This is a genomic window from Luteimonas vadosa, assembly GCF_039543545.1.
Classification (GTDB): domain Bacteria; phylum Pseudomonadota; class Gammaproteobacteria; order Xanthomonadales; family Xanthomonadaceae; genus Luteimonas; species Luteimonas vadosa.
Map to the genome: position 1 here is coordinate 281377 of NZ_BAABJY010000002.1, position 112122 is coordinate 393498.

Genomic DNA, 112122 nt, shown 5'->3' on the forward strand with positions numbered 1-112122 from the left:
CAGCAGCACCTGGGCGGTGCAGATGTTGGACGTAGCCTTCTCGCGACGGATGTGCTGTTCGCGCGTCTGCAGGGTCAGGCGGTAGGCGGGCTTGCCTTCGGCATCGATCGACACGCCGATCAGTCGCCCGGGCATGCTGCGCTTGTAGGCGTCGCGGCAGGCCATGAACCCGGCGTGTGGGCCGCCGAAGCCGAACGGCACGCCGAAGCGCTGCGAGTTGCCGACGACGATGTCCGCGCCCCAGGCACCAGGCGAGCGGATCAGCGTCAGCGCGAGCAGGTCGGTCGCCACCGCGACCACGGCGCCGCGGGCATGCACGGTGTCCGCGAGCGCCTTGTGGTCGCCGATGCGGCCGAAGGTATCCGGGTACTGCAGCAGCACGCCGAAGCTGTCGGCCTCGCCGGCCTCCGCGTCGTTGCCGACCAGCAGCTCGATGTCCAGTCCGTCTGCGCGCGTGCGCAGCACTTCCAGCGTCTGCGGATGGACGTTGCGCGAGACGAAGAACACGTTGGACTTCGACTTCGCCGAACGCTTGGCCAGGGTCATGGCCTCGGCCGCGGCGGTGGCCTCGTCCAGCAACGACGCGTTGGCGATCTCCATCCCGGTCAGGTCCGAGACCATGGTCTGGAAATTGATCAGCGCCTCCATGCGGCCCTGCGAGATCTCGGCCTGGTAGGGCGTGTACGCGGTGTACCAGGCGGGATTCTCGAGGATGTTGCGCAGGATGACCTTCGGCGTATGGGTGCCGTAATAGCCCTGGCCGATGAAGCTGCGATGCACGGTGTTGCGGTCGGCGATGGCGCGGATCTTGGCGAGCGCCTCCTCCTCGGTGACCGCTTCGGGCAGGTCCAGCGGTCCGCTGGAGCGGATCTTGCCGGGCACGATCGCGTCGGTCATCGCCTCGAGCGAGTCGAAGCCGACCACGCGCAGCATCTGCGCGATCTCGTCGTCGTTGGGGCCGATATGGCGCTCGACGAAGGCCGAATGGTGCTCGAGCGCGAGCAGGCTGGAGGCGTGCGGGGAGGGCTTGGAAGTCATGATTGGCGCCGATCAGGTGCGGCCAGGCCGCGGAATGGGCGCCCCTCTGTCCTTTTGCCTGAGAGTTTGGAAGCGCACCGCGCGGGCGGTGGGGGAGGTGACCGCCCCTGCGAACGCTTCTTGCCCCTTCGGCGCCGGCGCGTGCCCAGGGGGCAAGGCCGGTCTCTCCAGAGTGTCGGGGCATCCATTGCCCCACATGCGGCGGTCACGGGCCTGAGCGATTACGGGCGTTGCGCCTTCGGCAGCGGTGCGGGCCCCTGGAGGCTCGTCCGCTTCTCCCACCACATGGTTCGGAAGGGATTATAGCCCGGCGCCGCGGCCGGAGGATTCCGTATCCTGACGCCATGGACCATCCCGCCCCTGACATCGATGCGCCTCTTTCCGCGCCAGCCGCCGGGTCTTTGCCCCGCGAAATCCAATCGGCAAGCCATGCGGCCGGGCAGGCGGACCAATGGTTTCCGCGTGCGCTGGACCTGCTGCTGCACCATCCTGCCTTGCTGGTCGGCGTTGCCTACCTCGGGTCGGCGTTGATCGGCATCTGGTCGAGCTACTGGTTCTACCGCAGCTTCGGGATCCCGGTGGTCCAGTATTTCCAGTTCAGCGACTTCCTGATCGCAGGCCTGCGCGACCCGGTCAGCATCGTGTCCCTGGGTGCGTTGCTGGCCGCGCTGGGACTGTCCTACCTGCCCACGGTGTACGAATCGCGCCGTCCCGAAGCGGTGCGCGGCTTTCGACGGCACTGGTGGGGCCGCCTGGTATTCCCGAAGTGGGGCAGTCCCTTCATCGATCGCAAGTGGTACGAGCTCTCGCCCGGCACCACCTTGGCGATCGCGCTGGTGTTCGGGAGCGGAGCCCTGATCCAGTCCCATGCCCGGGACAAGGCCGATGCCCTCCTCGCCGGTGGCGGGCAGCCCATCCGGCTCATGCTGTCCGGCGAGTCGCGGCCGCTGGTGGGCCAGGCCCGGCTGCTGGGGACGAGCAGTGGTTACACGTTCCTCTACTGGCCCGCCAACGGACGCACCGAGGTGATCGCGCAGGGCGAACTCGGGCGCATCGAGGTGCTGCCGAGGCGCCGATACGATCCGGAGGCTGGACGGGGTGAGTGACGCGGCGCAGCCCCGGCCGCAGGCGGTGGGTCGCCTGGCGCTGTTGCTGGGCGGCCTGGCGATGTTCGGGCCGTTCTCGATCGACACGATCTTCCCGGCCTTCCCGCAGATGGGCGCCAGCCTCGGGGCTGACAAGCTGGCGATGCAGCAGACCATCAGCGTCTACCTGATCGCGTATGCGCTGATGAGCCTGGTGCACGGGCCGGTGTCCGACGCGGTCGGACGGCGCAAGGTGATCCTGGTGGGGTTGTTCGTCTTCGCGCTGGCGTCGGTGGGCTGCGCGATGTCGAGGGACATGACGACGATGCTGGCGTTCCGGGCCTTGCAAGGCCTGTCGGCCGGGGTGGGGCTGATCGTGGGCCGCGCGGTGATCCGCGACCTCTTCGACGGCGACGACGCGCAGCGCCTGATGAGCCAGGTGATGATGATCTTCGGCATTGCGCCGGCGATCGCGCCCATCATCGGCGGCTGGATCCTGGGCTGGGCGCAGTGGCCGGCGATCTACTGGTTCCTGGTGGCGTTCTCGCTGGCGCTGCTGGCGGCGACGTTCGCCTGGCTGCCGGAAACCTACCCGCCCGCAGCGCGCGCGTCGCTCTCGCCGCGCCTGCTGCTCCGCAACTACCTGGCGATCTTCCGCAATCCACGCTTCCAGCGGCTGGCGGCGTGCGGTGCGTTCAATTTCGCCGGGTTGTTCCTGTACATCGCCTCGGCACCGGCGTTCGTGCTGGACCTGCTGCGCCTCAACGAACGCCAGTTCGGCTGGTTCTTCGTGCCGATGATCGGCGGGATGATGCTGGGATCGTTCGCCTCGGGCCGGGCGGCGGGCCGGTTGGGGGCGGTCCGGCAGGTCGGCATCGGCTTCGCATGCTGTGGCGCGGCGGCCGTGGCCAACATCGCCTACAACGCCTTGGCCGAAGCACCCTCGTTGCCCTGGGCCGTGCTGCCGATGACGCTGACCGCCTTCGGTGTCGCGTTGGTGTTCCCGATCCTGACCCTGGCCATCCTCGACATGTACCCGCGCCAGCGCGGCGCGGCGTCGTCGCTGCAGGCCTTCACCAGCCTGGTGGTCAATGCGGTCGTCGCCGGCGTGCTGTCGCCGCTGCTCAGCCACGACGGGCTGCTGCTCGCCGTCGCTGGTGCCTGTTTCACCCTGGTGGCCTGGGCGTTCTGGTCCTGGGAGAAGGCACGGACGCGCTACCTGCCCCAGGGTCCGCTGCGGCCTGGGCTTCCCGGGCCGACCGAGCATGTCTAGGGCAGCGTGACCGGCGTCCCGCGGTCGACCTCCGCGCGGTACGCGCCCCTGACGAGTTCGTGGAAGTGGTGCACGCCGGTCTCGCGCGTCGGGTTCAGCCGACCGGCCTCGTAGGATCCCGACGCCAGCCCGCGCTGCACGTCCTCGCAGATGGCCAGGTCCTCGCGCTGCACCAAGTCGCTGAACTCGCGGTCGGCGTCGCGCCTGGCGCGCGCGGCGCTGCCGTCGTCGTCGCGGTAGTAGAAGTCGAATTCCACCCGGCACCGGTCCCCGCCCAGCGGGATGACGCGGTTGGTCTGCAGGCGCCCGGGCAGGATGTTGAGCATGGTGTTGGGCCACAGCCAGTAGTAGAGCGCGTCGCCACTGCCGTATAGCGAGTCGCCGCTTTCCAGCGGACTCCACTGCAGGGAGTGCCAGTCGGACAGCTCGGTCCGGTAGCTGCGGTAGTCGAGCAGGCGGTTGAGCTTGGGATGCACGTGCGGCAGGTGGTAGCCCTCGAGGAAATTGTCCACGTAGACCTTCCAGTGGCAGGCGATGTCGTAACCGATCCTTTGGTGGTGGCCGTAGCCGGCAAGGTCGCGATCGTCGCCCACGCGCGCGTCGATCCCGGCCACGAGCGCATCGAAATCGCCTGCGTGCTCGCTGCCGGCGAACACCAGCCCCTGCCACACGCGCACCTGCAGTGCGGGCAGGCGCACGGAGGCGAGGTCGAAGTCTTCCGCACCCGCCATCTCCGGCGCGGAGCGGAGCACCCCGTCCAGGCCATAGGTCCAGCCGTGGTAGCGGCAGCGCAGGGCCTTGGCCCCCTTGCCGTCGCAGGTGGCGATCGGTCCGGCGCGATGGCGGCAGACGTTGTGCAGCACGCGGATCGCGCCGTCCTGGCCGCGGACGGCGAGCACCGGCAGGCCAGCGAGGTCCGCCACGACATGGTCGCCAACCGCTGCCAGCTGGCAGGCGTGCGCGACCAGGTGCCAAGAGCGGTCGAAGATCGCGCGGCGGTCCAGCGCCGCCACCCCCGGGTCCACGTAGAAGCGCGCGGGCAGGGCGGTGGCGCGGCAAGCGGGCTGCGGGGCCAACGATCGGGGATGGAGGCCGGTGGCGTTGCGGTCCATGGGGCGAGTATCGCCCATGGCCGGTCGATTCAACTGGCGGGTCGCGCGGGCAACTCCAGCACGAACTCGATCGATTCGTCGGTCCCGTCCCCCGCGTCCAGGCGGCCGCCGTGGGCCTCCGCGATCGCGGAGGCGATCATGAGGCCAAGGCCGAGGCCTTCGTCCGGGGGTTCGGGGTGGGGGCCGGCAAGCAAGGCTTCGGCGAAGTCCGCCTGCGCGCCCGGGCTGGTGATGGTGCAGTGCATCCGCATGCGGTCCGGGGCCGCCCAGTCGACGTGCGCGCGGACGGGCGCCTGTTGCGTGCGCGACGTGCGCAGCCCGAGCAGCGACTTGAGCAGTTGCCCGAGCCGGACCGCGTCGCCTTCCAGCTCGATGGCACCGGCATCGGGTGCGTAGGTGATCTCCGGCGGGTTCGCTTCCAGCTGCGAGGAGAGGTGTTCGATGAGCAGCTGGAGGTCGAGCGGTTCCAGGCGTGTCAGCATGCGTCCCTGCTCGGCGCGGCCAAGATCGCTGATCTCGTGGATCATGCCGTCCAGTCGCGCGATCTGGCGTTCGAGCACGGCGAACAGCTCGTTCCGTTCCCCTTGCGCGAGCGATTCGTCGCGGAGCAGGTAGATCGCGACCTGCATCGGCGACAGCGGTCCGCGCAGGTCATGGGCGAGCCGGTGCATCCAGTGCCTGGAGCGGTTGGCGCTCACGGGGCCGTCGCCTGCATGCCGGCGGTCGCGGCGTCGGCGCAGATGCGGCGGATGGCCTCGAGCTGCGGCGGCTTGACCAGGTGCTCGTCGAATCCCGCAGCGCGCGTGCGCGCGCGGTCCTCCGGCTGCCCCCAGCCTGTGACGGCCACCAGGATCAGCGCAGGCGCATTGCCATCGCGGCGCAGGCTGGTGGCGATGTCGTAGCCGCTGCGCCCCGGCATGCCGACGTCGAGGAACACCACGGCGGGCGCGAAGCGCTCGATTTCCTTCTCGACCAGCAGCGGGTCGTAGACCTGGGCGACGTCGTGACCCAGCATCCGCACCATCATCGCCAGCGTGTCGGCCGCGTCGCGGTTGTCGTCGACCACCAGGACCCGGGTGCGGCTCGCCAGGCCGGGACCGTCCCCGGGGCCGGACGCGGCAACGGCAGGGGACTGCCTCGACGCAACCTGCCCCGGACCGTCGCGACGGGACCCTGAAAGTCGGATGCGAAAGACGGGACCGGTGCCGAGTCCGGCGCGTTCGACCTCCCCCGGTCCGACACGCGTGGCGCGGACGCTCGTGCGTGGCGCGGATCCTGTCGTCTGCCGTGTCGCCATCCAGCGCCCCCGGGCCGGCCAGTATTCCCCGGCAACATACGGACTCAATCGTGAGGGCGGCGTTCACCCGCGCATCACATCCGCCGGTGGAGCAAGGGTGGAGGTTGCAGACGCCACGCTGCCCCGGGCCGCCACGCCGGCCCGGGGGCGTTCGTGATCAGATTGCGACCGGCGCGCTCTTCCGGGCTGCGGTCGATGGCGTGCCTGGCGGCGGGGCAGTGCGGGGCGCGGCCGGTGCCGACGGGTTTCGCTTGCTCCCCGCCGCGGCGGCCTGCCAACCGCAGGTCTTGCCCTCGTTCTGCTGTTTCAGCCACTCCTGCAGCGGCGAGAAGTACTCGAGCACCGCGCTTGCGTCCATCTTCTCGCCGCCGGTCAGTTCCTTCATCGTCTTTTGCCACGGCTGGCTGTTGCCCTTGGACAGCATCGCCCAGAACTTGTCGCCCGCGGCCTTGTTGCCGTAGAAGCTGCACTGGTAGAGCGGGCCGTTGTACCCGGCCGCGTCGCACAGGGCCTTGTAGAACTGGAACTGCAGCACGTGCGACAGGAAGTAGCGGGTGTAGGGCGTGTTCCCGGGCACGTGGTACTTGGCGCCCGCGTCGAAGAAGTCCTCGCCGCGCGGGGTGACGGGCGCGACGCCCTGGTACTTCGCCTTCAGGTCCCACCAGGCCTGGTTGTAGTTGGCGGCGGTGATGCTGCCGTCGAACACGCCCCAGCGCCAGCGGTCGATCATCAGGCCGAACGGCAGGAACGCGACCTTCGCCAGCGCCATGCGCATCTGCGAGTTGATCAGCGCGTCGTTGCCCTGTTCCTGCGCCCCCACGAGTCCGATGGAATGCAGGTAATCGGGCGTCATCGCCAGTTCGACGGTGTCGCCGATCGCCTCGTGGAATCCGTCGTGTGCGCCGCCCTGGAACAGCGGTGGCAGCTTGTTGTAGGCCAGGTAGTAATAGACGTGGCCCAGCTCGTGGTAGATGGTGAAGAAGTCTTCCTCGTTGGGCTTGATGCACATCTTGGTGCGCACGTCGCCGGCCAGGTTCATGTCCCAGGCGCTGGCGTGGCAGACCACGTCCCGGTCGCGCGGCTTGATGAACTGCGTCTTCTCCCAGTAACTGTCTGGAAGCTTGGGCATGCCCAGCGAGGTGTAGAAATCCTGGGCGCGCTCGGTCATCGCCTTGGCGCTGTCGAGCTGCGCCTGGCGCGCGATCTCGACCCTGCGGTCGGTGTCGATCAGCGCGTTCTCCCGGACCATCAGGTCGTTGAGACCGGCCTGGTACTGGCGTTCCAGGGCGCTGCCCACGTCGAGGTCGCCGGCGTTGGGGTAGGGCTGGAGGATCGGCCAGAGGTTGCCCCAATCCTGCTGCCACATGTTGCCCATCAGGTGCGCGGGCAGGAGGCCATTGACCGATCCCTTGCCCGGGTACTTGGCGTCCAGCTTGGTGCGGGCGTAGCAATGCAACTGCTCGTACAGCGGCTTGACCTGGCCCCAGAGCCGGTCGGTCTCGGCGGCGATCTCCGCCGGCGGCATGTCGTAGCCGGCGCGCCAGATCTCGCCGGCGTCGGCGAAACCCAAGTCGCGCGCGCCTTCGTTCACTAGGCTGACGAAGCTGGTGTAGTCCTTGCGCATCGGGACCGAGATGGTGTGCCAGCCCTGCCAGGCGTCGAGCTGTTCCTCGTAGCTGGCGTTCGGGTCGGCCAGCACCTCGGAGAGTTCGCCCAGTTCGCGGCAGCTCTTCGAGTCGCCCTTGACCTTGCAGTACGCGCCCGAACCGTACATGCCCTCCATCTTGGTCGCGATCCTGGTCAACTCCGCGAGCTTCGCCGGGTCGCGGGGCGGCGGCATCGAGGTGCCCAGCTTCAGCAGCATGATCGCGCGCGCCGTCTCGGGCGACATCTCCTGGCCCTCGAAGCGCCGCGCCTGCTCGATCCACTGGTTGAGCTGCGTCAGCCAGCGTTCGTTGCCCTTCGCCGACAGCAGCTGGCTGTCGTCGGTGATATAGGTCGAGGCAAGCCATTGCGACGCGGTCAGCTCCGGGTACATCTCGCGGAATTCCGCGTTGACGCGGGCGATGAATTCGTCCGCGGTCTCCTTGTCGAGGTCGGCCTGCGACATGCCGCCGGGGGCAGCGGTATCCTGCGTGGGCTCGCGCTTGCAGGCCGGGAGCGACAGCGTCGCCACCACGGCGACGGCGAGAACGGCATGGCGTAGGGTCACGGGGCAATCCTGTACGGGCGCACTGGGGCGGGGAGGGGCAGGCTAGGCCGGAGGCGCCGTGGCCGCAAGTGCGGGAGGCGGGGTCTGCCTAGGGCTCCCGCAGCTTGCGTCCTTCGGTCACGATTCCCCGATCGGCCAACCATTGCCAGGCCTCGTCGGCGTCGTGTTCGAAATACGCCCGCGCCGAACCGAGTCGGAAGGTGTAGCCCCAGGCGTCCATGTCGGCCAGGATCCGCGCTTTCCCGACCCCGGGCAGCGCCTCTCCCAGCAGCACCTGCAGCAGGCAGGCGGCATCCTCTTCCTCGATCGAGTCGGTGGCGTCCGTATGCACGGTCGCACGGCGGTCGGCGGGCAGGACGACCAGGTGCGCGGCCTCGTGCAGCAACGAATGCAGCGGCGTATCGCCTCGTGCGTGGACGGTATTGCCGACCAGCCCGGCCTCGGGTTCGCCCCAATAGCTGCCGGGGATCGGGGCACCGTCGGGGACCATCGCCAGGCGCAGGCCGTACCGGGCGAGTAGCGCATCGAGGGCGTCGGCGTCGGCATCCCGCGCCAGCAACATGCCTGCGGGGAGCGGGTCGGGCGCGAACCCGGCCGCCGTGTGGGGGATCGATCCGGCCGTCACTGCCGGCCCGAACGGTGGTGCATCGCGTCGTCGCCCGGAGGTCGCTAGGCCGCCGACTCGCGCGCGTCGGGCAGGCAGACGGAGATGTCGAGCACGTCGTGGTCCCCGTCCTTGGCCAGGTCGACCTTGACCGCATCGACGTCGACGCTGACGTACTTGCGGATCACCTCGAGCAGTTCCCGCTGCAGCAGGGGCAGGTAGTCCGGGGCGCCGCGGGAGCTGCGCTCCTGGGCCACGATGATGCGCAATCGCTCCTTGGCGATCGAGGCGGTGTTCTTCTTGGTCTTGAGGAAATCGAACAGTCCCATGCCTCAACCCCCGAAGAGCTTGTTGAAGAATCCCTTCTTCTCGACCTGGGTGAAGCGCATCGGGCGCTCCTCCCCCATCAACCGGGCGACGGCATCGTCGTAGGCCTGTCCGGCGGGGGATTCGAGGTCGAGGATCACCGGCTCGCCCTTGTTTGAGGCATTGAGCACGTCGCCGGACTCCGGGATGACGCCGATCGTCTTCAAGCCGAGCACTTCCTCGACGTCGACCACCGACAGCATCTCCCCGCTCGCCACCCGCTGCGGGTTGTAGCGGGTCAGCAGCAGGTTGGCCTTCAGTGATTCGCCGGCCTCGGCCTTCCGGGTCTTGGAGTCGAGCAGGCCGAGGATGCGGTCGGAGTCGCGCACGCTGGACACCTCCGGGTTCACCACCACCACCGCCTGGTCGGCGAAGTACATGGCCAGGAAGGCGCCCTTCTCGATGCCGGCGGGAGAATCGCAGACCACGTAGTCGAAGCCGTCCTCGGCGAGATCGTCGAGCACCTTCTGCACGCCTTCCTTGCTGAGCGCGTCCTTGTCGCGGGTCTGCGACGCGGCCAGCACGAAGAGGGTGTCGAAGCGCTTGTCCTTGATCAGCGCCTGTTTCAGCGTGGCCTCGCCCTGGGTGACGTTCACGAAGTCGTACACCACGCGGCGCTCGCAGCCCATGATCAGGTCGAGGTTGCGCAGCCCCACGTCGAAGTCGATGACCGCGACCTTCTTGCCGCGGCGCGCGAGGCCGCACGCCAGGCTGGCGCTGGTGGTGGTCTTGCCGACGCCGCCCTTGCCAGAGGTGACCACGATGAATTCAGCCAAGTTCTAATCCTCCAAGATGACGCCGTTGTTTCCCGTGCCGCTGTCGTGCACACGGACGGGGTGGGGTTGCTGCAAGGGCGCGGCCGGAAGCCGCGCGGACGGAGATGGCGGGACTCAGGATGCCAGTCATGGCGCCGGCGGGCCATCGAGTGTGGCGAGCTTGAGCTCGTCGTGCTCCAGCCAGACCTGCACCGGCTTGCCGCGCAACTCCTTGGGGATGTCCTCGAGCACCTTGTAATGCCCGGCGACCGCGACCAGTTCGGCATGGAAGGCGCGGCAGAAGATGCGCGCCTTCTCGTTGCCCTGCGCGCCGGCGAGCGCGCGTCCCCGCAGCGGACCGTAGATGTGGATGGAGCCATCGGCGATGACCTCGGCGCCGGCCCCGACGGAGGCGAGCACGGTGAGGTCGCGGTTCTCGGCATAGACCTGCTGGCCCGAACGCACCGGCGCGGCCTGCATCAGCCCGGGTTCGCCGCCGCCCTTCGCGACCTCGGTGGCGCTTGCGGTCGCCGTCTCGCTCCGGGGGGCAGTCGAGGCCGCGATGGCATCGGCCTGGGGCTCCGCCGCTTCCGCGGGTGCCGCGGCGGAAACGGGGGAGGCGGATTCGTACTGCGCACGGAACTTGGAGAGCAGCGGTAGCCCCAGTGCGACGGCGAGCTTCTCGTTCTCGCTGCTGCCGTAGGCCAACGCGACGGGAAGCACCCCTGCGCTCCGGAGCGCATCGAGGAGGTCGCGAGCCGTCGCGGCGTCGGGCGTGGCGGCGAGCCCGCCGAAATCGACGATGACCGCGGCACGCTCGAACAGCTTGGGCGCGCGCGAGACGCGATCGCGCATCTCCTCGCCCAATCGGGCGACATCCAGGGTGCGCACGCGAAGGTTGGCGATCCCGACCTGGCCGATCTTGAGTTCGCCGGCCGGCTCGTAGTCGACTGACGAGGCCACGCGCGCAGGACTCACGCCCCCGGACCCGTGGCCGAATGCCGGTCCTGCTGCCGGGGCTGCGGTAACCAGCTGGCTTCGGGCAATGCCTCGCCGTAGTGCTCGCGCACCCAGTCGTAGCTGCACAACTCCTTCGTCAGCATCGAGGCGCGCACGCCTTGCGCCTGATCGGTGGCGGGCATCACGTGCTGGCCGACCTCGGTGAACCCGAAGCTGCCGTGGAACAGCCGGGCCGGGTCGCTGTCGTGTTCGGTGAACACCTCGCAGGCCAGCACGGGGTAGCGCAACTCGGCATAGCTCTGCACGTCGGCGTAGAAGGCGCGGCCGACGCCGCCCCCGCGCCGCCGGCTGGCGACGACGATGCGGTCGATGTAGAAGAAACGGTCGAGGTGCTCGCGGAACCAGCGGAAGTTGCTGCTGTCGTGGTCGCCGTCGCTGCCGAATCCGACCAGGAACCCGACCAGGCCGCCGTCGCGCTCCGCGACCCGGAAGTATTCGGCGTTGGCGTAGAAACGGCGGAGACGGGTGCTGTCGAGCGGCAGGATGGCGGGTCCGGCGGCGTTGTTGAGGGCAAGGACGGAATCCAGCTCGTGCTCGCGCACGTCGCGGACAGCAATCGACATTCCAGACTCCATTCAGTCAGCCAGTGGGACGCCTTGCAGCGCTTGCAGACAGGGGTTGGGCCGGACGATCCGGAACGGACGGCATCCGCGCAGCCGGATCGTTCGGCCGTGGGCGATTATCGCATGCCGCGCCGCGGCAGGGCGACCGGCACGGCCCCCGGGGCATGACTTCCGGAGGGGTCGGGGGCGCGGCTTTGCGCCTACACTGCGGGGATGCTTGCGCTCCTCGACCACAATCGGCTGCTGCGCTACGCCGGGCTGTTCACCTGGGGCGTCATCGGCCTGCCGCTGCTGATGCTTTCGATGCAGCCGGTCGAGTACGCGGGCTTGCCGGGCGAGGATCCGGTGCTCGCCGCCCGCATCGGTTGGCAGGCGTGGATGGCGTATGCGACCTTCGGGTTCAGCTACGCCTGGCTGACGCGCGACCTTGGCGGGCGCCGCGTCACCCTCCTGGACTACACACTGCTGGTCTGGCTGACGGGCAGCGCGATCGCGCTGAGTTACTTCAGCGGCAGCGGACTGGGCAGCATCCTGCTGATGGTGGTCGCATGCGTCCTCCCCTGGCTGTTGCCACTGTGGGTGGGCGTGGCCTGGCTGGTGGTCAGCGAACTGGTGGTGGTGCCGGTGTACGTGCGCTGGCTCGACATGTCCTGGCCGGAGGCGGTGATGCAGTCCGTCCTGTACGTCGGCTTCACCGGCTTCGTGTTCGTCACCAGCCTGGTCGCCCGGCAGCAGGCCCAGGCACGCGACGAGCAGCGCCGGCTCAATACCGAGCTGCGCGCCACCCGGGCGCTGCTGGCCGAGAGCGTGCGCGTCAACGAACGCACGCGGATCTCGCGGGAGCTCCACGACCTGCTCGGCCACCACCTGACCGCGCTGAGCCTGAACCTGGAGGTCGCGAGCCACCTGGCCAGCGGCCAGGCGAAGCAGCATGTCGGCCAGGCGCACACGCTCGCCAAGCTGCTGCTCAGCGACGTGCGCGAGGCCGTCAGCCAGATCCGCGACGACGACGCCATCGACATGGCCGCCACCTTGCAGCCCCTCACCGAACGCGTACCCGGGTTGCGGATCGACCTGGGGTTGCCGGATCCGTTCCTGATGACCGACCCCGAGCGCGCCCACGTCCTGTTGCGCTGCACGCAGGAAATCATCACAAACGCCGTGCGCCATGCCCAGGCGCAGCGCCTGCGACTGGATTTCGTCGCCAGCCGCGACGCGATCCGGGTGCACGCCCGCGACGATGGCCGCGGCGCAGAGTCGGCGACCGCCGGCAACGGCCTGCGCGGGATGCGCGAGCGCTTGGCCGACTATGGCGGTTCGCTCGAGGTCGAGACCCGGCCGGGAGAAGGTTTCGCGCTGAGGCTTTGCCTGCCGCTGGAAGAGTCCCTCGCGCCCGCCACGGGCGAGCCGCCGGCCGAACGTGGCTCCGGAGCGCCCTGCTCCGACCACAATGAGGGGGGCAGCCCGGCTCCGCGCACCGTCCACACCGCGGCCCACGTGGCCCAGGAGACTTCAAGCAAATGACCAGCGAAGGCAAGAACAGCGCCAAGATCCGAGTCTGCCTGGTCGACGACCAGAACCTCGTGCGGCAGGGCATCCGGTCGCTGCTGGCGCTCGATGGCGGCATCGAGGTGGTGGGCGAGGCCAGCGACGGCAAGCAGGCGGTCGACCTGATCCCGGAGCTGGGGCCGGACGTCGTGCTCATGGACATGCGCATGCCGGTGATGTCCGGGCTGGAGGCACTGCAGGCCCTGTCCCGGACGGGCCAGTTGCCGCCCACGATCATCCTCACCACGTTCGACGACGACCAGCTGGTGCTGGCCGGGCTCAAGGCCGGGGCGAAGGGCTACCTGCTCAAGGACGTGTCGCTGGACCAGCTGGTGGGTGCCATCCGCACCGTTTCAGAGGGCGGGTCCCTGGTGCAGCCGGCGGTGACGCAGCGGCTGCTTTCGGGCCTGGAGCACATGCGCAACGACTTCGTCAGCCTGGATCGCCCCGATCCGCTGACCGACCGCGAGACGGAGATCCTGCGGCTGATGGCGTCCGGGTTCTCGAACAAGGAGATCGCCAATTCACTGGGCGTGGCGGAGGGCACGATCAAGAACCACGTGTCCAACATCCTCAGCAAGCTGGGGGTTCGCGACCGCACCCGCGCGGTGCTCAAGGCCTTCGAACTGAAGCTGGTCTAGGGGCGGTTGCGCCCGGCCCTCGACCGGACCCTCCCGGGGCAGGGTGCCATCCTGGGTCGTCGTCCTCGCCGCTGGCCCAGGGCAGCCCGCGCCGGGCCGTCGCAGATGGGGGATTGCCGGGACCCGGCGTTCCGCTTTTGCCCGGCGTTCACCGGGCGCCGCCGCGCGTCCGTTCCCGCCATCCCTCCGGCTCGCGCGGTGCGGCTCGCCCGCCAAGGCGCAACTTGCTACGATTGCCGGTCTGCGCCCCGGCCACGGCCGGCCCCGGTCCCGGAGAATCCTGAATGACCCGTCTGCTCGAACTCCTGATTTCCATGGCGATCGTCGCCGTGCTGTTCCTGATCGTCGGTGCGGTACTGCCGTCAAGCCGCACGCTGACCGAAACGGTCGAGACGAACCGCAAGATGACGATCGTCTACGACACCCTGAACAGCATGCGCCGCTTCGACGATTGGCACGACCTGGCGCTGTACGACCCGAACATGACGTTCGAGCTCTCCGGTCCCGAATCCGGCGTCGGCGCGCGACTGGACTACAGCTCGGACAACCCGCAGGTCGGCAGCGGCAGCTGGGAGATCGTCGAGAGCGTCCCCAACGAGCGCATCGTCTATGACGTCCGCAACAGCCATCGCGGCGACAACAAGCGTTACGAGATCCTGCTGGAGCCCACCGGCCGCAGCGGACGCAACGTGCAGATCACGCAGAAGTACCGCGTCGACTACGGCTGGGACCTGCTCGGCCGCTATTCGGGGCTGTACGTGGCCCGCAACGTTGGCGACTCGATGGAGCGCAGCCTTGGCCGCCTGACAAACATGCTGGCGACGGTGCCGAACGTCGACTACCGCGTCGAGGGCAGCAAGCTGACCGGATTGGCGGCCGTCGACCGCCCGGCCGAGCACCTGCTGGTGGTCCCGGCGGGCGCGGTCGAGCGCAACAACGAGAAGATCAAGGAATCGATGAAGTCCAACATGGAGTGGATCAAGCGCACCCTGGACGCCAACGGCCTCGTCGCCGCCGGCCCGATGCGCATCGTTTCCACCGAACTGGGCCGCGAGAACTACACCTTCGACGTCGCCCAGCCGGTACGCCGCCGCGGCACCGGCGAGGCCGCTGCCGATGATGCCGGCGACGATGGCGATGAGCCGGCCCCGCAAGCGCTGGCGTCTGCCGACGAGCCGCTGGAAGGCCTGGAGCTGCTGGGCCCCGTGGTCTATACGCAGGTGCCCCCGACGCGTGCCGCGAAGGCGGAGTACACCGGATTCATGGCGGAGCTGGACAACGTGCGCAATGCATTGCGCGCCTGGGCGGTGACCCAGGGGTACGAGGTCACGGACCGTCCCTACGAGGTGTACGAGAACGGCATCGACAAGGCCTTCACCGCCGAGGGCGAGTACGAGGTCTACTGGACGATCAAGGGACCGAAGCAATAAGCAGCGACCGGCAAGCACCGTCGTGTTGCCAGGAACGCCGCATCCATGGATGCGGCGTTTCGCTTTGTGCCATGCGGAGTCGGTGAGCCGGGTGCCGGATCCCGAACGGCGCGAGGTTGCGCGACGCGCGCTGGGCTCGGCGGGCGCGGCGGTTGCCGCCTTGTCGATCGCCTTGGCCGCATACGCGGCGCATGGGGCCGGCGATGCGCAACGCGACACGCTGCAGTTGGCCGCCGTGCTCGCCCTGGTGCATGGCGTCGCGCTCGTCGTGCTCGCGCCCCGGCCGGGGCGCCGGCTCGGGCTGCTGGCGCTTGGAGTGTTGCTGCTCGGCACGCTCCTGTTCGCCGGCTCCATCGCGCTCGCGGACCTGGCCGGGATCGCCCCACGCCTCGCGCCCGTGAGTGGCGCGTTGCTTGCCCTGGGTTGGTTGTTGCACGCCATCGAAGCCTGGAGGAGCTGATGCCACGGTTCAGGCGGGGATTCGATACCGAGGCCGCCTACACGCACCTGGCCCGTGCCGACCGCAAGCTCGGCGCCTGGATGAAACGCATCGGGCCCATCGCGCCGGACCCGCGTTGGCGCAAGTCCTTCGATCCGGTCGATGCACTGGCGCGCGCGATCCTCTACCAGCAGCTCAGCGGCAAGGCCGCGGCGACCATCGTCGGGCGCGTCGAAGCCGCGATCGGCAGCACCCGCTTCCATGGCGACACCCTCGGCCGGGTTGACGACGCCGGACTGCGTGCCTGTGGCGTGTCAGGCAACAAGGCCAGGGCACTGCGCGACCTCGCGCAACGCGAAGCCGCCGGCGAGATTCCCGATCCGCGCCGGATGTCGGCCATGGGCCAGGACGCCATTATCGAGGCCCTGGTGCCGATCCGTGGCATCGGCCGGTGGACAGTCGAGATGATGCTGATGTTCCGGTTGGGCCGCCCCGACGTGCTTCCGGTCGATGACCTGGGCATCCGCAAGGGGCTGCAGGCGGTCGACCGGCTCGACGTGCTGCCCAAGCCGCGCGCGCTGGTCGAGCGCGGCGAGCGCTGGGGGCCATATCGCACCTACGCCAGCTTGTACCTGTGGCGGATCGCGGATGCGGCGGCGGCCGGCACGACCGCCAGCCGGTCGCAGGATTGACCTCGGCCTTCAGGGCGCCTGCGCGGCCCGCATCCGCGAGCCGCTCAGGACCACCAGCAGCACGCCGCCGAGGACCGCGGCCGAACAGGCCACCAGGCGAAGGCTGAGCACTTCGGCCAGCAAGGCGACCCCGCCGAGCGCGGTCAGCACCGGCACGCTGAGCTGGAGGATCGAAGCCCGCAATGCGGACAGCCGCGGAAGCACCGCGTACCACACCGCGTAACCCAGCCCCGAGGCGAGCGCGCCCGAAGCGGCGGCGAGAGCGATTCCCGAGGGATCCAAGGACAGGCTCCCGGAAGCGGCCAGCGCCAGAAGGGCCGCGAACGGCAATGTCCGCAGGAAGTTGCCTGCGGTTTCGCCGAGGGGATCCAGCGCCCGCCCTCCCCGCAGGGAATAGGCGCCCCAGGCGATGCCCGCGCCGACCATGGTCAGCGCGCCATCGAGCGGTGGGGCCGTGGCCCCTGGCAACAGCAGGGCGGCCAGCCCGACGAGCGCTAACGCGAAGCCCGCCAACTGGATCGCCCGGAAACGCTCGCCCCGCGCCATCCCGGCACCGATCATCGTCGCCTGCACCGCGCCGAACAGCAGCAAGGCGCCGGTGGCGGCGGACAGCTGCACGTAGGCGAACGAGAACGCCGCGGCGTACGCGAACAGCGCAATGGCCGACGGCCAGTTGCCGCCGCCCCCGCCCGTGGAGGCCGAATGCCGCATCCGGAGCAGCACCCAAAGCACGAGCGCCCCCGAGGCGAGGCGGACCACCGTGAAGCCCGCGGCGTCCATTGCAGTGCCGGCCAGCGCCGCACGACACAACAGCGAGTTGCCCGCGAACGCGAGCATGGCCAGGCTTGCGAGGGAGGCCGTCCTGCCATCGAGGCTGGCGTGCGAGGCATTCATGGGCTGCGCCGATTGTCGCATCGGGGTCGGCATGCGACGCGGGCGGCATCCGCCATCCGGATCACGATGCCCGGACGTGGGCCCCGGACGATGGCTGCAGCGCGATCAGCAAGCCGCGCGCCGCATTGAAGCGGTCGCCGGGTTCCGGCAGGTCGAGGGTGACCCGGAGTTTGTCCGGGCCGTCCATCCGGTAATGCTTCGGTTGTCCCTGGATCATCCGGATGACGGCCATCGGATCGACGTCCGGCTTCTCGACGAACTGCACCCGCCCGCCGTTGGGACCGAGGTCGAGCTTGCGGATTCCCAGCGCCGTGGCCTGCAGCTTCAGCTCCGCGGTCTGGAAGAGGTGCTTGGCGGCCTCGGGCAGCAGGCCGAAACGATCGATCATCTCCACCTGCAGCTCGCGGAGTTCGTCGGGCGAGCGGGCGGAGCTGATCCGCTTGTACAAGGTCAGGCGGGTGTGCACGTCGGGCAGGTAATCCTCTGGAATCAGCGCGGGCACGTGCAGCACCACGTCGGCACCGTGGTCGTGCGCGGCGTCCAGGTCGGGGAGCTCGCCACGCTTGATCGAGCGCACCGCGCGCTCGAGCAGCTCGGTGTAGAGGCTGAACCCCACCTCGGCCATCTGCCCGCTCTGGTCCTCGCCCAGCAGTTCGCCTGCTCCACGGATCTCGAGGTCGTGGGTGGCCAGGGTGAAGCCCGCGCCCAGCTCGTCCATCGCCGCGATCGCATCGAGCCGCTTGCGGGCGTCGCTGGTGATCGAGCGCTTGTCGGGCACCACCAGGTAGGCGTAGGCGCGATGGTGCGAGCGGCCGACGCGCCCGCGCAGCTGGTGCATCTGCGCCAGGCCGAACCGGTCGGCGCGATTCATGATGATGGTGTTCGCGTTGGGGATGTCGATGCCGGATTCGATGATGGTCGTGCACAGCAGGACGTTGAAGCGCTGCTTGTGGAAGTCGAGCATCACCCGTTCCAGCTCGCGCTCGGGCATCTGCCCGTGTGCGACGCCGATGCGCGCCTCCGGGACCAGCGCCTCCAGTTGCCGTTGCATGCGGCCGATGCTTTCGACGTCGTTGTGCAGGAAGTAGACCTGGCCGCCGCGCGCCAGTTCGCGCTGGAACGCTTCCCGCAACAAGGCATCGTCCCAGGGCACGACAAAGGTCTGCACCGCCAGCCGGTGGGCCGGCGGCGTGGCGATGATCGCGAGGTCGCGCAGGCCGGCCATGGCCATGTTGAGCGTGCGCGGGATCGGCGTGGCGGTCAGGGTGAGCAGGTGCACGTTCGCGCGCAGGGCCTTCAGCGCCTCCTTCTGGCGCACGCCGAAGCGTTGTTCCTCGTCGACGATGACCAGCCCGAGGTCCTTGAAGCGCACGTCCTTCTGCAGCAGGCGGTGCGTGCCGACGATCACGTCCAGCGTGCCGTCGGCGATGCGCGCGATCTCGGCCTTGATCTCCTTGGGCGTCTTGAAGCGCGACAGCACCTCCACGCGGATCGGCCAGTCCGCGAACCGGTCGGCCATCGTCCGGTAGTGCTGTTCGGCCAGCAGGGTGGTGGGCACCAGCACGGCCACCTGCTTGCCGGCGGTGGCGACGGCGAAGGCCGCGCGCACCGCCACTTCGGTCTTGCCGAACCCCACGTCGCCGCAGACCACGCGGTCCATCGGCTGCGAGGACTGCAGGTCGTGGAGCACGGCTTCGATCGCCGTGTGCTGGTCCGGCGTTTCCTCGAACGGGAAGGTGGCGGCGAAAGGCTCGTAGAGGCTGCGGTCGACGTCGATCGCCAGCCCGGCGCGGGCCTGGCGCTTGGCCTGGATTTCCAGCAGCTCGGCGGCGACGTCGCGGACTTTTTCGGCGGCCTTGCGCTTGGCCTTGGTCCATTGCTCGCCACCCAGCGAGTGCAAGGGCGCGGTCTCCGGCGACGCACCGGAGTACCGGCTGACCAGGTGCAGCTGGGCGACGGGCACGTACAGCCGGTCGCCCTTGGCGTATTCGATGTCCAGGTATTCGCCGGTTTCGCCGCCGGCCTCCAGCGTCACCAGGCCCCGGTAGCGGCCCACGCCGTGGTCCTCGTGCACGATCGGCGCACCCTCGGAGAGCTCGCCGAGGTCGCGGATGATCGCCTCGGGTTCCCGGCCCGCCCGCTTGCGTCGCCGCGGCTGCAACGCGCGCTCGGGGAACAATTGGCGCTCGGTGAGCACGGTGACCTGCGGGGTATCGAGCGCGAACCCGTCCTCGAGCGGGGCGACGCCGATGGCGAATCGCGGCGCGTCGCCCGACGCGGGCGCCGGGAGGAAGTCCGACCAGGCTTCGACGACTTGCGGGGACAGCTCGGCAGCCCGCAATACTTCCAGCAGCGCCTCGCGGCGGCCGGCGGAATCTGCGGCGACCAGCGCGCGGCCCGGATACGCGGCAAGGAAGGACTTCAGTGCGGCCGCCGGTGCGGCGTCACGGGCCGCGATCGGGAGATCCGGAGCGGGCTGGTCGCCGAGCGGCTGGGCATCGGCGTAGCGGGGATGCTCCGGGCCGCAGACCTCGATGCGCCGACCCTCGTTGAGCCGCTCCCGCAACGCATCGGGCGGCATCCACAGCATGTCGGGGGGCAGGATCGGTCGCTCGATGTCGTGGCGGCGCTGCTCGTGGCGTTCGCCGGTCTGCTTCCAGAACTGGTCTGACGCGGACAGTGCTCCATCGCCGACCACCGGCAAGGTGGATGCATCCATGTAGTCCAGCAGGGTCGCGGTTCCGCCCTTGCGCGATGCATCGAAGAACAGCGGCAGGTAGTACTCGATGCCCGCCGGCGCCGCCCCGGCCTTGAGGTCCTGGTACAGGGCGCTGCGGCGGGTATCGATGTCGAAACGCTCGCGCAGCGCGGACATGGCGCGTTCGATGCCGGCCTCGTCGAGCGGGATCTCGCGGCCTGGCAGCAGGCGCACGGCCTCGACCTTGTCCAGGGAGCGCTGCGTTTCGGGGTCGAATGCGCGGATCGTGTCGATGGCGTCGTCGAACAGCTCCACCCGGTACGGCGCGTCGGCGCCCATCGGAAACACGTCCAGCAAACCGCCCCGGACCGCGAAATCGCCGGGGTCGAATACCTGCGGCACGTTGCGGTAGCCGGCCGACTCCAGCCGGCGCTTCTCGGCATCCATGTCCAGGCGTTGCCCCGTGCGCACGTCGAAGGTATTGCCGATCACGTACGACAGCGGCGCCAGCCGTTGCATGAGCGTCTGCACCGGCACCACGACGACGCCGCGTCGCAGGGTGGGCAGGCGATGCAGGGTGGCCAGTCTCCGGGAGACGATGTCCGGATGCGGGCTGAACTGGTCGTACGGCAGGGTTTCCCAATCCGGGAACGGCAGGACCGGTAATCCGGCGTCGCCACCGGCCAGCGTGCGCAGATCCGATTCCAGCTGGTGGGCGCCGTGGTTGTCGCGGGCGATGGCCAGGAGCGGACCGTCGTGCGCCTCGGCGGCACGCAGCACCATCCATGCGTACGCGGACACGCTCGCGGGCAGGCGCCAGTACGCACGCGGGCGACCGGCCTGCGGCAGCGGTGGGGGGGTGGAGTGGGGGGAAGACATCGAACCGCCGATTTTAGCCGATGCCCGCGTCGCGGCCGGCTGGCCTGGCCAGCGTGATCAACCCTGCCAGCGCTCCCGCTTCCCCCAGGCCGGGCACGTCCCGGCGCTACGCCGGCTGCAGGTCCAGGACCACGCGGGCCAGGCCAGGCGAATCGCCCTCCTCGCGCCGGAAGCCCAGCGACTCCAGCAGGCCGAGCATGGCCTGGTTGCTTTCCAGCACGTCGCCGCGCAGCCGCTCGAGGTCCTTGCCGCGCGCCCAACGCACGAGGCGACGCATGAGGTGGCGCCCGAGCCCCATTCCTGAAACGTAATGGCTGACCAGGATGGCGAACTCGGCATCGCGCGTCCCGTCGATGATCGAGGCGCGCGCGACCCCGCCGATCAGTGCCTCCCCGGGGGGCAGTGGTTCGGCGACGACCAGCGCGAACTCGGTCTTCGGGTTCGGCCGCGTCAGCTTGTGCGCCATCTCCTGCGAGAGTTCCTTCATCGCGTACAGGAAGCGCTGGCGGATTTCATCGGGCTTGAGCAGCTCGAACCCCGCGCGCAAGGTCGTTGCATCGTCGGGACGGATCGGGCGGATGAGCACGTCGCGGCCGTTGGCAAGGCGCAACTCTTCGTGCCACGGCGGTAGGCGGTTTCTGGCGACCATGGCCCATCGTGGCACGAGGCCGCGAGGGCGTCGCGTGAAAGGGCCGTGCGGAGACTATCCGGTGCTTCAGTCCACTCGCTGCGCGACCGGGTCTGAACCCCCTCGCAGCTTGCCGATCGCGGTGACCAGGGCCAGCACGATGGCGCCGGCCACGATCCCGACCGCGGCATTGAACGCGCTGCTCACCAGCCATCCCTGCGGACCCGCGGCGTACGGTTCGATGAAATGCTCCAGCAAGCCGATGCCGTGGACCAGGATGCCGCCGCCAACCAGGAACATCGCCGCCGTCCCGGCCACCGACAGGAACTTCATCAGCCAGGGGGCGCCTCGGAGGATCGCGCGGCCGATCGCTTGGCTGGCGCTGCCGCTGCCTTCGCGCATCATGCGCAGGCCCAGGTCGTCGAGCTTGATGATGCCCCCGACCAGTCCGTAGACGCCGACGGTGATCACCACGGCCACGACGAACAGGACCCCGAGCTGTGTCATGAACGGCTTGTCCGCGACGGTGCCCAGCGTAATGACGATGATCTCCGCGGACAGGATGAAGTCGGTGCGGATGGCGCCTTTGATCTTCCGGTTCTCGAACGCGACCATGTCCACGCTTTCGTCCGCGACGGCCTGGACGAGTTGGGCGTGGTGTTCGGCATCCTTGTCCTTGCTGTGGAGCCACTTGTGGGCGAGCTTTTCCACCCCCTCGTAACACAGGTAGGCACCGCCGAGCATCATCAAGGCCGTGATGATCGGGACGTCGATGCCTTGCCCGTGGAGCCATCGCTCGAGCGCGGCCAATGCCAGCGCCGCCGGGATCAGGATGAGCTTGTTGAGTGACGAGCCCTTGGCGACCGCCCAGACCACGGGCAGTTCGCGATCCGCCTTGACGCCCGAGACCTGCTGCGCATTGAGCGCCAGGTCGTCGCCCAGGACGCCGGCTGTCTTCTTGGTGGCGACCTTGGTCATGACCGCCACGTCGTCCAGCAAGGTGGCGATGTCGTCTAGCAGCGCGAAGAAACTGGAAGCCATGGCGGATGATCCGGTGGGAGCGCGACGATTCTGTCACAGCGCCGATGACGTGGCCGGAAGGGCCTCGGGCAAAGGAAGCCAAGGGGTTCGCCCGCGACTTCAGGCCGGTGGCCGCAACCACTCCATGCGCCACGACGCACCGGCCTCGCCCAGCAGCTCGCAGAGCACGGGCAAGGCGGGAGCCAGCGCCTGCTGCAATTGCCACGGCGGATTGAGCAGCAACAGCCCGCTGCCGTTCATGCGCAGCGGGGAGTCGTCGCGGCGCACCAGCAGCTCGACGACCAGCGCCGACTGCGCGGGCAGGTCGGCTGCGCGCCGCTGGAATGGCTGCAGCGTGCGCCGCAGCTTGATGGGGTACCAGAGCATGTAGCAGGCTTGCGCCCAGCGCCGGAGGCCGGTCCGCAAGGCGGCGATCGCCGCGTCGAATTCGGCAAGCTGGGCCTCGTAGGGCGGATCCACCAGCACCAGTCCACGGGCGATCCTCGCCTGGCCGTGGCGGGGTGGAAGCAGGGCGGGAATGGCGGCATAGCCGTCCCGCGCATGCACCACGACCCGCTTGTCCGCCGAGAACGTGCGCTCCAGCGCCAAGGCCTCGGCGGGCTGCAACTCGCAGCAGGCGATGCGGTCCTGGTCGCGCAATGCATGGGCAAGCAGCCAAGGGGAGCCGGGGTAGGCATGGCGGCCATGCATGGCCCTGCATGCATCGACCGCGGCGAGATAGCGCGCGAGCGCAGGGACGGAGAAGGCCTGGTGGCCGAAGGCCTCCACGCCGCCGGCTGCCTCGCTGGTGCGCCGGGACATCTCGCCGTCCAGGGCGTACAGGCCGCGGCCGGCGTGGGTATCGAGTGCGAACATCGGCGCCGGCTTGGCCACAAGTGCATCGCATACCGCCAGCAGCACGACGTGCTTCAAGACGTCGGCGTGGTTGCCCGCATGGAAGGCGTGTCGGTAGTTCATCGCCGGCGCAGCTTAGCAGCGCCGCAGCTGCGTAGCCTGCAGCGGTCGGAGTCGGCGTTGTAAGCTGCCCCGGGAGTCGAGTTGCCTCGGGGAGCCGATATGCGACGGGTGATGCGCTGGACGGGAATTGCTTTCGGGCTGCTGCTGTTGGCGGTGCTGTTGCTGGTGGCGCACACGATCTGGATGAAGCCGCTGAAGATCGGCTGGTTCTATGAGCGCGTGTTCGCGGAGTTCGCGCTGGAAAACCCGGAAATGATGTCCCGCCTGCGGATGCTGCCGCCTTGGCTGGACTGGTATTCGGACGACCTGACCGATGTTTCGCCGGCACAGCAGGAGCGCTTCGCGGGGCAGGTGCGCGAGGCCCTCGACACCTTGCGCAGCTACGACCGCGGAGCGTTGCCCGCGGACAAGCGCATCGACTACGACGTGCTCGAGTACTTCCTGGCGACGCAGGTCGAGGGCCAGCGCTTCCGGTTCCACGACTATCCGCTGAACCAGCTCCACGGCTTGCAGAACACCTTGCCGGAATTCCTGGCCAATACCCACCAGGTCAAGTCCCCTGGGGAGGCCGACGATTACCTCGCGCGGCTCGGCAAGATCCCGGCGAAGTTCGACCAGCTGCTCGAAGGACTGCGGTTGCGCGAGTCCAGGGGCATCGTGCCGCCCACGTTCGTGGTCGAGAAGGTCCTTGCGGGCATGCGCGCCTTCGTGGCGGTGCCGCCAGAACAAAACGTGCTGTACACGAGCTTCGAGGAGCGACTGGCCGCGCCGGGAATGCAGGGCGTCGACGACGCGGCGCGCGAAGAGCTGCTGGCTGCCGCGCGCGCAGCCATCGCCGACAAGGTGTACCCCGCCTATCGCCAGTTGATCGACTACTACGCGGCGCTCTTGCCCAGGACCGAAGGCAACCGCGGTGTCTGGGCGCTGCCCGACGGCGACGCGTACTACGCCTGGAGCGTGCGCCAGCAAACCACCACCGACATGACGCCGGCGCAGGTGCATGCCCTCGGCCTGTCGGAAGTCGCGCGCATCAGCGCCGAAATGGACGCCATCCTGCGTACGCAAGGGCTGGACGACGGCAGCATCGGCGAGCGCATGCTGCAGCTCGCGCAGCGGCCGGACCAGCGCTACCCGGATACCCCGGAGGCCCGGGCGCGGATCCTCGCGGACTACCAGGCGATCATCGACGAAATCGACGGCGGACTCGAACCCTATTTCGACGTGCGTCCCAAGGCGGGCGTCAAGGTGGAGCCGGTCCCGGCCTTCCGCGAGAAGACCGCGCCAGGTGCGTACTACAACGCCCCGGCCTTCGACGGCTCGCGCCCGGGCATCTTCCACATCAACCTGCGCGACCTTGGCGAGATCCAGAAGTTCGGCATGCGCACCCTGGCCTACCACGAAGCGATCCCCGGCCACCACTTCCAGATCGCGATCCAGCAGGAACTGACCGGCGTGCCGACCTTCCGCCGCGTGCTGCCATTCACCGCCTTCTCGGAGGGATGGGCGCTTTACGCCGAACGCCTGGCGTGGGAACTCGGCTTCCAGGAGCGGCCGCTGGACAACCTGGGCCGCCTGCAAGGTGAACTGTTCCGCGCCGTGCGCCTCGTGGTGGACACGGGCATGCACCACAAGCGCTGGACGCGCGAACAGGCCATCGACTACATGACGGACAAGACCGGCATGCCCCAAAGCGACGTTGTGGCCGAGATCGAGCGCTACCTGGTGATGCCGGGCCAGGCGCTGGCCTACAAGGTCGGCATGAACAAGATCCTGGAGCTGCGTGCGCGGGCGACGGCCGCCCTCGGGGACAAGTTCGACATCCGCCGCTTCCACACCCTGGTGCTTACCGGTGGTCCGATGCCGATGACCTTGCTGGAGCGGCGGGTGGATGCCTGGATCGCGGCGGAGCGGGAACGCTGAGAAACGGGGTTTGCGACCTCGTCCCAGCATGGCCGCCCTCGCGCAGTCTGTGTGCGAGTTCGGGTGCGTCCAGGGAGGCGCCGTTGAATAGCGTCCGGGTGCCGCGGATGCGACGCTTGCATGCGTAGTTCGCCCCCCGAGGCCCGTACCCAAGCGGGTGTCATCGTTCGGTCACATGGCTCTCATGAAGGTGTCAGATTGCTTTTCCACGCTGTGCACCTTCGACGCACACCTGACGTTCCCTCGGCGCCGAGGCGCCGGACTCGATCCCTCCACTCACCAGGAGTTCCAGCATGCCGTTTTCGCCCCTCGCCGCCGCCCTCGCGGTCTGCCTTGGCACGTTCAGTTTCGCGGCGTCGGCCGCCGATTCCCGGGATGCGGAGATCGCGTTGCTGAAGGAGCAGCTGGCCGCCCTCCAGGCCCAGGTGCAGGCGCTCGAAGAGCGGACCAACGCGCAGTCGGACGTCAATATCGACACCGCGCAGGCCCTGGACGACCTCGCGAACAATTCGGTCAAGGTCGAGACCAAGGGCGGCATCAAGGTGTCGACGGCCGACAAGGCGTTCGAGGCTTCGATCGGTGGGCGTATCCACTTCGATGCCTACGCGTTCGAGCGGGACCAGGCATCGACCACCGGCACCACGGAATTCCGCCGCGCGCGCCTGAGCCTCGCGGGCAAGCTCTACGGCTGGGATTACAAGATGGAGCAGGATTTCGCCACCGGCACCAACCTCGACGGCCTGCGCGACCTTTACATCGCCAGGAGCGCACTGGGCGGCAAGTTCACCATCGGCCAGTTCAAGCCCTACCGGTCGATGGAGGAGCTCACCAGTTCCAACGAGATCACCATGATGGAGCGCCCCTTCGCGTCGGCGACCGGGCTGTACAACGGCCGCCAGTTCCAGCAGGGCGTGGGCTACCTGCGCAGCGGCGACAATTACACCTTCGGCGTCGCCACATTCAACCTGCGCAGTGCCAGCGGCGTGCGCAACGAGGGCACCGGTGCCTCTGCGCGCGTGACCTTCGCGCCGATCAACAACGACGACAGCACCCTGCATTTCGGCCTGTCGGCCAGTACCGAGAACGCGAACAAGGGCTCCGAGAACCTGCAGGCGCGCGCCAGTTACGCGGGGCGCCGGGGGCCGTCGCAGGCCATCGCCACCACCACGGGGCTGAGCGGTGGTTCGGTCGGCACCCTCGGCCTCGAGGCCGCCGGAGCATTCGGCCCCTTGTTCTTCCAGTCCGAATACGCCCGCGCCACCTTCGAGCAGCCCGTGGCGGGCGACCAGGACGTGGAGACGTTCTACGTCATGGGCAGCTGGATGCTTAACGGCGGCCACAAGCCGTACAAGGCCAGCAATGGCGTGTTCGGCTCGCCGAAGGCGACCGACAAGGGCCTGTGGGAGCTGACCGCCCGCTACGACACGATCGCGAACACGGACGTCGCGGGCCTCGAGGTGAGTTCGTGGATCCTCGGCCTCAACTACTACGTCAACCCCAACGTCCGGGTGATGTTCAACTACACCAAGGGCGACAACGAGTTCACCGGCGACGAAACCGGGCAGTACGCGTTGCGCACGCAGTTGAGCTTCTGATCGCGTCGCAGACTGTCTGGCCGTAGCGCCCCGGCAAGCGTCCCGGGGCGTTCTGGTGCCCGCGTAGGCCGCATCTGGCAGCTTCATGTCCGCGTCGCAGCAGCGGTGCCGATGACGTTGCCGGCCAGCTTCTGGGAAATGCTGGTGACGGATTGCGCCCGCCCGCCGCGACATCGACACGCCGCGGGATCGGTGCCGCGCGCGCGGGTTGCGTCGTGTCCGTGTGCGATGGCCGTCAGGGGTCGCCGGGTGTCTTGTGGCGATACAGGCACAGGTCGCGGATCGCGCAGTGCGGGCAGTCGGGCTTGCGCGCCTTGCACGTGTAGCGGCCGTGCAAGATGAGCCAATGATGCGCATCCTGCACAAACCGCTCCGGCACGACCTTCATCAGCCGGTTTTCCACGGCCCTCACGTCCTTGCCCGGCGCCAGCCCCGTGCGATTGGCGACCCGGAAGATATGCGTGTCCACGGCGATGGTCGGTTCACCGAATGCGGTATTGAGCACGACGTTGGCGGTCTTGCGGCCCACGCCGGGGAGCGCTTCGAGCGACTCGCGCGTGCGCGGGACTGCGCCGCCGTGCAGGTCGACGAGCCGGCGGCACATGGCCACCACGTTGGCGGCCTTCGCGTTGTAGAGACCGATGCTGGAGATGTAGCGCTTCAGGCCCTCCTCGCCCAGCGCCAGGAGCGCCTCGGGGGTGTTGGCGACGGGGAACAGCCGCCTGGTCGCCTTGTTGACGCCGACGTCGGTGGCCTGCGCCGACAGGATCACGGCGACCAGCAGCTCGAAGGGGGTGTCGTATGCCAGCTCGGTCGTGGGCTTTGGATCGAGGGTGGCCAGCCGCGAGAACAACTCCTCGACTTCGCCAGGGCGCAGGACCCGTCGCCTTGCCTTGCCTGTGTTCACGGTTTCCGAAGCGCCTTCGCCTTCGCACGGGCGAGCGCGGCGGCGGCGGCTGGGGGGAGCGGGGGACTCGACGCTGGCGCACCTGACGCTGGCGCGCCCCGCGCGAGCCGCTCTGCCGCTCGGCGCGCGAGCCGGGCTTCTCGGGCGCGATGACGCTCCCTCGCAGCCCAGGCGCCACGCAGCTTCTCCTGCGCGGCCGCGAGCAGCGCGCGATCCCGTGCGTTCGCGATGGCGGCGGGATCGCAGGCCATCAGTCCCGATTCGATGGCGGCATCCAGCTCGTCGCCGCGTACCAGCGCGAGTAGCCGGTCGATATCCGGGGCGGCGGAATGGCGCGCGTCCACCGGGACTAACGGTTGTCGAACGCGGGCTTGCGGCGCTCCAGGAAAGCCGCCATGCCCTCGCGAGCATCGTCGCTGGCGAAAACCAGGCCGAACTGCGCGCTTTCGTACTCCAGACCGTCATCGAGGCTGCATTCGCCACCAACCATCACCGCGTCGAGGATGGCGCGCATCGCCAACGGAGCGCCCTGTGCCAGCTTGCGCGCGAGCTGCATGGTCTCTTCCTCGAGGGATTCCGCGGCGACCACGCGGTTGACCAGGCCCAGCTGCAGGGCGCGCGCCGCATCGATCGGCGCACCGGTCAGGCAAAGCTCTAGCGCCGCCGCGCGACCGACCAGTCGCGGCAGTCGCTGGCTCCCGCCGAAGCCCGGCAGCAGTCCGAGGGTGACCTCGGGCAGGCCCAGCTTGGCACTGTCCGCCGCGATGCGGAGGTGGCAACACATCGCCAACTCGAGGCCGCCACCAAGCGCGAAGCCATTGACCATCGCGATCACGGGCTTTGGCATGCGCTCCACCCGCCGCATCATCCGGGTCCCGAGCAGGGAGAAGTCGCGTGCTTCGGCCGGGCTGAGCCCGGCCATCTGGCTGATGTCCGCGCCGGCCACGAAGGCCTTCGGTCCGCTTCCTGTGAGGACGACCACGCGCACGGAGGCATCCTGGGCGGCGGCGTCGAAGGCCTCGTCGAGGGACCTGAGCGTCTCGCGATCCAGTGCGTTCAGCTTGTCCGGTCGGTCGACGGTGATGACGCGGACGGCGCCATGATCGGTGGTCTGGAGGGGGTTCTGGGTCATGTCTGGCTCTTGAAGGGCGTCGGCCTGCCGCGGAACTTGTCGCCGCTGGCGGGGGTCGGTGTGGGTGGCGTCAGTGGCGGTTAAGCCCTGCCGCCGCTATCCTAGCGTGTCATCGTATCTGGTCTGCATGGGGCGGCTCGACCGCCCCGAATCTTGATCGGACCCCCACCGGAACCCCTCTGGAGAGTCACTGAATGAAATTGCGTTTGCTCGCCGCCGCGCTGGCGGCATTGACCCTGGCCGCTGGCGCCGCCACCGCGCAGGACACCCAATCGGAAAAGGGCAAGTTGAGCTACGCCCTCGGTTACGACCTGGGACGCAACCTCGCCGAGAGCGGGGAGCAGGTCGACGTCAACACCGTGGTCCAGGCCGTCCGGGATGGTTTCGCCAAGAAGGACCCGACCGTGCCGGTCGACCAGTTGCGCTCCGCGGTCGAGGGCATGCAGAAGCGCCAGCAGGCGCGGATGCAGGCCGAATTCAACAAGCTCGCGGCCGCCAACAAGACCGCCAGCGACGCGTTCCTGGCGCAGAACAAGGCCAAGTCCGGCGTCAAGACCCTGCCCAATGGCGTGCAGTACCGCGTCATCGAAACCGGCAATGGCGCCAAGCCGACGATGAACAGCGACGTGCAGCTCCAGTACAAGGGTTCGTTGCCCGACGGCACGGTGCTGATCGACACCTCGCAGGCACGTGAAGGCCAGCCCGCTGGTCCGGTGAGCATGAAGGTCAGCCAGATCCCGCTGGTCGGGCTTCGCGATGCGCTGGCGCAGATGCCGGCTGGGTCGCGCTGGGAAGTCGTGATCCCGGGTGACAAGGCCTATGGCACCAACATGCAGGCCGGCCGGATGGCCAACCAGGCCGTTGTATTCGACGTCAAGCTGCTCAGCGTCAAGTGAGCCACTGGCGCATGCGCGCCAGCAGGCACCCCGCTCTGGTCACCGCCGGAGACTGGGTGCCGGCCTGAGTGGAACCCCGTTGCGCCGGCCCCCGTGCCGGCGCAATCTTTTTGTGGGCCGCGACGCGCCCCCGGGCCGAGAATCCATCGATGCAATCGCCATCCCATTTCCGTGCCGTGCTCAGCCCGTGCATCGGCGTCTGTACGCTGGGCGAGGACGGCCTGTGTCACGGCTGCCACCGCACCACCGCCGAAATCGCGCGCTGGGGGCAGATGGACGACGACGAGCGCCTCACCTTGATGGAAGCCGTCCTGCCGGAACGGGAATCCCGGCGCAGCGCGTGACATCCGTCGTGTTCTCCCGCGGAGCCTTGCAAGCCGCCCTGCATCCACTGGCTGCGGTACCGAGGGGCCAAGGGTGGAACCTCGCGGAGCTCTCCGGCTTGCTGCCGCCGGATGCGGCCCTGGTCGAGGCGGCCGTCCTGGTGCCCCTGGTGGAGCGGGATGTGCTCAGCGTGTTGCTGACGCGTCGAACCGACGCTTTGCGCCATCACGCCGGACAGGTCAGTTTCCCGGGGGGGCGGGTGGATGGAAGCGACGATGGCCCGGTGGCCGCGGCGCTGCGGGAGGCGCGGGAGGAGATCGGACTGGCGCCGGCCCAGGTGGAGCTGCTCGGGTTCCTCGACCCCTTGGCCACGATCACCGGCTACCGGGTGCTGCCGGTGGTTGCCCACGTGGCGTCGGATTTCGTCGCGGTGCCGGAACCCGGCGAGGTGGCAGAAGTGTTCGAGGTTCCCCTGGACTGGCTGCTCGAGCCGGCAAACCTGCAACACATCGAATTCCAGTTCCAGGGGGGAAAGCGGCGCGTGCTGGAATTCAGCCGCCATGCCGACGCGGCCGGACAGCGGATCTGGGGCGCGACGGCTTCGATCCTCTACAACTTGCGCGAGCGTCTTTGCGCTGGCGGCCCGGGAAGCGGCCAGTGAGCGGGTGGTCGACCCTGGTCCAGGCGGAGGCGCTGGCGCCGGCCTTGTCGAGCGACGCGCTCGTGGTGTTGGACTGCAGGCATTCGCTGGGCCGGTCCGATGCGGGGTTGGCCGAATTCCACGCCGGCCACCTCCCGGGCGCCCTGCACGCGGACATGGACCGCGACTTGTCCGGCCCGCATCGACCGGGCGCGGGTCGCCACCCTTGGCCCGATGCCGCCCGGTTCGCCGAGCGCCTGGCGGCGTGGGGCGTGACGCCAGGGCACCAAGTGATCGCCTATGACGCCGGCGACGGCGCCTTCGCCGCGCGACTGTGGTTCCTGCTGCGCGCGTTCGGCCATGCGCGTGTGGCTGTGCTCGATGGCGGATGGGCCCGCTGGCAAGCGCTGGGCCTGCCGGTCGAAACTGCCGTGCGCATCCCGACGGCCGCCCGCTACAACGGGACCTTCGACGCCACGCGGCTGCTGGGCGCGGGCGAGGTCGAAATCCACGTGGCGACGGGTGGACTGCTGGTCGATGCCCGTGCCCGGGAGCGCTTTCGTGGCGAGGTCGAACCGATTGACGCCAAGGCCGGGCACGTGCCTGGTGCCGCCAATCGTCCCTTCGCGGACAACGTTCGCGATGGCCGTTTCAAGCCTGCCGAAGAGCTCGCCGGTGAATTCGCCACCCTGCTGGATGGGCGCATGGCGACCGAGCTGCTCGCGATGTGCGGCTCGGGCGTGACCGCATGCCACCATCTCCTGGCGATGGAGCACGCGGGCCTTCCGGGGGCCAGGTTGTTCACCGGATCCTGGAGTGGATGGATCGAGGACCCGTCGCGCCCGATCGCGACCGGCGACGCCTGATCCTCCGGGCACGGAATTGATGGCCGATGCATTCGACGCCTTGTGCAGCACCAATGGCAGGGGCGGAGGGTGCCGGCGATCGGACGTGCGTTGTTCGGGCGACGCGGACCGGCGCTACTTCCCCAGCTTCGCCACCAGCGCGCGCAGCCCGGCCTGGGTGTCGGGGTCGTTCCAGTCGTCGACGAACCTGTCCAGCGGGACGGCTTCTGGCTGCAACGCCGCCGCCAGGTCCGCGCGGGCGAGGGCGCGCGTCTGCAACATCGGCTTGCGCGGGAGTTCCAGCAACGCCTTCAGCCAATGGACGGCACGCGGGACCACGTCGTCGATATCCACCAGCTCGTCGACCAGTCCCAAAGACAGGGCGCGCTCGGCTTCCACCATTTCACCGGCAACCAGCAGCCGCTCCGCGCGATGCGGGCCGACCACCCGGCGCATCAGGTGCTGGATGCCCTCGGGGACCGCGAGGCCGACCTGGCTTTCGTTGAGGCCGATGCGGAACGGGCCGCTGGCCATGATCCGGTAGTCGCAGCAAAGTGCGAGCACGCAGCCCCCCGCGGGGGCATGCCCGGCGATCGCGGCGACCACGGGCACGGGAGATTCCGCGAGCGCGCGCGCGGCGCCGAAGAATTCGCCCCATGCCGCCTTCAGGGCGCTCCTGTCGGCCAGGGACAGGAGGTGGGGAACGTCGAGTCCGGCGGAAAACACCTTGGGTCGCCCGGACAGGACCAGGCCGGCTGCGCCGGATCCGACGGCGGCGGCGATGGCCTCGCGAAGCGCCACGCAGAGGTCCGGGTTCAATGCATTGACCGGCGCACGCGCCATGTTCAATTCGCGGACCACGCCGTGGTCGTGGATCTGGATCAGTTCGGGCATGGCTCGGTCCATCCGGCAGTCGTCGCTATCATAGGCCCATGAACCCGCGGACCCTTCCTCAACTGGCCTTCCTCGTCGCCATCGCGCTTGCCGGCGCGTTGGCGGCGGTCCAGGTGCAGGCGGCCGGGCGGGACTGCGTGCCGGCCGTGCGCGATGCATGGGTTCGATTGCCGCCGGTGCCAATGCCGATGCTGGCCGGGTTCGGGCGAATCGAGAATGCCTGCGCGGCGTCCGTGGTGATCGTCGGCGTCCGCAGTGCTGCATTCGGGGGCGTGGAACTGCACGAATCCAGCGTGGCCGATGGCATCAGCCGCATGCGCGCGGTGCCGCGGCTGCGCCTGGCGCCGCGGACCACGCGACGGATGCAGCCCGGTGGGCTGCACCTCATGCTGCTGCGGCCCAGGACGATGCCTGCGGTGGGAGACACGATCGCGGTGGACTTCGACTTGTCCGACGGCCGGACGCTGCGGGGCGAGTTCGTGGTGCGCGGCGCGGACGGCCGCTAGGCGCGCACTGCCCAAGCGCGAGCGGTCGTTGCGCGCGGTGCGATCGCTTTCCAGAAGTGCGCCCGCTTTACACACCGGCAGTCGCTGCCAGTGGGATTTGGTCGATGCCGCGCGCGGCTTGCTCGATTGAAGAGCCGAAGATTCGAGAGATATACGGATCAGGGCCGGCAGTGAGCGTGCCTGTCGCTATCGCGGTCGAACCCGCCCAGGCAGGCGCCTGCCGCCGAGTTCGATCATTGCCCCGCGCGCGGCTTGCGCCAGTGTATGACCTACGATTCGACCGATGTGCGGATCAGGTCCGGCAGGGAGCATGGCCGGCCAGTGCCTCGGTCGATCCCGCCCATGCAGACGTCTGCCGTCGGGTTTGGTCGATGCCGCGCGCGCGGCTTGCGGCAGTGAAGCGCCTATGACTCGACCGATGTCCGGACGGCGGCCGGCAGGCAGCAGGGCCGGCCAGTGCCTCGGTCGATCCCGCCCAGGCAGGCGCCTGCCGTCGGGTTTGGTCGATGCCGCGCGCGCGGCTTGCGGCGGTGAAGTGCCTATGACTCGACCGATGTCCGGATGACGGCCGGCAAGGAACAGGGTCGGCCGGTACCTCGGTCGATCCACACCATCACCACATGCCCATCAGCATGCAGGATGTCCGTGCCCGCTTCCCGCGAGTCCCGCGCAGCCACGATCCGGTGCCCGATGGTCAGGCTGCTGTTGCCCACCCGTTGGCAGGTCAATTCGACCGCGATCTCGCCGGGATAGGCGATGGGCTGCCGGTAGTTCATCTGCACCGCGGCCAGCAGGGGCGCCACCGACGCGTTCATCCATTCGCCACCCAGCGAGTCGAGCCAGCGGATCCGCGCTTCCTCCAGATAGGTCATGAAGGTGGCGTTGTTGACATGGTTGAAGGCGTCCAGGTCACGCCAGCGAAGCGCAACCGGCAGCCTGTAGAGCACCCGGGCCTGCAGATCCCCGCTCATGCGGCCGTCTTCCGGCGCGATTTCTTCCGCGGCATGCCCAGGGTCTTGGCGAGGAACTGCCCGGTGTAGGACCCGGCCATGCCGGCCACTTCCTCCGGCGTGCCCTCGGCGATGATCCTGCCGCCACGATGGCCGCCGTCGGGGCCGAGGTCGATCACCCAGTCGGCGGTCTTGATCACGTCCAGGTTGTGTTCGATCACGACGACTGTGTTGCCATCGTTGCGCAGCTTGTGCAGGACCGCGAGCAGGTGCTCGATGTCGTGGAAATGCAACCCCGTGGTCGGCTCGTCGAGGATGTAGAGCGTGCGCCCGGTGTCGCGCCGCGACAGCTCCTTCGACAGTTTCACGCGCTGCGCCTCGCCGCCGGACAGCGTGGTCGCGGACTGGCCGAGCTTGATGTAGCTCAGGCCCACGTCGGACAGGGTCTCCAGCTTGCGGCGGATGCTCGGCACCGGCTCGAACAGCTCCAGCGCGTCCTCGACGGTCATGTCGAGCACCTGGTGGATGTTGTGGCCCTTGTAGAGGATCTCCAGCGTCTCGCGGTTGTAGCGCTTGCCGTGGCAGACGTCGCAGGGCACGTACACGTCGGGCAGGAAGTGCATCTCCACCTTGATCAGGCCGTCGCCCTGGCAGGCCTCGCAGCGGCCCCCGCGCACGTTGAAGCTGAAACGCCCCGCCGCGTAGCCGCGCGCACGGGATTCGGGGACCTGCGCGAACAGTTCGCGCAGCGGCGTGAACAGGCCCGTGTAGGTCGCCGGGTTGCTGCGCGGCGTACGGCCGATCGGTGACTGGTCGATGTCGACCACCTTGTCGAACAGGTCGAGCCCCTCGACCTCGCGGAACGGCGACGGCTTGTGCGACGCCCCGTTGATCTCGTTCGCGGCGAGCTTGTACAGGGTGTCGTTGATCAGGGTGGATTTCCCGGACCCGGACACGCCGGTGACGGCGGTGAACAGGCCGGTGGGGATGGCGAGGTCGACGTCCTGCAGGTTGTTGCCGCGTGCGCCACGCAGCTTGAGCACCATCTTCGGATTGGCCTGGTGGCGCTTGCCCGGGACCTCGATCTCCCGCTTCCCGCTGAGGTATTGCCCAGTCAGCGAGCGCGGGGCCTGCAGGACATCCTCGAAGCTTCCCTGCGCGACGATCTCGCCGCCGTGCACGCCGGCGCCGGGTCCGATGTCGACGATGTGGTCGGCCAGGCGGATCGCGTCCTCGTCGTGCTCGACCACGATGACGGTGTTGCCGAGGTCCCGCAGGCGGGTGAGGGTGCCCAGCAGGCGCTCGTTGTCGCGCTGGTGCAGGCCGATGGACGGCTCGTCGAGCACGTACAGCACGCCGACCAGTCCGGCGCCGATCTGGGAGGCCAGGCGGATGCGCTGGGCCTCGCCGCCCGACAGCGTGCCCGCCCTTCGCTCCAGGGTGAGGTAGTCGAGGCCGACATCGACCAGAAACGTCAGCCGTTCGCGGATCTCCTTGACGATCTTGGCCGCGATCTCCCCGCGCCAGCCCGGAAGCTCCATCGATTCGAAGAACTGCAGCGCCTCGTCGATCGGCAACACCACGAGGGAGTGCAGGGGACGCTCGGCAACGAACACGTTGCGCGCGGCGGCATTGAGCCTTGCGCCGCCGCAGTCGGGGCAGGGCTGTTCGCTGATGTACTTGGCCAGCTCCTCGCGGACGGCCGAGGATTCGGTGTCGCGGTAGCGGCGCTCGAGGTTGGGCAGGATGCCCTCGAAGCGGTGCCGGCGCTGGCGCCGGCCCCCGGCTTCGGTGACGTAGTTGAAGGTAATGGCCTTGCCACCGCTGCCGAAGAGCACGGCCTGCCGGGAATCCTCCGGCAGTTCGTTCCACGGCGTGTCGACGCTGAAGCCGTAATGCCGCGCCAGCGACTGGATCAGCTGGAAGTAATAGGCGTTTCGCCGGTCCCAGCCGCGCACGGCGCCCGCCGCGAGCGACAGTTCCGGGTGCACCACCACCCGCTCCGGATCGAAGAACTGGCTGTTGCCCAGGCCATCGCAGGTCTGGCAGGCGCCGACGGGCGAATTGAAGGAAAACAGGCGGGGTTCGAGCTCCGGCAGGGAATAGTCGCAGACGGGACAGCTGTACTTCGAGGAGAACAGCAGGGGTTCTGCGCCGGGTTCGTCGATCGCCTGAACCGAAGCCATGCCGTCGCCGAGCTTGAGCGCGGTCTCGAAGGATTCGGCGAGGCGCTGCTTGAGGTCGTCGCGGACCTTGAAGCGGTCGATGACGGCGTCGATGCTGTGCTTCTGGCGCAGGGCCAGCTTCGGCACGTCGTCGATCTCGTGGAGCTCGCCGTCCACGCGGACCCGCACGTAGCCCTGGGCGCGGAGCTGGTCGAACACCTGCGCGTGCTCGCCCTTGCGTTCCCGCACCACGGGCGCGAGTAGCATCCAGCGCTTGCCGGCATCCAGCGCCAGGACCTGGTCCACCATCTGGCTGACGGTCTGCGCCTCGAGCGGATAGTGGTGGTCCGGGCAGCGGGGCTGCCCCACCCGGGCGTAGAGCAGCCGGAGGTAGTCGTAGATCTCGGTGATCGTGCCGACGGTGGAACGCGGGTTGTGCGAGGTCGACTTCTGTTCGATGGAGATCGCCGGGCTGAGGCCCTCGATGTGGTCGACGTCCGGCTTCTCCATCACGCTCAGGAACTGGCGAGCGTAGGCCGACAGGGACTCGACGTAGCGGCGCTGGCCCTCGGCATAGATGGTGTCGAAGGCCAGCGAGGACTTCCCGGACCCCGACAGGCCGGTGATCACGATCAGCTTCTCGCGGGGGAGGTCGAGATCGAAGTTCTTCAGGTTGTGGGTGCGGGCACCGCGGATGCGGATGAATTCCATCGCCATCGGGGGGAGCGTCCTTTGACACCTGCGCCGGGCCTGGGCCGGGGGCAGCAGCGGGGCGGGGGCCGGGTCGACCAATCGATCAGCCTAGCGAGCCGTTGATTTGGGGGCAAACCCGTGGATTTGCCAGATCGGGGGCAGGCTGCCAGCTGAACGTCTCAGGGTGCGCGACCCGCCCGAAAACCGTCGTGGGGGCTGGTTGACCCTAACTCGCTGAATCGCCTACAATTCCGCTTCTGTCCGCCCTCGATGGCGGCAGGCGTCAAGCAACATCCAGAAGAACTACAGAAGGAAACACCAGTCATGTACGCAGTTTTGGTCACCGGCGGAAAGCAGTACCGCGTGATGCAGGGCGAGACGATCCGGGTCGAGAAGCTCGACACCGAGGCCGGCAAGGAGATCAGGTTCGACCAGATCCTCATGCTCGGCGACGGTGAGGGCGTCAAGCTCGGCGACGCGCTCAAGGGCGCGACCGTCACCGCCACCGTCAAGTCCCACGGACGCGCCGACAAGGTGCGCATCGTCAAGTTCCGCCGCCGCAAGCACCATCGCAAGCAGATGGGCCACCGGCAGCACTACACCGAAATCGAGATCACCGGGATCAACGGTTCCGGCGACAAGAAGTCGAAGGAGTAATCGGCCATGGCACACAAAAAGGGCGTAGGTTCCTCGCGCAACGGCCGCGACTCGAATCCCAAGTACCTCGGCGTCAAGATGTACGGTGGCCAGGCGATCGAAGCCGGCAACATCATCGTGCGCCAGCGCGGCACCCAGTTCCACCCGGGCATGGGTGTCGGTCTTGGCCGCGACCATACCCTGTTCGCGCTGGTCGACGGCAAGGTCGAGTTCTCGGTCAAGGGCGCCAAGAAGCGTCGCACCGTCAGCGTGGTCGCCGAAGCGTAAGCGCTTCCGCGCCCACCAGCGAAAGGCCCCGCCGCGTGCGGGGCTTTTCGTTTTAGTTGCACGAAACAGTTAAGCTTCCTTTCCCTTTCCAGGTGGGCGCTGTTCGAGCCATCTGCTGCCGTCCTTGGCGTCGCATTGTCGATTCCGGATAGTCCGGCCCGGCCATCCATGGCCGGGTGCCCAGGGGCGCGGCAGACGCATTGACGGCGTCCGCTGAAACGCCCCCTGAGCCCATGAAACTCGTCGACGAAGCTGAAATCACCGTCATCGCCGGCAACGGCGGCAACGGCTGCGTGGGTTTCCGCCGCGAGAAATTCATTCCGCTCGGCGGCCCCGACGGCGGCGACGGCGGCGACGGCGGGAACGTCTGGCTGGAGGCCGACGAAAACCTCAACACCCTGGTCGATTTCCGCCACCAGAAGCAGTTCAAGGCCCAGCGCGGCGAGAACGGCATGGGCCAGCAGAAATACGGGAAGGGCGGCGAGGACACCGTCATCCGCGTCCCGGTGGGCACGCAGGTGGTGAACGTCGACACCGACGAGCTCATCGGCGACATGACCCGTCACGGCGAGCGCCTGCTGGTGGCCAAGGGCGGCAAGGGCGGCCTCGGCAACATGCACTTCAAGAGCTCGGTCAACCGCACCCCGCGCCAGTCGACGCCGGGCGGCGAGGGCGAGCAGCGCACGCTGCAGCTGGAGCTCAAGCTCCTGGCCGACGTCGGCTTGCTGGGGTTTCCCAATGCCGGCAAGTCGACCCTGATCCGCGCGGTGTCCGCCGCGACACCCAAGGTGGCCGACTACCCGTTCACCACCCTGTATCCCAACCTTGGCGTGGTCAGCGTCGAGCCTGCGCGCAGCTTCGTGATCGCGGATATCCCGGGGCTGATCGAAGGCGCGGCCGATGGCGCCGGCTTGGGGGCGCTGTTCCTGCGCCACATCCAGCGGACGCGACTGCTACTGCATCTGGTGGAGGTGGAGCCGCTCGATGGTTCCGATGCCGTCGACCAGGTGCGGGCGATCGAGCACGAGCTGGCGAAGTTCGACGCCGGGCTCATGGACAAGCCCCGCTGGCTGCTGTTGAACAAGGCCGACCTCCTACCACCCGAGGATGCCCGTGCGGCTGCCGATCGCATCATCGAGGCCCTGGGGTGGACCGCGCCCTGGTTCCTGGTCTCCGGCCTCGCGCAGGAGGGTACGCGGCAGGTGATGCTGCAGGTGCAGACCTTCCTCGACCAGCTGGAACCGTCGGGAGACGGCATGGTCGATGGTGAGGATGCGGATGGCGACGTCGATGCCGGCCGCGATGCTGGCTGAGGCCAGCGTGCGCTGCCGCATGGACCGTGCCTGGCCGGTGGCGGCGGGCCGGGAAGGACCTGCGCCGGTGCTGGCGATGGCTTCGCGGGCCAAAGCTGGCCGGGAGCGGATTGGTCGCGGACGTAAGGCTGCCACGGCGATGGAAACGGTCCCGGCTCGAGTCCCCCGCTGCCAAAGCCCTTCCTCGGAAACGTGGGCGGGGGTGGCCGGGGCAACAAAAAACCCGGCGGGTGCCGGGTCTTTTGGGGCTGCGACCGAGGCCGCAACGACTGCGATGGCCTCAGGCGGCCTTCAGCGCCTTGATCCGTGCGGTCAGGCGGCTCTTGTGGCGGGCGGCCTTGTTGCGGTGGATCAGGCCACGGGCACTGAATCGGTCGAGCAGCGGCTGGGCGGTGTTGAAGGCTTCCTGCGCCGCGGCGGCGTCGTTGGCGTCGAGCGCCTTGAGCACTTTCTTGACGGCGGTGCGCAGCTGCGAACGCTGGCTGTTGTTGCGCAGGTTGCGCACGACGGCCTGCTTGGCGCGCTTCTTGGCGGACTTGATGTTGGCCACGATGGGATCCTGGAATCTGGTGTAGGAATGGGGTCTGGGTCAATCCAGCAGGAAAGTATGGCGGATTCAGGGACTTGGGTCAACAATCCCGGCGCCGTGGGGCGGGCTGCGTGAGCAATCCCGACCTCGACCCGCCCCGGCTCGAGCCATCCGCCGGCAGCCCCGGCGGCGGCCCGGGGCCGGTTCGAACCGGCTTGCTGCGTTCCACCGTGGTCTTCAGCGGCATGACCCTGCTCTCCCGGATCGCCGGATTCGTGCGGGACATGCTGCAGGCGACCCTGTTCGGGACCGGCGGGGCGATGAGCGCCTTCATCGTCGCCTACCGGATCCCCAACTTCCTGCGCCGGGTGTTCGCCGAGGGTTCGATGGCGATGGCCTTCGTCCCCGTCCTCAACGAAATCCGGGAGCGCGGCGACAAGGCCGCGTTGAAGGATTTCATCGACCACATGGCCGGTGCGCTCTGCGCCGTGGTGCTGGTGGTCTGCGGCCTGGGGGTCCTGTTCGCGCCGGCGATCACCGGACTGTTCGCGGCCGGCTGGCTGGACGAGCCCGAGAAGTTCGCTCTGACCGCGCACATGCTGCGGATCACCTTCCCGTATCTGCTGTTCATTTCGATGATGTCCCTGGCGGCATCGATCCTGAACAGCACGGGACGGTTCGGCTTGCCCGCGTTCACCCCGGTGCTGCACAACCTGACGATGATCGCGGCCATGTTCTGGCTGGCTCCGCGCTTCGCGGTGCCGCCGGTGGGCCTGGCGTGGGGCGTTCTGATCGCGGGATTCCTGCAGTTGGCCCTGCTGTGGCCGGCGCTGGGCCGGTTGGGTTTGCGGCCCACGCTGAAGCTGGGGTTCGCGCATGGGGAAGTCCGCAAGGTTGCGCGCCTGATGTTGCCGACCCTGTTTTCCTCGTCCGTGGCGCAGGTCAACCTGCTGGTCGGCACGGCATTCGCTGCCCTGCTGGTCGACGGCAGCGTGGACTGGCTCTACTACTCGGACCGGCTCATCGAGTTTCCCCTGGGGTTGTTCGGGGTCGCGCTCGGCACCGTCATCCTGCCGCACCTGTCGCGCCGGCACGCCGCCTCCGACGCCACCGGTTACAGCCAGTCTGTGGATTGGGCCATGCGAATGGCCCTGCTCGCAGGCGTGCCCGCAGGGCTTGGCCTGTTGCTGCTGGCCGAGCCCATCACCGCCACCGTCTACAACTACGGGCAATTCACGGCATTCGATACCCGCATGGCGGCGATCAGCCTCACGGCGATGAGCATCGGCATCCCGGCGTTCATGTTGAGCAAGGTGCTGGCGCCTGCGTTCTACGCACGGCAGGACACCCGCACGCCCATGCGCGCGGCGATCTACACCGTGGTCGTCAACGTGCTGCTGACCGCCGGCCTGACCACGCCGCTGTGGTTGAGCGGCACCACTGGCGCGCATGGCGGCATCGCGCTGGCAACCGCGTTGGCGGGCATCGTCAACGCATGGCTCCTCTGGCGGTACCTGCTGCGCGGCGGCCTGCATCGCCCCGGGCCCGGCTGGGGACGCTTCTGGTTACGGCTGGGCATCGCCTGCCTGGCGATGGCCGTGGCGGTACTGGGCTTGCGGCTGTGGATCGGCGAATGGACCTCGATCGCCGGCGTGCCGGAGCGCGTGGGATGGCTGCTGGTGACGATCGCGTCGGGCGCGGGCGTGTACGCGTTGGCCTTGCTGGCCATGGGGCTGCGCCCGCGCGACCTGCGGCATTGATTCGCGGCGCGCATGCCGGCAGGCGGTGGTCCCCGCCGGTGGCGGGCGCGCCGCGCCGCTATACTTCCGCGTCCTTCTCGATGCGGAGAACCGTCGCGCCCGGCGCGTTCTTCATCCCAGAGCGTTCATGAGCAGGCCCAGTCACCGGCCCGACAACACGTTGTTCCGCGACGCCGAAGGCGGGCTCCTGTGCCCCCGGGGCAGCGTCGTGTGCATCGGTGCGTTCGATGGCCTCCACCTGGGTCATCGCGCCCTCGTCCGGCATGCCGCCATGCGAGGGCGTGAGCTGGGGTTGCCGGTGGTCGCCTTGAGCTTCGAGCCCTTGCCGCGTGAATTCTTCGCGCCCGACGCGCCGCCACCGCGACTGACGCTGCCGCGCGCCAAGTACGAGGGCCTGCGCGGCCTGGGCGCCGACCTTGTCGGCCTGCTGCGTTTCGATGCGGCGATGGCGGCGATGGCGCCCGAGCGCTTCATCGAGGCTGTCCTGGTCCAGCGCCTCGCGACCCGCGAGGTCCACGTGGGGCCCGGGTTCCGGTTCGGCCACCGGCGCGCGGGCGACCTCGCCACGCTGCAGCGGGAGGGCCACCGGCATGGCTTCGTCGCCGGCGAAATCGAGCCGGTACTGCTGGAGGGAGAACGCGTCTCCAGCACGCGCATCCGCGCTGCGCTGCAGGACGGCCGCTTCGACGCCGCCGCCCGCCTGCTCGGGCGTCCGTACGCGATCGGCGGCACGGTGGTCCATGGCCGCCAGCTGGGGCGCAAGCTGGGCTATCCCACCGCGAACCTGCGTTTTGGCGACAAGACGCCTCCACTGCGCGGCATCTACGCCTCACGCGTGCATGGCGTCGGCGACACGCCATGGCCGGCAGTGTCGAGTTTCGGCACCCGGCCGACGATCGGCGGGGTGGAGCCATTGCTCGAGGCGCACCTGTTCGACTTCGATGGCGACCTTTACGGGCGGCGCATCGAGGTCGAGTTCGTCGCCAGGCTGCGCGACGAACGGAAATTCGACGACCTGCCGGCCCTGGTCGCGCAGATGGACCGCGACGCCGCCCAGGCGCGTGGAATACTGAAGCATCCAGCCCAGCGAGCGAGCGCGTGACCGAAGACCCAGGCAAGGACAATCGTTACAAGGCCACGCTGCACCTGCCGGCCACCGAATTCCCGATGCGCGGAGACCTGCCGAAGCGGGAGCCCGAGACGCTTGCGCGCTGGGAAAACGAAGGCCTCTATGCGCGTTTGCGCGATCACGCCAAGGGCAGGCCGCCGTTCGTGCTCCACGACGGACCGCCGTACGCGAACGGCCCGATCCACCTGGGCCATGCGGTCAACAAGATCCTCAAGGACATCATCGTCAAGTCCAGGACCATGGCCGGCTACGACGCGCCCTACGTGCCCGGCTGGGACTGCCATGGCTTGCCGATCGAGATCGCGATCGAGAAGAAGCACGGCAAGGTCGGCCAAAAGCTCGATGCCGCCGCGTTCCGCCAGCATTGCCGCGACTATGCCAACGCGCAGATCGACCTCCAGCGCAAGGATTTCAAGCGCCTGGGCGTGCTCGGCGACTGGGAAAACCCGTATCGCACCCTCGACTTCAAGTACGAGGCCGACGAAATCCGGGCCTTCGCCAGGATCGTCGGCAACGGTCACCTGCAGCGCGGGGTCAAGCCGGTGTACTGGTGCTTCGACTGCGGCTCGGCGCTGGCCGAGGCGGAAATCGAGTACCAGGACAAGCTGTCGCCTGCCGTCGACGTGGCCTATCCGGCGCGCGACCCGCGCGCCGTGGCGGGTGCCTTCGGTGTCGATGGAGTCGATGGCGTCGACATCGCCGTGCCGATCTGGACGACGACGCCGTGGACGCTGCCCGCGTCGCTCGCTGTGACGCTGGGGGCGGAGCTCGATTACGTGCTGGTCGAAGGACCGCCCGTGGATGGCCGCCGACGGTGGTTGTTGCTCGCCGAGGCGCTGGCCGAACGGGCGTTGCAGCGCTATGGCGTCGATACCGTCACGGTCCACGGTCGTGCGAAGGGCAAGGCGCTCGAGCACCTGCTGCTGGGGCATCCGTTCTACGACGATCGCGAGATCCCGATGATCCTCGGCGACCACGTGTCCGACGAGGAGGGAACCGGCGCCGTGCACACCGCCCCGGGGCACGGCCAGGAGGATTTCGCCGTCGGCAAGCAGTACGGGCTGGTCGAGAAGTACACGGCCGCGCAACTCAATCCCGTGGACGGGCGCGGCGTCTACCTGCCGGGCACGCCCCCGGTGGGCGACGCCGAACTGGCGGGCCTGCATATCTGGAAGGCGAACGACGTGCTGGTCGAGGCGCTGCGCGCCAACGGCAGCCTGCTTTCCGGGGCCAGGATGGAACACAGCTACCCGCACTGCTGGCGACACAAGACGCCGGTTGCGTTCCGGGCGACGCCGCAGTGGTTCATCTCGATGGACCGGACCGGCTTGCGCCGCGACGCGCTCGCCGCGATCAAGGACGTGACCTGGTATCCGGCTTGGGGGCAGGCGCGGATCGCGGGCATGATCGAAGGGCGGCCGGACTGGACGATCTCGCGGCAACGCACCTGGGGCGTGCCGATCGCGCTGTTCGTGCACCGCGAAACGGGCGAGCCGCATCCGCGCAGCGTGGAGCTCATGGAGCAGGTCGCGGTGCGCGTCGAGCAGGCAGGCGTCGATGCCTGGTATGCGCTGGACCCGGCGGACCTGCTGGGCGACGAGGCCGGGCAATACGAGAAGGTCACCGACATCCTCGACGTCTGGTTCGATTCCGGCGTCACCCATGAAGCCGTGCTGGCCGAGCGCGGACTGGGCAAGCCGGCCGACCTCTACATCGAAGGCTCCGACCAGCACCGCGGCTGGTTCCAGTCGTCGTTGCTGACCGGCATCGCGATGGACAAGGCGGCACCGTACCGCCAGTGCCTCACCCACGGTTTCACCGTCGACGAGCACGGCCGCAAGATGTCCAAGTCGCTGGGCAACGGCATCGAGCCGCAGGACATCCTGAAGACGCTCGGCGCCGACATCCTGCGCCTGTGGATCGCCTCGGCCGATTACAGCAACGAGATGTCCCTGTCGCAGGAGATCCTCAAGCGGAACGCCGACGGCTACCGCCGCATCCGCAACACCGCGCGTTTCCTGTTGGGCAACCTGCACGGGTTCGAGCCGGACCGGCACCTGCGTCCCCTCGACGACATGGTCGCGCTGGACCGCTGGATCGTGCATCGCGCCCACGAGGTGCAGCAACGGATCACCGAGGCGTACGCGCGCTACGACTTCGCCGACATCGTGCAGGCGCTGTTGAACTTCTGCAGCATCGACCTCGGGTCGCTCTACCTCGATGCCACCAAGGACCGGTTGTACACGATGCCGGAGGATTCGCGCGGGCGGCGCTCTGCGCAGAGCGCCATGTACCGGATCGCCGAGGCCTTCGTGCGCTGGATCGCGCCCGTGCTGAGTTTCACCGCCGACGAGATGTGGCGTTTCCTGCCGCGCCCGCCCGGGGGAGCCCGCGCCGACAACGTCCTGTTCGCGACCTGGTACGACGGCCTGGCGCCCTATCCGGAGGATGCGGCGCTTTCACTGAAGGAGTTCGACGCGCTGCTGGCGCTGCGGGAACAGGTCGCCAAGGTGCTGGAGCCGATGCGCGCCAGCGGGGAGATCGGCGCCGCGCTGGACGCCGAGATCACCCTGCGCTGTGGCGTGTCCGACCAGAACTGGCTCCTGCCGTTGGCCGGGGAGCTGCGTTTCCTGTTCATCAGTGGGGACGTCGCCATCAGTGCCGACGATGCCGCGACTGGCGTCGTCGTCGAAGCGGTTCCGACCCGGAAGCCCAAGTGCGCGAGATGCTGGCAACGCCGCGAGGATATCGGCGGCGCGGCGGACCACCCGTTGTTGTGCATGCGCTGCGTGGACAATGTCGAAGGCCCGGGGGAAGACCGCCAATGGTTCTGATCGCAGGCTTCCCGTGGCCGCTCGACGGTCGGCTCCGTGCCACGCGCCCCTTGCCGGCCCTGGCGCCCGGGGTGGCGTCCCGCGATAGGCAGGGGGAACGATGATGGATGCGCATCGTGCAACGGGGCGCAACGCCCTTGCCTGGCTGCTGTTGTCCGCCGTCGTAGTCGTGCTCGACCAGCTGAGCAAGCGTTGGGTGCTGTCCAGCTTGCCGGAATACCAGCCCGTGGTCGTGGTGGAGGGCTTCTGGAACTGGTATCGCACCTACAACACCGGTGCGGCCTTCAGCTTCCTCAGCGATGCCGGCGGCTGGCAGACCTGGTTCTTCACCCTTCTGGCCATCGGGATCTGCACCTTGCTCACGGTGTGGCTGGCCCGCACGCCCCGCGGGGACTGGCGCACGGCGTTGCCGTTCGCCCTGGTCGTCGGCGGCGCGATCGGCAACGTCATCGACCGCCTGGTCCACGGGCACGTGATCGATTTCATCCAGTGGCACTGGCGGGATTACTACTGGCCCGCGTTCAACATCGCCGATTCGGCGATCGTCGGCGGTGCCATCGGCATCGTCCTGTTCGGCCTGTTGCAGGGCCGGGAAGGCCATGCGCCGCCACCGGGCGGCGGACGCCCCGGACCCGAGGGGTAGACTAGCGGCCATGGACATCGTCCTCGCCAACCCCCGCGGCTTCTGCGCCGGCGTCGACCGTGCGATCGAGATCGTCAAGCGCGCGCTGGAGACCCTTGGCGCGCCGATCTACGTGCGGCACGAGGTCGTCCACAATCGTTTCGTGGTCGAGGACCTGAAGGCCCGCGGCGCCGTGTTCGTGGAGGAACTCGACGAGGTGCCCGACGGCGCCACGGTGATCTTCAGCGCGCACGGCGTCTCGCAGGCGGTCCGCAACGAGGCCGCGCGCCGGGAGCTGAAGGTCTTCGACGCCACCTGCCCATTGGTGACCAAGGTGCACCTGGAAGTCGCGCGCCATTGCCGCGCCGGCCGTGACGTGGTGCTGATCGGCCATGCCGGCCACCCCGAGGTCGAGGGCACGATGGGCCAATGGAACCGCGAGCGCGGGCGCGGCCGCATCTACCTCGTCGAGGACGTCGCCGACGTGGCCGCGCTGGACGTCGACCAGCCCGGGAACCTCGCCTACACCACGCAGACGACGCTGTCGGTCGACGATACCCGGGGCGTGATCGACGCCTTGCGCGAACGCTTCCCCGCGATCCAGGGACCGAAGAACGATGACATCTGCTATGCCACGCAGAACCGGCAGGACGCGGTTCGCCAGCTGGCCGGCCATTGCGACCTGGTCCTGGTCGTGGGCTCGCCGAACAGTTCGAATTCGAATCGCCTGCGCGAGCTGGCGGAGCGCGATGGCGTCGAGGCCTACCTCGTCGACGGCGCGGAGGATATCGATCCGCAGTGGCTGCGGGGACGCCGCCACATCGGCGTGACGGCGGGGGCCTCGGCACCGGACGTGCTGGTGCGCGGCGTGCTCGACCGACTGCAGGCGCTGGGTGCGGACGGGGTGCGCGAACTGGCTGGCGAACCGGAGAACATGGTATTCGCGCTACCCAAGGAGCTTCGGGTCCGCCTGGTGGATTGATGCCCCAGGCATCCACGGTGGATGCACCGGCCCCTGACGACGATGCGCGCACCCCTCGATCTCCAAGGTTCACTGGTCTACCTGCTGGCCCGGCTCAATCCCTTCGGCGAGCAGGCGTGGGCCCTGCACCGCGCCACCGGACTCCGCTTTCGGGTGAACGTCAGGGACGTGGTCGGACGCACGATCCTGCGCCGAACCGCCTACGAACCGGACCTCACGGCCTGGCTGCTGGCGGGCCTGGGCGGCGACGAGCCGGGGGTTTTCGTCGACGTGGGGGCGAATATCGGCTGGTTTTCGCTGCAGGCCGCGCGCTGCGGAGGCGTCTCGCGCGTGCTCGCGGTCGAACCCGACGCCGGCAACCAGCAGCTGCTGCAGGCGAACATCGAGCGCAACGGCCTCGGTGGGCGCATCGAAGCCGTCGCCTGTGCCGCCGGCGCGGAACCCGGATTGGCGCGGCTGCACCGGTACAAGGCTTCGAACCGGGGGCGCCATTCCCTGCTGGTGCAGCATGGACAAGGAAGCAGCTGGGTCCCGGTCGAGCGGGTGGACACGCTGCTGGTTCGGCTCGGGCTGGGCGAGGCACCGATCGCGGCCATCAAGGTCGACGTGGAGGGCTACGAGCCCTGGGTCCTGGCCGGTGCGGAGAGGGCTTTGGCACGTTGCGAGGCGCTGCTGGTCGAACTGTCCCCGGACATGACCCGTGCCGGCGGGTCGGGGCTCGAGGCCATGCTGGACGCGATCGCCGGGGCGGGCTTCGTGCCGCAAATATGGGATGTGTCGCCAGCGGCACCGAGTTGGCGGGAGGTCCGAGACTGCGCGCGGCAGGCGACCGTCGGATTCCGCCGTGGAGCGGCCTGAGCCGCTCGACACGCAATCGTTGGCAGAGCGGAAGGGCGGCGCGTGCGGGAGGCGCAGGCGGGCCGAACGCGTCGATTGACCCCGTGCTGCCCCGCGCCTACCATTTGCGGCCCATGCCGGAATAGCTCAGTTGGTAGAGCGGCGCATTCGTAATGCGTAGGTCGTAGGTTCGATTCCTATTTCCGGCACCATCCTCCAGCATCGGCACGAAGGGGTGTGCGTATGGAGAAGATTCCCATCGAGGACCTCGCCCTGCTGGAGATCCTGCAGCGGATCGACCAAGCCATGCCGCTGCGATCCGGGGACACGGAGATCCACGAACGCCTGGTGGAAAGCGGACTGGTGGAAGTGGTCGAGGGCGGCACGTGCCTGACGCCTGCCGGTGTCGAGATGTGCAAGTCGCTGCAACACCGCCAGGCGGCCGATGCGCAGGTGGAGAAGGTGATGGACAAGCGCAACGGCGACGGAGCCGGCGCATCCACCGCGTCCGATGGCGGGAATGCCGCGTATTCCTGAGCGGTTGCCATCGCCCCCGTCTCGCAAGCTGCGACGGGACACTGGTAATTTGCGGGCACCTTCGCGCGAGCAACGCTGATGTCGAAGTCCCAGGCGAAGAGCCGAACCGCATACGTGTGCAACGAATGCGGCGCCGATTACGGCAAGTGGCAAGGCCAATGCGGCGCCTGTGGCGCCTGGGACACCTTGTCGGGGATCGTGCTCGAAAGCGCAGCCGCGGCCAGATCGCCGGCCTCGCGCCGCAGCGGCTGGGCCGGCAAGATCGACGCTCCCGCGGTCACCGCGCTCAAGGACGTGCTTCACGACGAGAACGCTCGGGTCTCGACCGGCATCGGGGAGTTCGACCGCGTGCTTGGCGGCGGCCTCGTGGAAGGCGCCGTCGTGCTGGTCGGCGGCGATCCAGGGATCGGCAAGTCGACGCTGCTGCTGCAGGCGGTGGCGAAGCTGGCGCCCGATTTTCCCTGCCTCTATGTCACCGGCGAGGAGTCGCTTGCCCAGGTGGCGGGTCGCGCGGCGCGCCTGGGGCTGCCGGTCGAGGGCATCAATGCGCTCGCCGAAACCGGCGTCGAGCGCATCCTGGACCAATGCGCAGAGCTGAAGCCGAGGCTGCTGGTGGCCGATTCGGTGCAGACGCTCTGGACGGAATCGGTGACCGCCGCACCCGGCTCGGTCAGCCAGGTTCGAGAGTCCGCCGCGCGCCTGGTCCGCTACGCGAAGGAAACAGGCACCGCGGTGTTCCTCGTCGGCCACGTCACCAAGGAGGGCGGGATCGCGGGCCCTCGCGTGCTAGAGCACATGGTCGATGCCGTGTTGTATTTCGAGGGCGACAGCGGCAGCCGGTTCCGGGTGTTGCGGGCGTTCAAGAACCGGTTCGGCGCGGTCAACGAGCTGGGCGTGTTCGCCATGGGCGAAAAGGGGCTAAAGGAAGTCCCGAACCCCTCGGCGATCTTCCTCTCCGGAGGCAGCGCGCGCCAACCCGGGAGTTGCGTGATGGTGACGCGCGAAGGGACGCGTCCGCTGCTGGTCGAGGTGCAGGCCCTGGTGGATGCGTCGCCGCTGTCCAATCCGCGGCGTGTCGCGGTCGGCATGGAGCAGAACCGATTGGCGATGCTGCTGGCGGTGCTGCATCGCCACGGCGGCGTGGTGGTCGGCGACCAGGATGTCTTCGTCAATGTCGTCGGCGGAATCCGAGTGCAGGAAACCGCCGCCGACCTCCCGGTCCTGCTTGCGGTGCTGTCCTCGTTGCGCGACCAGCCCCTCGCGGAGAAGACCATCGCCTTCGGCGAGGTCGGCCTGAGCGGCGAGATCCGTCCGGTGCCCAACGGCGAAGAGCGCTTGAAGGAGGCCGCGACCCACGGCTTCCGGCGCGCGATCGTATCCAAGGCGAACGCGCCCCGGAACGGAAGTTTCCCGGGGCTCGAGGTCGTCGCCGTGGAACGGCTGGCGGATGCCCTGGACGCGGCGTGCTGACGAACATCTCTGTTGGGGGGCAGGAAGCGCGCCTCGCGCGTCATCCAGCCTGCACGTACGAGGGTTTCGACGTCCTGTCAGCTGCGGCCCAGCACCAGTTCCAGCACGAACTTGCTGCCGAAGAAGGCCAGAACCAGAAGCGTCATCGCCACCAGCGTCCAGCGCACCGCCACCGCGCCGCGCCATCCCAGGCGCCAGCGCCCGAGTAGCAGCCCGCCGAACGCCAGCCACGAAAGCACGCTGAGCGCGGTCTTGTGCACCAGGTGCTGCGCGAACAGGTCCTCGACGAACACCACGCCCGTCAGCAGGGTCGCCGTGAGCAGGGCGAACCCGACGGCGATGGTGCGGAACAGCAGCGATTCCAGTTCGGTGAGTGGCGGCAGGGCGCGCAACCAGCCGTGGATCCGGCGCCGCCGCAGCGCCCGCTCCTGCAGCCACAACATCATCGCCAGCAGCGCGGCGATGGCCAATGTCGCGTAGGCCAGCAGGGCGCACCACGCATGCAGTTGCAGCTGCCAGGCAAGGTCCTCCGGCGCGCTGTGGCCAGCGTTGGCATAGGCGAGCAGCGCGGACGCCGCCAACGGAAACACGACGACGCCCAGCGGCGCCATCCTGCCGCGGGCGCCCACGAGCAGGGTGAGCAGCGCCATCCCGAGGGACACCAGCGAGAGCGCGGCGAAGAAGTGCAGGTCGGCACCCTGCGCCGCCCGCCAGGCAACCACGTGGTAACCGCCATGCAGGGCCGTTCCGGCGAACGCGGGCGCGTGCCATGGCTGGAACCCGCGTTGCGTCGCGACGCCGACGCCGCGCACCAGCAGCAGGACGGCGGCGAGGTAGCAAAGGCCGGCGATGAGAACGATTGTCATCGCTGGAGTGTCGCATAGCCCGGGGCTGGTGGACCGCTGTTCGATGCCCATGCGTCGCTTGCCGCCGGCGGATCCGGGCCGGAGGTGCCGGCCGCTATAATCCACGCCCCCTCCTTGCCCGTGGAACCGCATGTTCGAGTCCCTGACCCAGCGCCTGTCCGGTACCGTCGAACGCCTGCGCGGCCGCGGTCGCCTGACCGAGGAGAACATCCGCGAGGCGACCCGGGAAGTGCGCATTGCCCTGCTGGAGGCCGATGTCGCCTTGCCGGTGGTCCAGGCGCTGATCGAACGCATCAAGGTGCGCGCCGTCGGCCAGGAAGTCCTGAAGTCGCTGACCCCAGGACAGGCCCTGATCAAGATCGTCCGCGACGAACTCACGGCGGTCATGGGCGCGCAGGCCTCCGACCTCAACCTCAACGTACCGGCGCCGGCGGTGATCCTAATGGCCGGCCTGCAGGGCGCGGGCAAGACCACCACCGTCGCCAAGCTTGCCAAGCACCTGAAGGAAAAGCGCAAGAAGAAGGTTATGGTCGTCAGCGCCGACGTCTATCGGCCCGCCGCGATCGAGCAGCTGAAGACGTTGGCACACCAGGTGGACGTCGCGTTCTTCGCGTCCGATCCCGCCCAGAAGCCCGAGGACATCGTCCGCGCCGCGATCTCCGATGCGCGCAAGTCCTTCGCCGACGTACTGATCGTCGATACTGCCGGCCGCCTCGCCATCGACGAGGCGATGATGGCCGAGATCAAGGCACTGCACGCCGCCAGCGCCCCGGTCGAAACGCTGTTCGTGGTCGACGCCATGACCGGCCAGGACGCGGCAAACACCGCCAAGGCGTTCTCCGAGGCGTTGCCGCTGACCGGCGTGGTGCTGACCAAGACCGATGGCGACGCGCGCGGCGGTGCGGCCTTGTCGGTCCGCTACATCACCGGCCGGCCCATCAAGTTCATCGGCACCGGAGAGAAGCCCGATGGACTCGACGTCTTCCACCCGGACCGGGTCGCCAGTCGCATCCTCGACATGGGCGACGTGCTGTCGCTGGTCGAGCAGGTGGAACAGCAGGTCGACCAGGACAAGGCGCGCAAGCTGGCGCAGAAGGTCGCGAAGGGCCGCAAGTTCGACCTCGACGACATGCGCGACCAGCTGGAGCAGATGCAGGGCATGGGCGGCATCCACGGCCTGATGGACAAGCTGCCGGGCATGGGCCAGATCCCCGACGCGGTGAAGAACCAGGTCACCGGCAGGGAAGTCCCGCGGATGATGGCGATCATCGGCTCGATGACCAGGAAGGAGCGCCGCAATCCGACCCTGCTCAACGGTTCGCGCCGCAAGCGCATCGCCAGCGGTGCCGGCGTCAGCCCAGCCGATGTCAACAAGCTGATGAAGCAGTACCAGCAGATGGAAAAGATGATGGGCAAGCTCGGCCGTGGCGGCATGAAGGGCATGATGCGGGGCTTGAGCGGAATGATGGGCGGGCGTGGTGGCATGCCCTTCCGCTGACGGGGGCCATGGCGCGGCCCGGAACCTGGCCTGGTTGAACGGGGCGAACGCTACGGCCGAAGGGATCGCGGCGATCCTGGCGAACAATTACGGCCATTTCACGACGATGCAGGTGCGAGGCGGTGCGGTCCGTGGCCTCGACCTGCACCTGCAGCGCCTGGAAGACGCGAGCATGGAACTGTTCGGGGCGGCCCTCCCGCGGCGCAGGATCCTCGAAGCCCTGCAGCACGCATCGCAGGGCACCGGCGAGGACGGCTGTACCTTGCGGGTGACCGTGGCATCGCCCGATCTCGACCCCGGCCGGCCCAGAGGAACATGCCACCTCGACCTGCTGGTGCGCCGGGCGCCGCCCGCCGAGCCGGGCGTGTCCCCGCTGGGTCTGAAATCGTTCGTGTACCAGCGCGACCTGCCACACCTCAAGCATGTCGGCACCTTCCCGCTGTTCCACCGCCGCAGGCTGGCAGCCGCGGCCGGGCACGACGATGCATTGCTCGTCGATCGCGAGGGGAGGGTTTCGGAGGGGACGTTCTGGAACATCGGCTTCTGGCACGGGGACGCCGTGGTCTGGCCAGAGGCGCCGGCGCTGCGGGGGACCTGCGAATGCCTGCTCAAGGCAGGCCTGGAGGCACTGGGCGTGGCCCAGGCATCGCGGCCCGTGGCCCTGGCCGACATCGCGGCATTCGAGGGTGCCTTCGCCTGCAATTCGCGGGGGGTGCAGCCGGTCGGGAGGATCGATGGCCTCGCCTGGGCGGCACGCCCCGGGCATCTGGAGCTGCTGCAAGAGGCCTTGGCGAAGGCTGAGTGGGTGAGTATCGAGGGCGGGACGGGCAGTTCCCTCGGGCCTGCCGCTGCCTTACAATAGTCGGCTTACCTCGCCGTCCTGGCGACTGGGCAACACAGGAAACACCGTTCATGGTCAAGATCCGCCTTACCCGTGGCGGCGCCAAGAAGCGCCCCTTCTACCACATCATCGTCACCGACCAGCGCAGCGCCCGCGATGGCCGCAACATCGAGCGCCTGGGCTATTACAACCCCGTCGCCGCCGGTGCCGAGCAGCGCATCGTCCTCGACACCGCGCGCGTCGACCATTGGGTCGGGCAGGGCGCGCAGATGACCGACAAGGTGCGCAACCTGTACCGCGAAGCGTCGAAGCAGGCGCCCGCCAGCGAAGGCGAGGCCACGCCGGCCAGCGCTGCCTGATCCGCGGCCGCGCTGCACGCGCCGCCGGTTTCCCCAATGAGCAACGAGGCGCCATCGCGTGCCAGTGGCAGGATCCTGCTCGGCAGGATCCATGGCGCCTTCGGCGTGCGCGGCGAACTCAAGGTCGAGTCCTTCACCGAGCCGCCCCGGGCGATCTTCGGCTACCAGCCCTGGCTCGTGCGCGACGCGCAGGGGCTCGAGCGCGAGGTGGACGGCGCCCGGGGGCGGGAGACCGCCAAGGGCGTGGTCGCTACCTTGGCAGGGGTGGATGACCGCGACGCCGCCGAGGCCTTGCGCGGCAGCGAGATCTGGGTGCCGCGCGACGTGCTCCCTGCGCCTGGGCCCGGCCAGTACTACTGGGTCGACCTGGAAGGCCTGCAGGTGGTCAACACGCAGGGCGCCGACTTCGGCGTCGTCTCGCATCTTTTCTCCACCGGCGCCAACGACGTGCTGGTCGCGCGCGGCGACCGGGAACGGCTCATCCCCTTCCTGGAGCCGGACTACATCGTGTCGGTGGACTTCGACCGGCGCCTGGTGACGGTCGACTGGGAGGCGGACTTCTGATGCGAGTGGATGTCGTCAGCCTGTTCCCCGAGTTCGTCGCCCAGATGGCCAGCCATGGAGTCGTCGCGCGGGCCCAGGAACGCGGCCTACTCGGCGTCCATGGCTGGAACCCTCGGGACTATGCCGAGGGCAATTACCGTCGGGTCGACGACCGCCCGTTCGGCGGCGGTCCCGGGATGGTGATGCTGATCGACCCGTTGCGCGCGGCGCTCGAAGCGGCAAGGGCCGCCGATGCCGCCGAGGCCAGGGTGATCTACCTGACCCCGCAGGGCACGCCCCTGACCCAGGACAAGGTGAAGGAACTGGCGGGTCGCAGCCGGCTATTGCTGTTGTGCGGGCGCTACGAGGGGGTGGACGAGCGACTGGTCGAGGCCGAGGTCGACGAAGAACTGTCGATCGGGGACTACGTACTGTCGGGGGGCGAGCTGGCCGCTGCCGTGCTCATCGATGCCGTCGCCCGGCTGCAGCCGGGCGCGCTGAACGATGCCGAGTCCGCCGCCCAGGACAGTTTCGAGCATGGCCTGCTGGATTGCCCGCACTACACCCGGCCGGTGGAACATGCGCTCGGCACGGTGCCCGACGTGCTGCTTTCAGGCAACCATGCCCTGATCGACGCCTGGCGCCGGCGCCAGGCGCTCTTGCGGACCTGGCTGCGGCGCCCCGACCTGGTCGACAAGGCGGCGCTGGGCCCGGAGGAGCGCCAGTGGCTCGAGCAGGCCGCGGCCACCTCGCCGGAGGCCGGTAAGCCCTAGCCACGCAAAGGAAAAGCCCGCTATAATGCGCGGCTTCGCCCCGGATTCAGCTGACCGCGGGCGATCCAGCCGGTCCGCGCCCGCCTCGGGCGGCGGCACCACCCCGGACAATAACGACACAAGCAGGCCGCACCATGAGCAAGCCCTCCCTCAACACGCTGCTGCAGGACTTCGAGAATTCGCAGGTCCAGCGCAAGCTGCCCAAGTTCAGCCCCGGCGACACCGTCGTCGTCAACGTCAAGGTCAAGGAAGGCAATCGCGAACGCGTGCAGGCCTACGAGGGCGTGGTGATCGCCAAGAAGAACGCCGGCCTCAATTCCGCGTTCACCGTGCGCAAGATCTCGCATGGTTACGGCGTGGAGCGCGTGTTCCAGTCCCACAGCGCCATCATCGACTCGGTCCAGGTCAAGCGCCACGGCGCGGTTCGTGCCGGCAAGCTGTACTACCTGCGTGAACTCGAGGGTCGCAAGGCCCGCATCAAGGAAGACCTCACCGCGCAAGCCGAGGCCAAGGCCGAAGCCAAGGCCGAAGCCGCCGCTGCGGCGGCTGCGGCAGCCGAGTAACGCCGGCTCGCCGAATGCAACGATGGCCACCTCCGGGTGGCCATTTTCGTTTGTGCTCCCCTGCGACCCGGCCCGCGCCTGCCTTTCGGTATGGTGGGCCCTGGCATCGCGAGCTTCGAAGCATCCATGGACGACGCCCCGATCACGACGACAGCGGTTCGCCTGGACCTCTGGCTCTGGGCCGCGCGATTCTTCAAGACCCGCCGCGTGGCCAAGGAAGCCGTGGAGGGAGGGAAGGTCACGGTTGCAGGCCTGCCCGCCAAGCCCTCCCGGGGCGTGCTGCTCGGTGACGCGATCACGGTCATGCGAGGGGAAGACGTCTTCGAAATCGTCGTGCTGGGACTCGCCACCAAGCGTGGACCGGCGACGGTGGCCCGCACCCTGTATTCCGAGTCGGAGGCCTCCCGCCTGGCGCGGGAATCCCGGCGCGCGGAAGCGACGGCCGCGCGGGCCGGATACCGTCCGCCCGACGGCCGCCCGGACAAGCGCGCAAGGCGCCTCATCAGGGCGCTGGGCGACATCGACGCAAGCTGATCCGCGCGGCGGTTGCGTCCGGCAGTGCCGGTTAAACTGCCGCGGCGGCCCCAGGCAGCCCGCGTGTCACGGCGTGCTATCGGCCGCGCAGTCCTTCCTTCCCCGGTTCCCGATCCGATGACCGAAACCCGGACAGATCCCGTCCTCCAGCAATGCAGCCGTCACTTCCGCGCGCACGGCTACAGCGTGCTGCGAGGCGTGCTCAGCCCGTCCGAGGCCGAGCTTTGCGCGGGGTACGCGCTGTTGCAAAGCCGCACCGAGGGTTACTACGCCATCGAGCAGCCCCTGATCGCGCGTGGGCGCTATGCCGATGCCCTGTCGGAGGCCCTCTTGCTGCGCGTACTGCCATTGATGGAGAAGGTGGCCGGGGAATCGCTCTTCCCGTGCTACTCGTACCTGCGCATCTATCAGAACGGCGCGGAACTGCCCGCCCACCTGGATCGCCCCTCGTGCGAGATCAGCACGTCGCTGACGCTCGGCAGCGACGGGCGGGCGCCGTGGCCGCTCTGCGTGAAGGCCGATGGCCAGGACCTGGCGCTGCAGCTGGCACCGGGCGACATGCTCGCCTACCGGGGTGCGGAACTGCCCCATTGGCGGGAGCGTTTCGAAGGCAGGCACTGGATACAGGTGTTCCTGCACTACGTGCGGGCCGAAGGGCCGTACGCGGACTACCGTTTCGACGGTCGCGAGCACATAGGACCCTTCGATCCGGCCCGGCAGCGGCGTCGGCTGCCCGCCGACCAGCCCGGCGCGGCGATCCCGCCCGCGCATCCTGACGCAGGGACGGACGGCTAGTCGCCCAGCAGCTGCTTGAGACGGTACAGGGCCTCCAGTGCTTCCTTCGGGCTCAGCTCGTCTGGGTCGATGCCGGCCAGCGCCTCCGTCGCCGCCGACGAGGGGGCGAACAGGCCGATCTGTTGCGGCGCCTGCAGGGCCTCCGTGGAAAGCACCGGCCCGTCGTGCCGGCGCTGCTCCAGTTCCGCCAGCCGACCCCGCGCATGGCGAACGACGGATTTGGGCAGGCCGGCGAGGGCGGCCACCTGCAGGCCGAAGCTGCGGTCGGCCGGGCCCTCCTTGACCGCATGCATGAACACCAGCGTCTCGGTGCCGTCCCGGCCGCGGTGTTCGACCGCATCCAGGTGCACGTTGCGGATCCCGTTGCCCGTCGCCGCCAGCGTGGTCAGTTCGAAATAGTGGGTCGCGAACAGGGTGTGGCAGCGGTTCACGGTGGCCAGGTGGCGTGCGCAGGCTTCGGCCAGTGCGAGGCCGTCGTAGGTCGAGGTGCCGCGACCGATTTCGTCCATCAGGACCAGCGAATGCTCCGTGGCGTGGTGCAGGATGTAGCTGGTCTCGCTCATCTCCACCATGAAGGTCGAGTGGCCGCGGGCCAGGTCGTCGCCGGCGCCGATGCGGGTCAGGATGCGGTCCACCGGGCCGATGTCCGCCACTGCCGCCGGCACGAAGCTGCCGATGTGGGCCAGCAGCACGATCAGCGCGTTCTGGCGCATGTAAGTGCTCTTGCCACCCATGTTGGGACCGGTGATCACCAGCATCCGCGTGCCGGCATCGCCCGCGTCGCTGTCGAGCACGAGGTCGTTGGGCGTGAAGGGTTCGCTGCGCACCGCCTCCACGACCGGGTGGCGGCCACGCTCGATGTGGATGCCCGGCCTCGCGACCAGGCGCGGCCGGGACCAGTCCAGCGCCTGCGCCCGCTCCGCGAAGCAGGCCAGCACGTCGAGTTCGCTCAGCGCCGCCGCGCAGCGCTTCAAGGGGTCCAGATGCTGGTTCAGCGTGTCGAGCAGCGCCTCGTAGAGCTGGCGTTCCCGCGCCAGGGCGCGCTCGCGCGCCGACAGCACCTTGTCCTCGAATGCCTTGAGTTCCTCGGTGATGTAGCGCTCCGCGTTGGCCAACGTCTGGCGGCGGGTGTAGTGGGTGGGCGCCTTGCCCACCTGCGCCTTGCTGATCTCCAGGTAGTAGCCGTGCACCCGGTTGTAGCCCACCTTGAGGTTGGCGATGCCGGTGGTGTCGCGCTCGCGCTGCTCCAGGTCGACCAGGAACTGGTCGGCGTTGCTCGACAGGTGGCGCAGTTCGTCGAGTCCGGCGTCGTGGCCTTCGGCGAAGACGCCGCCGTCGCGCGCCAGGACGGGGGGCTGTTCGACCAACGCAGCGCCAAGCAACGCGGCCAGGGCATCGTGGTCGCCGGCCTCGGTCACCAGCATTTGCAGGCGCGGCGAATCCAGCGCGGCGAGCAACCCGCGCAGCTCCGGCAACATGCGGAGCCCGTCGCGCAGGGTCGCGAGGTCGCGCGGGCGCGCCGAGCGCAGGGCGATGCGCGACAGGATGCGTTCCAGGTCGCCCAGGCCACGGAAGGTTTCGCGCAGGGTGCCTTCGGCGCCCGACTCGACCAGGGTGGCCACGGCATGGTGCCGGCGCGCGAGCACGTCGCGGTCGCGCAGGGGCCGGTGCAGCCACCGCCGGAGCAGGCGGCCACCCATGGGGGTGATCGTCGAATCGAGCACGCCGAGCAAGGTGTGCTTCTGTTCGCCGTCCACGCGGGTGTCGAGTTCGAGATGGCGGCGTGTGGCCGCGTTCATCGCGATCGCGGCATCGCCCGACTCCACCGCGATCGAGGTCAGGTGGGGCAGGCGTTGTTTCTGGGTTTCCTCCACGTACCCGAGCAACGCGCTCGCGGCCGCGACCGCCATGGGCCGCTGGTCGAGCCCGAAGCCGGCCAGGTCGTGGACCCCGAAGAACTGCTCGAGCTTCCGCCGGCCGCTGTCGGCATCGAAGAGCCAGGGCGCGCGCCGCCGAAGTCCGCTGCGTGCGCAGAGGAACGCCGGCCAGCCTTCCTCGTCCGGCAGCAGGATCTCCGCCGGTTCGAGCCGGGACAGTTCGGCCTCCAGGGCGTCGCCGCCGTCGACTTCGTTGACCATGAACCGCCCGCCGGCCAGGTCCGCCCACGCCAGCCCGAAGCCGCTCCGGCCGCGCGCCACCGCCAGGAGCAGGGTGTCCCGGCGTTCGTCGAGCAGGGCTTCGTCGGTCACCGTGCCGGGGGTGACGATGCGCACCACCTTGCGTTCGACCAGCCCCTTGCTGGCGGCCGGGTCCCCCACCTGTTCGCAGATCGCCACCGACTCCCCCAGCGCCACCAGCCGCGCCAGGTAGCCCTCGGCGGCGTGGTGCGGCACGCCGGCCATCGGGATCGGCTGGCCGGCCGAGCTGCCGCGCTGGGTCAGGGAGATGTCCAGCAACCGGGCGGCCTTGCGCGCGTCGTCGTAGAACAACTCGTAGAAATCGCCCATGCGGAAGAACAGCAGGATGTCCGGATGCTCGGCCTTGGCGGCCAGGAACTGCTGCATCAGGGGGGTGTGCTGGGGCTCGGTGGACATCGGCTCGCGGCGCGGGGAGGCGGGGCGGTAGTGTGCCCGAAAGGATCATTCAGGCTCCGGGCCGGAGCCGCGGCCAAGCGTTCCGAAAGGGACGTACGCCGCCGTTTGGAAGTATGTTAACGTTCCGTTGAGGCGGCAGGCGGTGCGCCAGCCCAGTCCCACGGGACTCGGGCACGTCGAGCAGGGAGTTTGTCGTTACGGAGGGGTTCTTCGGAGTTGAAAGCGACCTCGTGCGATTCGTGTCATTCGCATGGGCCGGATCTGCAGGCGCGGCCGCGGTAGCGGCACACATCATTCGAAATTTCCAACCATTGGTAGGGGACGTCATGGTCAAGGGTCATCCACAACGCAATTTGCTCGCCACCGCAGTGTTCACCGCGCTGGTCTCCATCTCCGTGCCCGCAACGGCCCAGGAGCAGGCGGCGCCCGCCGCGGACGACAGTGACGAGCCGGTGACGCTCTCGAAGATGATCGTCACCGCGCAGAAGCGCGAAGAACTCATGCAGGACGTGCCGATCTCGGTGACATCGCTGTCCGAGCAGGTCCTGCAAGACACCGGTGTGCGGGACGTCAAGGACTTGCAAGTGCTGGTGCCGGGCCTGACCGTGACCAGCACCCAGAGCGAGGCCCTGACCACCGCGCGCATCCGGGGCATCGGCACCGTCGGCGACAACGCGGGCCTGGAGTCCTCGGTCGGCGTCGTGATCGACGGCGTCTACCGTCCCCGCAACGGCGTCGGCTTCGGCGACCTCGGCGAGATCGAGCGCATCGAAGTGCTCAAGGGGCCGCAGGGCACGCTGTTCGGCAAGAACACCTCCGCCGGCGTGGTCAACGTCATCACCCGTCGTCCCGGCTACAGCCAGAGCCTCGAGGGTGAAATCACCGTCGGTAACTACGGCGCCTTTGGCATCGCCGGCGCTTACAACGACTCCTTCAGCGACAACGTGGCTTTCCGCGTCTACGCCGCCAAGCGCGAGCGCGACGGCTTCCTCGACGTTCGCACCGGCGGCAATCCGCTGCGCGAAACGGAGGACGGGAACCAGAATTTCCACTCGTTCCGCGGCCAGTTGCTGATCGAACCCAGCGACACCTGGGACATCAACGTCATCGCCGACTACACCAGCCGCGAGGAAAACTGTTGCTCGGCCGTGACCACGGTACGCGGCGGCACGGCGCCGATCATCGATGCGCTGTCGCCTGATGAAGGCGTCATCCCCGTGGCCGATCCGTTCCGCCGCCTGGCCTACAGCAACCGCAGCACCGAACAGGACATCAAGGACAAGGGCATTTCGGTCGAGAGCAACTGGGACAACGACTGGTTCGGCGGCTCCACGCTGACCTCGATCACCGCCTGGCGCGACTGGCAGACCATCAATGGCCTGGACTTCGACTATTCCAGCGCCGACCTGCTTTATCGTCCGCCCAGCGCCGATGAGGCGTTCACCGGCTTCAAGACCGTAACCTCTGAATATCGCCTGTCTGGCGCGACCGAGAGCATCGACTGGTTGTTCGGCCTGTTCTATTCCGACGAGGACCTCGACCGCAAGGAGTCATACCGGATAGGCAACGCCTACGAGCCCTACCTCTCGATCGCGATCATGTCCCTGGTCAACCCGGCGCTGGGCCAGCGGCCCAACGCCGCCACCCTGTATGCCGACGCCACCGGCCGCGCCCCCGGCACCGTGTTCGCCGGCTATGCGGCCCAGGACAGCCACCGGCAAAACGCCAAGAGCCTGGCGTTCTTCACCAACAACACCTGGCACGCGACCGACGCGCTCGATCTGACCCTGGGCCTGCGCTACACCCGTGAGGACAAGGAGCTGACATCGGTCTACACCAACCCCAATGGCAGCCCGGGTTGCGCGGCGCTGCTCGGTCCCAGCGGGCAGGCGCGCATCGCCAATGCCTTGCTGACCCGCGGCGTCCCTGCGACGGCGCTGCCGGCGGTGATCCCGCAGGTCATCGGCTTCGGCTGCCTGCCGTGGGCCAACGTGCTGCACAACGGCCGCATCACCCAGCAGGAGCGCGAGGAAAAGGAATGGTCCGGCACGCTGAAGGCCGCGTACCGCTGGAACGAGGCCGTCATGACCTACGTCTCCGCCGCGCGCGGCTACAAGGCCGGTGGTTTCAACCTCGACCGAGTGCAATCGGCCACTGGCCTGTCGAGCGCGGGCCAGGGCATCGTCCCGGTGGCGGATACCTCGTTCCCGGGCGAGTTCGTCGATAGCTACGAGCTTGGCGTCAAGACCACTTGGGCCGACGGCAACCTGTTGCTCAACGCCACCGCGTTCCATCAGACCTACGACGGCTTCCAGCTCAACAGCTTCCTCGGCACCAGTTTCGTGGTGCGTTCGATCCCGGAAGTGGTCTCCAAGGGCATCGACACCGAGATCCTGTGGCAGCCGGCCGCGGTCAAGGGCTTGATGCTGCAGGGCGGTCTGATGTACGCCGACACCCGCTACGGCGACAACATTCCGGGCGGCGACTTCGTGTTCCCCACTGGCGCCTTGTACAAGCTTCCCGGCAGCCAGGTGAGCTTCGCCCCTGAGTGGTCGGCCACCGCCTCGGTGACCTACGAATGGGGCGTGGGCGACAGCATGGTCGGGCGCTTCAACGTCGGCGCCAAGTACATGTCCGAGTTCAATACCGGGTCGGACCTGGACGTGGAGAAGGCGCAGGACGCCTACACGGTGGTCAACGCCAGGCTTGGCCTCGGCGCGCGCAACAAGCGGTGGATGGTCGAACTGTGGGGCCTGAACATCTTCGACGAGGAGTACCAGCAGGTGGCGTTCGACGCGCCGCTGCAGAACGTCTCGCCGCTGCCAGGCAATCCCTTCAACTCCTACAACGCGTTCCTGGGCGCGCCCGCGACGTACGGGGTGACGTTCCGTTTCAATTACTTCTGATCCCCGGATCAGACGTGTTGTTGCAACGGCCCGCATGCGGGCCGTTGCTTTGTGCGTGACGCGGCCACGGCTTCACGCCCGGCCCCCACTGCTATAGCGTTGGCATGCCGCACGAATCCGGAAACCCTCCGACCATGCTAGTGCCCACCGACAGCGACCTCCGGGAGATCGCCCGCGCGACCGGCGACAGCTTGCTCGCCTGCCACCAGACCCTGGTCACCGCCGAGAGCTGCACGGGGGGCTGGATCGCCAAGACGGTCACCGACATCGACGGCTCGTCCGCCTGGTTCGATTGCGGCATGGCTGCCTACAGCTACGAGGCGAAGCAGGCCTTGCTTGGCGTCCGGCCGCAGACGCTGGAAGAGCATGGTGCCGTCAGTCGGGAAACCGTGCTCGAAATGGTGTCCGGGGCACTGGTCAACTCGGGCGCAGGCGTTGCGGTCGCGGTCACCGGGATCGCCGGGCCCGGTGGTGGAACGGACGACAAGCCTGTCGGAACCGTGTGGATCGCCTGGAAGCGACGCGGCGGATACCCTGAGGCGGACTTGTTCCATTTCAATGGCGATCGCGAGGCGGTCCGCCGGCAGACCGTGGCGAGGGCCTTGCAGGGCCTCGGGGCGTTGCTGTCCACCCCGGCTGCATGCCATCCGGATTCCTAGCCGTCGGTTGACGACGGCGTTTGTTAGTAGTAATACTACTAACTATGGAGATCACGGACACCCAGCAGGCAATCCTCGGATACATCGCCGAGCGCATCGATGGGGACGGCATGCCGCCGTCACAGGCCGAGATCGCCCGCGCCTTCGGCTTCAAGGGCGTACGCGCCGCGCAGTACCACCTGGAAGCACTGGAGGCCCAGGGTGCCATCGAACGCATTCCGGGCCGCGCCCGCGGGATCCGGCTCCTGCATCCGCCTGCACGGCCCCAGCAGGAACTGGGCCTGGATCGCCCCGATGGCGACGTCCTGCAACTCCCCGTGCTGGGGCAGGTCGCCGCGGGCTTGCCCATCGGTGCCGCCGTCGATGAAGGCGGTCCCGACCAGGTCGTGCTGATGGATCGCGCGTTCTTCTCCCCGGCCCCGGATTACCTCCTCCGGGTCAAGGGCGACTCCATGCGCGACGAAGGCATCTTCGATGGCGACCTCATCGGCGTGCACAGGACCCGTGATGCCCTCAACGGACAGATCGTGGTGGCACGCGTGGACGACGAGATCACCGTGAAGTTGCTGAGGCTGGGCAAGGACCGGATCCGGCTGATGCCCCGGAATCCCGATTACCAGCCCATCGACGTGCTACCCGACCAGGATTTTGCCATCGAAGGCCTTTACTGCGGCTTGGTGAGGCCCAACCGATGATCCGGTCCACCGCGCGCCGGCACGGGAGCGGACCGCGTCCGCTCGGTGGCGCGCGCGGCATTTCCCGACATGCGAAGGGGGTTTCGCCCCGCAGACCGGGTGCCGTGGCACCTGCAAAGTCGTCCATGCGCAACGCAGTCGCAACCCATGCGACCGGTGCCTGCAAGGATGCACCCAACACCACTCCAGACCGATAAGGATGACCACGATGGACGAGAACAAGAAGCGCGCGCTGTCGGCCGCGTTGAGCCAGATCGAGAAGCAGTACGGCAAGGGTTCGGTGATGCGGATGGGCGATCGCGTCGCCGAGGTCATCCCGGTGATTCCCACCGGCTCGCTGCTGCTGGACATCGGGCTGGGCATCGGCGGCCTGCCGCGCGGCCGGGTCGTCGAGGTCTACGGCCCCGAGTCTTCGGGCAAGACCACGCTGACCCTGCAGACGATCGCCGAGTGCCAGAAGATGGGCGGTACCGCGGCCTTCATCGACGCCGAGCATGCGCTCGACCCGACCTACGCGCAGAAGCTCGGCGTCAACGTCGACGACTTGCTGGTGTCCCAGCCCGACAATGGCGAGCAGGCGCTGGAGATCGCCGACATGCTGGTGCGCTCCAACGCGGTGGACATGGTCGTGGTCGATTCGGTCGCCGCCTTGACCCCGCGGGCGGAGATTTCCGGCGAGATGGGCGACCAGCTCCCGGGACTGCAGGCGCGCCTGATGAGCCAGGCCCTGCGGAAGCTCACCGGCAACATCAAGCGCAGCAATTGCATGGTGATCTTCATCAACCAGCTGCGGCACAAGATCGGCATCATGATGCCAGGGCAAAGCCCGGAAACCACCACCGGTGGCAACGCGCTGAAGTTCTACGCCTCGGTGCGCCTCGACATCCGCCGGATCGGCGCGATCAAGAAAGGCGACGAGATCATCGGCAACCAGACCCGGATCAAGGTCGTCAAGAACAAGATGGCGCCGCCGTTCAAGCAGATCATCACCGAGATCCTCTACGGACAGGGCATCAGCCGAGAAGGTGAGTTGATCGACATGGGCGTGGACGCCAAGCTGGTCGAGAAAGCCGGTGCCTGGTACAGCTACGACGACGAGCGCATCGGGCAGGGCAAGGAAAACGCCCGCCAGTACCTCAAGGAGAATCCGGAGATCGCGGCCAAGCTGGAGGCGCGCCTGCGCGAGTTGCTCGCTCCCTTGCCGGCCGCGCCGGCTGCCGGGGAGGCGGACAAGCAGGCCGCGGGAAAGAAGGCGCCTGAGGACGCCTGAGTCCGGGTCGTAGCGTCCGGCGACTCCCGATGGAGAAGACTGCCAACCCGATGTCGAGCGCCGCGTCGGCTCCGCGCAAACGCCGGCACCCCGAGCTATCGGCCCGGCAGCGCGCCCTGGGTCTGCTGACGCGGCGCGAGCACTCCCGAAAGGAACTCGCTCGCAAGCTGGCGGGCAGTGGGGTGGAGCCCACGGAGGCAGCGGAGGCGATCGACGTCCTGGGCCGGGAAGGGTGGCAGGACGACGCGCGGTTCGCCACCAACCTCGCCCATTGGCGGGCGGCGAGCGGCTACGGACCCTTGCGCATCCGTGCGGAATTGCGGACGCATGCGGTCGATCCACCGCTGGTGGACGCGGCATTTGCGGCGCTGGCGCAATCAGGCGAGGCCGACTGGGAGGCCAATGCGAAGTCGCTCCTGGCTTCCCGGTACGGGCATGCACTTCGCGATCCGGCTATTCAACGCAAGGCCGCGGGCTACCTGGCGCGGCGGGGTTTCGATGCCGCGACGGTCAGGGCAGCCTGCGGCATGGACATGGATGAAGGCTGATCTCCGGGGCCGCCCGTGTCCCGTGTTCCACGAGGCCTGCTAACCTAGGCAATTGGGTTGCCTGCTCGGTTCCGCGTCCGCATCCTGCGATGACCGTGGCGGCACCCGCCGCCTGCCATCTCCCAGCCAGCATGCCCACGCCCAGCCGTTCGAATACCACGCCCACGACTTCCGACATCCGTCGGGATTTCCTCGCTTTCTTCCGGGACAAGGGCCATAGCATCGTTCCGTCAGCGCCTTTGGTGCCCGGCAACGATCCGACGCTGCTCTTCACCAACTCGGGGATGGTGCAGTTCAAGGACGTCTTCCTGGGTGCGGAGAAGCGCAGCTACGTGCGCGCGGCCGACGTCCAGCGCTGCCTGCGGGCAGGAGGGAAGCACAACGACCTTGATTCGGTCGGATACACGGCACGGCACCACACGTTCTTCGAGATGCTCGGCAACTGGTCGTTTGGCGACTACTTCAAGAAGGAAGCGATCGCCTGGGCGTGGGAGCTCCTGACGGAAGTCTGGAAATTGCCGGCCGAGCGCCTGCTGGTGACCGTGTACCACGACGACGACGAAGCCTACGACCTGTGGCACGACACCATCGGCCTGCCGCCGGAGCGGATCATCCGTATCGGCGACAACAAGGGCGCTCCGTATGCCTCCGACAACTTCTGGCAGATGGCGGACACCGGCCCCTGCGGCCCCTGTACAGAGATCTTTTACGACCATGGCGCCGACATTCCTGGCGGCCCGCCGGGGTCGCCGGAAGAAGACGGTGACCGCTTCATCGAGATCTGGAACCTGGTCTTCATGCAGTTCGACCGCCAGCCCGATGGCAGTCTGCAACCGCTGCCCGCACCCTGCGTCGACACCGGGATGGGATTGGAGCGGCTGGCCGCCGTGCTGCAGCACGCGCACAGCAACTACGAAATCGACCTGTTCCAGGCCCTGATCGCCAAGGCCGCGGAATTGACCGGGACGACCGACCTGGAGCACAAGTCCCTGCGGGTGATCGCCGACCATATTCGCGCCTGCAGCTTCCTGATCGTGGACGGCGTGCTGCCGTCCAACGAGGGCCGGGGCTACGTGCTGCGCCGGATCATCCGACGCGCCTTGCGCCATGGCTGGATGCTGGGCGTGCGCGAACCGTTCTTCCACCGCCTGGTCGCCACGTTGGACGCCCTGATGGGCGAGGCCTACCCCGAGCTCGGACAGCAGCGAGCGCTCGTCGAGCGTGCGTTGAAGGCCGAGGAGGAGCGCTTCGCGGAAACCCTGGATTCGGGCATGCGCATCTTCGACGAAGTCGCCGCGCGCAGCGACGGGGTGATCCCGGGCGAGGACGCGTTCCGTCTCTACGACACCTATGGCTTCCCCCTCGACCTGACCGCCGACATCGCGCGGGAGCGCGGCCTTGAAGTCGATACCGCGGGGTTCGACGCGGCAATGGCGCGCCAGCGAGAGACCGCTCGTGCCGCGGGCAAGTTCTCCGCCGGCCCCGTGCTCCCGGCCGACCTGGTGGCGAAGCTGCAACCCACCGAGTTCCTCGGCTACGAGGACCTGCAAGCCGGCGGCCTGGAAGTCGTGGCGTTGCTGCAGGACGGCAGGCCCGTCGATGAGCTCGTCGCCGGCCAGGAGGGCGTGGTCCTGCTCGACAAGACCCCCTTCTATGCCGAATCGGGAGGGCAGGTCGGCGACAGCGGCGAGCTGGCGGAGCAGGATGTCCGGTTCAAGGTCGAAGATACCCAGAAGTACGCCGGCCAGTTCCATGGCCATGTGGGCCGGCTGCAGGCCGGCACCCTGCGCAAGGGCGACCATCTCATGGGCGCGGTCGATGCCGTTCGGCGTGCCTCGACCATCCGCAACCACAGCGCCACCCACCTGCTGCACGCGGCCCTGCGCGAAGTGCTGGGCACCCATGTCGCGCAGAAGGGCTCCCTGGTGGCGCCGGCCCGGCTGCGTTTCGACTTTTCGCACTTCCAGCCGCTGACGGCCGAGGAACTCGAACGGATCGAAGGGCGGGTGAACGAGCAGATCCGCGCCAACCACGCCGCGGAGGTCCAGCTCATGGACATGCAGGAGGCCCTGGATTCCGGGGCGATGGCGTTGTTCGGAGAGAAGTACGGCGAACGGGTCAGGGTCATGCGCATGGGCGAGTCATCGATCGAGCTTTGTGGCGGGACGCACGTCGAACGCACCGGCGACATCGGACTGTTCAAGATCGTGTCCGAGTCCGGCGTATCGGCCGGGGTTCGCCGAATCGAAGCGCTGACCGGCCAAGGTGCACTCGATCATGTCGCCCGCCGGGAGCATGAGTTCGGGGAGCTCCTGCAGCTCCTCGGCGCGACGCCTGCGGAGGCGGGTGAGAAGGTGCGACTCCTCCTGCAACGCCAGAAGATGCTCGAGCGGGAGCTGGAGGGGCTCAAGGCCCGGGCCGCGAGCGGCGCGACGGCTGACCTGGGAAGCGAGGCCGTCGATGTCGGGGGCTTCAAGGTCCTCGCCAAGCGGCTGGAAGGATTCGATGCCAAGGCGCTCCGGGAGGCGGTCGACCGCCTGAAGCAACAGCTCGGCGATGCCGTCGTGGTCCTGGCCGGTGTCAGCGACGGCAAGGCATCCCTGGTCGCAGGGGTGAGCGGTCACGCAGCTTCCCACTTGAAGGCGGGGGAACTGATGTCGCACGTGGCCGGTCAGATCGGAGGGAAGGGCGGTGGCCGGGCCGACATGGCGCAGGGCGGGGGCGACGACGGCCCCGCCCTGGTGGCGGCGTTGGCGGCCGTGCCCGAGTGGGTCCGCACCTCGCTCCAGTGACCTTGGACGTGACTTCAGGGCCTAGCGGGGCAGTTGCAAGGAACAGTATGATGTTTCATGTTTGTGAAGACGGCGGCGGCGGTCTGGTGCGGGATCGCACATACTTGCCGACGACCCATCGAATAGCCGATCCACGGGGAGCGTGACATGTTGATCTTGACCAGGCGGGTTGGAGAAACCCTCATGATCGGCGATTCGGTCACCGTGACCGTGCTGGGCGTCAAGGGCAACCAGGTCCGCGTGGGCATCACCGCTCCCAAGGACGTGGCCGTCCATCGCGAGGAAATCTACCAGCGCATCCATCGGGGCGAGGGGGTTGAGGCCCCTGAGGTCGCCGATGAGCCGGAAGCAGGTTTGCCGCAAGCCAAGTGAGCCGTTATCCTTCGCGTCCGCTTGCGGCAGTCGCCGCCGCGGCGGAGGTCCACGGAGAGTTGCCCGAGTGGCTGAAGGGGCTCCCCTGCTAAGGGAGTATAGGGTTTATAGCTCTATCGAGGGTTCGAATCCCTCACTCTCCGCCAGTTCCTGCTGGAATCGTTTGACGGAATCCGTGCCGATTGGGCACAATTCCGCTTCTGCGCGCCCGTAGCTCAGTTGGATAGAGCACCAGGCTACGAACTTGGGGGTCGGGAGTTCGAATCTCTCCGGGCGCGCCACTCCAAATCCTTGCATGCAAATTCGAATCCAGCTCCAGGAGCTGGTTTTTTTTGCCTCCGAGACGTGGCGCCGCGGATGCGTGGCATGACTAGGTGGCGATGCGGGTGGACTTGGCCCGCAGCGTGGGGTCCTGATTGGCTCCGAGTCCGTGCTTGCGAGGATCGGTGGCAACGGCACGGGCAAGGGCCAGGGCCAGGGCCAGGGCACGGGCCTGTCTCGCGCCCCCTATCGGGGTGCCGTCCAACGGAGTCATGGCCCCCGAACGGCAGCACGGGGTGGCACCCCGTAATAGTCGCGATACCAGTCCACGAATCGCCGGACCCCGACTTCGATCGGCGTGGAAGGCGCGTAGCCCGTGTCCCGCTGCAATGCGCTGACCTCGGCATGGGTGTCCGGGACGTCGCCGGGTTGCAGGGGCAACATACGCATCTCGGCCTTCTTCCCCAGGCAATCTTCCAGGACCGCGATGTATCGCAGCAATTCGACCGGCTGGTCGTTGCCGATGTTGTACACGCGGTAGGGTGCGCTGGACGTCGCCGGCGTCGGGGCCATGGGATCGTACGCGGGGTCCCCCTGGGGCGGCCGGTCCAGCGTGCGGATCACTCCCTCGACGATGTCATCGATGTAGGTGAAGTCGCGTCGATGGCGGCCATGGTTGAAGACCTCGATGGGCTCGCCCGCGAGGATCTTGCGCGTGAACAGGAACAGCGCCATGTCCGGGCGTCCCCACGGGCCATAGACGGTGAAGAACCGCAGGCCGGTCGTCGGCATGCCGTAGAGGTGGCTGTAGGTGTGTGCCATCAGCTCGTTCGCCTTCTTGCTGGCCGCGTACAGGCTGACCGGATGGTCGACGTTGTCCTCCACGGAGAAGGGTAACTTTCGATTGGCGCCGTAGACCGAGCTGGAGGACGCGTACACCAGGTGCTCGATGCCGTGGTAGCGGCAGCACTCGAGGATGTTGAGGAAGCCGACGATGTTGCTTTCGACGTAGGCGTGCGGGTTTTGCAGCGAATAGCGCACCCCGGCCTGCGCTGCGAGGTTCACCACCCGCTGCGGCGCGAATTCCTTGAACACGGCCTCGAGCGCGCCCCGGTCGGACAGCGGGGCCTTGGTGAACCCGAATCCGTCGCGGCCCTGCAGTCGCCCCAGGCGCGCTTGCTTCAGGGTGGGGTCGTAGTAGTCGTTGATGTCGTCGAACCCATGCACGAGGTCGCCGCGCTCCAGCAGGCGTTCGCTCAGCCTCGCGCCGATGAAACCCGCGGCACCGGTCACGAGCACCCGCGTCGCCCCAGGTCCCTGCGTCCGCTCGCTGGTCACAGCTGCCCGTCGCTGGCGTCTTTCGGCAACGCCCGCTTCACGTCGAACAGGACCGCGCCGGGCTTGCCGAAAGCACGGATGCGTTCCGCGCCAAGCTCCGCGAATTCCCTGTGCGCGACGGCCAGCACGATGGCGTCGTAGACCCCGCATTCCGGATCAGCCAGCAAGTCGATGCCGTACGTCTCGCGGGCCTCCTGCGCGCTCACCCATGGATCGTGCACGTCGACCGCTGCGTTGTACGCCTGCAGTTCCTCGATGATGTCAACCACCTGTGTATTGCGCAGGTCCGGGCAGTTCTCCTTGAAGGACAAACCCAGCACCAGCACCCTGGGACTCGCCACGGCCATGCCCCGCTGGCTGACGAGGCGCGCGACGCGCCGGCCGACATGGCTTCCCATCCCGTCGTTGATCCGCCGGCCCGCGAGGATCATCTCCGGGTGGTACCCGATCTGCTGCGCCTTGTGCGTCAGGTAGTAAGGGTCCACGCCGATGCAGTGACCGCCGACCAGCCCGGGGCGGAAGGGGAGGAAGTTCCACTTCGTTCCCGCGGCTTCGAGCACTTCCTCGCTGTCGATCTGCAGGCGGTTGAAGATCATGGCCAGTTCGTTGATCAGCGCGATGTTCACGTCGCGCTGGACGTTCTCGATGACCTTCGCGGCTTCCGCGACGCGGATCGTGGACGTGCGATGGGTGCCTGCCTTGACGACCTTGCGGTAAAGCCGGTCGACGAACTCGGCCGCTTCCGGCGTCGATCCGGAGGTGAGCTTCAGGATGTTCTCCAGGCGGTGTTCCCGGTCCCCGGGGTTGATCCGCTCCGGACTATATCCCGCGTAGAAGTCCCGGTTGAAGCAGAGCCCGGATTCGCTCTCGATGATCGGCACGCAGACTTCCTCCGTGGCGCCGGGATACACGGTGGATTCGTAGATCGCGATCCCGCCCCGCCGGATCGCCGCGCCGACGGTGCGGCTGGCCGACTCCAGGGGGCGGAGGTCCGGACGCTTGAACTCGTCGATCGGCGTCGGCACGGTGACGATGAAGACGTTGCAGCCTGCCAACGCCGACGGGTCGCAGGACAGCTCGAGAAGGTCAGCGTCGCGCAATTCCGCCTCGGCGACTTCGCGCGTGTGGTCGTGGTGCCGGCGCAGCTCATCGATCCGCTGGGCGTTGATGTCGAAGCCGATCGTGGGGAAATGCTTGCCGAAGGCTGCCGCCAACGGCAGTCCCACGTAGCCCAGGCCAACGATGGCGATGCGGATGTGCTCCGGTGCGGGCAGCGGCGCTTCTGTGGTCATCGCGAGGGCAAGGTCCTTGAGGTGGTCTTTGGTGTCCGCGGCAGACGAGACAGTGCGGGTCCCTTCGGGATCCGGCATCTTGCCGGCGCCGGTTGCGTCGTCGAAGCCCGGTACGTTAGCACCGGTCCCGTGCCCGGTCGTCCGAGGCGCCTTCGCGATGATGCCCCCGTGGACCGACATTCCCCGGGACGTTGGCCAATTCGGGTTCCTCGCACCGGCGGATGCACTCAGCTGCCCGCGATGGCCTTGAAGTGGTCCAGCACCAGCACCTCGCCGCGCCCGGGCCGATAGCCGAGGTTCAGGCCCGCCGCCACGTACTCGATCGCCGCCTGGCAGGCCGCCGGCAATGCCATGCCGCGGCTCAGGCCCGCCGCGACCGCCGCCGCCAGCGTGCAGCCGGTGCCGTGCGCCTCGACCGCCAGGCGCGCGTGTTCCGACGCGAAGTCCGCCTCCCCGTCGGCGAATCGATCGACGACCCTGGTTCCTTCGTCGAGGTGGCCGCCCTTGAGCAGCACCGCGCGCGCACCCAGGCCGCGCAGCTTGCCGATGGCATCGCGTGCGGCGTCGGCGTCGGCGATGGGCATCCCGAGCAGGAGCTCGGCTTCGGGGATGTTCGGGGTGACCAGGGTCGCGAGCGGCAGCAGGCGCGCGCACAGCGCATGCCTCGCATCGTCCTCGAGCAAGCTCGCGCCCGAGGTCGCGACCATCACCGGGTCCAGGACCACGTGGCGGGGACGATGGTGCTCGAGGGCATCGGCCACGGCGTCGATCACGGCGGCGTTGGCCAGCATGCCGAGCTTGATCGCCCCGATGTCGAAATCCTCGAAGCAGGCGTCGATCTGCGCGCGCAGGAACGCCGGCGGAGGGACGTGCACCGCGCTGACCCCGCGCGTGTGCTGGGCGGTCAGCGCGGTGATCGCGGACAAGCCATGCACGCCATGCGCGACGAAGGTCTTGAGGTCGGCCTGGATGCCCGCGCCGCCGCCGGAGTCGGAGCCGGCGATCGTCAGGGCGCAGGGAGGCTTTCGTCGCGCGGGCATGCCGGCCATTGTAGGCCCCGCTACAGGACCTCGGAGGCGTAGTCGGCCAGGCGAGATCGTTCGCCCCGGCGCAGGGTGACGTGGGCGCTGTGTTCCCAGGACTTGAACCGGTCCACTGCATACGTGAGGCCGGAGGTCGTCTCGGTGAGGTAGGGCGTGTCGATCTGCTCGACGTTGCCCAGGCAGACGATCTTGGTGCCCGGGCCGGCCCGGGTGACCAGGGTCTTCATCTGCTTGGGCGTCAGGTTCTGCGCCTCGTCCAGGATCAGGTAACGGTTGAGGAAGGTGCGTCCGCGCATGAAGTTCAGCGAGCGGATCTTGATCCGCGAGGCAAGCAGGTCGTTGGTCGCCGCGCGTCCCCAGCTGCCGCCTTCCTTGTTGCTGGGCATGAGCACCTCGAGGTTGTCGGTCAGTGCGCCCATCCAGGGCGTCATCTTTTCCTCTTCCGTGCCGGGCAGGAAGCCGATGTCGTCGCCGACGCTGACCGTGGCGCGGGTCATGATGATCTCCCGGTAACGCTGCGCATCCATGGTCTGGGCCAGGCCTGCGGCCAGCGCCAGCAGGGTCTTGCCGGTGCCTGCGGTGCCCAGCAGGGTGACGAAGTCGATGTCCGGGTCCATCAGGGCGTTGAGCGCGAAGTTCTGCTCGCGGTTGCGGGCCAGGATGCCCCACACCGCGTGCTGGTTGCTGCGGTAGTCATCGACGATCTGCAAGGTGGCACGGCCGTCCTCGACCTTCGCCACGCGCAGTTCCGCTTCCTCGTCTCCCGGCAGGTACAGGAACTGGTTGGGATGCCAGTCGTCGTCCGTCTCGAGCTGGACTTCGTAAAAGGTTCGGCCCTTGTCGGTCCACGACTTGAGGTCGGTTCCGTAGCGCTGCCAGAAATCCTCCGGAAGCGGCGTGGCACCGGTGTACAGCAGGCTGAAATCGTCGAGTGCGCGGTCGTTCTCGTAGTCCTCAGAGGCGATGCCCGCGATCGCAGCCTTGATCCGGAGGTTGATGTCCTTGGACACGAACACCACCCGGGCACCCGGCTCGGCGGCCTTCAGCGCGATGATGGCGTCGATGATGTCGTTGTCGGGCTTGTCTTCGGTCGCCCGCTTGCGCGTATCGAGCGCCGCGGTCTGGAAGCGCAGCCGCCCGATGCTTTCGACGCCGCGCAGCTGCAGGCCGTTGGGCGGCTCCAGCACCAGGCCCGAGGCGATCTTGTCGGCCCCCTGCGCCTCGATGAGTTCGTTGATGAAGCGGCTGACCTGCCGTGCATTGCGGCTGGCTTCTGAATTACCCTTCTTGCCGTTGTCCAGTTCCTCGATGACCTGCATCGGCAGGAAGACATCGTGCTCCTCGAACTTGAACAACGCGGTCGGATCGTGCATCAGCACATTGGTGTCGAGCACGTGGATCCGCTTGCCTTTGGTCATCGCTTGTTCCTGTGCGGGTGGATCGGTTGGGGCCACGGGCAGCGTCGATCCACCGGAACCCGCGGCGCGGGACGGTCGGTGGCCTGACTGCGACGGTGTGTCACCGGGCCTGGGCCGCCTTGAGGGCGTCGAGGACGGCCTGGGCATGGCCGGCCACCTTGACCTTGCGCCATGCCTCGGCGATTCGACCCTTGGGGTCGATGAGGAAGGTGCTGCGCTCGATCCCCATGACCTTGCGGCCGTACATGTTCTTTTCGCGGATCACGTCGAAGGCCCGGCACAAGGTCTCGTCCGGGTCGCTGGCGAGGGGGAACCGGAAACCCTGCTTGGCGCAGAAGTTGTCGTGGGACCTGACGGAGTCTCGGGACACGCCGAGGATGTCGGCGTCCAGCTTGCGGAACTTCGGCAGCAACGCGTTGAAGTCCAGGCCCTCGGTGGTGCAGCCGGGTGTGGCGTCCTTGGGGTAGAAGTACAGGACAAGCCAGCGGCCCCGGTAGTCGGAGAGCTTCGCGGACGCACCACCCGACAGGCTCAGTTCCGCTGCCGGCACCTGGTCGCCGGGCTGGAGGGGCGTGCCATCGCTCGTCTTCGCCTTGGCCATGCTCAGAACTTCATCGGGTCCATGATCGCGTCGAGGTTGAGGTGGTCGCAGAACTCCAGGAAGTCATCCCTGAGCGCGGCGATGTGCATGTCCGACGGCACGCCGATGGTGACCTGCGCCGAGAACATGTCGGCCCCGGTCTGCATCGCGCGGTAGCGGGAACAGTGCAGGCTCTCGATGGTGATGCCCTGGCGATCGAAGAAATCGGCGAGCTGGAACAGGATGCCGGGCTTGTCGGAGGCAACCACCTCGACGATGTACGGCAGCAGGTTGGACTGGATCGGCTTGGGTCCGGTGCGGTACCAGATGAGCTTGAGGCCTTCCTCGCGCTCCAGCCGGGACAGCATCGCCTCCAGCTTCGCCACCGCATCCCAGGAGCCGATGGCGAGGGCGGAGACGGAGACGTCGCGACCCACGGTGGACAGGCGGGTGTCCACCAAGTTGCAGCCGCTGTCGGCGATCCGCCTGGACACGGCCAGCAGCGGCGAGGCCGGATGCGTCGTGTAGGCGTTGATCAGCAGGTAGTTCTCGTTCGGCGCTGGCCGGGCGGCGCTGTCGGGAGATGCAGGCGATTCGGTCAAGGCAGCGTCCGCGGGCGGAAAATCCGGAGTCTTGCTGTAGCTGCGAGGCTCCTGGGGTTCCGGGTGCATCCTGGTGCCGCGGATGCATCGCAACTGGATCAAGGGCCTGCGTGCAGCCAGCATACTTGCCCGTGCTTCGAAGCCGCAAGTAAGATCGGCCGGGTCCAGGGCGTGCCGGCTCATGTACCCTTGGAAGCCGACCCGGCGCGTCGGGATCGAACCCCGGCGCCCTCAATTTCCCCACGGATCAGAGACTTGCAACTCTCCGGCAGCATCACCGCGCTGGCGACGCCGTTCACGGCCGCCGGTGAACTCGATCTCGACGCCTGGCGTCGGCTGCTCGCCATGCAGCTGGCAGCCGGGACGCAGGGCGTGGTCGTCGCCGGTTCGACCGGCGAAGCGGCCTCCCTGTACGACAGCGAGTACGACGCCCTGCTGAGGATCGCGGTCGAGATGCTCGGGGGACGGCTCCCCGTGCTGGCGGGCACCGGCCTGGCGAATACGTCCAAGACCGTCGAGCAGACCCGCCGGGCGCGGGCCGTCGGCGCGGATGCCGCGCTGGTGGTGACGCCACCCTACGTACGCCCGACCCAGGCAGGGCTGGTGGCGCACTACAGGGAGGTCGCCGACGACGGCGCCTTGCCCGTGGTGCTCTACAACGTGCCCGGCCGCACCGGCACCGACCTGCTGCCTGAGACGGTGGCCGAGCTGGCGGGCCATCAGCGCATCGTCGGCATCAAGGAAGCGCGCAGCGAACCCGAGCGCATGCAGGCCTTGCTCGCGCTGCGTCGCGATGGGTTCGCCGTGCTCAGCGGCGACGACCCCACGGCCGCCCGCGCCCTGCTCGCAGGCGCCGATGGGGTGATCTCGGTGGTCTCCAATGTCATCCCGGGGGCATTCCGCCGACTCTGCGACCTGGGGCGCGAAGGCGCCGTCGAACAGGCCGAACGATGGGATGCCGGCTTGCGCGAGATCTACGACTTCGCCGGCATCGAGCCGAACCCGATCCCGGTAAAGGCCATCCTCCAGCAGCTGGGCTTCGGTCATGGCTTGCGCCTGCCGCTGACCACGCTGGATCCCGTGCATGCCGAGGCCGCCGCCCGCCTTGCCGCGCGCGTCCGTACACTTGAACAATCCTGCAGCGACGCCGCTGCAGCGTGAATCCACTCGCAGGAGAGTAGCGATGCCGTCCAACCCATTCCCGTACCGCCCCCTGGTCATCGCCGCACTGGTCGTGGCGGTCGCAGGCGCCTCCGGCTGCAGCTGGTTCCGCAAGGGCAGCACGCTCTATCGCGAAAGCCCGGAGAACAGGCCGCTCGAGGTGCCGCCCGACCTGGATCGCCCGAACACCGACAGTGCGATGAAGATGCCGCCGGGCGGCGGGTCCGTGTCGCGTTCGAGCATGTCGGCTCCCGCGGCGACCGCCGCCGGCAACACCGGCTTCACCGTCGAGGGCGAGCGCGACGCCGTGTTCGACCGGCTCGGCACCGCGCTGGCGGGGATCGAGGGGGTGACCGTGGTGACCCGCGCGCAGCTCCTGGGCAGCTTCGACATCGACTATCGCGGCAGCAAGTTCCTGGTTCGCGTCGCCAAGGCCGAAGGCGGTTCCTACGTCTCGGCGGTCGATCCGCGAGGACTACCCGCGACCGGCGAGGCGCCCGTCCAGCTCATGGCAGCGCTGAAGGCTGCGCTGGGAGGCTGACTCCCGGGCCATCGGGCAATGAAAAAGCGGGCGCCAATGGCGCCCGCTTTAGCGATCAGGCCGGTCGACCCGTGAAGGGCCCGCGTCAGCGCTCGAGCAAAGGCAGCTTGTCCGGCACGTTCTCCCACTGCTTGGCATCCGGCGGGCCATCCTTGCGGATGGTGATCACCGGCCAGGCCTTGGACAGCTCGGCATTCAGTGCGACGAACGCTTCCTGGCCGGCCGGGACGTCGTCCTCCGGATAGATGGCGTTGATCGGGCACTCCGGCTCGCAGAGCGTGCAGTCGATGCACTCGTCGGGATCGATCACGAGGAAGTTCGGACCCTCGTGGAAGCAGTCCACCGGGCAGACTTCCACGCAGTCGGTGTACTTGCACTTGATGCAGTTCTCGGTGACGACGAAGGGCATGGCGGGCGATCCGGTGGAGGTGCGTCCCTAGTTTAGGGGCATCGGGCAACGTTGTCGCAGCAAGGGGCGCGACCCGGCATCGGCCTTGGCGGCCCGACGGCACCGAAACCTGGATAGGCCGCCGCCGAGGTGCTGCCACGAAAAAGCCCGCGTCGTTGCCGACGCGGGCTGCGGAATCTGGTACACCCTACGGGATTCGAACCCGTGTTACCGGCGTGAGAGGCCAGCGTCCTAACCACTAGACGAAGGGTGCGTGGGCCGCTGCCAAGGGCAGCTCCGGCGGAGTGGCCGGCTGCGCGAGGCCTTCGGGCAACGTGCAGCTTGCTAGTATAGCAATGGACGGATGCCAAAGCGGGCAGACCGAAACGACTTTTTTGCCTGCGGCCGATGCCCAACGATTCCCACGCCATTCCCACCAACCTGCGGGTCATCCCCAGGGACCAGCACCCCGTTTCCCGCAAGGGCATCAGCCAGAATGCGCTGCGGGTGCTGTACCGCCTGCGCGAGGGGGGGCACCAGGCCTTCCTCGTCGGGGGCGCCGTGCGCGACCTGCTGGTCGGCGGGCACCCCAAGGACTTCGACGTCGCCACCGACGCCACGCCGGAGCAGGTCAAGCACCTGTTCCGCAACTGCCGGCTGATCGGCCGCCGTTTCCGCCTGGCGCACGTGGTGTTCGGCCGCGAGATCATCGAGGTCGCCACCTTCCGCGCCAATGTCGACGACGGCAGCGGCGACCGCCAGGTCCACGACGGCGGCCGCCTGCTGCGCGACAACGTCTACGGCAACATCCAGGACGACGCGGTGCGGCGCGACTTCACCGCCAACGCGCTGTACTACACGGTCGAGGATTTCTCCATCCACGATTACGTCGGCGGCTACGAGGACGTCCAGAACCGCCTCCTGAGGCTGATCGGCGATCCGGAGGCGCGCTACCGCGAGGACCCGGTGCGGATGCTGCGCGCGGTGCGGCTGGCCGCCAAGCTGGATTTCCGCATCGAGGCCGGCAGCGCGGCGCCGATCCCCGAGCTCGCGCCGCTGCTGGCCGAAGCCGCGCCCGCGCGGTTGTTCGAGGAATGCCTGAAGATGTTCCTGTCCGGCCACGCCGTCGCCAGTTTCGAAGGCCTGGAGCGCCATGGGCTGCTCCCGTCGCTGCTGCCGGAGACGGGCGCCGCGCTCGCCGCGAACCGCAGCGGCGCTTTGCGCCGGATGATCATCGAGGGGTTGCGCAACACCGACGAGCGGGTGGCGGCCGAGGAGCCCGTTTCCCCGGCATTCCTGTTCGCCCTGCTGCTGTGGCCGGCGTATTGCCGCACCCTGATCGCGTTGCAGGGCGAGGGCGTGCACGCCGCCGAGGCCCAGCGCCGGGCCGCCGACCGCACCACCGTCCACCAGCTCGACACCATCGCGCTGCCGCGCCGGTTCTCGCTGCCGATGCAGGAAATCTGGCTGCTGCAGACCCGCTTCCCACTGCGCCAGCGCAAGCGGGTGATGCGGACGCTCGCGCACCCGCGTTTCCGCGCGGCGTACGACTTCCTGGTGCTGCGCCAGTCGGCTTCGGAGGGCCATGCCGAGGACGTGGCGTTCTGGCGAGAGGCGCAGGACGACCCGGACCACGCCATCGCCGCACATCCCGATGCCGCGCCGGACACGTCCGATCCCGCGCCGGAAGACGGGGAGCCATCGTCGCCCCGCAAGCGCCGACGGAGGCGTCGTCGCGGTCCGGCCACCGCGGGATGAGCCCGCTGGTCACCGCCTACATCGGCCTGGGCGGCAATGTGGGCGACCCTGCCGACACCTTGCGCGCGGCGTTCCGCTCGATCGACGGCCTGCCCGGCACGCGCGTCACGGCGACGTCCGGGCTGTACCGCACGCCGGCGTGGGGCCGGGAAGAACAGCCGGATTTCATCAACGCGGTGGCCTGCGTCGCCACGCACCTCCCGGCCCAGGAACTGCTGGCCGGCCTGCTGGATGTCGAGCGCGCCTTCGGCCGCCACCGCGACCGGGCGCAGGGCCGTTGGGGGCCGCGCGTACTCGACCTCGACCTGTTGTTGTACGGCGACGATGTCATCGATGAGCCCGGCTTGCGCGTGCCGCATCCCCACCTCCACGAGCGCGCCTTCGTGCTGGTCCCGCTGGTCGAGGTCGCACCAGGGCTGACGATCCCCGGCATCGGCCGGGCCGATGCGGCCTTGGCGTCGATGGCCAGCGACGGCATCCAGGCGCTACCCTGACGTTCCACCGCGACGCAGTTGCACGCCATGGCCGCTTCCGACGCCCGCAGACCCATGACCGTGCCCACGCTGGCGGAAGCCAAGGCGGCGGGTCGCAAGCTGACGATGCTGACCGCCTACGATGCCGGCTTCGCGCGCACGCTCGATGCCGCGGGCGTGGACCTGCTCCTGGTCGGCGACTCCCTGGGCATGGTCGTGCAGGGACACGATTCGACGCTGCCCGTCCTGGTCGAGGACATCGCCTACCACACCGCCTGCGTGGCCAAGGGCCTGGAGCGTGCATTGCTCGTCGCGGACCTTCCGTTCCAGGCCGACGCCACGCCCGAGCGCGCGCTCGATGCCGCGACCGAGTTGCTGCAGGCCGGCGCGCAGATGGTCAAGCTGGAGGGAGCCGGTCCGCACAAGCTGGAGGCGATCCGGTTCCTCGTCGCGCGCGAGATCCCGGTCAGCGCCCACCTGGGCCTCACGCCCCAGTCGGTGCTGCGGCTGGGTGGCTACAAGGTGCAGGGCAGGGAGGACGATGCCTCCCGGCGCCTGCGCGAGGACGCGCTCGCCGTCGCCGAGGCCGGGGCGTCGTTGCTGGTGCTCGAATGCGTGCCGTCCGGGCTCGCGAGAGCGATCACCCAGGCCAGCCCCATACCGACCATCGGCATCGGCGCCGGACCGGATTGCGATGGCCAGGTGCTGGTGTTGCATGACTTGCTCGGGCTCGACAGCGGCCATCGCCGGCCCAAGTTCGTCAAGGATTTCTTGGCCGAGGGCGGCTCGGTGCGCGGCGCGGTGGAAGCCTTCGTTGAAGCGGTGCACGCCGGCCGCTTCCCCGATGGCGCGCACTCGTACGAATAGGCGATGCCTGCAGGAACGCGCCTTTGGTCGGACGGCTCGTCGTGATCGAAACGATCACGACCCTGCCGGAGCTGCGTGACCGCATCGCCGGCTGGAAACGCGCCGGCCTGCGCGTCGGCTTCGTGCCCACGATGGGCAACCTGCATGCCGGCCACCAGTCCCTGGTCGGGATCGCGCGCGGCGCAGCCGACCGGGTGGTGGCGAGCGTGTTCGTGAATCCCACCCAGTTCGGTCCCGCCGAGGACTTCGCCCGCTATCCGCGTACGCCGGAATCGGATGCGAACGGGTTGGCCTCGGCCGGCTGCGACGTGTTGTGGCTGCCCTCGCCGGAAACGATGTATCCGCTCGGAATCGACAATGCGGTGCTGGTCCGCGTGCCGGGCATCACCGACGTCCTCGACGGCGCGCATCGCCCCGGCCACTTCGACGGCGTCTGCACCGTGGTCGCGCGGCTGTTCAACCAGGTCGGTCCGGACGTGGCCGTGTTCGGGCGGAAGGATTACCAGCAGCTGGCCGTGATCCGCCACATGGTGGCCGACCTCGCGTTTCCGATCGAGGTCCTGGCGGGCGAGACCGTACGCGAGGGCGACGGCCTGGCAATGAGTTCACGCAACCAGTACCTCTCCGCGGAGGAACGCGCCATCGCGCCGGAGGTGCACCGTACGCTGCTGGCCATGGCGGCCGACCATGGCAGGGGCGTGGAACCCGCGGCCCTGGAGGCCGAGGCGGTGTCCCGGCTGGAGGCGGCAGGTTTCGTCGTCGACTACGCCGTCGTCCGCACCCCGGGGCTGATGCAACCCGTGGCGGGCGAGCCGGGCCCGCGCGTGGCGCTGGTCGCGGCGCGGCTCGGCGGTACCCGCTTGATCGACAACCTGGAGTTCACCGGCGCATAGGCAGGCGCCGATGGCCCCCGGCAAGCTGCTGGAGCCTGTCGCGGATGCATCCGTGGCCGCGCTGGCGCCGGGTGGGTGGCGGCGGAACACCATGCAAGCGGGGTTTTCCACCCGTGCCGCTGCCCCCATCTTGTAAACTCGCCCATCGTTCTGCCTTCCGCGCGCCAAACCATGCAACTGACCCTGCTCAAAGCCAAGATCCACCGCGCCACCATTACCCACGCCGAGCTGCATTACGAAGGCTCGTGCGCGATCGACGGCCGCCTGCTGGACATCGCCGGCATCCGCGAGTACGAGCGCGTGGAGATCTACAACATCAACAACGGGGCGCGTTTCGCCACCTATGCCATCCGCGGCGAGGAAGGCAGCGGGATGATCTCCGTCAATGGCGCCGCCGCGCACATGGCCGAGCCGGGCGACCTGGTCATCATCTGCGCCTATGGCAGCTGCGACGAGGCCGAGGCGGCGAAATTCAAGCCGACCCTGGTCTACGTGGATCGCCAGAACAAGCTCACCCACACGAACACCTCGATCCCCGCGCAGGCGGCCTGAACCCGGATGGCCGCCTGGCTAGAGCCGCTGCACGCGCAGGCGCGGCGGATGGGGAACGCCACGCTACGTGGGCTGGTCGATGACGACCCCGCCCGTGCCGGCGACTTTTCGCTGCGTGTCGGGCCGATCCACGCCAACTTCGCCCGCCAGCGCATGGATCGGGAGGCGCTTGGGGCGCTGCTGGGCGTCGCCGGGGACATGGCCTTGCCCGTGGCGATGCGGGCGCTGTTCGACGGTGCGACCGTCAATGTTTCAGAGCAGCGCCCGGCACTGCACACGGCGCTGCGCTCCGGATTGGGCCAGGGCGAGATCGCCACCCGGGCGCGCGGCCAGGCCCGCGCCGCGCACGAGCGCATGGCGGATTCGATCGCCACGCTCGAGGCCTCGGAGGTCACCGATATCGTCAATGTCGGTATCGGCGGGTCGGACCTCGGGCCAAGGCTCTCCGTCGACGCGCTGAAGGATTGGCGTACCGGCCGCTTCCGCTTGCACTTCGTGGGCAATGTGGACGCCAGCGAAGCCGGGCACGTGCTGGACGGCCTCGACCCGCGGCGGACCGCCGTGGTCCTGGTGTCAAAGAGCTTCGGCACGCAGGAAACCCTGCTCAACGGCGCGATCCTGCGCGACTGGCTCGGAAGCGGGGATCGCATGCATGCGGTCAGCGCGAACGTGGCGGCGGCCGTGGCGTTCGGCATCGATCCGGGACGCGTGTTGCCGATGTGGGACTGGGTCGGCGGTCGCTACTCGCTATGGTCGACCGTGGGCTTCAGCATCGCGGCGGCCATCGGGATGCAGGGATTCGATGGCTTCCTCGGCGGGGCGGCGGAAATGGATGCCCATGCGCTGGAATCTCCGGTGGAGGCGAACCTGCCGCTCCGGCACGCCCTGACCGCTGTCTGGAACCGCAACATCCTGGGCTTGCCGACGCAGGCGGTGCTGCCCTACGACCAGCGATTGGCGCTGTTTCCTGCCTACCTGCAGCAACTTGTGATGGAGAGCCTCGGCAAATCGGTCCGAACGGACGGTTCGCCCGTGGCCACCGCGACCGTGCCGGTGTTGTGGGGAGGGGCAGGGACCAATGCCCAGCACAGTTTCTTCCAGGCCTTGCACCAGGGCACGGACGTCGTGCCGGCCGATTTCATCGGGGTAGTCCACCCCGCGCATGGGCATTCGGGGAGTCATGCCGTCCTCCTCGCGAACCTGCTGGCGCAGTCCGAGGCGCTCGCGAATGGGTGCGCCGACGGGGACCCGCAAAAGGCCTATCCGGGCAATCGTCCCTCGACGGTGCTGCTGCTGGATGCCTTGACCCCGCGTTCCTTGGGCGCGCTGATCGCCCTTTACGAGCACAGCGTCTACCTGCAGGCGACCATGTGGGGCATCAATGCCTTCGATCAGTGGGGCGTGGAGCTCGGGAAACGGATTGCCGGAGACCTGCTGCCCGCGGTCTCGGGGAAAGGCGAAGCGCGGGACCCTGTGACCCGGGCGTTGCTGGCGGAGATCCACGGCCACGGGTGATCGTGGCCGGCAAGGTGCCGCTGGCGCATGAGCTTGCGCAGGTCGTCGGGGCGCGCCCGCGCGTCCCTTGCTAATGGACGCCGTGGCGCCCAAGCGCCCAGAGGACGTGCTCGCGCACCACGGGGTCCTCGATCTCCCGGCGCGATGCCAGCGCCGCGACGGTTCCAGGTGACGTCGGCGCATTCCCCAGCGCCACCGCGAGGTTGCGCAACCAGCGCCGGTAACCGCTGCGGCGAATCGCGGAGCCTTCGGTCCGCCGCATGAACTCCGCCTCGCTCCAGGCGAACAGGTCGGCGAGCGACGCGGTGTCGAGGTCGTTGCGGGCACGGAAGCCTGGTTCGTCGGTACGCCGGGCGAACTTGTTCCATGGGCACACCAACTGGCAGTCGTCGCAACCGAAGATGCGGTTGCCGATCAGCGGCCGCAGGGCCTCGTCGATCGCGCCCTCGTGCTCGATGGTGAGGTAGCTGATGCAGCGGCGTGCATCCAGGCGGTGTGGCGCGGTGATCGCCCCGGTGGGGCAAACCTCGATGCAGCGCGTGCAGGTGCCGCAATGCGCCGAGGCGGGCGGGTCGACGGGCAGGGGAAGGTCGACGTAGATCTCGCCCAGGAAGAACCAGGACCCGCCGTGGCGGTCGATCAGGCAGGTGTGCTTGCCGATCCAGCCCAGGCCGGCATCGCGCGCCAACGCGCGCTCCAGCACCGGCGCCGAGTCCACGAACACGCGGTGCCCGAACGGCCCGATCTCGCCGGCAATGCGATCGGCCAGCGCCTGCAATCGCTTGCGCATCAGTTTGTGGTAATCCCGGCCCAGGGCGTAACGCGCGACGTAGGCGCGTGTCCCGTCACCGAGCGTCCGCCAGGCCTGCGCGTCGTCCTGGCCGTAATCGAGTCCGACCGAGATCACCCGCACGGTCCCCGGCACCAGTTCGCGCGGCCGGGAGCGCTTGTCGCCATGGCGCGCCATCCAGTGCATCGAACCGTACAGACCCTTCGCCAGCCAGTCGCGAAGGTGGCGTTCGTCCTCGCCGAGGTCGATCCCGGCGATGCCGCAACGCTGGAAGCCGCCTTCGCGTGCCCATGCCTTGACCTGCATGGCAAGCGCGGATGGATCGGCGCGGCGGGGAGTGGAGGCGGCGGAGGACACGGTGTGGCGAAGTATAGAATCGGCGCGGTGAACAGGCCTGCCGAACCGATCGCCTTGTACGACATCGCGTCGATGCGCGACCTCGAGGCGCGCGAGACGGCGGCGCTCGATGGCGATGCGGGCGTGCTGATGGAGCGCGCCGGCCTCGCGGCCTGGCGTTGCGTGCTGGCGCATTGGCCCGACGCGCAGGCGCTAGTCGTCGCCTGCGGGCCCGGCAACAACGGTGGCGACGGTTACGTGCTGGCGCGCCATGCCTTGCAAGCGGGTCGCGACGTGCGCGTGCTGCGGCTGGAGGCGCACCTGCCCTCAAGCGGGTTGGCACGCGGGGCCTGCCAAGCCTATGCGGACGCAGGCGGGCGCATCGAGGGCTTCGACCGCGGCCTCGATGGCTGCGACCTGCTGGTCGATGCGCTGTTCGGCATCGGCCTGTCGCGGGCGCCCGACGACCAGGTGGCGTCGTGCATCGAGTCGATCAATGCAGCCGGTTGCCCGGTGCTCGCGCTCGACGTGCCCAGTGGCGTCGATGCCGCGCGCGGAAGCGTCCCGGGAACTGCGGTGCGTGCATCGCGCACCTTGCAGTTCCTGGCCGAGCACGCGGGCTTGCGCACGGGAGATGCCCTCGACCATGTCGGCGAGCTTTCCCTGGCTACGCTCGATTTGTCCGCTGCCACGCAGGCATCCTGCGCGCCCTCGGCGTTCCTCCTGGGGGCGGCACACCTGCCCCGGCTTGCGTGGCCACGCCGGCGCAACGCGCACAAGGGGCATTCAGGGCACGTGCTGTGCGTCGGTGGCGATACCGGCAAGGGCGGGGCGATCCTGTTGTGCGTGGAGGCCGCGCTGCGAGCCGGTTGCGGACTGGCGAGCGTGGCGACGCGCGCCGGGCATGTCGCGGCCGTGCTGGCGCGGCGGCCCGAAGCGATGGTGCAGGCGGTGGACTCCCCGCCAGACCTCGCCCAACCGCTGCAGGCCGCCGACGTGCTGGCGGTTGGACCGGGGCTGGGCCTTGATGGCTGGGGCAGGGACCTGTTGGCCGCCTGCCTGGACGGAGGCAAACCGCTGGTGCTCGATGCCGACGCCTTGAACCTGCTCGCCGAATCGCCCCGTGACCTACCGCCCGGCACCATCCTCACCCCGCATCCCGGCGAGGCGGGCCGCTTGCTCGGGATCTCCGCGAGCGACGTGCAGGCCGACCGTTTCGGCGCGGTGTCGGCACTGTGCGAACGCTTCGGCTGCGTGGTCGTCCTCAAGGGCGCCGGGACCCTGGTCGCCGAGCCCGGAGCGGCACCGTTCGTGATCGGCGCCGGCAATCCCGGCATGGCGGTCGGCGGCATGGGCGACGTGTTGGCCGGGGTCGTCGCGTCCTTGCGTGCGCAAGGACATGCCGCGATCGACGCCGCGCGCTTCGGGGCCCTGCTGCACGCCTGCGCCGGCGACCGCGCCAGTGCGCTCGGCGGCGAGCGCGGCCTGCTGCCCAGCGACCTGATGACTCCGCTGCGCGAGCTTTCCAACCCATGAGCGAACAATCCACCTTGTCCTTGTACCTGCCGGACGCCGGGGCGACCGATGCGCTCGCCGGCCTGCTGGCGATGACGCAGCCCGAGAGCGCCATCGTCCACCTGGAGGGTGACCTGGGCGCCGGGAAGTCGACCCTGGCCCGCGCCTGGCTGCGTGCGCTGGGCGTCGATGGGCCGATCCGCAGCCCGACCTACACCCTCGTGGAACGCTACCGCCTGCGCGACGGCAGAGAGGCGCTGCACCTGGACCTCTACCGGATCGGCGATGCGGGAGAACTGGAATTCCTGGCGCTGGACGATGCAGCGGCAGCGCTCTGGCTCGTCGAATGGCCCGAACGCGGGCTGCGGGCACTACCGCCAGCAGGGCTGCGGGTGGCTTTGGCGGTCGAGGCGGACGGCCGCCGTTGCCGACTCCATGGACTGGGCAGCGCGGGCGAGCGATGGCTGGCCGATTTGGCGCCACACTGCCGTTTGGGGGCGTTTCCTGAACCGTGACGGTAGGAAAGTGGGGCAGGCTACGGATTCATAAGGAAAAAACGGTTGCAAAGGCGGACCGTTGGTGCTTGACTAGCCCTCATGCGCGCAAGGGGGCTCAACTTCCAGCAATGCCTGCTCGGTGCGGCCCTCGTCGCCGCGCTGGCCTGGAACCTGGCGCGCGCGTCTGAAATCAACGACTTGCGGCTCGACGCCGGACCGACCGGTACCCGTGCGGAGCTGCGCCTCGACCAGGAGGCCGAGTTCGAGATCCTTTCGCTCGCCAACCCCGACAGGCTCGTCGTGGACCTGCCGGGGACCCGGCTGGACGGGAACTTCAAGCTGCCCGCCGCGGCCGGCCTGGTGAGATCGGTGCGCAGTGGCCAGCCCGTCCCCGGAACCACTCGCATCGTCTTCGACCTGGCATCGCCCGTTGCGGTGCTCAAGCCACGCTTCGAACCCGGTGCGGACGGCGCGCGGCTGGTGCTGGAATGGCCCGGCGACTACGGCCCCGATCCCGTCGCACGGATCATCGAGGCCACGCAGGCACCGGCCGTGCCCAACGACGGCGCGGAGAGTGCGCGTCCGCTTGTGGTAGATCCCTCGGTCGCGGCGCGCGCCGCCACCTCACGGCTGATCGCCAACCTTCCCGCGAGCGGTACCGAGCAGACGGCGTCGGAGCAACTGCCACCCGTGGCGCCATCGCCGACGCTGCCCGTGCAATCCGTACCGCCCCGTCCAGGCGGCCCGGTGGTGGCCGTCGAACGAAATCCCGAGCCCGTGGCCGCGCCGTCGCCGACCGAGCAGGGCAAGACGCCCCGCAACCTTCGCGCCGGCACCCGTCCCCTGGTGATTTCCATCGACGCCGGCCATGGCGGGCAGGACCCGGGGGCCGTCGGGCCCAGCGGCAACCGCGAGAAGAACATCACCCTGGCCATCGCCCGCGAGCTCGCGCGCCAGGTCAACGCGACGCCTGGCCTCAAGGCGCACCTCACGCGCGACGCCGATGTCTTCATTCCGTTGCCCCAGCGCGCGCGGCTCGCCCGTGCCGCCGGCGCGGACATGTTCATTTCCATCCATGCCGATGCGGCCGAAAACCGCAGCGCCAAGGGGTCCTCGGTCTACGTGTTGTCGCTCAAGGGCGCATCGTCCCAGCGGGCACGCTGGCTGGCGGACAAGGAGAACGCCTCCGACCTGATCGGTGGCGGACGCCTGCCGCAGGCTGACAACGTCCTTGCCAACGTCCTGGTCGACCTGACCCAGAGCGGCCACATGAAGGCGTCCGAAGACGCCGGCAACCACATCCTGGCCGGCCTCAAGCGCATCGGGAACAACCACAAGCCCAACATCGAGCGGGCGAACTTCGCCGTGCTGCGCACCTCCGACATGCCGGCGATGCTGGTGGAAACCGCGTTCCTGTCCAACCCGGACGAAGAGAAGCGCCTGGTCGACCCCGAGTTCCAGCGCACCGTGGCGCGCGCCGTGCTCGATGGCGTCAATACCTACTTCACCAGCCAGCCACCGCCGGGGACCTTGTTCGCCGCGCGGGCCGCCGGCAGTGGCAGCGTCGCGGCAGCCGGCGGCGGTTCGCCCTAAGCCCTCTTGTCCTCGGCGAAGACACGCCGACGCCTAGATCCCGGTTTTCCCCTCGGTGGGGCCGCCAATCGTTCGCGGTGCGCGCCAGGGATCTCCGGGCGCCTTGACGTAGTGCCTGTACACGTAGCCCCAGGGAATCGCCAATGGGACCAGCACGACGCCGATGAGGCAGGCGAACAGGGTCTCGGACGCGTAGTCGTCCAGGCCGCCATCGAGCCACATCGGCAACGCCGAGGCAGCCACCCAGATGACTTTCCACAGCAGCTCGAACAGGAGCAGCGGCAGCATTTTCAGTGGATGGCGGATGCCGACCGCAGCGAGCACGGCGAGCGCGCCGAGCAGGGCGCGGATGACCGACTTCGCGTCCGCCGTGAAGGGCGGCGTGACGATCAGCGGCCAGAGCGTCAAGCCGAGGCCAATCGCGATCAGGGCGTACATGGCCCTGAGCAAGGCAAGCCGGAGGAGGGAGACTTCACTTGCCATGCCGCGTTCCCCGCGTGGGTGACCGAACGGGATCCTGGGTCCGGCGAGCGGCAGGCGCCAGTGCCCGACTGCACCGTGACCTCCGGCATCGCGCGCGCGACCTCCGCTCAAGTCCGTAGGCGACACCAGCCCGCCGCGGGATGCGCGCAGGCCAGCCGAATGCGGACCGGCACGGCAGGCCGCCCGCGCCCGCTATCATTGCGCGGTGCCGATCCAGCAACTCCCCGACACCCTCGTCAACCAGATCGCCGCCGGTGAAGTCGTCGAGCGCCCCGCGTCCGTGGTCAAGGAACTGGTGGAGAACGCCCTGGATGCCGGGGCACGACGCATCGACATCGACCTGGAGGAGGGCGGGGTCCGGCTGATCCGCATCCGCGACGACGGTATCGGCATCGCGGCCGGGGAGCTGCCGCTCGCGGTGGCGCGCCACGCCACCAGCAAGATCGCCTCGCTCGACGACCTGGAAACCGTGGCCACGCTCGGCTTCCGAGGCGAGGCCCTGCCATCGATCGCCTCCGTCAGCCGGTTCAGCCTGGGTTCGCGCCGCCAGGGCGACGACCATGGCGCGGCACTGTCGGTGGACGGGGGCAGGATCGGCGAGGTGGCACCGAAGCCCTTGCCCCCGGGCACGACGGTGGAAGTGCGCGACTTGTTCTACAACGTCCCCGCGCGCCGCAAGTTCCTGCGCAAGGAACGCACCGAGCTGGGTCACATCGAGGAGTGGCTGCGCTCGCTGGCACTGGCGCGGCCCGACGTGGAGCTCCGCGTCTCGCACAACGGCAAGCCGTCGCGTCGCTACCGGTCGTCGGGGACCGCGCTGGACCGCGACGGGTTCGCCCTCGCCCGGCTGGGCGAAACCCTTGGCGAGGACTTCGGCAGGCAAGCCTTGCGCGTCGACCATGCCGCCGCCGGCCTCCGGCTGCATGGCTGGATCGCGCAGCCGGCGTATTCGCGCGCCAGCGCCGACCAGCAATACCTGTACGTCAATGGCCGCGCGGTGCGCGACCGCAGCGTGGCGCATGCGGTCAGGCAGGCCTACGCCGACGTGCTGTTCCATGGCCGCCATCCGGCCTACGTGCTGTTCCTGGAGCTCGATCCGGCGCGCGTGGACGTCAACGTGCACCCGGCCAAGCACGAAGTGCGATTCCGCGACGCGCGGCTGGTGCACGATTTCGTCTACCGCACCCTGCACGATTCGCTGGCCGATACCCGCGCGGGCAACGCCCCGCTGGTGGATGCGGTGTCGACGCAGGCGGCGGTCGCGAGGGAGTTGGCGGGCACGGGACCAGGGGGAACGCACGGCATGCAGGCCGGTTTCGGCCTGCGGGTGGACGAGGCGCGTGCGGGTTATGCCGCGCTGCACGGCGCCGGCATCGATGCGACGACCGGGTCCGGGCAGTACGACGCCTTGCCCCAGGGCGCCGATGGCGACGTGCCGCCGCTGGGCTACGCGCTGGCCCAGTTGCACGGGATCTACATCCTCAGCCAGACGGCCGACGGCCTGGTGGTGGTCGACATGCACGCCGCGCACGAACGCATCGGTTACGAACGGCTCAAGGCCGCGCACGACGCGGCGGGCCTGCGCACGCAGCCGCTGCTGGTGCCGCAGGCGGTGGCGGTTTCGGAACGCGAAGCGGGCGTCGCCGAGCGTGAAGCCGGCACGCTGGCCGAACTCGGGTTCGAGGTCACGCGCAGCGGTCACCAGTCGCTGCTCCTGCGCAGCGTCCCGGCGCTGCTGGCGGACGGTGATGCCGAAGCGCTGCTGCGCGACGTGCTGGCGGACCTGAGCGAGCACGGCGAGAGCCGGCGCGTGCGGGCCGCGCGCGACGAGCTGCTCTCGACCATGGCCTGCCATGCCGCCGTTCGCGCGAACCGGCGCCTCACCCTGCCGGAGATGAACTCCCTGTTGCGGCAGATGGAGGCGACCGAACGCTCCGGACAATGCAATCATGGGCGCCCGACGTGGGCGCGCTTCCCCTTGCCCGAGATCGACCGCTGGTTCCTCCGAGGACGTTGAGATGGCTCGAAAACCACACAGAATCCTGCGCGCCGCCTGCGTTGCCGCCTGCGCACTGGGCCTGGGCGCCTGCGACAACGCCTCGAGGCAGGCCACCACTTCCGACGACGCGGCAGCGCCCGCGGAGACCACCGACATGCAATTCCTCGCCGACAACGCCGCCTGGCGGGAGCAGCGCCTCGAAGGCCTGCTCAAGCCCGACGGCTGGACCAGCCTCATCGGGCTGCACTGGATCGACCTCAAGACCCATTACGTCGGCAGCGGCGCAACCAACGGCCTGCGCCTGGCGATGGGCCCCGAGAAAGTGGGCCTGCTGCAACGGGACGGAGGCCGCGTGTTCCTGACGCCCGAGCGCGGCGTTGCGCTGACCCTCGACGGCGCCCCGCTGCAGGGCCGCACCGAGCTCAAGACCGATGACGGCCAGGCGCCCAGCCTGGTCGGCTTCGACGACGGCAAGGGCCAGATGACCGTGATCGAACGGGGAGACCGCCTTGCCTTGCGGGTCAAGCATTCCGAGGCGCCGACGCGCACGCAGTTCGCCGGCCTGGAATACTGGCCGGCCGATCCGTCCTGGCGGATCGACGCGCGCTACGAACCCCACCCGCCGGGCAAGACGCTGCAGATCGCCAACATCATCGGCATCCTCGAGGACACCCCGAACCCGGGGGTCGTGGTGTTCGAGCGCGATGGCAAGACGCATCGGCTCGAGGCACTGGACGGTGGCGAGGACAGCCTGTTCCTGATCCTGGCCGACCGCACCAGCGGCCACGACAGCTACGGCGCAGGCCGCTACGTCTATACCGACCTGCCGACCGCCGACAACAAGGTCGTGATCGATTTCAACCGAGCCTACAACCCGCCCTGCGCGTTCACCCCCTTCGCCACCTGTCCGCTGCCGCCGCTGGAAAATCGACTGGACTTGGCGGTGACCGCCGGCGAGAAGACCTACGCCAAGGCCCACTGATCCCCTCCGCCCCGACCGACCCGACAGGAAAGGACCCCGATGCATCCCATGCTGCGCTCCGTGATCAAACCGCTGCTGTGTTCCACCCTTGCGTTCGCCCTCTACGGGTCCGCCGTCAATGCCGGCGACGCGGTCGCGACGGCCGGCGCGAAGGCAGCGCCCGTGCCCTTGCTGTGGAAGGTGTCCGACTCGGACAACTCGGTCTACCTGCTGGGCTCGTTCCACCTGCTCATGCCCACCGATTACCCCTTGTCGCGCGACGTCGACGCGGCATTCGCCGATGCCGAGAAGCTCGCGTTCGAACTGTCGCCCGAGGAAATGGGCTCGCCGCAGCTCGGGGCGCTGATGGCGCAGGCCGCGCTGCGCACCGACGGCACCCAGCTCGACAGCGAACTGCCGCCCGCGACCAAGGCCCGCCTCGACGCCTGGCTTGAGGCCAATGCCGCCGAGCTGCAGAAGATGGCGATGACGCCGCAGGTGATGCAGATGTTCGAGCCCTGGTTCGCGGGGTTGATCATCACCATCACCGAGATGACGAAGATGGGCCTCGATCCCAAGCTGGGCCTGGACGCCCACCTTGCCGCCAAGGCCGGCGAGGCCGGGAAACCGGCCGAGGGTTTCGAGACCGGTGCCGAGCAGATCGCCTTCCTCGACGGCATGAGCAAGCAGGAGCAACTGCAGTTCATCGACGAGGCGCTGACCGAGTCGGCCGAGGGCCGCGACGCCGTGCAGAAACTGCACGCCGCGTGGCGGGCCGGCGACGCGGACCGCCTGTGGAAGGAGATGGCCGTGGAGATGCGCAGCGCGTATCCCCAGCTTTACCGCCGCATCAACGTCGAGCGCAACGACGCCTGGGTGCCCAAGATCGAACAACGACTCGAGACCCCCGGCACCGACGACACCCTGGTCGTGGTCGGTGCACTGCACCTGCTCGGCGAAGATGGCGTGGTCGAGAAGCTGCGGGCCAAGGGGTATCAGGTGGAGCGGATTTGCTCTGCCTGCAAGCCTTCGAGTAAGGGAAGTAAAAAGCGCTAGGCACCGCATGAAGATCCTCGCCTCTTTGCTAGTCGTGGTAGCCGCCCTGGCTTTGGTAGCGTGGGAAGCGCTGTGGCGGCTCGAACACTTACCTGCCAAGCGCCCTGTCGCATCGCCAACCGGCGACTACGTCGCTCAGCAACGCTCGTTGCCTGAAAGGTCGGATCTTCCTTATGGCCAAGGCATATTCGTCCGCCACCACGGATTGCCACTTTGGGCCACCTCAAAGCTTGTATTCGCGGGCTATTGCAAGCCAGGCATACGCTTGGCCTGGCCTAGTGCAAAGCAACTGACGGTGAGCTGCGTTGTCGCCGAGGGATCGGTCTTGCAGTTCCCACCACCCGCGGGCATTACCGTGGTACACGACGGTGGCGCCTGACAATTCGTTCAAGCCGAACCTGCATCGGCGCGGCGCCTGAGCGCGGGCCTTCGGCGATATTGTGCTCAGTCGCCGCACCGCTGCGGGTCGGCTTGAATCGGGCGCTAGACCCCGTGGCTGAAGGAATTGCTGCGTGAAGAGTCTACTGGTTTTACTATTCCTTGCCGTCATCGCCTGGACCGGCTACAGCCACTACAAGACGTCCCGCGCGCAAGTCGCGCCAGCCGAGTCCTTGGCCTACTCAATAACCGCAAACGCCCCCGCGCGGGAATCAGTACGCACGCCGGGCGCCAAAGGCGATGGTCGGACACATTGCTCCCAGATGCGGTCAGCAGCAGTGGTGCCACTAATGGGCTCGGGGCCCAAGAATTCGTACAAGCCCAACCCACATCCCGGCGGCACCTAAGTCCGGGCGTTCACTAAATTCGTTGCCAGGCGATGGCTGGCTCGACTCACGCGGGGTTGCCAGCACCGTCGACGCAGATCATCTCGATGCAATCCACCGGGCATACCGGCACGCACAGCTCGCACCCGGTGCACAGCGGCTCGATCACGGTGTGCATGTGCTTGGCGCCGCCGATGATGGCGTCGACGGGGCAGGCCTGGATGCACTTGGTGCAGCCGATGCAGTCGTCCTCGATCACCAGGGCGACGGTGGCGGGTTTGTGCTCGCCGCGGCTGCGGTCGTAGGGCAGGGCTGGGACGCCCAGCACGTGGGCCAGGGCCCGGGCGCCGGCATCGCCGCCGGGTGGGCAGCGATCCACGCCCGCCTGACCAAGCGCCATCGCCGCGGCGTAGGGCAGGCAGCCGTCGAAGCCGCATTGCCCGCATTGGGTTTGCGGGAGCAGGCGGTCGAGGCGTTCGGTGAGGTTCGGCATTGAAGTCCTGGTCATCCTTTCTCCTTCCGGGAGAAGGTGGCCCGAGGGGCCGGATGCGGGTGCGGGTGCGGCAGAAACAAACCCATTGTGCCGGCACCACGCATGCGCCCCAACCTGGCATGCGTCCAGGTTCTTGCCAGTTCGCTGCGTCGCTGGCGTCCTGCCAACGTCCATGACGCGCCTGCTGGGGTCGAGGCCCTCACTTCAACCCCCGCTCCGCGCCCCGGCCCATGCCATCCCCATGGGCGATCAGCCGCGTGCGCGCCAGTGGCGCGCGACCTATGGGGCCTCGCCCCGCGCTCGGGAGATGGGCTTCAGCGGACCGGCATGCCGGGTTTGGCCGTGTCGTCGGCGGCGAGAAGTGCCAGCGGACCGTCGTCGAAACCGGCCGAGAGGATCATGCCTTCGCTCACGCCGAACCGCATCTTGCGCGGAGCCAGGTTGGCGATGAACACGACGTTGCGGCCGACCAGCGCGGCGGGATCGTCGTAGCTGGCGCGGATGCCGGAGAAGATCTGCCGGGTGCCGAGTTCGCCGGCGTCGAGTTCGAAGCGCAGCAGCTTGTCGGAGGTCTCGACGCGCTCGCAGGCCACGACCTTGCCGATGCGCAGGTCGAGCTTGGCGAAATCGGCAATCGAAATGGTCTCGGCCGAGTCCTGCGCCGGAGCTTGCGCCGGGGATGCTGCGGGGGGCGCGGCCGTCGTGGGTGTCGCGTCCGAGTCGGCGACGGCAGGCTTCGCGCCTGCGGGGGCCGGGTTCGAGGGCTTTAGGTCTTCCTTGCTGGCTTCGGTCATGGCGGCGATCTGCTTGGGGTCGAGTCGGGTGAACAGGGGTTCGTACGGCTGGATGCGATGTCCGAGCAAGGGCTGGTCGAGGTCGCTCCACGCCTGCAACGGCGCGCCGAGGAAGCCTTCGACCTGGCGCGCCATCGCCGGCAACACCGGCGCCAGGGCGCCGGCCAGCACGCGGAACAGGTTGAGTCCCTGCGTGCACACGGCCTGCAACTCCGCCTCGCTGCCGTCCTGCTTGGCCAGCACCCAGGGCTTGCGTTCGTCGATGTAGCGGTTGGCTTCGTCGGCCAGGCCCATCGCGATGCGCAACACGGTGGCCGGTTCGTTGCGCTCGTAGGCCTGGCGGATCGGTGCCAGCGCGTCGAGGAAGCGCAGGTAGGTCGCGTCGTCGGGCAAGGCGTCGGCGAGCTGGCCGTCGAAGCGCTTGCTCACGAAGCCGGCGCACCGGCTGGCGAGGTTGACAAACTTGCCGACCAGGTCGGCGTTCACCCGCGCCACGAAATCCGAGAGGTTGAGGTCGAGGTCGTCCACGCCGCCGGCCGAACGCGCGGCGAAGTAGTAGCGCAGCGCCTCGGGTGGCAGGCCCTGGTCGAGGTAGGTCCGCGCCAGCACGAAGGTGCCGCGCGATTTCGACATCTTGGCGCCGTCCACGGTCAGGTAGCCGTTGACGTGCAGCCGCGTCGGCGCGCGCATGCCGGCGCCGTGCAGCACGGCCGGCCAGAACAGGCCGTGGAAGTTGATGATGTCCTTGCCCAGGAAGTGGTGCAGCTCGGCGTCGCTGCCCGGGGCGAGGTAATCGTAGAAATTCAGGTCGAGGCGGTCGCACAGCGCCTGGAAGCTGCTGAGGTAGCCGATCGGGGCATCCAGCCAGACATACAGGAACTTGCCCGGATGGCCCGGGATCTCGAAGCCGAAGTAGGGGGCGTCGCGGGAAATGTCCCACGGCCGCAGGCCGCCTTCGCCGTCCAGCCATTCCTCCAGCTTCGCCTTGACCCCGGGGACGGCCACGTGGCCGGCCAGCCATTCGCGCAGGAAACCGGTGAACTGGCCCAGCTCGAAGAAGAAGTGCTCCGACTCGCGCAACTCCGGTGTCGCGCCGCTGACCACCGACACCGGCGACTTGAGCTCGGTCGGCGAATAGGTCGCGCCGCAGTGCTCGCAGTTGTCGCCGTACTGGTCCGGCGTGCCGCAGTTGGGGCAGATGCCCTTGACGTAGCGATCCGGCAGGAACATGCCCTTTTCGGGGTCGTACAGCTGCTCGACCGTGCGCCGCGAGATGTGCCCGTTGTTGTCCAGGCGCGCGTAGATCGCCTCCGTCAGCGCACGGTTGCCGGCGGAATGGGTCGAGTCGTAGTGGTCGAAGGCGACGCCGAAATCGGCGAAGTCGCGCTCGTGCCCGGCCTGGATGCCGGCGATGAACTGCTCCGGGCTGACGCCGGCCTTTTCCGCCGCCAGCATGATCGGCGTGCCGTGGGTGTCGTCGGCGCAGACGTAATGCACCGTGTCGCCGCCCATGCGGCGTGCCCGGACCCAGATGTCGGCCTGGATGTAACCCACCAGGTGGCCCAGGTGCAGCGGCCCGTTGGCGTAGGGCAGCGCATTGGTGACGAGGGCGTGGCGGGGCATGGCGGGACCGCGGACGAGGGCCCGAGATTATGGCATGGGGGTGGGGTTCGACCGGCCGCAGGCAGGGGCCGGCGACGGTAATCGAAGCGCGGCTGCTGGCAGGGGACGCATCGATTCGCTGGTATGCAAGGGGGCGCGCTGCAAAAGAACAGATCCCGAATGTTTGGGTCGGGGCGGCTCGGGTCGCGGTGCGACGCGACCTTCGGGTTATTCGCGGACCCAGACCTGCTGGCGGCAGATGAAGGCGATGCACCCGGAAACGCCGAGCTTGGCGCCGCCGTCGAGCAACTCGGCCTTCGATTTGTAGGTTTTCCCGTCCTTGGGATCGAGGATGGTGCCGCCGCCCCAGCCGGCGCCGTCCTTCCTCAATCCCCACAGGATGGTCATGCCCTGCACGGGCCTGCCCCTGTTCGCGCCGCTGCACTTGTCGCACACCGGATTCGGTCCGCGTGACGAGCGCAGGACCTCGACCACGCGGCCCTGCAGGATGCCCTTGGCGTCCTGGCTGACCTCGACGATCGATTTGACCTTCCCGGTCTCGTCGTCGATCGTCTTCCACCGGCCTACGGGCGAGCCTTGGGCGAAGGCGGCCATCGGCAGCAGGGCGAGCAGGCAGAGGATCGTTCGGATGCGCATCGGCGGCAAGGCTTCGGAATAGGCGGCGCGGCCTTTATACCGCATCGGCCGGCGGCCGTAGGGCGCTCGGCAGCGGACGACGCGATGCCGCGAAGCCGTCGAAAACCGCGTTGCGATCCGGATGCCCGGCGCCACTCGACTAGAATCACCGCCATGCAGAACCCCTCGACACCCCCGCGCGTCCACGCCCACGCCGTGCAGCCCAAGCTCAGCCCGCTGCCGCGGGTCCGCAACATCCTGGCCATCGGATCGGGCAAGGGTGGGGTCGGCAAGTCGACCACCGCCGTGAACCTCGCGCTCGCGCTGGCCGCGGACGGTGCCCGCGTCGGCGTGCTCGATGCCGACGTCTACGGGCCGAGCATCCCGATGATGCTGGGGCTCCACGGGCGCCCGGACAGCCCCGACGGCAAGTCCATCGAGCCGATGCGTGCGCACGGCATCGAGGCGATGTCGATCGGCCTGCTGGTCGAACAGGAAACGCCGATGATCTGGCGCGGCCCGATGGCGACGTCGGCGCTCACCCAGTTGCTGGGCGAGACCCTCTGGGGCGGGGACGACGGACTCGACCATCCGCTCGACTACCTCGTCGTCGACCTGCCGCCCGGGACCGGCGACATCCAGCTGACCCTGGCGCAGAAGATCCCGGTGGCCGGCGCGATCATCGTCACCACGCCGCAGGACGTGGCGACCCTGGATGCGAGGAAGGCACTGCGCATGTTCGAGAAGGTCGAAGTCCCGGTGCTGGGCCTGGTCGAGAACATGGCGCAACACATCTGCACGCAGTGTGGCCACGTCGAGCACCTGTTCGGGCAAGGAGGCGGTGAGCGGATGGCGGCGCAGTACGGCGTCCCGCTGCTGGGTTCGCTGCCGCTGGAGATCGGGATCCGGGAGCAGGGCGACGCCGGCACGCCGATCGTCGTGGCCGCACCCGGTTCCGCGGCCGCAATGGCCTACCGCGACACGGCCCGTCGTCTGGTGGAAGTGCTGGCGAAACGCCCGCGGGCCGCCATGCCGATTGCTGCCTCGCTACTAAGCCAGTGAGCGCCATCGCCTAGCGATTCGCGGCGACTGGCGCGCGTCGCCTCCAAGGCGTGCTGCGTTGCAACAACGACACTGGCGTGGAAGCGCTGAATCCGTGGCGGCCGTCACGGTTCAACGCCCATTCAGGATGTGATCCCGGTGCCTGCTGCTATGCAGCATGCGTTTCCGGCGAGCCGTCGTACTGTTCAGCGCGGCCTGCGGTACGTCTTCGCCGGTGGCCGGCATCCGAGCTGTCGTTTCTTCGCGTTTTCCTGCAACAGGCCTGCCCCGGTCGCATGTCCGGTGCCGCCTGCCCGCCATCGGTCGCACTTCCACCTTGAAGAGGTCTCACCACGTGAATCGCAGTCTCCGCATCGCCACGCTCGCAAGCGCAGTCGCCCTGACCCTGGGCTTGTCCACCGCAGCCACCGCCGGCGGCCGCCCTGATCTCGTCCTCTCCGGGCTGAAGGCCGGACAGCCGCACCATGACGGCGAAGTGCTCGTCAAGTTCCGCGACGGCAGCAATGCCGCCAGCCAGGATGCGGTTCGCCGCGGCCTGGGTGCCCAGAAGATCCGGACGGTCCGTGGCGGCAACGCCAAGGTGGGCGAGCTCGCCCTGATGCGCCTGCCGCGCGGGCTGGACGTCGCCACCGCCGTGCGTGCGATCCAGAACGACACATCGGTCGAATACGCCGAGCCGAACTGGATCTACCAGCACGCCGCCGTCTCCAACGACACCTACTACACCAACGGCTCGCTGTGGGGCATGTACGGCGACGCCACCAGCCCCGCCAACCAGTACGGTTCGCAGGCCGGCGAAGCCTGGGCCGCCGGCCACACCAGCTGCGGCAATGTCGTCGTCGGCGTGATCGACGAGGGCATCTACACCCAGCACGAGGACCTCGCGGCCAACATCTGGGTCAATCCGCACGACCCGGTCGACGGCATCGACAACGACGGCAACGGCTACGTCGACGACGTCAACGGCTGGGATTTCGAGGGCGGCAGCAACAACGTGAACTCCGGTGGCAGCGGCGACGACCATGGGACGCACGTGGCCGGCACCATTGCCGGCGTCGGCGGCAACGGCAAGGGCGTGGCGGGCGTGTGCTGGAGCGGCGTCAAGCTGATCAGCGCCCGCTTCCTCGGTCGCCGCGGCGGCTCGACCGCCGATGCGATCAGCGCCATCGACTACTTCAACGACCTCAAGACCCGCCATGGCCTGAACCTGGTCGCGACCAACAATTCCTGGGGTGGCGGCGGCTTCTCGCAGGCGTTGCAGGATGCGATCGGCCGCGCCGACAGCGCGGGCATCCTGTTCATCGCGGCGGCAGGCAATTCCGGCGCCAACAACGACACCACCGCCAGCTATCCCTCCAACTACCCGAATCCGAACATCATCGCCGTGGCGGCGCTGACCAGCAGTGGTGCGCTGGCAAGCTATTCGCAGTACGGCGCGGTCACGGTCGACATCGGTGCACCGGGTTCCGGGATCTGGTCGACGGTGCCCAAGTCCACGAAGGGCAAGCTCGTCTCGGGCTACGCCAGCTACAACGGCACCTCGATGGCCACCCCGCACGTGACCGGCGCCGCGGCGCTCTACAGGTCCGCGCGACCGGGCGCCAGTGCGGCCGACGTCAAGGCCGCGATCCTGGGCACGGCGGTCACCACGCCGTCGCTGCAGGGCAAGGTGCTGAGCAACGGGCGGCTGAACGCCAGCAGCTTCTGAGCCACGCTGCAATTCGAGCAACGCGGAGGGCCCGGCATCGCCGGGCCTTTCCGTTCCTGGCGTTCCGTCGCATGGGACGCGGGCGGCTCAGCGGATAGAATCGTGCTTTCGCCACCGGGAGCCGCAAGCCGCATGAGCATCAAGTCCGACCGCTGGATCCGCGACAGGGCAGAACGACACGGCATGATCGAGCCGTTCGAGCCGGGACAGGTCAAGCAGGCCGGCGGCGAGCGCATCGTCAGCTACGGCACGTCCAGCTATGGCTACGACGTGCGTTGCTCCCGCGAGTTCAAGGTCTTCACCAACATCAATTCCACCATCGTCGACCCCAAGCACTTCGACAGCGGCAGCTTCGTCGACGTCGACGCCGACGTCTGCATCATCCCGCCCAACTCCTTCGCGCTGGCGCGGACGGTGGAGTTCTTCCGCATCCCGCGCGACACCCTGGTGGTCTGCCTGGGCAAGAGCACCTACGCGCGCTGCGGGATCATCGTCAACGTCACGCCGCTGGAACCGGAGTGGGAGGGCCACGTGACCCTCGAGTTCTCCAACACCACGCCCCTGCCGGCGCGCATCTACGCCAACGAGGGCGTGGCGCAGATGCTGTTCTTCCAGGCTGCCCCCGACGACGTGTGCGAAACCTCGTACAAGGATCGCGGCGGGAAATACCAGGGGCAGACCGGGGTCACGCTGCCGAGGACCTGAGCGGTCAGGGCTTCTGGTAGGTGACGAAGAAGCCCTCCAGGTCGCCGTTCTCGATGTAGGGCTCGACGCTGGCGACGCGATACCCGCGTGCGGTGAAGGCCTGGTGCGCGGCGCTGAGGTCGTTGGCGGCGCCCTGCTTGCGGAATCCCCAGCTGGCATCCACCCAGATGGTGACGGCCACCATGCCGGCGCGTTCGGCTTCCTCCGCGGTCCTGGCTGGGGATTTGCCGAACAGCGCGGCATGGGCCGGCGCTGCCTGCATGCAGGCCAGCAGGGCGAGCAACAGCGCCAGCAGCTTCAGCGGCGCGGGCAAGGTGTGCGTTCGTGGGGACATTGGCGGACTCCGGGGACGAAGGTTCGATGGGGGGATCAGTGTTCCGCACCGGCGGGGATCGGCACGTCGCGGGGTGTCCCGATCGCGACCCGCAGCGCGATGCGCAGGGCGTCGACCACCAGCTCCGTGGACAACGACGGGGCACCGGGGTGGTTGGCGGCCTGGCTCGGGGACCAGGGGATGTGGACGAAGCCGCCGCGCACGGCCGGCTTGCGGCGCAGTGCATGCATCAGCCCGTAGAAGACGTGGTTGCAGACGTAGGTGCCGGCGGTTTGCGACACCTCGGCGGGAATGCCCGCCTTGCGGACCGCCGCGTGCATCGCCTTGATCGGCAGGGTGACGAAGTAGGCGGCCGGACCGCCGGGCACGACCGGCATGTCGACCGGACTGGCGTCGGCGTTGTCCGGGATGCGCGCGTCGTCGACGTTGATCGCCACGCGTTCGAACGACACCGCGCTGCGTCCGCCCGCCTGGCCAACGCACAGCACCAATGCAGGTGCGTGCCGGCGGATCGCGGCGCGCAGTGCCGTCAGCGACTCGCCGAACACGACCGGGAGGCGGCACGCCACGACCCGGTGCCCCGCAATGCGGCGGCCGTGCAGGGACGAGGCCGCTTCCCAGCTGGGGTTGCAGCGTTCTCCGCCGAACGGCTCGAAACCGGTGAGCAGGATTATGGGCTGGGGAGATCGCGGGGCCATCCGCGCATTGTAGGAGGGACGGCAACGGCTGCCCGGGATCGATCGGAAGCACGCTTCTTCGCTGCGCAACCCAATGGCCGGCCATCGCCGGGCGCCAGTCCCCTGCCGCTCATCGGAACACGATGAAGTACATCAGCACGATGTTGCAGGCCAGCAGCGGCAGCGCGGTGGCGACCTGCTGGCGGATCACGCCGTAGGAGTCCTTGAGTTCCAGCAACGCGGCGGGCACCAGGTTGAAGTTGGCTGCCATCGGCGTCAGCAAGGTGCCGCAGTAGCCCGAGAGCATGCCGATCGCGGCCAGCGAGGCGGCGTCGGCGCCATGCGCCTGCACCAGCAGCGGCAGGCCGATGCCGGCGGTCATCACCGGGAATGCGGCGAAGGCATTGCCCATGACCATGGTGAACAGCGCCATGCCGAGCGCATAGGCCAGCACCACGATGAAGCGGTTCTCGACCGGGATCACCGCCTTGACCAGGCCGGCCACCGCTTCACCCACGCCCGCGGCCGCGAACACGCTGCCCAGCGTGGCCAGCAGCAGCGGCAGGATCGCCGCCCAGCCGATCGAGTCGATCAGCCGCCGCGACTGTTCCACGGCCGACCAGGGCGATCGTCGCGTCAGCCAGCAGGCGGCGGCCACGGCGACGACGCAGGCGATGCCCAGGCCGACCAGGGTGGTCTGCTCCTCGCCCAGCAGGCGAACGCCTGCGATCCGCGCGCCGTCCAGCACCACCGCGAACAACAGGGTCACCAGCGGGATCAACAGCGCCGGCCAGAACAGCCGGTTGCCGAGGCGAGCCGCCTCGCTGGCCTTCACTTCGCCGGAGCTTTCCTCGTAGCGTCCCCGCCGCAATCCGCCCAGGCCCGCGAGCGCGGCAAGCACGACCACGACCGCGCCAACGACCGCGGGCGGCACGCGCTCGCCGACCAGGAACATCGCGGCCAGCAGGCCCCAGAACAGCGCGGTCGTGACCCGGCGCGGATTGCCACGGTCGCGCAGGCCGAGCAGGGCGACCGCTGCAAGGTAGACGCCGGTGAGCCAGTAGATCCACTGCAGCGTGATCATGCGTCGCGCTCCGCGGGCGCCCTGGCGTGGAGGGCGGCGACCTCGCGCGCGAGGCGGGCGTCGAGCCGCGACAGGCGCGTGGCGTGGATGGCGAAGGCGCAGATCGCCGTCGGGATGCCCCAGAGCGCGATCTGCAGCGGCTCCAGCGCGATGCCGTTCTCGGCGTAGAAGCCCTGCATCAGCAGCACCGCGCCGAACGCGATGAAGATGTCCTCGCCGAAGAACAGGCCGACGTTGTCGGTGGCCGCGCACATCGCCTTCAGCCGCTCGCGGCTGGCCTCCGGCAGCTCGCCATGCCGCGCGTCGGCCGCGCCTTCGGCCATCGGCGCCAGCAGCGGGCGCACGGTCTGCGGGTGGCCGCCCAGGCTGTTGAGGCCGCACATCGCCGTCAGCTGCCGCGCCGCGAGGTAGACGATCAGCAGGCGGCCGGCCGTGGCTGCCTGCAGCCGCGCGATCCACGCTTGCGCGCGCTCCTTGAGGCCATGGCGCTCCAGCAGCCCGATCACCGGAAGCGTCAGCAGGAAGATCGCCAGGTAACGCTGCTTGGTGAAGGATTCGCCGAGCAGGGTGAGCACCTCGACGGGCGACTTCCCGGCCACCAGCCCGGTGACGACCCCGGCGCCGACCACGACCATCGCCGGGTTCATCCGCAGGGCGAACCCGATCACCACCAGCGCGACGCCGACCAGCGGCCAGTACTGCATCAGCACCCCTCCATCAGCTTGCGCCCGGCGCGACGATGCGCACGCCCGCGGCGGCGAGTGTGTCATGCAAGGCGCGGGCGAAGTCCGGCGCATCGGCGCGGTCGCCGTGCAGGCAGAGCGTGTCGGCCTGGATCGCGACCGTCTCGCCGGTGCGCGCGGTGACGCGACCCGTGGCCAGCATCGCCTCGACCTGCGCGAGCGCGTCGGCGATCCCCTCGATAACCGCATCGGGCCGGTCGCGCGGCGTCAGCGTTCCGTCGGCCTCGTAGCGGCGTTCGGCGAACACTTCGTGCGCGACGCGCAAGCCAGCGGTCTCGCCAGCCCGGGCCAGGACCGAACCCGACAGGGCATACAGGACCAGCGAGGGGTCCTGCGCCAGCACGGCATCGACGATGGCTTGCGCAATAGCGGCATCGCGCGCGGCCAGGTTGTACAGCGCGCCATGCGGCTTGACGTGGCGCGGGCGCGTGGCGTGGCGGTCGCACGCCGCGGCCAAGACTGCGAGCTGGCGCGCGACCAGGTCGTGCACCGCGTCGGGTGTGGTGGCCAGTTCGCGGCGGCCGAAGTGTTCGCGGTCCTCGAACGAGGGGTGCGCGCCAATCGCCACGCCGTGGCGCAGGCACAGCCCGATCGCCTCGTCCATGGTCCGCGCATCGCCGGCATGGCCGCCGCAGGCGATGCTGGCCGAACTGATCAGCGGGATGATCCCGGCGTCGTTGCCGCAGCCTTCCCCCAGGTCGCAATTGAAATCGATCCGCATCATCCCGGCGACCGTTCAGCGCGCCGCACTGCGGGCGGAGATGGCATAGCCGATCCTGGCCAGCCGCTGGCGTTGTTCGCAGGCCAGCCGCGTCGCGTCTTCCGCGGTGCAGGCTTCGAAATGCACGGCATCCCCGGGGCGCAGCTGCGCCAGGCGGGGCCAGTCGGCGCGGATCGCGTGGCCGATGCGCGGATAGCCGCCGTGGGTCTGCGCGTCGGCCAGCAACACGATCGGGCCGCCGTCGGGCGGCAGCTGGATGGTGCCCGGGGCGACGGGCTCGGACACGGCTTCGCGCGGGCATTGCAGGCGCAGGCCTTTGCCTTCCAGCCGCAGTCCCTGTCGGTTGCTGGCGGGATCGACGCGCCATGGCTGGGCGAAGAGGGCATCGCCGGGATCCAGTGCGTCGCGGCCGGGGAGGACGCGGACGACGGCCCGCTGGTCCAGGGCGAGGTCCGGCGTCGGGTCGATCCACCAGGGCGCGATCGCGAGGCCTTTATCCATGGATTGGGCGCAAGCGGCGACCGGCAGCACGTCGCCCTTCGCCAGCGCGCGGCCGCGCATGCCGCCGAAACCGCCGCGCAGGTCGGTGCTCGCGCTGCCCAGCACCCGTGGCACCGCGAATCCACCGGCCACCGCCAGCCAGGCACGTGCGCCTCGGCGGCAGGCGCCGAAGGACAGGGTCGCGCCCGCAGGCACGTCGACGCGCCGCCAGCCTGCTACGTCCGTGCCGTCCACGTCGGCCGCGAAGTCCCCGCCGCAGAACGCGATGCGCGCGCTCCGGTCGAAGCGCAGGCGGGGGCCCTGCAGGCTCATCTCGATCACCACTTCGTCGTCCGGATTGCCGACCAGCCGGTTGGCGACGATGTGCGAAAACCGGTCCAGTGCCCCTGCGCTGCCGACGCCCAGGTGCCGCCAGCCGCGACGGCCGCCATCCTGCAGGGTGCTCAGCAGTCCCGGTGCCAGCACGTGCACGCTCATCGCGACCCCCCCACGGGCACGAAACGCACGCGGTCGCCCGGGGACAGCGTCGCCGGGGGGTCGCGGGTGGCGTCGAACAGGCGCAGGTCGGTGCGCCCGATCAGTCGCCAGCCGCCCGGACCGCTGCGCGGATAGATGCCCGTCTGCGCACCACCGATGCCGACGCTGCCGGCCGGCACCCGAGGGCGCGGAGTCGCCAGTCGTGGCGTCGCCAGCCGGGGGTCGAGGCCGATCAGGTAGGGGAACCCGGGCGCGAAGCCCAGCATCGCCACCCGGTAATCGCCGGCGCAATGCAGCGCAACGGCCTCCCGGGGCGACATGCCGGCCTCGGCCGCGACCGCGTCGAGGTCGGGCCCGTCCTCGCCGCCATAGCGCACGGGGATCTCGATGAGGGCCCCGCCGCCATCCCCGGCAACCGCACTGGCTTCCGCGCAGTCCGCCAGCCAGCGCCCGGGCTCGACCAGGGGATCGACACCCGCATCGAAGTGCGCGGGATCCACGAACACCGCCAGGCTGGCGTAGGCCGGCACCAGGTCGACCAGCCACGGCGGGCGCCGTGCGGCGATGCTTTCGGCCAATCGGTGGACGCGAAGATTGGTCGAGGCATCGACCGAATCGCCGAGGCGCAGCAGCAGCGCGTCCTCGCCAAGCCGTTCGATGCCGGCGTCGCTCACGCGAGCAGGGTGTCGCGCAACAAGGTAATGCGCTCGACCAGGGCCTCGGGCGCGTACGGTTTCGCATCGACACGGCCCCAGACCGGCGCCGGCCACGCCGGGTCGTCCTCGAAGCGCGCGATCACGTGGACGTGCAGCTGCGGCACCAGGTTGCCTAGCGCGGCGACGTTGAGCTTGTGGGGCTGGAAGGCATCCCGCAGCAGGTGCGCGGCGCGGTCCACCTCGTCGGCCAGCAAGTGGCGCTGGTCGGCGTCCAGGTCGATCAGCTCGCGCGCCTCGGCCACGCGGGGGACCAGCACCAGCCACGGGTAGTTGCCGTCGTCCATCAGCCGCAGGTCGCACAACGCCAGGCTGCCGATGGGATGGGTATCGGCGGCGAGTTGCGGATGCAGCGAGAAACGTTGCGGCGCGGCGCCTCGTTTTCGGGTCATGCCGGGGGCCTCCGGGTCGGGATCGCGGGCGTTCCGGCCCCATCTTAGCGTTCCGGGTGGCTGGCCTCGTTATACTTCCGGCCCGTTTCGCCCCGGCCCCCCATGCCCGCTCCCGCCGCCAGCAGCGCCAACCCCAAGGTCGGCTTCGTCAGCCTCGGCTGCCCGAAGGCCTTGGTGGATTCGGAGCGCATCCTGACCCAACTGCGCGTCGAGGGTTACGAGCTGGTGCCCAGCTACGACGATGCCGACGTGGTGGTGGTCAACACCTGCGGCTTCATCGACTCGGCGGTGGCCGAGTCGCTGGACGCGATCGGCGAGGCGATGGCCGAGAACGGCAAGGTCATCGTCACCGGGTGCCTGGGCAAGCGCGAGGACGTGATCCGCCAGGCGCATCCGGGCGTGCTGTCGATCAGCGGACCGCAGGACTACGACAGCGTGCTCGGCGCGGTCCACGCGGCCCTGCCGCCGAGGCACGACCCGTTCATCCACCTCGTCCCCGATACCGGCATCAAGCTGACGCCGAAGCACTACGCCTACCTCAAGATCTCCGAAGGCTGCAACCACCGTTGCAGCTTCTGCATCATCCCGTCGATGCGCGGCGACCTGGTGTCGCGGCCGGTCGACGAAGTGCTGCGCGAGGCCGAGAAACTGACCATGGGCGGCGTCCGCGAGCTGCTGGTGATCTCGCAGGACACCTCGGCCTATGGCGTCGACGTCCGCTACGCCGAGCGCCAATGGCGTGGCCGGGCGTACCAGACGCGCATGAAGGCGCTGTGCGAAGGACTGTCCGAACTGGGCGTGTGGACGCGGCTGCACTACGTCTACCCGTACCCGCACGTGGACGACATCATTCCCCTGATGGCGGACGGCAAGCTCCTGCCTTACCTCGACATCCCGTTCCAGCACGCCAGCCCGCGCATCCTCAAGTTGATGAAACGCCCCGGCGCGATCGACAAGACCCTGCAGCGCATCCGCCGCTGGCGCGAGGCCTGCCCCGAGCTCACGATCCGCTCGACCTTCATCGTCGGCTTCCCCGGCGAAACCGAGGCCGAGTTCGAGGAACTGCTCGACTTCCTGGACGAGGCGCAGCTCGATCGCGTCGGCGCGTTCGCGTATTCGCCGGTCGACGGCGCCAAGGCCAACGACCTGCCCGACCCGGTGGACGAAGCGGTGAAGCAGGAGCGCCTCGCGCGCTTCATGCACCGGCAGGCCGGGATCTCCGCGGCCAGGCTCGAAGCCAAGGTGGGCAGCGTGCAGCGCTGCCTGGTCGACGCCATCGACGGCGAACTGGCCATCGCCCGTTCGATGGCCGACGCGCCCGAGATCGACGGCGTGGTGCAGGTGCAGGACGGCCGCGCCGCCGGATTGCGCCCTGGCGACTTCGCCGATATCACCATCCTGGGCAGCGACGCGCACGATCTTTACGGCGAAGCGCTTTAAAGCGGCTTCAGCCGCCTGGGGACCGTTGATGGTGCCTCGCGGCCAATGGCGCTCCTGCAGGGGCAGGCTTGCGCATCTTCTTGCCTTTGGGCCGCCTCTTCTCCGGGTGCAGGTCGGGCTGGCGCCGGTGTGATGCCGACACCGGCGTCGCGCCGGGCACGCTAGGCTGGGTGCGATCGATCAGCCAAGGCATGACCAGAAGGCATGACCAATCCGCATCGATCGCTTCTGCAAGGAGGATGAGATGAACGTTCACGATTCCGGAAGGCCCGCCATCAGCAGCAGGGCGGCGATCTGGGCCGGCCTGGTGGCCGGCGCCGTGTTCATGATGCTGGAGATGGTGATGGTGCCGGTGTTCCTGGGAGGCAGTCCCTGGGGCCCGCCGCGCATGATCGCCGCCATCGGGTTGGGCGAGTCGGTACTGCCGCCGCCGGCGACCTTCGACTTCGCCATTGTCATGGTCGCGGTTCTGATCCACTTCGCGCTGTCCCTGGTGCTGGCCTTCGTCTTCGCCTTCATCGCCAAGGGGCGCAGCGTTGGCAGCGCGGCCCTGATCGGCGGCGTGTTTGGTCTCGTCGTCTACCTGGTGAACTTCTACGGCATGACGTCGATGTTCCCGTGGTTCGAAATGGCGCGCAATTGGGTATCGATCTTCGCGCACGTCGTGTTCGGCGTGGTGCTGGGTTCGACCTATGCGGCTTGCACGCGGCGAACCGCGTAGCGGGAGCATCGGAAGCGCCGCTGCGTCTGCGGCGGTTCGGGATGCCCGGGGCGTTGGGGGCGTGGCACCGGGCTACGGGAACTGGTCCGCCCCGGCGGCGGGCGTCGTGCCGTAGCGGATGCCGGTGACGACGAACCTGCGGCGGCCGGCAGGCAGGTCGGCCTCGACGGTATCGTCCAGGCGTTTCTTCAGCAGCGCTCGGGCCAGCGGCGAGTCGATGCTGATCCAGCCGCGCCGGGCGTCGGTCTCATCGGGGCCGACGATGCGGTAGCGGCACACTTCGCCATTGTCGGCTTCCTCCAGCTCGACTTCGGCACCGAAGAACACGGCGTCGAGATCGGCGGGCGGCGTGTCGACCGTCCGCAAGGTGGTCAGGCGCTTGGACAGGTAGCGCACGCGGCGGTCGATCTCGCCCAGTTGCTTCTTGCGGTAGGTGTATTCGGCGTTTTCGCTGCGATCGCCTTCCGCGGCCGCGGCGGACAGCGCCCTGACGACTTCCGGCCGGCGCACGCGCCACAGGTCGTCCAGCTCGGCCTTCAGCCGTGCGTGGCCTTCCGGCGTGACCAGGGCGGTGCTGTTCTCGGGTGGCGGACGCCAGCGGGACATGGGCGACAACGGCAGGGTGGGACGCCGTTATCGCCCAGCCAGCGCCGGGGCTCAAGCGCTTATTTGCCCGTGGCGCCCTTGAGGAGGAAATCCGCGCTCACGGGGCCCACTGCGATGGTGTCGGTGTGCGAGGCGATGATCGAGCGGAATTCGATCGACGCGGTGGGTCCCACCTTCAAGCCGCGCTTGCGCGCCATTTCGTCGACCCGGTCGGCGGTGGCGTCGTCGATGTTGGGGGACACGCCGACGAAATCCCAGCTGTCGCCGGTCTGGTGGGCATACCACTGGGTCGGGGCCACGCCGGCTTCCTTGTCGACCGCCTCGCGGGCTGCCATCCACTTCAGGAAATCGACATGCTTGCCGGGGGCCACGCGGTAGATCGACACCACGGAGTAGGGCGGTGGCTCCTGTGCACCGACCGGGAATGCCAGGAAGGCCGCAAGCAGCAGCGCCACGAGGGTGGACGTACGGGTGGACCGGTGTTGGCTTGCAGGCATCGTCGACTCCTTCGCCCGGCGGTCGCCAGGCATCGCCGGAACAGGGCACGGACCCGATGCCGGCGCATCGGGGTCGAGGCGCTGCTTCGTCCCTGAGGCGCACGCCACGGTTCCAACGCCGTGAACGGACGCCAGCGGCCATTGATGCACGCAACGGCCCTGCGAAGGCGGCTCCGCGACTCGCTCAGCGCTTCCCGGCGATCCCGCCGAAGATGCCGCGCAGGATCTGCCTGCCGATCTTGCTGCCGACCGTGCGCGCGGCCTGCTTGGCCATGGTCTCGACCATGCCCTGCCGCCGCTTGGTGCCGAACACGGCGTCCTTGATGGTGCGGCCGATGCCGGTGTCGGCATCGGGGTCCGCGCCGGACTCCTTGCCCTTGGCCGGCGGGGCGTCCGACTCGACCGCGGCCGCCTCGGCTTTCGCCGCCAGCCGCTCGGCCGCCGATTCGCGATCCACGGCCGTGTCGTATTTCATCGCGACGGGACTGCTGGCGCGCACCTGTGCCCGTTCCGCGTCGGTCGCCGGCCCCATGCGGCAGCGGGGAGGTGCGATCAGCGTCCGCTCCACCGGCATGGGAATGCCCTTGGCTTGCAGGGTGGACACGAGCGCCTCGCCGATGCCCAGTTGCGAGATCGCCTCGGCGACGTCCAGCGCCGGGTTGGCGACGAAGGTCTCCGCAGCCGTCCTGACCGCCTTCTGGTCGCGCGGCGTGAACGCCCGCAACGCGTGCTGCACGCGGTTCCCGAGCTGGCCGAGGATCTCGTCGGGAACGTCGTCCGGGAACTGCGAGCAGAAGTACACGCCGACGCCCTTGGACCGGATGATGCGCACCACCTGCTCGACGCGTTGCCGCAACGCCGGTGGCGCGTCGTCGAACAGCAGGTGGGCCTCGTCGAAGACGAAGACGAGCCGGGGCTTGTCGAGGTCGCCCACCTCCGGCAACTGCTCGAACAACTCCGACAGGAGCCACAGCAGGAAGCTCGCATACAGCCGTGGCCGGAGCACCAGCTGGTCGGCGGCGAGGATCCCGATCACCCCGCGCCCGTCGGGCGTTGTCCGCATCAGGTCGGCGAGCTCAAGGGCGGGCTCGCCGAAGAACGCCTCGCCCCCTTGCTGCTCGAGCCGGAGCAGGGCGCGCTGGATGGCGCCGATCGACGGCGTGCTCACCAGTCCGTAGGTCGAGGAGATCGCCTTGCGCTCCTCGGCCACCAGCCCGAGCAGGGCGCGCAGGTCCTTGAGGTCGAGCAGCAGCAGGCCGCGGTCGTCGGCGAGCTTGAACACGATGTCGAGCACGCCGGACTGGGTGTCGTTGAGTTCCAGCATGCGCGACAGCAGCAGCGGACCGATCTCGCTCACCGTGGTCCGCACCGGATGGCCGCGCTGGCCGTACAGGTCCCAGAACACGACCGGGTTGCCCTCGTTGCGGTAGTCAGCGATGCCGATCTGCTCGATGCGCTGCCGGAGCTTTTCGCTCATCGTCCCCGGGACGGCCAGGCCCGACACATCGCCTTTCACGTCCGCCAGGAAGACCGGCACGCCGATGCGTGAGAAGCCCTCGGCGAGCGTCATCAGGGTGACCGTCTTGCCGGTGCCGGTGGCACCGGCGACCAGGCCGTGCCGGTTGCCGAACTCCGGGTGCAGCCAGACCGCGCCGCTGGTGCCGGGCTCGGCCGGGGGAGTGGTGACGGCCTTGCCGACGAGGATGGGGTCCATGCTGCGTTCCTTCGGGCGACTGCAGCGATTCTAGGCCAAGCGCAGGCGCGCCCCGGAAAGCGTGCCGCCTGTCCTTGCCCCCCGCATCGGCGCGGCGCTACCCTGCGGTTCCACCTGAGCCACTTGCCGTCCATGCCCGATTTTGCCGTTCTTGCCCGCGTTTCCGCTTGCCTGCTCGTCTTTTCGTCGATCCTCCTGCCGGCCAATGGCCAGGCACAGTCCCGGCGCGAGGGAGTGGCCGCCCAGACGCTGGCGGAACGCATGGACGCGGCCGAGAGCCGCTATCGCGAAGCGCTGGTCAAGGTCGGCAACAACGACCCGGACGGCATCACCGAAAGCAACGCGGCACTCGAGGACATGGAAGACGTGGTCACCGCCTGCGGCAAGCAGCGCGGCTGCAGCGTTCCGCGGATGCTCGCCACCTACAAGCGCCTGCTCAAGGCCGGCGCCGATGCGCGGGCCGCGGGTGACGAGGCGGATGCCTCGCTCGCCGACGACGACGACCTGCCGACCGGCAACGTGCCCGATGCGGCCAGTGCCGCGTCGTTGCTGAGCGAGGACGGCGAGCGCTTCGTGCGCATGGTGCAGTTCAACCCTGCCGTGCAGGCCGGCATCCGACGCTGGCTGACCGACATGCGGCCGTCGCTGATGGACAGCCACGAGAACTACCAATACATGCGGCACCTGATGTCGCCGGCGTTCAAGCGCAGTGGCCTGCCGGAGGCCTTGCTGTTCGGCATCCTCGCCAAGGAATCCAACGGCAAGGCGCACGCCGGGTCCCGGGCGGGCGCGGTCGGTCCGATGCAGTTCATGCCGGCGACGGGCCGGCGCTTCGGGCTGGGCGTCGATGCCACCGGGTTCGACACCCGCTACGACCCCCGTGCCTCGGCCGACGCGGCCGCCGCCTACCTCAACGAGCGCTTCGCCGAATTCGGCAACGATATCGAGATGTGGCTGGCGGCTTACAACGGCGGCGAGGGGCGCGCGGCGCGCGTCTACCGCGAGTTCGGCGGCCGCAAGTTCTGGGACGTCGACGTCTACAACCAATTCCCGCCCGAGACCAAGGACTACGTGCCGATGGTGATCGCCGCGGCCTGGCTGTACCTGCATCCGGACGAATACGGAGTGCGCTTCCCCAAGGTGGATGCGCGTCCCGCGACCTTCACCCTGGAGCGCCCGGCATCGATCTACGAGCTGACCATCTGCCTGGGCAACAGCGGCAGCCGCGACGGCTACATGCGCGCGCTGCGCAACCTCAACCCGCGCTACGAGCCCGATGCCTGGATTCCACCAGGTACGGTGCTCAACGGCACTGCAAGGCTCGCGAACCTGTATGAACGCCGCTGCGCCAAGGGCGAACGCGCCGAGCTGGCGCGCCAGCTCGTGCTCAGCGACGCCCGTGGCGCGCTCGTCGGCGGGCCGCCGAAGAAGCCGGTCGAGCCACCGGTTTCGACGTTCACGCCCGACGCCTCGAAGATCGCGACGACGGTGGCGACCGGCGTGCCGACGCCCCCGGGCCAACCGCGGGTCCATCGCGTCTCGCGCGGCGACACGCTGGTGTCGATCGCCAGGCAATACGCCTGCGATGCCGGCGCGCTGGCGCGCGCCAATGGCCTGGAAGGGCCGCGCTACGCCATCCGCT

The 112122-nt window shown here is 68.7% G+C and carries 103 protein-coding genes, 4 tRNA genes, 5 pseudogenes and 2 riboswitches (2 of these 114 cut by a window edge); of the genes and pseudogenes, 64 read left to right on the forward strand and 48 right to left on the reverse strand.

Features of this window, described 5'->3' with window-relative positions:
- A protein-coding gene (gene gcvP / locus ABD970_RS07140; protein WP_345294822.1) for an aminomethyl-transferring glycine dehydrogenase crosses the window boundary here: on the reverse strand, positions 1-1038 show its beginning. It extends 1863 nt beyond the left edge of the window; the window shows 1038 of its 2901 coding nt (coding positions 1-1038); its start codon is at positions 1036-1038; its stop codon lies off the left edge, out of view.
- Between the two features lie 42 nt (positions 1039-1080).
- Positions 1081-1213: riboswitch (glycine riboswitch) on the reverse strand.
- A gap of 17 nt (positions 1214-1230) precedes the next feature.
- Positions 1231-1329: riboswitch (glycine riboswitch) on the reverse strand.
- A gap of 53 nt (positions 1330-1382) precedes the next feature.
- On the opposite strand from gcvP, the gene ABD970_RS07145 reads away from it, so the two are divergent.
- Both ABD970_RS07145 and ABD970_RS07150 read left to right on the forward strand, forming a co-directional pair.
- A complete protein-coding gene (locus ABD970_RS07145) occupies positions 1383-2144 on the forward strand; it encodes a hypothetical protein (protein ID WP_345294823.1) in 762 nt (253 codons plus the stop codon).
- Between the two features lie 34 nt (positions 2145-2178).
- A complete protein-coding gene (locus tag ABD970_RS07150) occupies positions 2179-3396 on the forward strand; it encodes a multidrug effflux MFS transporter (protein WP_345295669.1) in 1218 nt (405 codons plus the stop codon).
- Here ABD970_RS07150 and ABD970_RS07155 read toward each other — a convergent pair.
- The 9 genes from ABD970_RS07155 to ABD970_RS07195 form a co-directional block, all read right to left on the reverse strand.
- Positions 3393-4508, reverse strand: coding sequence for an aromatic ring-hydroxylating oxygenase subunit alpha (locus ABD970_RS07155; protein ID WP_345294824.1), 1116 nt, complete (start codon positions 4506-4508; stop codon positions 3393-3395). The genes ABD970_RS07150 and ABD970_RS07155 overlap by 4 nt on opposite strands.
- A 29-nt stretch (positions 4509-4537) precedes the next feature.
- Positions 4538-5206 carry a sensor histidine kinase gene (locus ABD970_RS07160; RefSeq protein ID WP_345294825.1) on the reverse strand — a complete coding sequence of 223 codons (669 nt, stop codon included), beginning with the start codon at positions 5204-5206 and terminating at the stop codon, positions 4538-4540.
- Positions 5203-5574, reverse strand: coding sequence for a response regulator (locus ABD970_RS07165; RefSeq protein WP_345294826.1), 372 nt, complete (start codon positions 5572-5574; stop codon positions 5203-5205). Before ABD970_RS07165 ends, ABD970_RS07160 begins: the two co-directional genes overlap by 4 nt.
- Positions 5575-5962: 388 nt before the next feature.
- Positions 5963-8017 carry a M2 family metallopeptidase gene (locus ABD970_RS07170; RefSeq protein ID WP_345294827.1) on the reverse strand — a complete coding sequence of 685 codons (2055 nt, stop codon included), beginning with the start codon at positions 8015-8017 and terminating at the stop codon, positions 5963-5965.
- Between the two features lie 88 nt (positions 8018-8105).
- The gene (locus ABD970_RS07175; RefSeq protein WP_345294828.1) at positions 8106-8579 is read right to left on the reverse strand and encodes a hypothetical protein; all 474 of its coding nucleotides are present in this window, start codon (positions 8577-8579) and stop codon (positions 8106-8108) included.
- A 107-nt stretch (positions 8580-8686) separates the two neighbouring features.
- Positions 8687-8950 (reverse strand): cell division topological specificity factor MinE, encoded by a 264-nt coding sequence (minE, locus tag ABD970_RS07180; protein WP_345294829.1) that lies wholly within the window; start codon positions 8948-8950, stop codon positions 8687-8689.
- Positions 8951-8953: 3 nt separating this feature from the next.
- Positions 8954-9763, reverse strand: coding sequence for a septum site-determining protein MinD (minD, locus tag ABD970_RS07185; RefSeq protein ID WP_345294830.1), 810 nt, complete (start codon positions 9761-9763; stop codon positions 8954-8956).
- 126 nt (positions 9764-9889) lie between these two features.
- On the reverse strand, positions 9890-10705 hold the full coding sequence (minC, locus tag ABD970_RS07190) for a septum site-determining protein MinC (protein ID WP_345294831.1): 816 nt from the start codon (positions 10703-10705) through the stop codon (positions 9890-9892).
- 11 nt (positions 10706-10716) lie between these two features.
- Positions 10717-11325 carry a GNAT family N-acetyltransferase gene (locus ABD970_RS07195; RefSeq protein WP_345294832.1) on the reverse strand — a complete coding sequence of 203 codons (609 nt, stop codon included), beginning with the start codon at positions 11323-11325 and terminating at the stop codon, positions 10717-10719.
- 213 nt (positions 11326-11538) lie between these two features.
- On the opposite strand from ABD970_RS07195, the pseudogene ABD970_RS07200 reads away from it, so the two are divergent.
- From ABD970_RS07200 to ABD970_RS07220, 5 genes and pseudogenes are all read left to right on the forward strand, one after another.
- Positions 11539-12723: pseudogene (locus ABD970_RS07200) on the forward strand (sensor histidine kinase); the annotation flags it as partial.
- A 122-nt stretch (positions 12724-12845) separates the two neighbouring features.
- Complete coding sequence (locus ABD970_RS07205) at positions 12846-13514, forward strand: response regulator (protein WP_345294833.1); 669 nt, start codon at positions 12846-12848, stop codon at positions 13512-13514.
- 284 nt (positions 13515-13798) lie between these two features.
- On the forward strand, positions 13799-14944 hold the full coding sequence (locus ABD970_RS07210) for a polyketide cyclase (RefSeq protein ID WP_345294834.1): 1146 nt from the start codon (positions 13799-13801) through the stop codon (positions 14942-14944).
- A gap of 49 nt (positions 14945-14993) precedes the next feature.
- Positions 14994-15404 carry a DUF423 domain-containing protein gene (locus ABD970_RS07215; protein ID WP_345294835.1) on the forward strand — a complete coding sequence of 137 codons (411 nt, stop codon included), beginning with the start codon at positions 14994-14996 and terminating at the stop codon, positions 15402-15404.
- Positions 15404-16075, forward strand: a complete 672-nt coding sequence (locus tag ABD970_RS07220) for a DNA-3-methyladenine glycosylase family protein (RefSeq protein ID WP_345294836.1) — start codon at positions 15404-15406, stop codon at positions 16073-16075. The genes ABD970_RS07215 and ABD970_RS07220 overlap by 1 nt, the downstream gene beginning before the upstream one ends.
- Positions 16076-16084: 9 nt before the next feature.
- Here the strand turns inward: ABD970_RS07220 and ABD970_RS07225 are convergent, their stop codons facing one another.
- From ABD970_RS07225 to ABD970_RS07245, 5 genes are all read right to left on the reverse strand, one after another.
- On the reverse strand, positions 16085-16969 hold the full coding sequence (locus ABD970_RS07225; RefSeq protein ID WP_345294837.1) for an EamA family transporter: 885 nt from the start codon (positions 16967-16969) through the stop codon (positions 16085-16087).
- A gap of 61 nt (positions 16970-17030) precedes the next feature.
- Positions 17031-20546, reverse strand: a complete 3516-nt coding sequence (mfd, locus tag ABD970_RS07230; RefSeq protein WP_345294838.1) for a transcription-repair coupling factor — start codon at positions 20544-20546, stop codon at positions 17031-17033.
- A 106-nt stretch (positions 20547-20652) separates the two neighbouring features.
- Complete coding sequence (locus ABD970_RS07235) at positions 20653-21195, reverse strand: GNAT family N-acetyltransferase (RefSeq protein ID WP_345294839.1); 543 nt, start codon at positions 21193-21195, stop codon at positions 20653-20655.
- Between the two features lie 66 nt (positions 21196-21261).
- Positions 21262-22215, reverse strand: coding sequence for a DUF808 domain-containing protein (locus ABD970_RS07240; RefSeq protein WP_345294840.1), 954 nt, complete (start codon positions 22213-22215; stop codon positions 21262-21264).
- 99 nt (positions 22216-22314) lie between these two features.
- Positions 22315-23172, reverse strand: a complete 858-nt coding sequence (locus ABD970_RS07245) for a 23S rRNA (adenine(2030)-N(6))-methyltransferase RlmJ (RefSeq protein WP_345294841.1) — start codon at positions 23170-23172, stop codon at positions 22315-22317.
- 99 nt (positions 23173-23271) lie between these two features.
- On the opposite strand from ABD970_RS07245, the gene ABD970_RS07250 reads away from it, so the two are divergent.
- Complete coding sequence (locus ABD970_RS07250) at positions 23272-25092, forward strand: DUF885 domain-containing protein (RefSeq protein WP_345294842.1); 1821 nt, start codon at positions 23272-23274, stop codon at positions 25090-25092.
- 293 nt (positions 25093-25385) lie between these two features.
- Positions 25386-26687 carry an OprO/OprP family phosphate-selective porin gene (locus tag ABD970_RS07255; protein WP_345294843.1) on the forward strand — a complete coding sequence of 434 codons (1302 nt, stop codon included), beginning with the start codon at positions 25386-25388 and terminating at the stop codon, positions 26685-26687.
- 235 nt (positions 26688-26922) lie between these two features.
- Here the strand turns inward: ABD970_RS07255 and nth are convergent, their stop codons facing one another.
- The 3 genes from nth to ABD970_RS07270 are packed head-to-tail and all read right to left on the reverse strand — an operon-like array spanning position 26923 to position 28726.
- Positions 26923-27594 carry an endonuclease III gene (gene nth / locus ABD970_RS07260; protein ID WP_425563066.1) on the reverse strand — a complete coding sequence of 224 codons (672 nt, stop codon included), beginning with the start codon at positions 27592-27594 and terminating at the stop codon, positions 26923-26925.
- Positions 27591-27938: a hypothetical protein gene (locus ABD970_RS07265; RefSeq protein ID WP_345294844.1), complete on the reverse strand. Its 348-nt coding sequence runs from the start codon at positions 27936-27938 to the stop codon at positions 27591-27593. The genes nth and ABD970_RS07265 overlap by 4 nt, the downstream gene beginning before the upstream one ends.
- A 5-nt stretch (positions 27939-27943) precedes the next feature.
- Positions 27944-28726 carry an enoyl-CoA hydratase/isomerase family protein gene (locus ABD970_RS07270; protein ID WP_345294845.1) on the reverse strand — a complete coding sequence of 261 codons (783 nt, stop codon included), beginning with the start codon at positions 28724-28726 and terminating at the stop codon, positions 27944-27946.
- 194 nt (positions 28727-28920) lie between these two features.
- Here ABD970_RS07270 and ABD970_RS07275 point away from each other — a divergent pair, with 194 nt between their 5' ends.
- From ABD970_RS07275 to ABD970_RS07290, 3 genes and pseudogenes are all read left to right on the forward strand, one after another.
- Complete coding sequence (locus ABD970_RS07275; protein ID WP_345294846.1) at positions 28921-29622, forward strand: FKBP-type peptidyl-prolyl cis-trans isomerase N-terminal domain-containing protein; 702 nt, start codon at positions 28921-28923, stop codon at positions 29620-29622.
- 149 nt (positions 29623-29771) lie between these two features.
- Positions 29772-30607: pseudogene (locus ABD970_RS07285) on the forward strand (CoA pyrophosphatase).
- Positions 30604-31452, forward strand: coding sequence for a sulfurtransferase (locus ABD970_RS07290; RefSeq protein WP_345294849.1), 849 nt, complete (start codon positions 30604-30606; stop codon positions 31450-31452). Before ABD970_RS07285 ends, ABD970_RS07290 begins: the two are co-directional and overlap by 4 nt.
- Positions 31453-31566: 114 nt before the next feature.
- Here ABD970_RS07290 and ABD970_RS07295 read toward each other — a convergent pair whose 3' ends face one another.
- Complete coding sequence (locus ABD970_RS07295; protein ID WP_345294850.1) at positions 31567-32325, reverse strand: enoyl-CoA hydratase/isomerase family protein; 759 nt, start codon at positions 32323-32325, stop codon at positions 31567-31569.
- A gap of 38 nt (positions 32326-32363) precedes the next feature.
- On the opposite strand from ABD970_RS07295, the gene ABD970_RS07300 reads away from it, so the two are divergent.
- The gene (locus ABD970_RS07300) at positions 32364-32831 is read left to right on the forward strand and encodes a copper chaperone PCu(A)C (protein WP_345294851.1); all 468 of its coding nucleotides are present in this window, start codon (positions 32364-32366) and stop codon (positions 32829-32831) included.
- 539 nt (positions 32832-33370) lie between these two features.
- On the opposite strand, the gene ABD970_RS07305 is transcribed toward ABD970_RS07300, so the two are convergent.
- Entirely contained in the window at positions 33371-33802 is a 432-nt protein-coding gene (locus tag ABD970_RS07305; protein WP_345294852.1) for an acyl-CoA thioesterase, read from the reverse strand.
- A 38-nt stretch (positions 33803-33840) separates the two neighbouring features.
- A pseudogene (gene uvrA, locus ABD970_RS07310) lies at positions 33841-36663 on the reverse strand (excinuclease ABC subunit UvrA); the annotation flags it as partial.
- Between the two features lie 300 nt (positions 36664-36963).
- On the opposite strand from uvrA, the gene rplU reads away from it, so the two are divergent.
- The 3 genes from rplU (at position 36964) to cgtA (ending at position 38876) form a co-directional block, all read left to right on the forward strand.
- Positions 36964-37296, forward strand: a complete 333-nt coding sequence (gene rplU, locus ABD970_RS07315; RefSeq protein ID WP_345294853.1) for a 50S ribosomal protein L21 — start codon at positions 36964-36966, stop codon at positions 37294-37296.
- A gap of 6 nt (positions 37297-37302) precedes the next feature.
- A complete protein-coding gene (gene rpmA / locus ABD970_RS07320) occupies positions 37303-37563 on the forward strand; it encodes a 50S ribosomal protein L27 (RefSeq protein WP_345294854.1) in 261 nt (86 codons plus the stop codon).
- Between the two features lie 233 nt (positions 37564-37796).
- Positions 37797-38876, forward strand: a complete 1080-nt coding sequence (gene cgtA / locus ABD970_RS07325) for an Obg family GTPase CgtA (RefSeq protein WP_345294855.1) — start codon at positions 37797-37799, stop codon at positions 38874-38876.
- A gap of 280 nt (positions 38877-39156) precedes the next feature.
- On the opposite strand, the gene rpsT is transcribed toward cgtA, so the two are convergent.
- Complete coding sequence (rpsT, locus tag ABD970_RS07330) at positions 39157-39426, reverse strand: 30S ribosomal protein S20 (protein ID WP_345294856.1); 270 nt, start codon at positions 39424-39426, stop codon at positions 39157-39159.
- A 194-nt stretch (positions 39427-39620) separates the two neighbouring features.
- Between rpsT and murJ the strand changes: the two genes are divergently transcribed.
- From murJ to radA, 9 genes are all read left to right on the forward strand, one after another.
- Positions 39621-41165, forward strand: coding sequence for a murein biosynthesis integral membrane protein MurJ (gene murJ, locus ABD970_RS07335; RefSeq protein ID WP_425563094.1), 1545 nt, complete (start codon positions 39621-39623; stop codon positions 41163-41165).
- Positions 41166-41292: 127 nt separating this feature from the next.
- Positions 41293-42267: a bifunctional riboflavin kinase/FAD synthetase gene (locus tag ABD970_RS07340; RefSeq protein ID WP_345294858.1), complete on the forward strand. Its 975-nt coding sequence runs from the start codon at positions 41293-41295 to the stop codon at positions 42265-42267.
- 65 nt (positions 42268-42332) lie between these two features.
- Positions 42333-45128 (forward strand): isoleucine--tRNA ligase, encoded by a 2796-nt coding sequence (ileS, locus tag ABD970_RS07345; RefSeq protein ID WP_345295671.1) that lies wholly within the window; start codon positions 42333-42335, stop codon positions 45126-45128.
- Positions 45129-45231: 103 nt separating this feature from the next.
- Complete coding sequence (gene lspA, locus ABD970_RS07350; RefSeq protein ID WP_345295672.1) at positions 45232-45771, forward strand: signal peptidase II; 540 nt, start codon at positions 45232-45234, stop codon at positions 45769-45771.
- Positions 45772-45781: 10 nt separating this feature from the next.
- Positions 45782-46732: a 4-hydroxy-3-methylbut-2-enyl diphosphate reductase gene (gene ispH, locus ABD970_RS07355; RefSeq protein WP_345294859.1), complete on the forward strand. Its 951-nt coding sequence runs from the start codon at positions 45782-45784 to the stop codon at positions 46730-46732.
- A 42-nt stretch (positions 46733-46774) separates the two neighbouring features.
- The gene (locus ABD970_RS07360) at positions 46775-47590 is read left to right on the forward strand and encodes an FkbM family methyltransferase (protein WP_345294860.1); all 816 of its coding nucleotides are present in this window, start codon (positions 46775-46777) and stop codon (positions 47588-47590) included.
- A 115-nt stretch (positions 47591-47705) separates the two neighbouring features.
- A tRNA-Thr gene (locus ABD970_RS07365) sits at positions 47706-47781 on the forward strand.
- Positions 47782-47812: 31 nt separating this feature from the next.
- The gene (locus ABD970_RS07370; RefSeq protein WP_345294861.1) at positions 47813-48106 is read left to right on the forward strand and encodes a hypothetical protein; all 294 of its coding nucleotides are present in this window, start codon (positions 47813-47815) and stop codon (positions 48104-48106) included.
- 78 nt (positions 48107-48184) lie between these two features.
- The gene (gene radA, locus ABD970_RS07375) at positions 48185-49576 is read left to right on the forward strand and encodes a DNA repair protein RadA (RefSeq protein ID WP_345294862.1); all 1392 of its coding nucleotides are present in this window, start codon (positions 48185-48187) and stop codon (positions 49574-49576) included.
- Between the two features lie 77 nt (positions 49577-49653).
- Here radA and ABD970_RS07380 read toward each other — a convergent pair whose 3' ends face one another.
- Positions 49654-50442, reverse strand: a complete 789-nt coding sequence (locus tag ABD970_RS07380; RefSeq protein ID WP_345294863.1) for a cytochrome C assembly family protein — start codon at positions 50440-50442, stop codon at positions 49654-49656.
- Positions 50443-50572: 130 nt separating this feature from the next.
- Between ABD970_RS07380 and ffh the strand changes: the two genes are divergently transcribed.
- The 8 genes from ffh (at position 50573) to ABD970_RS07420 (ending at position 56348) form a co-directional block, all read left to right on the forward strand.
- A complete protein-coding gene (ffh, locus tag ABD970_RS07385) occupies positions 50573-51940 on the forward strand; it encodes a signal recognition particle protein (RefSeq protein WP_345294864.1) in 1368 nt (455 codons plus the stop codon).
- Between the two features lie 34 nt (positions 51941-51974).
- Positions 51975-52802, forward strand: coding sequence for an aminotransferase class IV family protein (locus ABD970_RS07390; protein WP_345294865.1), 828 nt, complete (start codon positions 51975-51977; stop codon positions 52800-52802).
- Between the two features lie 50 nt (positions 52803-52852).
- On the forward strand, positions 52853-53140 hold the full coding sequence (rpsP, locus tag ABD970_RS07395; protein ID WP_345294866.1) for a 30S ribosomal protein S16: 288 nt from the start codon (positions 52853-52855) through the stop codon (positions 53138-53140).
- Positions 53141-53176: 36 nt separating this feature from the next.
- Positions 53177-53704 (forward strand): ribosome maturation factor RimM, encoded by a 528-nt coding sequence (rimM, locus tag ABD970_RS07400; protein WP_345294867.1) that lies wholly within the window; start codon positions 53177-53179, stop codon positions 53702-53704.
- Positions 53704-54456 (forward strand): tRNA (guanosine(37)-N1)-methyltransferase TrmD, encoded by a 753-nt coding sequence (trmD, locus tag ABD970_RS07405; RefSeq protein WP_345294868.1) that lies wholly within the window; start codon positions 53704-53706, stop codon positions 54454-54456. Before rimM ends, trmD begins: the two co-directional genes overlap by 1 nt.
- A 134-nt stretch (positions 54457-54590) precedes the next feature.
- Positions 54591-55019 carry a 50S ribosomal protein L19 gene (gene rplS / locus ABD970_RS07410; RefSeq protein WP_345294869.1) on the forward strand — a complete coding sequence of 143 codons (429 nt, stop codon included), beginning with the start codon at positions 54591-54593 and terminating at the stop codon, positions 55017-55019.
- Between the two features lie 126 nt (positions 55020-55145).
- Entirely contained in the window at positions 55146-55553 is a 408-nt protein-coding gene (locus ABD970_RS07415) for an RNA-binding S4 domain-containing protein (RefSeq protein WP_345294870.1), read from the forward strand.
- Between the two features lie 117 nt (positions 55554-55670).
- On the forward strand, positions 55671-56348 hold the full coding sequence (locus ABD970_RS07420) for a hypothetical protein (RefSeq protein WP_345294871.1): 678 nt from the start codon (positions 55671-55673) through the stop codon (positions 56346-56348).
- Here the strand turns inward: ABD970_RS07420 and mutS are convergent.
- Positions 56345-58942 (reverse strand): DNA mismatch repair protein MutS, encoded by a 2598-nt coding sequence (gene mutS / locus ABD970_RS07425; protein WP_345294872.1) that lies wholly within the window; start codon positions 58940-58942, stop codon positions 56345-56347. The two genes, ABD970_RS07420 and mutS, sit on opposite strands and share 4 nt — an antisense overlap.
- Positions 58943-59295: 353 nt before the next feature.
- On the opposite strand from mutS, the gene ABD970_RS07430 reads away from it, so the two are divergent.
- From ABD970_RS07430 to ABD970_RS07470, 9 genes are all read left to right on the forward strand, one after another.
- Positions 59296-61848: a TonB-dependent receptor gene (locus tag ABD970_RS07430; protein WP_345294873.1), complete on the forward strand. Its 2553-nt coding sequence runs from the start codon at positions 59296-59298 to the stop codon at positions 61846-61848.
- 134 nt (positions 61849-61982) lie between these two features.
- Positions 61983-62507 (forward strand): CinA family protein, encoded by a 525-nt coding sequence (locus ABD970_RS07435; RefSeq protein WP_345294874.1) that lies wholly within the window; start codon positions 61983-61985, stop codon positions 62505-62507.
- A gap of 44 nt (positions 62508-62551) precedes the next feature.
- The gene (gene lexA / locus ABD970_RS07440; protein ID WP_345294875.1) at positions 62552-63202 is read left to right on the forward strand and encodes a transcriptional repressor LexA; all 651 of its coding nucleotides are present in this window, start codon (positions 62552-62554) and stop codon (positions 63200-63202) included.
- Between the two features lie 208 nt (positions 63203-63410).
- The gene (gene recA, locus ABD970_RS07445) at positions 63411-64472 is read left to right on the forward strand and encodes a recombinase RecA (RefSeq protein ID WP_345294876.1); all 1062 of its coding nucleotides are present in this window, start codon (positions 63411-63413) and stop codon (positions 64470-64472) included.
- A 50-nt stretch (positions 64473-64522) separates the two neighbouring features.
- On the forward strand, positions 64523-65020 hold the full coding sequence (locus tag ABD970_RS07450; RefSeq protein WP_345295673.1) for a regulatory protein RecX: 498 nt from the start codon (positions 64523-64525) through the stop codon (positions 65018-65020).
- 131 nt (positions 65021-65151) lie between these two features.
- Positions 65152-67812 carry an alanine--tRNA ligase gene (gene alaS / locus ABD970_RS07455; protein ID WP_345294877.1) on the forward strand — a complete coding sequence of 887 codons (2661 nt, stop codon included), beginning with the start codon at positions 65152-65154 and terminating at the stop codon, positions 67810-67812.
- 147 nt (positions 67813-67959) lie between these two features.
- Entirely contained in the window at positions 67960-68184 is a 225-nt protein-coding gene (gene csrA / locus ABD970_RS07460; RefSeq protein WP_345294878.1) for a carbon storage regulator CsrA, read from the forward strand.
- Positions 68185-68237: 53 nt separating this feature from the next.
- Positions 68238-68330, forward strand: a tRNA-Ser gene (locus tag ABD970_RS07465).
- Between the two features lie 58 nt (positions 68331-68388).
- A tRNA-Arg gene (locus ABD970_RS07470) sits at positions 68389-68465 on the forward strand.
- Positions 68466-68715: 250 nt separating this feature from the next.
- Here ABD970_RS07470 and ABD970_RS07475 read toward each other — a convergent pair.
- The 6 genes from ABD970_RS07475 to ABD970_RS07500 form a co-directional block, all read right to left on the reverse strand.
- Positions 68716-69744 (reverse strand): NAD-dependent epimerase, encoded by a 1029-nt coding sequence (locus ABD970_RS07475; RefSeq protein WP_345294879.1) that lies wholly within the window; start codon positions 69742-69744, stop codon positions 68716-68718.
- 35 nt (positions 69745-69779) lie between these two features.
- The gene (locus ABD970_RS07480; RefSeq protein ID WP_345294880.1) at positions 69780-71075 is read right to left on the reverse strand and encodes a nucleotide sugar dehydrogenase; all 1296 of its coding nucleotides are present in this window, start codon (positions 71073-71075) and stop codon (positions 69780-69782) included.
- Positions 71076-71302: 227 nt separating this feature from the next.
- Positions 71303-72115, reverse strand: coding sequence for a bifunctional hydroxymethylpyrimidine kinase/phosphomethylpyrimidine kinase (gene thiD, locus ABD970_RS07485; RefSeq protein WP_345294881.1), 813 nt, complete (start codon positions 72113-72115; stop codon positions 71303-71305).
- Positions 72116-72135: 20 nt separating this feature from the next.
- Positions 72136-73536 carry a PhoH family protein gene (locus ABD970_RS07490; RefSeq protein WP_345294882.1) on the reverse strand — a complete coding sequence of 467 codons (1401 nt, stop codon included), beginning with the start codon at positions 73534-73536 and terminating at the stop codon, positions 72136-72138.
- A gap of 100 nt (positions 73537-73636) precedes the next feature.
- Positions 73637-74137, reverse strand: coding sequence for a peroxiredoxin (locus tag ABD970_RS07495; RefSeq protein WP_345294883.1), 501 nt, complete (start codon positions 74135-74137; stop codon positions 73637-73639).
- Between the two features lie 2 nt (positions 74138-74139).
- Positions 74140-74718: a glycine cleavage system transcriptional repressor gene (locus ABD970_RS07500; RefSeq protein WP_345294884.1), complete on the reverse strand. Its 579-nt coding sequence runs from the start codon at positions 74716-74718 to the stop codon at positions 74140-74142.
- A 255-nt stretch (positions 74719-74973) separates the two neighbouring features.
- Here ABD970_RS07500 and dapA point away from each other — a divergent pair, with 255 nt between their 5' ends.
- Positions 74974-75879, forward strand: coding sequence for a 4-hydroxy-tetrahydrodipicolinate synthase (dapA, locus tag ABD970_RS07505; protein ID WP_345294885.1), 906 nt, complete (start codon positions 74974-74976; stop codon positions 75877-75879).
- 22 nt (positions 75880-75901) lie between these two features.
- On the forward strand, positions 75902-76420 hold the full coding sequence (locus ABD970_RS07510; protein WP_345294886.1) for a hypothetical protein: 519 nt from the start codon (positions 75902-75904) through the stop codon (positions 76418-76420).
- Positions 76421-76505: 85 nt separating this feature from the next.
- On the opposite strand, the gene fdxA is transcribed toward ABD970_RS07510, so the two are convergent.
- Both fdxA and ABD970_RS07520 read right to left on the reverse strand, forming a co-directional pair.
- Positions 76506-76829, reverse strand: coding sequence for a ferredoxin FdxA (gene fdxA, locus ABD970_RS07515; RefSeq protein ID WP_345294887.1), 324 nt, complete (start codon positions 76827-76829; stop codon positions 76506-76508).
- 178 nt (positions 76830-77007) lie between these two features.
- A tRNA-Glu gene (locus tag ABD970_RS07520) sits at positions 77008-77082 on the reverse strand.
- Between the two features lie 134 nt (positions 77083-77216).
- On the opposite strand from ABD970_RS07520, the gene pcnB reads away from it, so the two are divergent.
- The 6 genes from pcnB to pgi all read left to right on the forward strand — a co-directional run bounded on the left by pcnB (position 77217) and on the right by pgi (position 82866).
- Positions 77217-78566: a polynucleotide adenylyltransferase PcnB gene (pcnB, locus tag ABD970_RS07525; RefSeq protein ID WP_345294888.1), complete on the forward strand. Its 1350-nt coding sequence runs from the start codon at positions 77217-77219 to the stop codon at positions 78564-78566.
- 5 nt (positions 78567-78571) lie between these two features.
- On the forward strand, positions 78572-79060 hold the full coding sequence (folK, locus tag ABD970_RS07530) for a 2-amino-4-hydroxy-6-hydroxymethyldihydropteridine diphosphokinase (RefSeq protein ID WP_345295674.1): 489 nt from the start codon (positions 78572-78574) through the stop codon (positions 79058-79060).
- A 27-nt stretch (positions 79061-79087) separates the two neighbouring features.
- Positions 79088-79906, forward strand: coding sequence for a 3-methyl-2-oxobutanoate hydroxymethyltransferase (gene panB, locus ABD970_RS07535; protein WP_345294889.1), 819 nt, complete (start codon positions 79088-79090; stop codon positions 79904-79906).
- Between the two features lie 41 nt (positions 79907-79947).
- Positions 79948-80799, forward strand: a complete 852-nt coding sequence (gene panC / locus ABD970_RS07540) for a pantoate--beta-alanine ligase (protein ID WP_345294890.1) — start codon at positions 79948-79950, stop codon at positions 80797-80799.
- 171 nt (positions 80800-80970) lie between these two features.
- Entirely contained in the window at positions 80971-81351 is a 381-nt protein-coding gene (gene panD, locus ABD970_RS07545; protein ID WP_345294891.1) for an aspartate 1-decarboxylase, read from the forward strand.
- 6 nt (positions 81352-81357) lie between these two features.
- Complete coding sequence (gene pgi / locus ABD970_RS07550; RefSeq protein WP_345294892.1) at positions 81358-82866, forward strand: glucose-6-phosphate isomerase; 1509 nt, start codon at positions 81358-81360, stop codon at positions 82864-82866.
- A 70-nt stretch (positions 82867-82936) separates the two neighbouring features.
- On the opposite strand, the gene queG is transcribed toward pgi, so the two are convergent.
- Complete coding sequence (queG, locus tag ABD970_RS07555) at positions 82937-83962, reverse strand: tRNA epoxyqueuosine(34) reductase QueG (RefSeq protein WP_345295675.1); 1026 nt, start codon at positions 83960-83962, stop codon at positions 82937-82939.
- A gap of 123 nt (positions 83963-84085) precedes the next feature.
- Here queG and ABD970_RS07560 point away from each other — a divergent pair, with 123 nt between their 5' ends.
- The 3 genes from ABD970_RS07560 to ABD970_RS07570 all read left to right on the forward strand — a co-directional run bounded on the left by ABD970_RS07560 (position 84086) and on the right by ABD970_RS07570 (position 87597).
- Positions 84086-85528: an NAD(P)H-hydrate dehydratase gene (locus ABD970_RS07560; protein WP_345295676.1), complete on the forward strand. Its 1443-nt coding sequence runs from the start codon at positions 84086-84088 to the stop codon at positions 85526-85528.
- Positions 85525-86022 (forward strand): tRNA (adenosine(37)-N6)-threonylcarbamoyltransferase complex ATPase subunit type 1 TsaE, encoded by a 498-nt coding sequence (tsaE, locus tag ABD970_RS07565; protein WP_345294893.1) that lies wholly within the window; start codon positions 85525-85527, stop codon positions 86020-86022. Before ABD970_RS07560 ends, tsaE begins: the two co-directional genes overlap by 4 nt.
- An 81-nt stretch (positions 86023-86103) precedes the next feature.
- The gene (locus tag ABD970_RS07570) at positions 86104-87597 is read left to right on the forward strand and encodes an N-acetylmuramoyl-L-alanine amidase (protein WP_345294894.1); all 1494 of its coding nucleotides are present in this window, start codon (positions 86104-86106) and stop codon (positions 87595-87597) included.
- Positions 87598-87630: 33 nt separating this feature from the next.
- On the opposite strand, the gene ABD970_RS07575 is transcribed toward ABD970_RS07570, so the two are convergent.
- A complete protein-coding gene (locus ABD970_RS07575) occupies positions 87631-88080 on the reverse strand; it encodes a hypothetical protein (RefSeq protein ID WP_345294895.1) in 450 nt (149 codons plus the stop codon).
- A gap of 205 nt (positions 88081-88285) precedes the next feature.
- Between ABD970_RS07575 and mutL the strand changes: the two are divergent.
- The 5 genes and pseudogenes from mutL to ABD970_RS07595 form a co-directional block, all read left to right on the forward strand.
- Positions 88286-89309: pseudogene (mutL, locus tag ABD970_RS12475) on the forward strand (DNA mismatch repair endonuclease MutL); the annotation flags it as partial.
- A gap of 83 nt (positions 89310-89392) precedes the next feature.
- A pseudogene (locus tag ABD970_RS12480) lies at positions 89393-90097 on the forward strand (DNA mismatch repair MutL family protein); the annotation flags it as partial.
- Position 90098: 1 nt separating this feature from the next.
- Positions 90099-91061 (forward strand): DUF1684 domain-containing protein, encoded by a 963-nt coding sequence (locus ABD970_RS07585; protein ID WP_425563067.1) that lies wholly within the window; start codon positions 90099-90101, stop codon positions 91059-91061.
- A 39-nt stretch (positions 91062-91100) separates the two neighbouring features.
- Positions 91101-92096, forward strand: a complete 996-nt coding sequence (locus tag ABD970_RS07590) for a TraB/GumN family protein (protein ID WP_345294897.1) — start codon at positions 91101-91103, stop codon at positions 92094-92096.
- 7 nt (positions 92097-92103) lie between these two features.
- Positions 92104-92475 (forward strand): hypothetical protein, encoded by a 372-nt coding sequence (locus ABD970_RS07595; protein WP_345294898.1) that lies wholly within the window; start codon positions 92104-92106, stop codon positions 92473-92475.
- Between the two features lie 452 nt (positions 92476-92927).
- Here ABD970_RS07595 and rnfB read toward each other — a convergent pair whose 3' ends face one another.
- The 3 genes from rnfB to ABD970_RS07610 all read right to left on the reverse strand — a co-directional run bounded on the left by rnfB (position 92928) and on the right by ABD970_RS07610 (position 96406).
- Positions 92928-93527 (reverse strand): Rnf electron transport complex subunit RnfB, encoded by a 600-nt coding sequence (gene rnfB, locus ABD970_RS07600; RefSeq protein WP_345294899.1) that lies wholly within the window; start codon positions 93525-93527, stop codon positions 92928-92930.
- A gap of 140 nt (positions 93528-93667) precedes the next feature.
- Positions 93668-95770, reverse strand: coding sequence for a methionine--tRNA ligase (gene metG / locus ABD970_RS07605; protein ID WP_345294900.1), 2103 nt, complete (start codon positions 95768-95770; stop codon positions 93668-93670).
- Between the two features lie 207 nt (positions 95771-95977).
- On the reverse strand, positions 95978-96406 hold the full coding sequence (locus ABD970_RS07610; protein WP_345295678.1) for a DUF2147 domain-containing protein: 429 nt from the start codon (positions 96404-96406) through the stop codon (positions 95978-95980).
- A 153-nt stretch (positions 96407-96559) separates the two neighbouring features.
- Here ABD970_RS07610 and apbC point away from each other — a divergent pair, with 153 nt between their 5' ends.
- From apbC to dcd, 3 genes are all read left to right on the forward strand, one after another.
- The gene (apbC, locus tag ABD970_RS07615) at positions 96560-97447 is read left to right on the forward strand and encodes an iron-sulfur cluster carrier protein ApbC (protein ID WP_345294901.1); all 888 of its coding nucleotides are present in this window, start codon (positions 96560-96562) and stop codon (positions 97445-97447) included.
- A gap of 334 nt (positions 97448-97781) precedes the next feature.
- Positions 97782-99155 carry a S8 family peptidase gene (locus tag ABD970_RS07620; protein WP_345294902.1) on the forward strand — a complete coding sequence of 458 codons (1374 nt, stop codon included), beginning with the start codon at positions 97782-97784 and terminating at the stop codon, positions 99153-99155.
- 132 nt (positions 99156-99287) lie between these two features.
- Entirely contained in the window at positions 99288-99860 is a 573-nt protein-coding gene (gene dcd, locus ABD970_RS07625) for a dCTP deaminase (RefSeq protein ID WP_345294903.1), read from the forward strand.
- A gap of 4 nt (positions 99861-99864) precedes the next feature.
- Here dcd and ABD970_RS07630 read toward each other — a convergent pair whose 3' ends face one another.
- From ABD970_RS07630 to ABD970_RS07665, 8 genes are all read right to left on the reverse strand, one after another.
- Positions 99865-100194: a hypothetical protein gene (locus ABD970_RS07630; RefSeq protein ID WP_345294904.1), complete on the reverse strand. Its 330-nt coding sequence runs from the start codon at positions 100192-100194 to the stop codon at positions 99865-99867.
- Positions 100195-100229: 35 nt separating this feature from the next.
- The gene (gene pcp / locus ABD970_RS07635; protein WP_345294905.1) at positions 100230-100892 is read right to left on the reverse strand and encodes a pyroglutamyl-peptidase I; all 663 of its coding nucleotides are present in this window, start codon (positions 100890-100892) and stop codon (positions 100230-100232) included.
- Between the two features lie 109 nt (positions 100893-101001).
- Positions 101002-101955, reverse strand: coding sequence for a DUF979 domain-containing protein (locus ABD970_RS07640; protein ID WP_345294906.1), 954 nt, complete (start codon positions 101953-101955; stop codon positions 101002-101004).
- Positions 101952-102659, reverse strand: a complete 708-nt coding sequence (locus tag ABD970_RS07645; RefSeq protein ID WP_345294907.1) for a DUF969 domain-containing protein — start codon at positions 102657-102659, stop codon at positions 101952-101954. The genes ABD970_RS07640 and ABD970_RS07645 overlap by 4 nt, the downstream gene beginning before the upstream one ends.
- A gap of 13 nt (positions 102660-102672) precedes the next feature.
- Positions 102673-103422: a LamB/YcsF family protein gene (locus tag ABD970_RS07650; RefSeq protein ID WP_345294908.1), complete on the reverse strand. Its 750-nt coding sequence runs from the start codon at positions 103420-103422 to the stop codon at positions 102673-102675.
- A gap of 12 nt (positions 103423-103434) precedes the next feature.
- Positions 103435-104397, reverse strand: coding sequence for a 5-oxoprolinase subunit C family protein (locus ABD970_RS07655; RefSeq protein WP_345294909.1), 963 nt, complete (start codon positions 104395-104397; stop codon positions 103435-103437).
- Entirely contained in the window at positions 104394-105071 is a 678-nt protein-coding gene (pxpB, locus tag ABD970_RS07660; protein WP_345294910.1) for a 5-oxoprolinase subunit PxpB, read from the reverse strand. Before pxpB ends, ABD970_RS07655 begins: the two co-directional genes overlap by 4 nt.
- Complete coding sequence (locus tag ABD970_RS07665) at positions 105068-105502, reverse strand: HIT family protein (RefSeq protein ID WP_345294911.1); 435 nt, start codon at positions 105500-105502, stop codon at positions 105068-105070. The genes pxpB and ABD970_RS07665 overlap by 4 nt, the downstream gene beginning before the upstream one ends.
- A gap of 102 nt (positions 105503-105604) precedes the next feature.
- On the opposite strand from ABD970_RS07665, the gene rimO reads away from it, so the two are divergent.
- Together rimO and ABD970_RS07675 are read left to right on the forward strand one after the other, a co-directional pair.
- Positions 105605-106942 carry a 30S ribosomal protein S12 methylthiotransferase RimO gene (gene rimO / locus ABD970_RS07670; RefSeq protein ID WP_345294912.1) on the forward strand — a complete coding sequence of 446 codons (1338 nt, stop codon included), beginning with the start codon at positions 105605-105607 and terminating at the stop codon, positions 106940-106942.
- A 244-nt stretch (positions 106943-107186) separates the two neighbouring features.
- Positions 107187-107663 carry a hypothetical protein gene (locus ABD970_RS07675; RefSeq protein ID WP_345294913.1) on the forward strand — a complete coding sequence of 159 codons (477 nt, stop codon included), beginning with the start codon at positions 107187-107189 and terminating at the stop codon, positions 107661-107663.
- Between the two features lie 72 nt (positions 107664-107735).
- Here the strand turns inward: ABD970_RS07675 and greB are convergent, their stop codons facing one another.
- The 3 genes from greB to ABD970_RS07690 all read right to left on the reverse strand — a co-directional run bounded on the left by greB (position 107736) and on the right by ABD970_RS07690 (position 110480).
- Positions 107736-108269 (reverse strand): transcription elongation factor GreB, encoded by a 534-nt coding sequence (gene greB, locus ABD970_RS07680; RefSeq protein ID WP_345294914.1) that lies wholly within the window; start codon positions 108267-108269, stop codon positions 107736-107738.
- Between the two features lie 59 nt (positions 108270-108328).
- Positions 108329-108766 (reverse strand): hypothetical protein, encoded by a 438-nt coding sequence (locus ABD970_RS07685; RefSeq protein WP_345294915.1) that lies wholly within the window; start codon positions 108764-108766, stop codon positions 108329-108331.
- Positions 108767-108950: 184 nt separating this feature from the next.
- A complete protein-coding gene (locus ABD970_RS07690; RefSeq protein ID WP_345294916.1) occupies positions 108951-110480 on the reverse strand; it encodes a helicase HerA-like domain-containing protein in 1530 nt (509 codons plus the stop codon).
- A 132-nt stretch (positions 110481-110612) separates the two neighbouring features.
- On the opposite strand from ABD970_RS07690, the gene ABD970_RS07695 reads away from it, so the two are divergent.
- Positions 110613-112122, forward strand: partial view of a transglycosylase SLT domain-containing protein gene (locus ABD970_RS07695; RefSeq protein WP_345294917.1) — the 5' portion only. It continues 38 nt past the right edge of the window; 1510 of the gene's 1548 nt are visible here — the first part of the coding sequence; its start codon is at positions 110613-110615; the stop codon falls past the right edge of the window.

Bases quoted from the DNA above. Each gene is read 5' to 3' on its own strand.
- tsaE (WP_345294893.1), top strand. From the start codon at position 85,525: ATGAGCGAACAATCCACCTTGTCCTTGTACCTGCCGGACGCCGGGGCG.
- pcp (WP_345294905.1), bottom strand. From the start codon at position 100,892: ATGGCCCCGCGATCTCCCCAGCCCATAATCCTGCTCACCGGTTTCGAG.
- ABD970_RS07370 (WP_345294861.1), top strand. From the start codon at position 47,813: ATGGAGAAGATTCCCATCGAGGACCTCGCCCTGCTGGAGATCCTGCAG.
- radA (WP_345294862.1), top strand. From the start codon at position 48,185: ATGTCGAAGTCCCAGGCGAAGAGCCGAACCGCATACGTGTGCAACGAA.
- ABD970_RS07420 (WP_345294871.1), top strand. From the start codon at position 55,671: ATGACCGAAACCCGGACAGATCCCGTCCTCCAGCAATGCAGCCGTCAC.
- ABD970_RS07305 (WP_345294852.1), bottom strand. From the start codon at position 33,802: ATGAGCGGGGATCTGCAGGCCCGGGTGCTCTACAGGCTGCCGGTTGCG.
- lspA (WP_345295672.1), top strand. From the start codon at position 45,232: ATGGATGCGCATCGTGCAACGGGGCGCAACGCCCTTGCCTGGCTGCTG.
- rimO (WP_345294912.1), top strand. From the start codon at position 105,605: ATGCCCGCTCCCGCCGCCAGCAGCGCCAACCCCAAGGTCGGCTTCGTC.
- ABD970_RS07480 (WP_345294880.1), bottom strand. From the start codon at position 71,075: ATGACCACAGAAGCGCCGCTGCCCGCACCGGAGCACATCCGCATCGCC.
- ABD970_RS07270 (WP_345294845.1), bottom strand. From the start codon at position 28,726: ATGACCCAGAACCCCCTCCAGACCACCGATCATGGCGCCGTCCGCGTC.
- pcnB (WP_345294888.1), top strand. From the start codon at position 77,217: ATGCCCAACGATTCCCACGCCATTCCCACCAACCTGCGGGTCATCCCC.
- rpsP (WP_345294866.1), top strand. From the start codon at position 52,853: ATGGTCAAGATCCGCCTTACCCGTGGCGGCGCCAAGAAGCGCCCCTTC.
- recA (WP_345294876.1), top strand. From the start codon at position 63,411: ATGGACGAGAACAAGAAGCGCGCGCTGTCGGCCGCGTTGAGCCAGATC.
- rpmA (WP_345294854.1), top strand. From the start codon at position 37,303: ATGGCACACAAAAAGGGCGTAGGTTCCTCGCGCAACGGCCGCGACTCG.
- apbC (WP_345294901.1), top strand. From the start codon at position 96,560: ATGCAGAACCCCTCGACACCCCCGCGCGTCCACGCCCACGCCGTGCAG.
- ABD970_RS07380 (WP_345294863.1), bottom strand. From the start codon at position 50,442: ATGACAATCGTTCTCATCGCCGGCCTTTGCTACCTCGCCGCCGTCCTG.
- ABD970_RS07450 (WP_345295673.1), top strand. From the start codon at position 64,523: ATGTCGAGCGCCGCGTCGGCTCCGCGCAAACGCCGGCACCCCGAGCTA.
- ABD970_RS07595 (WP_345294898.1), top strand. From the start codon at position 92,104: ATGAAGATCCTCGCCTCTTTGCTAGTCGTGGTAGCCGCCCTGGCTTTG.
- ileS (WP_345295671.1), top strand. From the start codon at position 42,333: ATGCGCGGAGACCTGCCGAAGCGGGAGCCCGAGACGCTTGCGCGCTGG.
- rnfB (WP_345294899.1), bottom strand. From the start codon at position 93,527: ATGGACGTTGGCAGGACGCCAGCGACGCAGCGAACTGGCAAGAACCTG.
- ABD970_RS07300 (WP_345294851.1), top strand. From the start codon at position 32,364: ATGAACCCGCGGACCCTTCCTCAACTGGCCTTCCTCGTCGCCATCGCG.
- ABD970_RS07610 (WP_345295678.1), bottom strand. From the start codon at position 96,406: ATGCGCATCCGAACGATCCTCTGCCTGCTCGCCCTGCTGCCGATGGCC.
- pgi (WP_345294892.1), top strand. From the start codon at position 81,358: ATGGCCGCCTGGCTAGAGCCGCTGCACGCGCAGGCGCGGCGGATGGGG.
- trmD (WP_345294868.1), top strand. From the start codon at position 53,704: ATGCGAGTGGATGTCGTCAGCCTGTTCCCCGAGTTCGTCGCCCAGATG.
- ABD970_RS07195 (WP_345294832.1), bottom strand. From the start codon at position 11,325: ATGTCGATTGCTGTCCGCGACGTGCGCGAGCACGAGCTGGATTCCGTC.
- ABD970_RS07435 (WP_345294874.1), top strand. From the start codon at position 61,983: ATGCTAGTGCCCACCGACAGCGACCTCCGGGAGATCGCCCGCGCGACC.
- ABD970_RS07640 (WP_345294906.1), bottom strand. From the start codon at position 101,955: ATGATCACGCTGCAGTGGATCTACTGGCTCACCGGCGTCTACCTTGCA.
- ispH (WP_345294859.1), top strand. From the start codon at position 45,782: ATGGACATCGTCCTCGCCAACCCCCGCGGCTTCTGCGCCGGCGTCGAC.
- thiD (WP_345294881.1), bottom strand. From the start codon at position 72,115: ATGCCCGCGCGACGAAAGCCTCCCTGCGCCCTGACGATCGCCGGCTCC.
- ABD970_RS07275 (WP_345294846.1), top strand. From the start codon at position 28,921: ATGAAATTGCGTTTGCTCGCCGCCGCGCTGGCGGCATTGACCCTGGCC.
- ABD970_RS07245 (WP_345294841.1), bottom strand. From the start codon at position 23,172: ATGAACTACCGACACGCCTTCCATGCGGGCAACCACGCCGACGTCTTG.
- ABD970_RS07210 (WP_345294834.1), top strand. From the start codon at position 13,799: ATGACCCGTCTGCTCGAACTCCTGATTTCCATGGCGATCGTCGCCGTG.
- metG (WP_345294900.1), bottom strand. From the start codon at position 95,770: ATGCCCCGCCACGCCCTCGTCACCAATGCGCTGCCCTACGCCAACGGG.
- ABD970_RS07225 (WP_345294837.1), bottom strand. From the start codon at position 16,969: ATGAATGCCTCGCACGCCAGCCTCGATGGCAGGACGGCCTCCCTCGCA.
- ABD970_RS07570 (WP_345294894.1), top strand. From the start codon at position 86,104: ATGCGCGCAAGGGGGCTCAACTTCCAGCAATGCCTGCTCGGTGCGGCC.
- ABD970_RS07295 (WP_345294850.1), bottom strand. From the start codon at position 32,325: ATGCCCGAACTGATCCAGATCCACGACCACGGCGTGGTCCGCGAATTG.
- csrA (WP_345294878.1), top strand. From the start codon at position 67,960: ATGTTGATCTTGACCAGGCGGGTTGGAGAAACCCTCATGATCGGCGAT.
- ABD970_RS07690 (WP_345294916.1), bottom strand. From the start codon at position 110,480: ATGGACCCCATCCTCGTCGGCAAGGCCGTCACCACTCCCCCGGCCGAG.
- ABD970_RS07255 (WP_345294843.1), top strand. From the start codon at position 25,386: ATGCCGTTTTCGCCCCTCGCCGCCGCCCTCGCGGTCTGCCTTGGCACG.
- ABD970_RS07495 (WP_345294883.1), bottom strand. From the start codon at position 74,137: ATGGCCAAGGCGAAGACGAGCGATGGCACGCCCCTCCAGCCCGGCGAC.
- ABD970_RS07235 (WP_345294839.1), bottom strand. From the start codon at position 21,195: ATGGTCGCCAGAAACCGCCTACCGCCGTGGCACGAAGAGTTGCGCCTT.
- fdxA (WP_345294887.1), bottom strand. From the start codon at position 76,829: ATGCCCTTCGTCGTCACCGAGAACTGCATCAAGTGCAAGTACACCGAC.
- ABD970_RS07645 (WP_345294907.1), bottom strand. From the start codon at position 102,659: ATGCAGTACTGGCCGCTGGTCGGCGTCGCGCTGGTGGTGATCGGGTTC.
- ABD970_RS07340 (WP_345294858.1), top strand. From the start codon at position 41,293: ATGAGCAGGCCCAGTCACCGGCCCGACAACACGTTGTTCCGCGACGCC.
- lexA (WP_345294875.1), top strand. From the start codon at position 62,552: ATGGAGATCACGGACACCCAGCAGGCAATCCTCGGATACATCGCCGAG.
- ABD970_RS07145 (WP_345294823.1), top strand. From the start codon at position 1,383: ATGGACCATCCCGCCCCTGACATCGATGCGCCTCTTTCCGCGCCAGCC.
- ABD970_RS07665 (WP_345294911.1), bottom strand. From the start codon at position 105,502: ATGACCCGAAAACGAGGCGCCGCGCCGCAACGTTTCTCGCTGCATCCG.
- ABD970_RS07490 (WP_345294882.1), bottom strand. From the start codon at position 73,536: ATGACCAAAGGCAAGCGGATCCACGTGCTCGACACCAATGTGCTGATG.
- ffh (WP_345294864.1), top strand. From the start codon at position 50,573: ATGTTCGAGTCCCTGACCCAGCGCCTGTCCGGTACCGTCGAACGCCTG.
- ABD970_RS07675 (WP_345294913.1), top strand. From the start codon at position 107,187: ATGAACGTTCACGATTCCGGAAGGCCCGCCATCAGCAGCAGGGCGGCG.
- ABD970_RS07155 (WP_345294824.1), bottom strand. From the start codon at position 4,508: ATGGACCGCAACGCCACCGGCCTCCATCCCCGATCGTTGGCCCCGCAG.
- dcd (WP_345294903.1), top strand. From the start codon at position 99,288: ATGAGCATCAAGTCCGACCGCTGGATCCGCGACAGGGCAGAACGACAC.
- ABD970_RS07585 (WP_425563067.1), top strand. From the start codon at position 90,099: ATGGCTCGAAAACCACACAGAATCCTGCGCGCCGCCTGCGTTGCCGCC.
- ABD970_RS07655 (WP_345294909.1), bottom strand. From the start codon at position 104,397: ATGAGCGTGCACGTGCTGGCACCGGGACTGCTGAGCACCCTGCAGGAT.
- ABD970_RS07250 (WP_345294842.1), top strand. From the start codon at position 23,272: ATGCGACGGGTGATGCGCTGGACGGGAATTGCTTTCGGGCTGCTGCTG.
- ABD970_RS07205 (WP_345294833.1), top strand. From the start codon at position 12,846: ATGACCAGCGAAGGCAAGAACAGCGCCAAGATCCGAGTCTGCCTGGTC.
- ABD970_RS07575 (WP_345294895.1), bottom strand. From the start codon at position 88,080: ATGGCAAGTGAAGTCTCCCTCCTCCGGCTTGCCTTGCTCAGGGCCATG.
- panB (WP_345294889.1), top strand. From the start codon at position 79,088: ATGGCCGCTTCCGACGCCCGCAGACCCATGACCGTGCCCACGCTGGCG.
- ABD970_RS07650 (WP_345294908.1), bottom strand. From the start codon at position 103,422: ATGATGCGGATCGATTTCAATTGCGACCTGGGGGAAGGCTGCGGCAAC.
- mfd (WP_345294838.1), bottom strand. From the start codon at position 20,546: ATGTCTTCCCCCCACTCCACCCCCCCACCGCTGCCGCAGGCCGGTCGC.
- minE (WP_345294829.1), bottom strand. From the start codon at position 8,950: ATGGGACTGTTCGATTTCCTCAAGACCAAGAAGAACACCGCCTCGATC.
- ABD970_RS07220 (WP_345294836.1), top strand. From the start codon at position 15,404: ATGCCACGGTTCAGGCGGGGATTCGATACCGAGGCCGCCTACACGCAC.
- ABD970_RS07560 (WP_345295676.1), top strand. From the start codon at position 84,086: ATGCGCGACCTCGAGGCGCGCGAGACGGCGGCGCTCGATGGCGATGCG.
- ABD970_RS07630 (WP_345294904.1), bottom strand. From the start codon at position 100,194: ATGTCCCCACGAACGCACACCTTGCCCGCGCCGCTGAAGCTGCTGGCG.
- ABD970_RS07590 (WP_345294897.1), top strand. From the start codon at position 91,101: ATGCATCCCATGCTGCGCTCCGTGATCAAACCGCTGCTGTGTTCCACC.
- ABD970_RS07415 (WP_345294870.1), top strand. From the start codon at position 55,146: ATGGACGACGCCCCGATCACGACGACAGCGGTTCGCCTGGACCTCTGG.
- panD (WP_345294891.1), top strand. From the start codon at position 80,971: ATGCAACTGACCCTGCTCAAAGCCAAGATCCACCGCGCCACCATTACC.
- rplS (WP_345294869.1), top strand. From the start codon at position 54,591: ATGAGCAAGCCCTCCCTCAACACGCTGCTGCAGGACTTCGAGAATTCG.
- ABD970_RS07360 (WP_345294860.1), top strand. From the start codon at position 46,775: ATGCGCGCACCCCTCGATCTCCAAGGTTCACTGGTCTACCTGCTGGCC.
- rimM (WP_345294867.1), top strand. From the start codon at position 53,177: ATGAGCAACGAGGCGCCATCGCGTGCCAGTGGCAGGATCCTGCTCGGC.
- queG (WP_345295675.1), bottom strand. From the start codon at position 83,962: ATGCAGGTCAAGGCATGGGCACGCGAAGGCGGCTTCCAGCGTTGCGGC.
- ABD970_RS07215 (WP_345294835.1), top strand. From the start codon at position 14,994: ATGCGGCGTTTCGCTTTGTGCCATGCGGAGTCGGTGAGCCGGGTGCCG.
- ABD970_RS07175 (WP_345294828.1), bottom strand. From the start codon at position 8,579: ATGTTGCTGGCGCGGGATGCCGACGCCGACGCCCTCGATGCGCTACTC.
- cgtA (WP_345294855.1), top strand. From the start codon at position 37,797: ATGAAACTCGTCGACGAAGCTGAAATCACCGTCATCGCCGGCAACGGC.
- ABD970_RS07510 (WP_345294886.1), top strand. From the start codon at position 75,902: ATGCCGTCCAACCCATTCCCGTACCGCCCCCTGGTCATCGCCGCACTG.
- mutS (WP_345294872.1), bottom strand. From the start codon at position 58,942: ATGTCCACCGAGCCCCAGCACACCCCCCTGATGCAGCAGTTCCTGGCC.
- greB (WP_345294914.1), bottom strand. From the start codon at position 108,269: ATGTCCCGCTGGCGTCCGCCACCCGAGAACAGCACCGCCCTGGTCACG.
- ABD970_RS07685 (WP_345294915.1), bottom strand. From the start codon at position 108,766: ATGCCTGCAAGCCAACACCGGTCCACCCGTACGTCCACCCTCGTGGCG.
- rplU (WP_345294853.1), top strand. From the start codon at position 36,964: ATGTACGCAGTTTTGGTCACCGGCGGAAAGCAGTACCGCGTGATGCAG.
- alaS (WP_345294877.1), top strand. From the start codon at position 65,152: ATGCCCACGCCCAGCCGTTCGAATACCACGCCCACGACTTCCGACATC.
- ABD970_RS07240 (WP_345294840.1), bottom strand. From the start codon at position 22,215: ATGGCTTCCAGTTTCTTCGCGCTGCTAGACGACATCGCCACCTTGCTG.